At 50.0% G+C, this 115,343-nt stretch carries 111 protein-coding genes and 3 tRNA genes (2 of these 114 running past the window's edge); 92 read left to right on the plus strand and 22 right to left on the minus strand.

All coding sequences use genetic code 11. The features are described from left to right. Both H8S75_RS33245 and H8S75_RS01845 read left to right on the plus strand, forming a co-directional pair. Positions 1 to 455, plus strand: the 3' portion of a protein-coding gene (locus tag H8S75_RS33245) for a family 43 glycosylhydrolase (protein WP_187018907.1). 1,948 nt of this gene lie to the left of the window's left edge; the window shows 455 of its 2,403 coding nt (coding positions 1,949-2,403); its start codon lies beyond the left edge, outside the window; it ends in the stop codon at positions 453 to 455. 258 nt (positions 456 to 713) lie between these two features. Further along, positions 714 to 2,156 (plus strand): D-alanyl-D-alanine carboxypeptidase family protein, encoded by a 1,443-nt coding sequence (locus tag H8S75_RS01845; protein ID WP_187018909.1) that lies wholly within the window; start codon positions 714 to 716, stop codon positions 2,154 to 2,156. 92 nt (positions 2,157 to 2,248) lie between these two features. Here H8S75_RS01845 and H8S75_RS01850 read toward each other — a convergent pair whose 3' ends face one another. Continuing rightward, positions 2,249 to 2,668 carry a hypothetical protein gene (locus tag H8S75_RS01850; protein WP_187018911.1) on the minus strand — a complete coding sequence of 140 codons (420 nt, stop codon included), beginning with the start codon at positions 2,666 to 2,668 and terminating at the stop codon, positions 2,249 to 2,251. A 278-nt stretch (positions 2,669 to 2,946) separates the two neighbouring features. Here H8S75_RS01850 and H8S75_RS01855 point away from each other — a divergent pair, with 278 nt between their 5' ends. After that, positions 2,947 to 5,142 carry a penicillin-binding transpeptidase domain-containing protein gene (locus H8S75_RS01855; protein WP_187018913.1) on the plus strand — a complete coding sequence of 732 codons (2,196 nt, stop codon included), beginning with the start codon at positions 2,947 to 2,949 and terminating at the stop codon, positions 5,140 to 5,142. A gap of 154 nt (positions 5,143 to 5,296) precedes the next feature. Then, a complete protein-coding gene (locus tag H8S75_RS01860) occupies positions 5,297 to 5,653 on the plus strand; it encodes a hypothetical protein (RefSeq protein WP_187018914.1) in 357 nt (118 codons plus the stop codon). Positions 5,654 to 5,739: 86 nt separating this feature from the next. Here H8S75_RS01860 and H8S75_RS01865 read toward each other — a convergent pair whose 3' ends face one another. Both H8S75_RS01865 and H8S75_RS01870 read right to left on the minus strand, forming a co-directional pair. After that, positions 5,740 to 7,533, minus strand: coding sequence for a BlaR1 family beta-lactam sensor/signal transducer (locus tag H8S75_RS01865; protein WP_187018916.1), 1,794 nt, complete (start codon positions 7,531 to 7,533; stop codon positions 5,740 to 5,742). 3 nt (positions 7,534 to 7,536) lie between these two features. Then, positions 7,537 to 7,917, minus strand: a complete 381-nt coding sequence (locus H8S75_RS01870; RefSeq protein WP_055660737.1) for a BlaI/MecI/CopY family transcriptional regulator — start codon at positions 7,915 to 7,917, stop codon at positions 7,537 to 7,539. Between the two features lie 241 nt (positions 7,918 to 8,158). Here H8S75_RS01870 and H8S75_RS01875 point away from each other — a divergent pair, with 241 nt between their 5' ends. The 19 genes from H8S75_RS01875 (at position 8,159) to H8S75_RS01965 (ending at position 27,102) form a co-directional block, all read left to right on the plus strand. After that, on the plus strand, positions 8,159 to 9,397 hold the full coding sequence (locus H8S75_RS01875) for an ROK family protein (protein ID WP_187018918.1): 1,239 nt from the start codon (positions 8,159 to 8,161) through the stop codon (positions 9,395 to 9,397). Positions 9,398 to 9,467: 70 nt separating this feature from the next. Beyond that, the gene (locus H8S75_RS01880; RefSeq protein ID WP_187018920.1) at positions 9,468 to 9,812 is read left to right on the plus strand and encodes a GIY-YIG nuclease family protein; all 345 of its coding nucleotides are present in this window, start codon (positions 9,468 to 9,470) and stop codon (positions 9,810 to 9,812) included. A 245-nt stretch (positions 9,813 to 10,057) separates the two neighbouring features. After that, positions 10,058 to 10,819: a response regulator transcription factor gene (locus tag H8S75_RS01885; RefSeq protein ID WP_187018922.1), complete on the plus strand. Its 762-nt coding sequence runs from the start codon at positions 10,058 to 10,060 to the stop codon at positions 10,817 to 10,819. After that, positions 10,800 to 12,536: a sensor histidine kinase gene (locus tag H8S75_RS01890; RefSeq protein WP_187018924.1), complete on the plus strand. Its 1,737-nt coding sequence runs from the start codon at positions 10,800 to 10,802 to the stop codon at positions 12,534 to 12,536. The genes H8S75_RS01885 and H8S75_RS01890 overlap by 20 nt, the downstream gene beginning before the upstream one ends. 115 nt (positions 12,537 to 12,651) lie before the next feature. Continuing rightward, the gene (locus H8S75_RS01895; RefSeq protein ID WP_187018926.1) at positions 12,652 to 14,037 is read left to right on the plus strand and encodes an ABC transporter substrate-binding protein; all 1,386 of its coding nucleotides are present in this window, start codon (positions 12,652 to 12,654) and stop codon (positions 14,035 to 14,037) included. Between the two features lie 69 nt (positions 14,038 to 14,106). Further along, positions 14,107 to 15,006, plus strand: coding sequence for a carbohydrate ABC transporter permease (locus H8S75_RS01900; protein WP_187018928.1), 900 nt, complete (start codon positions 14,107 to 14,109; stop codon positions 15,004 to 15,006). Further along, positions 15,003 to 15,842 (plus strand): carbohydrate ABC transporter permease, encoded by an 840-nt coding sequence (locus H8S75_RS01905; RefSeq protein ID WP_187018930.1) that lies wholly within the window; start codon positions 15,003 to 15,005, stop codon positions 15,840 to 15,842. The genes H8S75_RS01900 and H8S75_RS01905 overlap by 4 nt, the downstream gene beginning before the upstream one ends. 28 nt (positions 15,843 to 15,870) lie before the next feature. Further along, positions 15,871 to 17,322: a Sapep family Mn(2+)-dependent dipeptidase gene (locus H8S75_RS01910; protein WP_187018931.1), complete on the plus strand. Its 1,452-nt coding sequence runs from the start codon at positions 15,871 to 15,873 to the stop codon at positions 17,320 to 17,322. Positions 17,323 to 17,370: 48 nt separating this feature from the next. Beyond that, the gene (locus tag H8S75_RS01915) at positions 17,371 to 18,342 is read left to right on the plus strand and encodes a uroporphyrinogen decarboxylase family protein (protein WP_187018933.1); all 972 of its coding nucleotides are present in this window, start codon (positions 17,371 to 17,373) and stop codon (positions 18,340 to 18,342) included. After that, positions 18,342 to 19,331 carry an L-glyceraldehyde 3-phosphate reductase gene (mgrA, locus tag H8S75_RS01920; protein ID WP_279288616.1) on the plus strand — a complete coding sequence of 330 codons (990 nt, stop codon included), beginning with the start codon at positions 18,342 to 18,344 and terminating at the stop codon, positions 19,329 to 19,331. The genes H8S75_RS01915 and mgrA overlap by 1 nt, the downstream gene beginning before the upstream one ends. Beyond that, positions 19,312 to 20,433, plus strand: coding sequence for a M24 family metallopeptidase (locus H8S75_RS01925; RefSeq protein WP_187018934.1), 1,122 nt, complete (start codon positions 19,312 to 19,314; stop codon positions 20,431 to 20,433). Before mgrA ends, H8S75_RS01925 begins: the two co-directional genes overlap by 20 nt. 73 nt (positions 20,434 to 20,506) lie before the next feature. Beyond that, complete coding sequence (locus tag H8S75_RS01930; protein WP_187018936.1) at positions 20,507 to 21,130, plus strand: helix-turn-helix domain-containing protein; 624 nt, start codon at positions 20,507 to 20,509, stop codon at positions 21,128 to 21,130. Between the two features lie 181 nt (positions 21,131 to 21,311). Beyond that, positions 21,312 to 21,965, plus strand: a complete 654-nt coding sequence (gene fsa / locus H8S75_RS01935; RefSeq protein WP_055660720.1) for a fructose-6-phosphate aldolase — start codon at positions 21,312 to 21,314, stop codon at positions 21,963 to 21,965. A 15-nt stretch (positions 21,966 to 21,980) separates the two neighbouring features. Next, entirely contained in the window at positions 21,981 to 22,820 is an 840-nt protein-coding gene (locus H8S75_RS01940; RefSeq protein ID WP_117623571.1) for a transketolase, read from the plus strand. After that, positions 22,808 to 23,764, plus strand: a complete 957-nt coding sequence (locus tag H8S75_RS01945) for a transketolase family protein (protein WP_187018938.1) — start codon at positions 22,808 to 22,810, stop codon at positions 23,762 to 23,764. Before H8S75_RS01940 ends, H8S75_RS01945 begins: the two co-directional genes overlap by 13 nt. 477 nt (positions 23,765 to 24,241) lie before the next feature. After that, positions 24,242 to 25,315 carry an RNA ligase RtcB family protein gene (locus H8S75_RS01950; RefSeq protein ID WP_187018940.1) on the plus strand — a complete coding sequence of 358 codons (1,074 nt, stop codon included), beginning with the start codon at positions 24,242 to 24,244 and terminating at the stop codon, positions 25,313 to 25,315. 10 nt (positions 25,316 to 25,325) lie between these two features. Beyond that, entirely contained in the window at positions 25,326 to 25,931 is a 606-nt protein-coding gene (gene prfH, locus H8S75_RS01955) for a peptide chain release factor H (protein ID WP_187018941.1), read from the plus strand. A 5-nt stretch (positions 25,932 to 25,936) separates the two neighbouring features. After that, positions 25,937 to 26,530, plus strand: coding sequence for a DNA-3-methyladenine glycosylase I (locus H8S75_RS01960; RefSeq protein ID WP_187018943.1), 594 nt, complete (start codon positions 25,937 to 25,939; stop codon positions 26,528 to 26,530). Between the two features lie 71 nt (positions 26,531 to 26,601). Continuing rightward, positions 26,602 to 27,102, plus strand: coding sequence for a nucleotidyltransferase domain-containing protein (locus tag H8S75_RS01965; RefSeq protein WP_187018945.1), 501 nt, complete (start codon positions 26,602 to 26,604; stop codon positions 27,100 to 27,102). Positions 27,103 to 27,273: 171 nt separating this feature from the next. Here H8S75_RS01965 and H8S75_RS33250 read toward each other — a convergent pair whose 3' ends face one another. Together H8S75_RS33250 and H8S75_RS01980 are read right to left on the minus strand one after the other, a co-directional pair. Next, a complete protein-coding gene (locus tag H8S75_RS33250) occupies positions 27,274 to 28,416 on the minus strand; it encodes a GNAT family N-acetyltransferase (protein WP_349768846.1) in 1,143 nt (380 codons plus the stop codon). Positions 28,417 to 28,494: 78 nt separating this feature from the next. Next, complete coding sequence (locus H8S75_RS01980) at positions 28,495 to 29,076, minus strand: TetR/AcrR family transcriptional regulator (protein WP_187018946.1); 582 nt, start codon at positions 29,074 to 29,076, stop codon at positions 28,495 to 28,497. Positions 29,077 to 29,268: 192 nt separating this feature from the next. Here H8S75_RS01980 and H8S75_RS01985 point away from each other — a divergent pair, with 192 nt between their 5' ends. From H8S75_RS01985 to H8S75_RS02005, 5 genes are all read left to right on the plus strand, one after another. Next, on the plus strand, positions 29,269 to 31,638 hold the full coding sequence (locus tag H8S75_RS01985; RefSeq protein WP_187018948.1) for an efflux RND transporter permease subunit: 2,370 nt from the start codon (positions 29,269 to 29,271) through the stop codon (positions 31,636 to 31,638). Continuing rightward, positions 31,625 to 33,868, plus strand: a complete 2,244-nt coding sequence (locus tag H8S75_RS01990) for a hypothetical protein (RefSeq protein WP_243270149.1) — start codon at positions 31,625 to 31,627, stop codon at positions 33,866 to 33,868. Before H8S75_RS01985 ends, H8S75_RS01990 begins: the two co-directional genes overlap by 14 nt. Positions 33,869 to 34,133: 265 nt before the next feature. Continuing rightward, positions 34,134 to 34,724 (plus strand): SOS response-associated peptidase, encoded by a 591-nt coding sequence (locus tag H8S75_RS01995; RefSeq protein WP_187018952.1) that lies wholly within the window; start codon positions 34,134 to 34,136, stop codon positions 34,722 to 34,724. 54 nt (positions 34,725 to 34,778) lie between these two features. Continuing rightward, positions 34,779 to 35,201, plus strand: a complete 423-nt coding sequence (locus H8S75_RS02000) for a putative ABC transporter permease (RefSeq protein WP_025529931.1) — start codon at positions 34,779 to 34,781, stop codon at positions 35,199 to 35,201. Between the two features lie 153 nt (positions 35,202 to 35,354). Next, positions 35,355 to 36,104: a M15 family metallopeptidase gene (locus H8S75_RS02005; RefSeq protein ID WP_187018954.1), complete on the plus strand. Its 750-nt coding sequence runs from the start codon at positions 35,355 to 35,357 to the stop codon at positions 36,102 to 36,104. 127 nt (positions 36,105 to 36,231) lie between these two features. Here H8S75_RS02005 and H8S75_RS02010 read toward each other — a convergent pair whose 3' ends face one another. From H8S75_RS02010 to H8S75_RS02020, 3 genes are all read right to left on the minus strand, one after another. Next, positions 36,232 to 36,501, minus strand: a complete 270-nt coding sequence (locus H8S75_RS02010) for a ParB N-terminal domain-containing protein (RefSeq protein ID WP_187018956.1) — start codon at positions 36,499 to 36,501, stop codon at positions 36,232 to 36,234. A gap of 26 nt (positions 36,502 to 36,527) precedes the next feature. Beyond that, entirely contained in the window at positions 36,528 to 36,767 is a 240-nt protein-coding gene (locus H8S75_RS02015; protein WP_187018958.1) for a CD3324 family protein, read from the minus strand. Between the two features lie 933 nt (positions 36,768 to 37,700). Beyond that, positions 37,701 to 38,669, minus strand: coding sequence for an alpha/beta fold hydrolase (locus H8S75_RS02020; RefSeq protein WP_187018960.1), 969 nt, complete (start codon positions 38,667 to 38,669; stop codon positions 37,701 to 37,703). A gap of 240 nt (positions 38,670 to 38,909) precedes the next feature. On the opposite strand from H8S75_RS02020, the gene H8S75_RS02025 reads away from it, so the two are divergent. Further along, positions 38,910 to 39,263, plus strand: coding sequence for a hypothetical protein (locus H8S75_RS02025; protein ID WP_187018962.1), 354 nt, complete (start codon positions 38,910 to 38,912; stop codon positions 39,261 to 39,263). Positions 39,264 to 39,363: 100 nt separating this feature from the next. Here the strand turns inward: H8S75_RS02025 and H8S75_RS02030 are convergent, their stop codons facing one another. Next, on the minus strand, positions 39,364 to 39,825 hold the full coding sequence (locus tag H8S75_RS02030; RefSeq protein ID WP_055661024.1) for a helix-turn-helix domain-containing protein: 462 nt from the start codon (positions 39,823 to 39,825) through the stop codon (positions 39,364 to 39,366). Between the two features lie 443 nt (positions 39,826 to 40,268). Here H8S75_RS02030 and H8S75_RS02035 point away from each other — a divergent pair, with 443 nt between their 5' ends. Both H8S75_RS02035 and H8S75_RS02040 read left to right on the plus strand, forming a co-directional pair. Further along, positions 40,269 to 40,445 carry a hypothetical protein gene (locus H8S75_RS02035; RefSeq protein WP_187018963.1) on the plus strand — a complete coding sequence of 59 codons (177 nt, stop codon included), beginning with the start codon at positions 40,269 to 40,271 and terminating at the stop codon, positions 40,443 to 40,445. Positions 40,446 to 40,661: 216 nt separating this feature from the next. Continuing rightward, positions 40,662 to 40,823: a hypothetical protein gene (locus H8S75_RS02040; protein WP_187018965.1), complete on the plus strand. Its 162-nt coding sequence runs from the start codon at positions 40,662 to 40,664 to the stop codon at positions 40,821 to 40,823. Positions 40,824 to 41,014: 191 nt separating this feature from the next. Here H8S75_RS02040 and H8S75_RS02045 read toward each other — a convergent pair whose 3' ends face one another. The 3 genes from H8S75_RS02045 to H8S75_RS02055 form a co-directional block, all read right to left on the minus strand. Beyond that, positions 41,015 to 41,398 carry an NUDIX hydrolase gene (locus H8S75_RS02045; RefSeq protein ID WP_187018967.1) on the minus strand — a complete coding sequence of 128 codons (384 nt, stop codon included), beginning with the start codon at positions 41,396 to 41,398 and terminating at the stop codon, positions 41,015 to 41,017. 347 nt (positions 41,399 to 41,745) lie between these two features. Continuing rightward, positions 41,746 to 41,819 (minus strand) — tRNA-Met (locus H8S75_RS02050). A 39-nt stretch (positions 41,820 to 41,858) separates the two neighbouring features. Continuing rightward, positions 41,859 to 41,931 (minus strand) — tRNA-Val (locus H8S75_RS02055). A 167-nt stretch (positions 41,932 to 42,098) separates the two neighbouring features. On the opposite strand from H8S75_RS02055, the gene H8S75_RS02060 reads away from it, so the two are divergent. The 13 genes from H8S75_RS02060 to H8S75_RS02120 all read left to right on the plus strand — a co-directional run bounded on the left by H8S75_RS02060 (position 42,099) and on the right by H8S75_RS02120 (position 52,440). Then, entirely contained in the window at positions 42,099 to 43,025 is a 927-nt protein-coding gene (locus tag H8S75_RS02060) for a diacylglycerol/lipid kinase family protein (protein WP_187018969.1), read from the plus strand. Between the two features lie 156 nt (positions 43,026 to 43,181). Next, positions 43,182 to 43,727: a 2-C-methyl-D-erythritol 2,4-cyclodiphosphate synthase gene (gene ispF / locus H8S75_RS02065; RefSeq protein WP_002603272.1), complete on the plus strand. Its 546-nt coding sequence runs from the start codon at positions 43,182 to 43,184 to the stop codon at positions 43,725 to 43,727. Between the two features lie 17 nt (positions 43,728 to 43,744). Next, on the plus strand, positions 43,745 to 45,148 hold the full coding sequence (gene cysS, locus H8S75_RS02070; protein ID WP_187018971.1) for a cysteine--tRNA ligase: 1,404 nt from the start codon (positions 43,745 to 43,747) through the stop codon (positions 45,146 to 45,148). Beyond that, positions 45,133 to 45,585 (plus strand): Mini-ribonuclease 3, encoded by a 453-nt coding sequence (locus tag H8S75_RS02075; protein WP_002603274.1) that lies wholly within the window; start codon positions 45,133 to 45,135, stop codon positions 45,583 to 45,585. The genes cysS and H8S75_RS02075 overlap by 16 nt, the downstream gene beginning before the upstream one ends. Further along, positions 45,582 to 46,319, plus strand: coding sequence for a 23S rRNA (guanosine(2251)-2'-O)-methyltransferase RlmB (gene rlmB, locus H8S75_RS02080; RefSeq protein ID WP_187018973.1), 738 nt, complete (start codon positions 45,582 to 45,584; stop codon positions 46,317 to 46,319). Before H8S75_RS02075 ends, rlmB begins: the two co-directional genes overlap by 4 nt. A gap of 50 nt (positions 46,320 to 46,369) precedes the next feature. Beyond that, positions 46,370 to 47,380 carry a transglutaminase-like domain-containing protein gene (locus tag H8S75_RS02085; RefSeq protein ID WP_243270150.1) on the plus strand — a complete coding sequence of 337 codons (1,011 nt, stop codon included), beginning with the start codon at positions 46,370 to 46,372 and terminating at the stop codon, positions 47,378 to 47,380. Positions 47,381 to 47,409: 29 nt separating this feature from the next. After that, a complete protein-coding gene (locus H8S75_RS02090) occupies positions 47,410 to 48,462 on the plus strand; it encodes a type II secretion system F family protein (protein WP_187018974.1) in 1,053 nt (350 codons plus the stop codon). 11 nt (positions 48,463 to 48,473) lie between these two features. After that, positions 48,474 to 48,794 carry a hypothetical protein gene (locus tag H8S75_RS02095; RefSeq protein WP_187018976.1) on the plus strand — a complete coding sequence of 107 codons (321 nt, stop codon included), beginning with the start codon at positions 48,474 to 48,476 and terminating at the stop codon, positions 48,792 to 48,794. 18 nt (positions 48,795 to 48,812) lie between these two features. Further along, complete coding sequence (locus H8S75_RS02100) at positions 48,813 to 49,292, plus strand: DUF4860 domain-containing protein (protein ID WP_187018978.1); 480 nt, start codon at positions 48,813 to 48,815, stop codon at positions 49,290 to 49,292. 4 nt (positions 49,293 to 49,296) lie between these two features. Next, positions 49,297 to 49,800 carry a hypothetical protein gene (locus H8S75_RS02105; protein ID WP_187018979.1) on the plus strand — a complete coding sequence of 168 codons (504 nt, stop codon included), beginning with the start codon at positions 49,297 to 49,299 and terminating at the stop codon, positions 49,798 to 49,800. Between the two features lie 13 nt (positions 49,801 to 49,813). Then, positions 49,814 to 50,293 (plus strand): short-chain dehydrogenase, encoded by a 480-nt coding sequence (locus H8S75_RS02110; RefSeq protein WP_187018981.1) that lies wholly within the window; start codon positions 49,814 to 49,816, stop codon positions 50,291 to 50,293. Between the two features lie 48 nt (positions 50,294 to 50,341). Beyond that, complete coding sequence (locus tag H8S75_RS02115) at positions 50,342 to 51,409, plus strand: type IV pilus twitching motility protein PilT (protein ID WP_002603282.1); 1,068 nt, start codon at positions 50,342 to 50,344, stop codon at positions 51,407 to 51,409. Positions 51,410 to 51,477: 68 nt separating this feature from the next. After that, positions 51,478 to 52,440, plus strand: a complete 963-nt coding sequence (locus tag H8S75_RS02120; protein ID WP_187018983.1) for an L-lactate dehydrogenase — start codon at positions 51,478 to 51,480, stop codon at positions 52,438 to 52,440. A gap of 55 nt (positions 52,441 to 52,495) precedes the next feature. On the opposite strand, the gene H8S75_RS02125 is transcribed toward H8S75_RS02120, so the two are convergent. Continuing rightward, complete coding sequence (locus H8S75_RS02125) at positions 52,496 to 52,768, minus strand: helix-turn-helix domain-containing protein (RefSeq protein ID WP_002603284.1); 273 nt, start codon at positions 52,766 to 52,768, stop codon at positions 52,496 to 52,498. Between the two features lie 148 nt (positions 52,769 to 52,916). Here H8S75_RS02125 and H8S75_RS02130 point away from each other — a divergent pair, with 148 nt between their 5' ends. Beyond that, positions 52,917 to 53,264, plus strand: a complete 348-nt coding sequence (locus H8S75_RS02130) for a hypothetical protein (RefSeq protein ID WP_187018985.1) — start codon at positions 52,917 to 52,919, stop codon at positions 53,262 to 53,264. A 69-nt stretch (positions 53,265 to 53,333) separates the two neighbouring features. Here the strand turns inward: H8S75_RS02130 and H8S75_RS02135 are convergent, their stop codons facing one another. The 4 genes from H8S75_RS02135 to H8S75_RS02150 all read right to left on the minus strand — a co-directional run bounded on the left by H8S75_RS02135 (position 53,334) and on the right by H8S75_RS02150 (position 56,072). After that, positions 53,334 to 54,209 carry an Rv1352/Rv1906c domain-containing protein gene (locus tag H8S75_RS02135; protein ID WP_187018986.1) on the minus strand — a complete coding sequence of 292 codons (876 nt, stop codon included), beginning with the start codon at positions 54,207 to 54,209 and terminating at the stop codon, positions 53,334 to 53,336. A 13-nt stretch (positions 54,210 to 54,222) separates the two neighbouring features. Further along, complete coding sequence (locus H8S75_RS02140; RefSeq protein WP_187018988.1) at positions 54,223 to 54,714, minus strand: zinc ribbon domain-containing protein; 492 nt, start codon at positions 54,712 to 54,714, stop codon at positions 54,223 to 54,225. 933 nt (positions 54,715 to 55,647) lie between these two features. After that, on the minus strand, positions 55,648 to 55,791 hold the full coding sequence (locus H8S75_RS02145) for a hypothetical protein (RefSeq protein ID WP_155521551.1): 144 nt from the start codon (positions 55,789 to 55,791) through the stop codon (positions 55,648 to 55,650). 208 nt (positions 55,792 to 55,999) lie between these two features. Then, positions 56,000 to 56,072 (minus strand) — tRNA-Thr (locus H8S75_RS02150). Positions 56,073 to 56,232: 160 nt separating this feature from the next. Between H8S75_RS02150 and H8S75_RS02155 the strand changes: the two genes are divergently transcribed. The 10 genes from H8S75_RS02155 (at position 56,233) to H8S75_RS02200 (ending at position 68,217) form a co-directional block, all read left to right on the plus strand. Then, positions 56,233 to 58,782 (plus strand): transglycosylase domain-containing protein, encoded by a 2,550-nt coding sequence (locus H8S75_RS02155; RefSeq protein ID WP_187018990.1) that lies wholly within the window; start codon positions 56,233 to 56,235, stop codon positions 58,780 to 58,782. An 896-nt stretch (positions 58,783 to 59,678) separates the two neighbouring features. Further along, on the plus strand, positions 59,679 to 61,028 hold the full coding sequence (gene mgtE, locus H8S75_RS02160; RefSeq protein WP_187018992.1) for a magnesium transporter: 1,350 nt from the start codon (positions 59,679 to 59,681) through the stop codon (positions 61,026 to 61,028). A 129-nt stretch (positions 61,029 to 61,157) separates the two neighbouring features. Further along, positions 61,158 to 61,637 (plus strand): GNAT family N-acetyltransferase, encoded by a 480-nt coding sequence (locus H8S75_RS02165; RefSeq protein WP_187018993.1) that lies wholly within the window; start codon positions 61,158 to 61,160, stop codon positions 61,635 to 61,637. A gap of 193 nt (positions 61,638 to 61,830) precedes the next feature. Next, positions 61,831 to 62,763: an NTP transferase domain-containing protein gene (locus H8S75_RS02170; protein ID WP_187018995.1), complete on the plus strand. Its 933-nt coding sequence runs from the start codon at positions 61,831 to 61,833 to the stop codon at positions 62,761 to 62,763. A 5-nt stretch (positions 62,764 to 62,768) separates the two neighbouring features. Further along, complete coding sequence (locus H8S75_RS02175; protein WP_187018997.1) at positions 62,769 to 63,794, plus strand: XdhC family protein; 1,026 nt, start codon at positions 62,769 to 62,771, stop codon at positions 63,792 to 63,794. Beyond that, positions 63,791 to 64,432: a nucleoside-triphosphatase gene (locus H8S75_RS02180; protein WP_187018999.1), complete on the plus strand. Its 642-nt coding sequence runs from the start codon at positions 63,791 to 63,793 to the stop codon at positions 64,430 to 64,432. Before H8S75_RS02175 ends, H8S75_RS02180 begins: the two co-directional genes overlap by 4 nt. Continuing rightward, a complete protein-coding gene (locus H8S75_RS02185; protein ID WP_187019000.1) occupies positions 64,432 to 65,445 on the plus strand; it encodes a FecCD family ABC transporter permease in 1,014 nt (337 codons plus the stop codon). The genes H8S75_RS02180 and H8S75_RS02185 overlap by 1 nt, the downstream gene beginning before the upstream one ends. A 13-nt stretch (positions 65,446 to 65,458) precedes the next feature. Further along, complete coding sequence (locus H8S75_RS02190; RefSeq protein WP_187019002.1) at positions 65,459 to 66,241, plus strand: ABC transporter ATP-binding protein; 783 nt, start codon at positions 65,459 to 65,461, stop codon at positions 66,239 to 66,241. 3 nt (positions 66,242 to 66,244) lie between these two features. Then, positions 66,245 to 67,003: a Rossmann-like domain-containing protein gene (locus H8S75_RS02195; protein WP_207729044.1), complete on the plus strand. Its 759-nt coding sequence runs from the start codon at positions 66,245 to 66,247 to the stop codon at positions 67,001 to 67,003. A 20-nt stretch (positions 67,004 to 67,023) separates the two neighbouring features. After that, a complete protein-coding gene (locus tag H8S75_RS02200; protein ID WP_187019004.1) occupies positions 67,024 to 68,217 on the plus strand; it encodes an ABC transporter substrate-binding protein in 1,194 nt (397 codons plus the stop codon). A gap of 484 nt (positions 68,218 to 68,701) precedes the next feature. Here the strand turns inward: H8S75_RS02200 and H8S75_RS33035 are convergent, their stop codons facing one another. Next, positions 68,702 to 68,824, minus strand: coding sequence for a hypothetical protein (locus H8S75_RS33035; protein WP_279288617.1), 123 nt, complete (start codon positions 68,822 to 68,824; stop codon positions 68,702 to 68,704). Positions 68,825 to 69,419: 595 nt separating this feature from the next. Continuing rightward, entirely contained in the window at positions 69,420 to 69,590 is a 171-nt protein-coding gene (locus H8S75_RS02205) for a DUF1540 domain-containing protein (protein ID WP_070102457.1), read from the minus strand. Between the two features lie 179 nt (positions 69,591 to 69,769). On the opposite strand from H8S75_RS02205, the gene H8S75_RS02210 reads away from it, so the two are divergent. From H8S75_RS02210 to H8S75_RS02290, 17 genes are all read left to right on the plus strand, one after another. Then, a complete protein-coding gene (locus H8S75_RS02210) occupies positions 69,770 to 71,122 on the plus strand; it encodes an MATE family efflux transporter (protein WP_349768847.1) in 1,353 nt (450 codons plus the stop codon). 5 nt (positions 71,123 to 71,127) lie between these two features. After that, on the plus strand, positions 71,128 to 73,041 hold the full coding sequence (locus tag H8S75_RS02215) for an NAD(+) synthase (protein WP_187019006.1): 1,914 nt from the start codon (positions 71,128 to 71,130) through the stop codon (positions 73,039 to 73,041). Beyond that, the gene (locus H8S75_RS02220; protein WP_187019007.1) at positions 73,038 to 73,817 is read left to right on the plus strand and encodes a TrmH family RNA methyltransferase; all 780 of its coding nucleotides are present in this window, start codon (positions 73,038 to 73,040) and stop codon (positions 73,815 to 73,817) included. Before H8S75_RS02215 ends, H8S75_RS02220 begins: the two co-directional genes overlap by 4 nt. 142 nt (positions 73,818 to 73,959) lie before the next feature. Beyond that, positions 73,960 to 74,400: an NfeD family protein gene (locus H8S75_RS02225; protein WP_187019618.1), complete on the plus strand. Its 441-nt coding sequence runs from the start codon at positions 73,960 to 73,962 to the stop codon at positions 74,398 to 74,400. Position 74,401: 1 nt separating this feature from the next. Beyond that, positions 74,402 to 75,340, plus strand: a complete 939-nt coding sequence (locus H8S75_RS02230; protein WP_002603372.1) for an SPFH domain-containing protein — start codon at positions 74,402 to 74,404, stop codon at positions 75,338 to 75,340. 133 nt (positions 75,341 to 75,473) lie between these two features. Continuing rightward, positions 75,474 to 76,628 (plus strand): patatin-like phospholipase family protein, encoded by a 1,155-nt coding sequence (locus tag H8S75_RS02235; RefSeq protein WP_187019009.1) that lies wholly within the window; start codon positions 75,474 to 75,476, stop codon positions 76,626 to 76,628. A gap of 163 nt (positions 76,629 to 76,791) precedes the next feature. Further along, entirely contained in the window at positions 76,792 to 77,727 is a 936-nt protein-coding gene (gene argF / locus H8S75_RS02240; protein ID WP_187019011.1) for an ornithine carbamoyltransferase, read from the plus strand. A gap of 3 nt (positions 77,728 to 77,730) precedes the next feature. Next, entirely contained in the window at positions 77,731 to 78,039 is a 309-nt protein-coding gene (locus H8S75_RS02245) for a DUF6637 family protein (RefSeq protein WP_002603375.1), read from the plus strand. 5 nt (positions 78,040 to 78,044) lie between these two features. Beyond that, positions 78,045 to 79,022, plus strand: a complete 978-nt coding sequence (locus tag H8S75_RS02250; protein WP_187019012.1) for a biotin--[acetyl-CoA-carboxylase] ligase — start codon at positions 78,045 to 78,047, stop codon at positions 79,020 to 79,022. Positions 79,023 to 79,024: 2 nt separating this feature from the next. Then, positions 79,025 to 80,122: an A/G-specific adenine glycosylase gene (gene mutY / locus H8S75_RS02255; RefSeq protein WP_187019015.1), complete on the plus strand. Its 1,098-nt coding sequence runs from the start codon at positions 79,025 to 79,027 to the stop codon at positions 80,120 to 80,122. Positions 80,123 to 80,127: 5 nt separating this feature from the next. After that, on the plus strand, positions 80,128 to 81,030 hold the full coding sequence (locus tag H8S75_RS02260; RefSeq protein WP_110324376.1) for a diacylglycerol/lipid kinase family protein: 903 nt from the start codon (positions 80,128 to 80,130) through the stop codon (positions 81,028 to 81,030). A gap of 106 nt (positions 81,031 to 81,136) precedes the next feature. Beyond that, positions 81,137 to 82,282: an RNA polymerase sigma factor RpoD gene (gene rpoD / locus H8S75_RS02265; protein ID WP_002603379.1), complete on the plus strand. Its 1,146-nt coding sequence runs from the start codon at positions 81,137 to 81,139 to the stop codon at positions 82,280 to 82,282. A 160-nt stretch (positions 82,283 to 82,442) separates the two neighbouring features. After that, positions 82,443 to 83,066, plus strand: coding sequence for an epoxyqueuosine reductase QueH (locus H8S75_RS02270; RefSeq protein ID WP_055656956.1), 624 nt, complete (start codon positions 82,443 to 82,445; stop codon positions 83,064 to 83,066). A gap of 100 nt (positions 83,067 to 83,166) precedes the next feature. Then, a complete protein-coding gene (locus H8S75_RS02275) occupies positions 83,167 to 83,433 on the plus strand; it encodes an HPr family phosphocarrier protein (protein ID WP_002603381.1) in 267 nt (88 codons plus the stop codon). A gap of 195 nt (positions 83,434 to 83,628) precedes the next feature. Further along, on the plus strand, positions 83,629 to 84,036 hold the full coding sequence (locus H8S75_RS02280) for a P-loop NTPase family protein (protein ID WP_243270151.1): 408 nt from the start codon (positions 83,629 to 83,631) through the stop codon (positions 84,034 to 84,036). A 446-nt stretch (positions 84,037 to 84,482) separates the two neighbouring features. Further along, positions 84,483 to 89,042 (plus strand): glutamate synthase large subunit, encoded by a 4,560-nt coding sequence (gene gltB, locus H8S75_RS02285; protein WP_187019016.1) that lies wholly within the window; start codon positions 84,483 to 84,485, stop codon positions 89,040 to 89,042. A gap of 18 nt (positions 89,043 to 89,060) precedes the next feature. Continuing rightward, entirely contained in the window at positions 89,061 to 90,548 is a 1,488-nt protein-coding gene (locus H8S75_RS02290) for a glutamate synthase subunit beta (protein ID WP_187019018.1), read from the plus strand. 120 nt (positions 90,549 to 90,668) lie between these two features. Here H8S75_RS02290 and H8S75_RS02295 read toward each other — a convergent pair whose 3' ends face one another. From H8S75_RS02295 to ychF, 3 genes are all read right to left on the minus strand, one after another. Beyond that, positions 90,669 to 91,508 (minus strand): nitroreductase family protein, encoded by an 840-nt coding sequence (locus tag H8S75_RS02295; RefSeq protein WP_187019020.1) that lies wholly within the window; start codon positions 91,506 to 91,508, stop codon positions 90,669 to 90,671. 66 nt (positions 91,509 to 91,574) lie between these two features. Then, a complete protein-coding gene (locus H8S75_RS02300; protein WP_187019021.1) occupies positions 91,575 to 92,228 on the minus strand; it encodes a CatB-related O-acetyltransferase in 654 nt (217 codons plus the stop codon). Between the two features lie 279 nt (positions 92,229 to 92,507). After that, the gene (gene ychF / locus H8S75_RS02305; protein WP_002603387.1) at positions 92,508 to 93,605 is read right to left on the minus strand and encodes a redox-regulated ATPase YchF; all 1,098 of its coding nucleotides are present in this window, start codon (positions 93,603 to 93,605) and stop codon (positions 92,508 to 92,510) included. Between the two features lie 210 nt (positions 93,606 to 93,815). Here ychF and lgt point away from each other — a divergent pair, with 210 nt between their 5' ends. The 20 genes from lgt to H8S75_RS02405 form a co-directional block, all read left to right on the plus strand. Then, a complete protein-coding gene (gene lgt, locus H8S75_RS02310) occupies positions 93,816 to 94,694 on the plus strand; it encodes a prolipoprotein diacylglyceryl transferase (RefSeq protein WP_002603388.1) in 879 nt (292 codons plus the stop codon). Position 94,695: 1 nt separating this feature from the next. Further along, a complete protein-coding gene (locus H8S75_RS02315) occupies positions 94,696 to 94,848 on the plus strand; it encodes an aspartyl-phosphate phosphatase Spo0E family protein (RefSeq protein ID WP_187019023.1) in 153 nt (50 codons plus the stop codon). Between the two features lie 199 nt (positions 94,849 to 95,047). Continuing rightward, the gene (gene mraZ, locus H8S75_RS02320) at positions 95,048 to 95,473 is read left to right on the plus strand and encodes a division/cell wall cluster transcriptional repressor MraZ (RefSeq protein ID WP_002603390.1); all 426 of its coding nucleotides are present in this window, start codon (positions 95,048 to 95,050) and stop codon (positions 95,471 to 95,473) included. Then, a complete protein-coding gene (rsmH, locus tag H8S75_RS02325; RefSeq protein WP_187019025.1) occupies positions 95,470 to 96,408 on the plus strand; it encodes a 16S rRNA (cytosine(1402)-N(4))-methyltransferase RsmH in 939 nt (312 codons plus the stop codon). The genes mraZ and rsmH overlap by 4 nt, the downstream gene beginning before the upstream one ends. Before the next feature lie 17 nt (positions 96,409 to 96,425). Further along, complete coding sequence (locus H8S75_RS02330; RefSeq protein WP_187019027.1) at positions 96,426 to 96,911, plus strand: FtsB/FtsL family cell division protein; 486 nt, start codon at positions 96,426 to 96,428, stop codon at positions 96,909 to 96,911. Next, entirely contained in the window at positions 96,889 to 99,147 is a 2,259-nt protein-coding gene (locus H8S75_RS02335; protein WP_187019028.1) for a peptidoglycan D,D-transpeptidase FtsI family protein, read from the plus strand. Before H8S75_RS02330 ends, H8S75_RS02335 begins: the two co-directional genes overlap by 23 nt. A 49-nt stretch (positions 99,148 to 99,196) precedes the next feature. Beyond that, the gene (locus H8S75_RS02340) at positions 99,197 to 100,954 is read left to right on the plus strand and encodes a peptidoglycan D,D-transpeptidase FtsI family protein (RefSeq protein WP_002603394.1); all 1,758 of its coding nucleotides are present in this window, start codon (positions 99,197 to 99,199) and stop codon (positions 100,952 to 100,954) included. Positions 100,955 to 101,064: 110 nt separating this feature from the next. Beyond that, positions 101,065 to 102,033 carry a phospho-N-acetylmuramoyl-pentapeptide-transferase gene (gene mraY / locus H8S75_RS02345; RefSeq protein ID WP_187019030.1) on the plus strand — a complete coding sequence of 323 codons (969 nt, stop codon included), beginning with the start codon at positions 101,065 to 101,067 and terminating at the stop codon, positions 102,031 to 102,033. A 16-nt stretch (positions 102,034 to 102,049) separates the two neighbouring features. Then, positions 102,050 to 103,396 carry a UDP-N-acetylmuramoyl-L-alanine--D-glutamate ligase gene (gene murD / locus H8S75_RS02350; RefSeq protein ID WP_025531125.1) on the plus strand — a complete coding sequence of 449 codons (1,347 nt, stop codon included), beginning with the start codon at positions 102,050 to 102,052 and terminating at the stop codon, positions 103,394 to 103,396. A gap of 46 nt (positions 103,397 to 103,442) precedes the next feature. Next, on the plus strand, positions 103,443 to 104,594 hold the full coding sequence (locus tag H8S75_RS02355) for an FtsW/RodA/SpoVE family cell cycle protein (RefSeq protein WP_002603397.1): 1,152 nt from the start codon (positions 103,443 to 103,445) through the stop codon (positions 104,592 to 104,594). A 59-nt stretch (positions 104,595 to 104,653) separates the two neighbouring features. Continuing rightward, on the plus strand, positions 104,654 to 105,904 hold the full coding sequence (murA, locus tag H8S75_RS02360) for a UDP-N-acetylglucosamine 1-carboxyvinyltransferase (protein ID WP_187019032.1): 1,251 nt from the start codon (positions 104,654 to 104,656) through the stop codon (positions 105,902 to 105,904). Next, positions 105,901 to 106,629, plus strand: a complete 729-nt coding sequence (locus H8S75_RS02365; RefSeq protein ID WP_187019034.1) for a cell division protein FtsQ/DivIB — start codon at positions 105,901 to 105,903, stop codon at positions 106,627 to 106,629. The genes murA and H8S75_RS02365 overlap by 4 nt, the downstream gene beginning before the upstream one ends. Before the next feature lie 119 nt (positions 106,630 to 106,748). Next, entirely contained in the window at positions 106,749 to 108,038 is a 1,290-nt protein-coding gene (ftsZ, locus tag H8S75_RS02370) for a cell division protein FtsZ (protein WP_187019035.1), read from the plus strand. A gap of 119 nt (positions 108,039 to 108,157) precedes the next feature. Beyond that, positions 108,158 to 108,496: a hypothetical protein gene (locus H8S75_RS02375; protein ID WP_055656973.1), complete on the plus strand. Its 339-nt coding sequence runs from the start codon at positions 108,158 to 108,160 to the stop codon at positions 108,494 to 108,496. A 52-nt stretch (positions 108,497 to 108,548) separates the two neighbouring features. Then, positions 108,549 to 109,811, plus strand: coding sequence for a hypothetical protein (locus H8S75_RS02380; protein WP_187019037.1), 1,263 nt, complete (start codon positions 108,549 to 108,551; stop codon positions 109,809 to 109,811). Positions 109,812 to 110,167: 356 nt separating this feature from the next. Further along, on the plus strand, positions 110,168 to 111,289 hold the full coding sequence (gene hflK, locus H8S75_RS02385; protein WP_187019039.1) for an FtsH protease activity modulator HflK: 1,122 nt from the start codon (positions 110,168 to 110,170) through the stop codon (positions 111,287 to 111,289). After that, a complete protein-coding gene (gene hflC / locus H8S75_RS02390; RefSeq protein WP_187019041.1) occupies positions 111,286 to 112,158 on the plus strand; it encodes a protease modulator HflC in 873 nt (290 codons plus the stop codon). The genes hflK and hflC overlap by 4 nt, the downstream gene beginning before the upstream one ends. 34 nt (positions 112,159 to 112,192) lie before the next feature. Then, positions 112,193 to 113,050 (plus strand): methylenetetrahydrofolate reductase [NAD(P)H], encoded by an 858-nt coding sequence (metF, locus tag H8S75_RS02395; protein ID WP_187019042.1) that lies wholly within the window; start codon positions 112,193 to 112,195, stop codon positions 113,048 to 113,050. Positions 113,051 to 113,090: 40 nt separating this feature from the next. After that, positions 113,091 to 113,735 (plus strand): vitamin B12 dependent-methionine synthase activation domain-containing protein, encoded by a 645-nt coding sequence (locus H8S75_RS02400; RefSeq protein ID WP_187019044.1) that lies wholly within the window; start codon positions 113,091 to 113,093, stop codon positions 113,733 to 113,735. A gap of 5 nt (positions 113,736 to 113,740) precedes the next feature. Continuing rightward, positions 113,741 to 115,343, plus strand: partial view of a homocysteine S-methyltransferase family protein gene (locus H8S75_RS02405; protein ID WP_187019046.1) — the 5' portion only. The gene runs 848 nt beyond the window's last position; the window shows 1,603 of its 2,451 coding nt (coding positions 1-1,603); its start codon is at positions 113,741 to 113,743; its stop codon lies off the right edge, out of view.

Below are 115,343 nucleotides of genomic sequence, written 5' to 3' on the forward strand. Positions count from 1 at the left end.
GCGGCCATTTTGACAAAGCCTTTTATTTGCCGGAGGAGGTGCTGCGGATTCCGCTTGCGATGGCCTGCCCCGGCGTGCTCCCAAAGAACCGGATCTGCAGGGAGCTGGTAACCAACTGTGATTTGGCTCCTACTATCGTGAGCGCTGCGGGAAGCGCCTTCCGCTCACCCGTGGATGGAGAGGATATATTACGGCTGTTCACGGAGCAGAGGCCGGGCTGGAGGACAGCGCTCCTGGCCGAGACCTACGGACACCTTGCGCCGTGGAGGGCGGAAGCAGTCGTATGGCAGCAGTATAAATATGTGGATAATCATGGGGATGCGGAGGAACTTTACGATCTGGAGGCCGACCCGTATGAGCTTCATAATCTGGCTAAGGAGAAAGAATATCAGGCCTTGCTTATGAAGATGCGCATGAAGCGGATGGAACTGAAGCCGCACATCTATAAGATATAGTCGCACTCTGTGAAATGATCAAGCGTTGATTGAAACAAAGTTGAAATGCCGGAAATGGCCGAGAGGCTGACTTTCCGGCATTTTTCTTTGCCGGGGGGAGAGAAGTGAGGGATCTTAAGGTACTGCGGCCCCGGATTTTCCGGTTCATTCTAAAATTTACGAAGTCTGTTTACACACCGGATAATCCAGTGTATAATTAAAAAATGCTCTTACGAATGTAATAACAGGGCGTGTATACATAATTGAGGGGAACAAAGCATGAAACGTTTTTTGAAGAAATTACTCTGCTGGACACTGATCAGCAACTGTTTTCTCATGACTGCCTACGCTGCTCCGGCATGGCCGGCCGGACCAGATATACAGGCGGAGGCAGGAGTCGTCATCGACATGGATTCCGGCGCCATTTTAGGTGGAAAAGCGTATGATACGCCATACCCGCCAGCCAGTATTACGAAGCTTCTTACGGCTCTTCTGGTGATGGAGCACAGCAAACTCGACGATGTGGTGACATTTTCAAGCAGCGCGATCAATAACGTGGAGTCCGACAGCGGTAATAAGCTGAATGTGGCAGAAGGAGACAAGCTGTCCGTGGAGGACTGCCTCTATTCCTTGCTGGTTCATTCCTGTAATCAGGCGGCTAACGCGCTGGCAGAGCATGTGGCCGGGTCTCAGGAAGCGTTCGTGAAGATGATGAACGACAAGGCCGCGGCGCTGGGATGCAAGGACAGCCATTTCGATAATCCCTCCGGCCTCAACGGAGACACACAGTACGTGACGGCCAGAGACATGGCGGCGATCTCCAGAGCGGCATTTGCAGAGCCGGATATTATCAGAATCAGCGCGGCGCTGACACATACGTTTCCGCCTACGATCAACAATCCGGATGGCCTGACGATTTATGCGGAGAATAAGCTGATCCTGAATACGAATGACTCTTCAAGCCAGTACTATTATCCGCCGGTGAAGGGCGGCAAGACGGGATACCTCTTAAAAGCCGGCAACACGCTGGTTACCTATGCGGAGAAGGACGGGAAGCGTATGATTTCCGTGATTCTGAAGGGGAGTCCCGGACAGTATTATCTGGACAGCAAGGCGCTTCTGGAATATGGATTTGCGCATTTTACCAATTTTAATGTAGCGGAAAACGAAACTGCCTATACCGAAGGCGAGACAGCCGTGGAGGTGGCCGGAAAAAGTTATCTGCCGGCGGATCTTAAGATCGATCCGTCCGGAGCGGTGACACTCCCGGAGGGCGCGGTATTTGCAGATACGGAGCACACGCTGACAACCGATTTTCCGGACGAGCATCCGGAGAGAAGCGTGGCGTTTATACAGTATACATACGACGGACGGAAGGTGGGCGGCGCCTATTTGACGCAGAAAGAAGTGCAGGAACCGGTCACGGAGCCGGCAACACAGGAAGAGTCAAAGCCGGAAGCGGATGACAAGAAAGAGGAGGTGAAGAAGAAGTTTTCCATCAATCCCTTTCTGATTATCGCACTGGTGGTGATTGCCGCCGCTGCCGGCGGTGGAGCGTATCTGTCATACTCCAGAAAGAAAGAGGAACAGCAGCGCGCTCTCCGCAGGGAGCAGAGGCGCAGGCGGCTTCGGGAAGAAGGCGTGACGGAAGAGGAATTCGACCGTTTGCTGAAAGAGCGTCTGGGAGACCGTAGTAAAGGGAATAATCGAAAGAAGAGATAGAAAAAAGGCTGTACCGCTCACCCGGGAACCGGGAGACGGTACAGCCTTTTTTTGCTTAATTCCAGCGACTGCCGCGGGAGTTTTTTCAGTGACTAACGATTCCTGGCCACCTGTGTGATATAGTTGCCGGTAAATGCGAGGCCCGCCAGAACCAGAGCGGTTCCCAGCCCTGAGTAAAAGACTGCGATAAAGATATCCGGGCAGAGGCCGGAGGTGCGCAGGCCGATCCCAAAGGTCATCATAAAAGCCATGATGCAGAAGGACTTGCGGTCAAAGAACTTCAGAATGAACTGCATCTCTTCCTCATAGCGTACAATCCGGTCGGTGTGCCTGCGTACCAGTTTGCCAAACACCATAAACCAGAAAAGGAAAAATACTGCTGCGGAAAGGGCCAGATTGATCAGTGTCACATAGCTTTTATAGGAAATGATCCCGATACGCAGAATATTAAAGCCGGCTGCGAGCCAGACAATGCCTGCAAGCAGCAGTAGATAATTTTTTTTGATTTTCATGTGAATACCTCCTTAAATGAACAATGTTCATTATATGCCGGTTTTGGAGATATGTCAAGTGATGGCGGCGCAGTTTTTGAAGGAAAATAAATGTTACATTTTTCTTAACAATAGAAATGATATATTGACTTTAAATCTTACATATGTAATAATTTATAAAAACTCGGTGCAGAATGCGAAGTCTGCGGGAGCAGGTGTGAGATTTGACGGAAATGTGCGTGAAATGTCATCATCAGGAAAAGGTATGAGATCGAAGCTGTAAAGAGAGGAACCATATTATGAGACGTAGAAAAAGTAATCGTGGACTGATGATCGGTGGTATAGCTGCAGGGATCCTGATAGCTGCGGTGATTGTGGCAGGGGGGTTCTGGTTTCGGAGAGGAGGGGAGACGGAGAAGGAGAAGACCCCGGAAGAGCTCCTGATGGAGTACACGGATTATATCAGGACCGGTAACTACGAGGCGATGTATGGAATGCTGAACGAACAGAGCCGGAAGAATATCGGTCTGGAGGACTTTACAGCGAGAAATAAAAACATCTATGAGGGAATCGGCGCCGCCGATATTCGCGTGGAGATCCAGAGTGTGGAGGAACGGACGGAAGGTTTGAAGACGGTCAGCTACCAGACTTCGCTCAACAGCTCCGCCGGCGAGATCAATTTCCTGAATCAGGTTGATTTTATCTGGGAGCAGGCGGCTGAGGACCAGGGAACGAAGAAGAAAAAGGCGGCGGGCGACTATCGGATGATCTGGAATGATCAGGTTATTTTCCCGAATCTGGGCCGCACCGATAAAGTGCGTGTCTCCACCGACCGGTCTGTGAGAGGGGAGGTTCTGGACCGGGACGGCGGTCTGCTTGCCGGAAAAGGGAACGCTTCTCTGGTGGGCCTTGTGCCCGGGAAAATGGCCGGTTATACCGCGGGAACGGAGGGAGAGACTTCCGGCACGAGCCCTGATCTGGAGCGGCTTTCTGAGCTTCTCGGTGTCTCCGTGGAGAGTATAGAGAAGAAGCTGGCGGCAAAATGGGTGAAGGAAGACTCCCTGGTTCCGGTCAAGACGCTGAAAAAGGTAGATGAGTTTGATCTCCAGTCAGCGAGTCCAAGAGAGGATAATGTGGAGAATAAGGCGCTCCAGGACGCGCTTCTGGCCATACCGGGCGTGATGATTACCGATACACCGGTGAGATCCTATCCGCTGGGAGAGGCGGCGGCCCATCTGGTGGGATATGTCCAGAATGTGACGGCTGAGGATTTGGAGAAGCATCCGGGCGAGGGATACTTATCGGACAGCGTCATAGGGAGAAGCGGAATCGAAACTTTGTATGAAAAAGAACTGAAGGGACAGAACGGAGAAAAGATTTCGATCGTCACCTCCGAGGGCGCGGAAAAGCTGGTTCTGGCCGCCATACCGCGGGTAGACGGCACCAATATCACGCTGACCATAGACAGCAGCCTTCAGAGGACCATCTACGAGAAGTTCAAAGACGTCAAGAGCTGCACGGTTGCCATGAATCCTTACACGGGGGAGGTCCTGGCACTGGTGAATACGCCGTCGTATGACGACAATGATTTCATACTCGGCATGTCAGAGGAGAAATGGGCCTCGTTAAATGAAGACGAGAGAAAGCCGATGTTTAACCGTTTCCGACAGCGCTTTGCGCCCGGCTCCTCATTTAAGCCGATAACGGGAGTCATCGGGCTTTCCACGGGAGCGCTGACTCCGGGCGAAAGCTTTGGCACGGACCGCGCGGGACTTAGCTGGCAGAAGGATGCCAGCTGGGGAAAGTATCAGGTGACGACGCTCCACGACTACAGCCCGGTCAATCTGGAAAATGCCTATATTTACTCCGACAACATTTACTTTGCGAAAGCCGCGCTGAAGATCGGGTATGACGACTTCATGGCCGGGCTCGACCGCCTGGGCTTCAATCAGGATCTGCCCTTCGAGATATCCGTTTCCCAGTCCCAGTATTCCAACACGGAACGGATCGAGACGGAAATCCAGCTGGCGGACAGCGGATACGGTCAGGGGCAGGTGCTGATGAATCCGATTCACCTGGCGGCCCTTTATACCATGTTCCCCAACCGGGGCGATGTCATAAAGCCATACATTACGTACAGGAAGGAGCCGGCATCGGAAGTATGGCTGAAGGGTGCCTGTACTCCTGAGATTGCGGAAACAATCGATACCGCGCTGAAAAAGGTAATCAGCTCGGAACACGGAACCGGCCACGCCGCGATGCGGGGGGATATTACGCTGGCAGGCAAGACGGGAACGGCCGAGATAAAAGCGTCGAAAGGAGATATCTCCGGAACGGAGCTGGGCTGGTTTGCAGTCTATACGGCCGACGGCCCGAACCGCACGCCGATACTCATGGTCAGTATGGTGGAGGATGTCAAGAATGCCGGAGGAAGCGGGCTGGTAGTGAGAAAGGCGAAGGCCGTGCTGGATTCTTATATTCCGCCGGTGCAGTAGTGAACTTACCGGATCCATGGTAGAAATTTCCTTGTAATGATGTACCACTGAATTTGACAGATACACACGGATATAGTAGAATTGTGAAGGCATAGCGCGTATTTATCTGTAGTGGATATATGCATTTTAACAAATTCGATTTGAGGAGAGAATCATGGATTACAGGACAAAAGCAATAAAATGTGTAAAGGATACCGTGTTACCTGTTCAGATGCAGTGGTTTCAGGACTGCGGCTTCAATATGGATACATATTGCCAGAAATATGGAGATACAGAGCATTCCTTTGCAAAAGAAATTGAAAAGGGCCATATTTATGAAATGGGTTATCCCAAATGCGTATGTGAGGAAGCACTGGCAGGAGAAAAAGACGCTTCCTTCTGCGAATGCTCCAGACAGAGTATGATATACGTTTTGGAAAATATGATGCCGGAAAAGCACATAGAGGTGGAGATAATCGAAACGGTTTTGAGCGGAGCTGAAAAGTGTCGGTTTAAGGTTACGATCGAATAAGCGGTTTTAAACCGTTTTTTCCAAATTTAAAGCAATGAAAATGTCATCTGACGGGAACGCAGTGGTTTCGTCTGATGACATTTTTATTACCCATAAAGCTGCTTCTCTTTCAGGATACGCAGTGCGATATTCCCTGCCTTTGCACCGGTTGCCCCGTCGTCTCCATTAATATGGACCGCAAAGGAAAAGGCGCCGTTTTTAGATTCTATGAAGCCGATAAACCAGCCGTTGGTGTTTTTTCCATCGACTGTGCCAGTGCCGGTTTTTCCGTACAGTGACGATGTGCCGTCGGAGGAGAGGAAAAGCGCGTCCTTAACGGTCTCCATGTCACGCTCCGAGTACGGAAGCGTGTGGCCGGATAATGCAGCCAGCAGCTTCACCTGTTCCAGAGGAGATATTTTCAAGGAGGATTCCAGCCAGAACCGGGAGAGGCCTCCTGAAAAGTCCAGATTTCCATAGGAGAGGGCGGTAAGCTCCCGTTTGATCGAGTCTTGGCCGCCCTGGCGGTCCAGATTCATAAAATACCAGTTGACGGAGTTCGTCATGGCGGTGTTTAAGTTCTGGTCCCTGTTCCAGGAATCGAAGGGACAAGTTTCTCCGTTCCAGGCCATGGCAGATTCCTCCGCAGTGATGATACCCGCGTCGAGGGCCATCAGGGCGCTGTAGATCTTGTAGGTGGAGTTTGGCGAAATCCTTGTGCGGGCGTCGTCCTCATTGGATATCAGATAACGGTTTTCGGAACTGTCATACAGGACGAAGCTGCCGTCAAAGTTTCCGAAATAGCTGCTCAAATCTTCTAAAGACGCCTGGGGCAGAGCCGCACGATAGCGGTCTGAGGAAAATGCGATAGCGGAGGCGGACGGCGTGGTACAGATCACCAGCGCTGCGGTCAAAAGATACAGCAGCCGGCTCTTTAACCGTCTGTTGCCGGTTTCCCGGCGGTAGGAGGCAATGTACAGAATCCGCTTCCGGATCTCTTTGCGGCTTCCGCCGATGCCGGCTGTCTGCCCAAAGGTCAGATGGGAGAGACTGGCTGCAAAATGAAGCAGGGCATTTCCATAATCACAGGACGCTTTTTCACCAAGAAGCGCCAATACCGCCGTATCGCAGGCAATTTCCCGGTCGCTGTCCATCTCCTTTAAGGCCAGCCAGACCAGAGGATGGAACCAGTAAAAAATCAGGAGGAGGCGGAAAAGAACGCCGCTCATGATATCCTTATGCTTGTAATGCAAAAGCTCATGCAGCAGAATGCAGCGGATCTCGTCTTCCGAGAGACCGGAGAGCCGGGATGCCGGAAGCAGCACACAAGGCGCGGCGATTCCCGCCGTAACCGGGGAGCGCAGCCGGGAGGAAGAACGAAGCGGAATGTCTCTCCGGATTCCAAGCTGCCTCTTACAGTCCTCAAATATGTCCCGCAGGATTGCATCCCGAACGGGAAGGGCAGTCTTCTTTAAAAAATTGACCCGGACCGCGGAAATAAGGGTGAGGACTGCAAGTAAGACCGCTCCTCCAATCCAGAGGGAGAGAAGGGCGAATGCCAGATAACCAGGCATTTCCCGGCTAACCGAAACGGAAAAATCATGGAGCAGTCCCGTGGCTGTAAAAATATTACCGGCAGCCTCCGGGCCCCCGCCCTGCCACGAATCCCCGGCCGGGGCCATCCACAGATCGGCAAGGCGGGAAGTCAGCCTGCCCAGCCATGGAAATGCTTCAGCCAGGAACGGCGCGGCCGCAAGGATCAGGAGAAGAAACCACAGGCGGTAACGGGTTTCCGCTGTCAAGTACCGGTCAAACGCTTTTCGTATGAACATTATGATGCCGCCGGAAACTGCAATGGCGGCACTGCTTTGCAGCAGATAAAGAAGCAGAGATTCTGCCATCTGCTATTCTCCTTCCCCGCTATGCGATAGGAGGCCGCGAAGCTCTTCCAGTTCTTCCTGGGAGATCCGTTCGTCCTTCATATAATTGGCTACCAGTGAGGTCAGATTTCCATTGTAGAACCGATTAAGAAAATGCTCGCTCTCCTGGCTTAAATAGTCTTCCTTTGCTACCAGCGGGGTATATACAAAGACCCTGCTTTTCTTTTCATATGTAATGGCCCCCTTCTGCACGAGGCGCTTAAGAAGCGTCTGGATCGTCTTGGGGCTCCACTCCGTAGCCTCTGAAAGGCAGTCCGTCACCTCGTTGGTGCTAATAGGGGCTTTGCTCCAAATGACTTTCATAACTTCATATTCGGCTTCTGATATCTGCGGCAGCCTGCTCATGATAACCTCCCTGTTCTTACAAATGTAATAGATATATTATACGCGAGCGGAACTCCGCTGTAAAGGGGGCGGGATCAAATATTTGAGCGGGTTTTCTTATGGTTTTCTCAAAGTTTTCTCATTTGACGGATCCGGCAGGACCATGATATACTAGTGCTGGTACTACGGACAGTTAGCAGAAAAACTGGCCCCGGCCGGAGACTGTCCGGCCAATCATACAAGAGGTGCGAGGTAAGACAACATGGTCCAAAACAGGGGAATTAACCAGGACGTGACACAGGAGATGAACCGTTCTCTCCTTTTAAAAAATTTAAGAAGAGAAGGCATGTGTTCCAGGGCATATCTGGCTTCCCTGACAGGGCTGAAACAGGCGACCGTGACCAATATTATGAAGGATTTTTTAAACTGGGGAATCGTCACGGAGGTGGGCTTCCTGAATGGAAGCAAGGGCCGCCGTTCCATCGGCGTATCTATTAATCCGGACCGTTACCGGGTCATCGGCGTGCGCCTTGCGAGAAAGCATTACAGCGTCGGCCTGTTTGATTTGACAGGGACGCAGATAACGAAGAAACGAGTGGATTTTAAACCGGAAGAGCAGCCGGATGCGGAAGATATATTGAACCAGATCGCAGCCGAGATGCGTATTCTGATGAAAAAATACGGAAAGGATACCATACTGGCGGCAGGCATGGCGGTGCCAGGGCCGTTTATAGCGAAGAAAAACCGAATTGCTCTGATCACGGGGGCCGATATCTGGAAGGATGTTGATTTAAAGAAATTCTTTGACAGAGAACTGGACATCCCCGTATTTTTAGAGCACAACGCCAACGCCGGCGCCTATGCCCATATGTGGGACTTAAAGGACGCCTACCGCGATGATATTCTGGTCTACATTGCGGCCGGTCAGGGAATCGGCGCGGGAATTGTGATGGACGGAAAGATTTATAAGGGTGCTCTGGGAACTTCGGGGGAGATTGGTCACATGACTATCGACCGGAACGGAAAGCCTTGCGCCTGCGGCAATAAGGGCTGTCTGGAGCGGTATGCCTCTTCCCTGGAATTAGTGAAGGCGGTATACGGTGACCAGGCGGGCCGGGCAGGATGCAATTTTGAAGATGTGGAACGGCGCATACGCGAAGGCGACCAGTTCTGTATGGACTGCTACCAGCGCGCCTGCGAGAGCCTTGGAATCGGAATTATTAATATTGTCAATGTCATCAATCCGGATATCATCATCATCGGGGATGATATGGCGAGACCGGATCCGGAGCGAATGGAAGCCGTGATCCGTGAAACCGTGCGGGAAGGCATTCTGGCCGACGTGTGGGAGGGACTGACACTGTCGATCAGCACCTATCAGGGCGACCCGATCCTGACGGGAGCGGCAATCGTCGCCATCGACCGGATTTTCGACAGTCCGGGCCAGTTTATCCCGACAACGAGTCAGGCGGGGGCGCCTGCGAGCCCGTCTGACGAATGACGCAAAGTCTACGGAGCGTAGATTGTACCCGCAGGCTTTATGGGGTACAATGGAATACGAGGTGATAGACATGAATACAGAACGCAAAAAGCAGCTTATTATGGAATACAAAAACCGCCATCCGGAGATGGGCGTGATTTCTCTGAAATGCAGGGCTACCGGCGAATCATTTCTGGGAATATCGGGAGATACGAGAACCGCTTTCAACAGCGTCTGCGCCAGATTATCGGGCTCTTCCCATCCGAACCGGCATCTGCAGGAGCTGTGGAATGAGTATGGGGAGGAAGGCTTTGAGCAGTCCGTGATTAAGGTGCTGAAGTATGAAGACCCATGCGAGGACCATACGGAGGAACTGGAGCTGCTCCGGGAGGAATGCTTGGAGGCGGATAAGAAGGCTGTCAAGATCTGGAAATAAAAGAACTGGTACAAGAGCCGGTTGTTGTTTAGAAGAGACCCTAAACTGCGGGGTCTCTTTTGTTTTGCCCGGAATCTGTTACAATGCACGGCCCGCAGTGGGGCCATGAATTGTAACCGGAATCTCCGGCCCGGGAGTTTGAGGTTGAGAATTTTCTGAGAAACGTTTATGATGGTGTAGCAGGGCGTGTTTGAAAAATCACTCCCTGGGGGAAAAAGAAAAAATTGGAGGAGGTATGATATCAAATGTATCGTTTATTAATCGTAGATGATGAACGGGCAACCCTGAATGGACTTTGCAATTATATTCCATGGGATCAAATGGGGTTCATCGTGGAGGGAAGCGCAGCCAATGGAAAGGCTGCTCTTGCATATCTGGAGAATCATACGGTGGATGTGCTTTTATCCGATATCCGTATGCCGGTGATGGATGGCATAGAGCTGGTCGCAAGGGTCCGGGAGCTGGGGTATGACATGGAATGCGTGTTTTTAAGCGCACACAGAGATTTTGAGTATGCAAAGAAGGGGCTGCAGTATGGGGTCCTGGATTATATTTTAAAACCAACCAAATTTGGTGATATCAGGGAAGTGTTCGGGCATGTCAGGGAAAAGCTGGATGAAAAGCGGAAGCGTGAAGAGTTCCGGGAAGAGAATATGGGAAAGGATGTGATCTCCCTGGTAAAGAAGTATGTAGAGACCCATGTCCGCACCGCCAGCTTAGAGGAGGCTGCGGATTACGTCAATATGAATGCCCAATATTTAAGCAGGCTGTATAAGAAAAAAAGCGGACAGAACTTCTCCGATTATGTCATGGAGGTGAAGATGAAGGAATCCCAGCGGCTTCTTGGGGACTCCCGTTATCGGATCAGGGAGGTCAGCGAGATGGTTGGATATACCAATGAAAAAAACTTTGCCCGCGCGTTCCATCTGTTCTGCCAAATGAGTCCCAGAGAGTACCGCGACAGTCAGGCGAATGGAGGAAAAAATCATGAGGCAGAGATTTTATAAGCATAAATACTTTTACAATATGCTGATCAAATTCCTTCTCCCGGTTCTCCTTTCCATCACGGTGGTGGGCGGAGTGGGAACGGCTGTGGGATACTCCTATTTAAAAACCGAGCTGGATCAGACGAACCAGAAGCTTCTGCAGTCTACCCTGTACAGTACGGAGCTGATGTTAAGCGAACTGGATTCCCTGATGCTGGCCTTTGATATTAACCCGGGGATTATCAATAAATGCTATCACGTATTGAATACAGAGTCCCTCGGCTACCAGGAGCATCAGGATTTAACTACCATAGAAACGTTTATCAATGCCCCGGTCAACGCCAGGCAGTACATAGACAGTATTTATATCTATTATCCCAACCCCTATAACCGGTTTATCCGGTCTAACAACAGAGGGGGAATGCTGGGAATCGGGATAGACGAGGGATGGCTTGAAAGCTATCAGGTGCATAAGGATAAAGATAAGACCTGGAGTGAACGCCGCAGGTTGGGAACCACAGGCCGGGATTTAATTACCGTATATCAGATGATGGACTACGATGGTGTGATCCTTCTCAATCTGGATGCACGGTATATGAAAGAACTGCTGGATTCCGCAAAGGTATTTTCCAACCAGTCTGTCTTTATCTGCAGCCAGAACGGAGATGTCCTCCTTCAGACAGGCCCTGTCAGTCTGGAGGAAGCACATGGAAAGGATTCTGTTGTCTATAGCATGGATTCAGAACGGTATCAGTGGTCTTACCAGTCGGCCATTCCCAAGATTGAATTTTACAGGCTTCCGCTTCTGATTGTCAGATACACCTTTGTATGTATTTTGCTGGTTACGTTTTTAGGCATTCTTCTGGCTTATGCGGCCACCCGTCTCAGCTATCGTAATTTTGAGACGCTTCAGGAACTGATGGAGGCGGCCAGAGAAGGCAAGGATATTCACGAATATGAAGTAAAAGAGTCCTCTGACTATTTCGCTTACATCACCAGACAGATGATACAGAATTTCATTGAGCAGGATTTCTTAAGGGTCCAGTTATCGGAGCGGAAATACAAACTCCGCGCTACGGAGCTGTTGGCGATGCAGTCACAGATGAATCCTCATTTTCTGTATAATACGCTGGAAACCGTCAACTGGAAGATCATGGAACAGACGGGGAAGCGCACGGCGGCCAATGATATGCTGGAAGATCTGTCCGAGATTCTGGTTTATTCGCTGGATGAAAGAGAGCAGGCCACCCTTGAGCAGGAGATTCACGTAACGGAATGCTATATCAAGATCTTAAAGGAGCGGTATGGCGAATTATTTCTGGTGGAATGGAGCTATGAAGAGGAGGTGCTTGCAATTCCCGTCGTAAAGTTTGTCCTTCAGCCGCTTTTAGAGAATGCGGTGAATCATGGGATCAGGGAAAAAGAAGGCGGAACAGGCAGAATACGGATAAAGATATTTGTGAAGGGGGAAAAACTGCATATTCATGTGGTGGACAATGGAGCCGGTATAGAGAAAGAAAAGCTTACCCGTCTGCGAAAAGGGCTGGAAGAAGGACGGCTGGGTGACAGCCATATCGGAATATTCAATACGAATAAAAGGCTGCAGCTTGCATATGGAGAAAGCTGCCAGATGAAGATTACCAGCAGAAAGGGCGAAGGAACTGTGGTTATGCTGGTGATACCAATGTCAAGAAATGAGGTAGAAACAGCAAAGAATGATACGTTCTCTTTAAATTAGTCAATCGATGATGTAGTTATCTCGACTTGGACAGGTTGTATAAAAAAAGAGATTTATTTATACTTTTCTTATGAACATTTCCAAGATGAAACGCTAATGAAAAGGAGGAAAAGGAATGAAACGATGGGGGAAACGGGTTACAGCGTTATGTCTGACAGCCGGAATGGTGATGCTTACCGGATGCAGCGCGGCACAGCCGGAAAAGGCCGCAGATACGACGACGGCGACAACGGGGGATACGGCAGCGCCAGCCACAGAGAAAGGGACGGCTGAAAACACGGACGCAGCAGGGCAGGAGGTGTCTTTCCGGTATGAATGGTGGGGAGGCAGCGCTACCCATGAGGCCTATACGAATCTTCAGGCAGCTTATAAGGAACTCCATCCGGAGGTCACGATCGAGCCGGAGTATTCCGCCTTTGACGGATACCAGGAGAAGGTAGTTACCCAGTTAGCCGGCGGCACGGTGGCGGATTTATTCCATATCGATGCGCCCTGGATGATGGAGTGGGTCGGCAGAGGAGATTACTTTACAGACCTTTACCAGCAGGATATTCTGGATTACAGCAGCATCGGAAAAGAACTTCTGGACCAGTACTGTGTTTTTGACGGGAAGCTGCTGGCTGTTCCCATGGGGGTTCAGTGTTCCGGTATGCTGCTGAATACGGTGGCTGCTGAAAAATACGGTTTAAAGATTGATCATCAGCTGACATGGGAAGAGATCATTGAACTGGGAAAAGAGCTTCATGAGAAGGATCCCGACGCCTACTTCTTTTCCGCAGATCATGGACATGTGCTGAATGCTTTGCTGGCGATGATAAAGCAGCGGACCGGCGGTCAGGTGATCAATGATGACTTTACGATTGCATTTACCAAAGAAGATTTACTGTATGTGTATAATCTTATCAAACAGGCCTATGAATCGGGTGTTTTCGAGCCTATGGGGGAGGCGGATCTCTATTACGGTTCTTCCACACCTAACCCCAAGTGGATCAATGGGGAGGAGATTGCCTGCCTGGTGTGGAACAGTGAGTTTACCAAGGTCGATGATTTGCTGGAGGGAAAGGATGAGGCGACTATGATTCTCTGGCCAACCATAGGCGAAGGGGCAAAGCAGGGGTCTTCCCAGATTCGTCCCACCTATCTGGTCGGATTGAGCAATTCTTCTAAGGTACCGGATACTGCGCTGACGTATTTAAACTGGCAGCTCAATGATCCGGAAGCGGCTAAGATTCTCGGGTCTGTCCGTGCAGTCCCGACCACGGAGGCCCAGCAAAAGGCAGCTGTGGAAAATGGAGTGCTGAGACAGCCGGTTATCGATGCTCTGGATGAAGCTTATGGCAATGTCCAGGCCAGGGACAACGGTCCGTCACAAAACAGTGAGTTAAGAGATACCCTTACCGACGAATTCTCCAAGGTTGCTTATGGGATGGCGACTCCGGAAGAAGCGGTAGAGTCGACTTTTACTGCTCTGGAAGAGGTTCTGCAGAGAATTAAAAAGTAAAGAAGAAGCTGCCGCACGGAAGAACGCAAACCGTGCGGCAGCGGCTTTACCGGCGAAAGGAGAATTGCAATGGGCAAAAAAATAAAAAGCTTAAGCCGTGTTGAGGGGCTTATTTACATATCGCCATGGCTCATAGGCTTTCTGGCGCTTCAGCTCTATCCGTTCCTGGCATCACTGTACTATTCCTTCACGGATTATGCCATGGTAGGGACCCCCAATTGGGTCGGATTGGAGAACTTTATAACTATTTTTAAGAAGGACAGAGAAATCTGGCATTCTCTAAAGATTACACTCATTTACGTTGCCATAGCAGTTCCGCTAAAGCTGGCGTTTGCGCTGTTTATCGCCATGCTGCTGAATTTGCGGGTAAAGGGAATCGGCATCTTACGTACGGTATATTATCTGCCGTCCATACTGGGAGGCAGTGTGGCAATCGCTGTACTGTGGCGCTTCCTGTTCTCGGGAAACGGTACCATCAATACCATGCTTTCCTGGTTCGGCATCAAACCGGTGGGCTGGCTCAGTAACCCCAGGATCGCCCTGTTTACGCTGAGCCTTCTGGCAGTCTGGCAGTTCGGGTCTTCTATGGTGGTATTCTTATCCGCCCTTAAAAATGTACCTGCCGAGCTTTATGAATCGGCCAGAGTGGACGGAGCAGGCAGTGTCAGGTGCTTCTGGTCTGTCACGATCCCCCTGATTACCCCTACGATCCTTTTTAATCTGGTTATGCAGCTGGTCTCCGCATTTCAGGAGTTTACGGGAGCGTTTGTCATCACTAACGGCGGCCCCATGAAGTCCACATATCTATATATTTTGAAGGTGTATGATGAAGCCTTTAAGTATTACAAAATGGGGTATGCCTGTGCCTTATCCTGGATTCTGTTTGTGATTATGATCACAGTTACCCTGGTGATTTTCAAATCATCCAACTTATGGGTATTTTACAACGATGGAGGTGGAGCCAGATGAAAAAGAAAATAAGGCGGGGCGTGATGTACGTGTTTCTTATAACCGTGGGAATCATCCTCATTTATCCGCTGGTATGGATGTTCTTTGCCACATTTAAAACGAACGCTGAAATCTTTGGCTCTTCCGCCCTTCTGCCTGCCCATATAAGTCTGAATGCCTATATCGAGGGCTGGAAGTCGGGCGGAGGCGTATACAGTATGGGACATTTTATGAAAAATACGTTCCTGCTGGTGGTACCCAGCGTGCTGCTGACCGTTATATCCAGCACTTTGGTAGGATATGGATTTGCCAGATTTGATTTCCCGTTCAAGGGATTTTTGTTCGCCATGATGCTGTCGACCCTGATGCTTCCAGGTACTGTGACCATGATTCCCAAATATCTTATTTTCAATAAGATGGGCTGGCTCAATACCTACCTGCCTTTTATCGTACCCGCTGCCCTGGGAAGCTCGGCATTTTTGATCTATATGGTACTGCAGTTTATACGGGGAATTCCAACGGAACTGGATGAGTCGGCAAAGCTGGATGGCTGCGGTTCTTTGCGAATCCTGATCTATTTAATCGTGCCGCTGGCAAAGCCGGCGCTGGTATCCTGCGTGATTTTCCAGTCACTATGGAGCTGGAACGATTATTTCAATCCCCTTATTTACATCAACAGTACGAAGAAATTTCCGATTTCCCTGGGACTGCGGCTGATGCTGGACAGTGCCGGAAAGAATGCCTGGGATCAGATCATGGCCATGTCGGTCGTGGCGATTCTTCCCTGTCTGATCCTGTTTGCCGTTGCGCAGAAGACATTTGTGGAAGGCGTGTCCACGGCTGGACTGAAGGGGTAGCGAAGAAGACATGTTAAGGAGCGGAGCGATGGAGTGTAAGTTCAATCAACAGGAATTAGAGAAGATCAGAGAATGGGTATACGGCCATAAAGAGGAATTAAAAGAAGATTTAAGACGGCTGGTGGCTGTCCCAAGCGTCTCCGAACCGGACAGCGGTGAGAATCCGTATGGGAAGGAATGCAAAAAGGTTTTGGAGGAAATGATGGCGATCGCTGTCTCATACGGCCTAACAGCGACCAACTATGAATATCACTTTGCCGGAATGGGACTGCGCCCTTACGTCTATGGGGAGAATGCGATCTCTGTATGGAACCATCTGGACGTAGTGGCGGCGGGAGACGGCTGGACCTTTCCGGCTTATGAGATGAGCGAGAAAGACGGTTTCCTGATCGGAAGAGGAATCCAGGACAATAAGGGACCGGCCGCGGGCGCACTGTACGCGCTGCGGTATCTGAAGGAAGAAGAGGAGCGCCTGGGACTCCGTCATAATTTTGTACTCTTTACAGGCTGCAGCGAAGAGCGGGGCATGGAGGATATGGAGTACTTTATGAGCCATTACAAAATGGATGGCTTTCAGCTGGTGGCAGACTGTGCCTTTCCGCTGGGACATGGGGAAAAGGGGATTTTAAATCTTACTTATGAAAAACAGCTGGAGCCGGACAGCCTGATTCTGGGGCTGTCCGCCGGGAGCAGTGTAAATTCTATTCCGGGTGAAGCGCACATCCGGCTCAAAAAGGTTGCCGGGCTTATGGAAGCTCTGCAGCATTTGGAAAAGAATAGGATTACCGTGGAGGAAGAACCGGAGAGTGTGAAGGTGAAGGCGCTTGGAATCGGGGGCCATGTCGGATTTCCGGAAGGAAGCGTCCATGCGCTGTATGTCCTGACGGAAGCGCTGCAGGATCTGGAATTCTTTCAGGAAGAAGACAGAAGGCTGTTTCAGTTCCTGTGCAGGATGAACGGTGATTTCTATGGAAACGGTGCTGGAATTGCGTGTGAGGATGAGCTTTCAGGAGCGCTTTGCGGAGCGCTGAACATAGCGCGGTATCAAGAGGACGGATCGAAAAAGTACGTATGGATGCAGTCGGATCACCGTTATCCGATTACCGGGGCTGCGGGGGCAGAGATTGGAGAGCGGCTGGTGCATCTGGCCGGACTTTACGGCTGTAAGGCTGTCATTAAAAAGGATGAGAAGCCTTATTATCTGGACCCGGAGAGCGATACGGTGAAAACGGTGATGAGCGCTTACCGCGCGGTAACTGGAAAGGACAGCAGGCCGTTTACCATGAGTGGGGGAACCTATGCCAGAAAACTGCCGAACGCCGTATCGTATGGCATGTCAATGGAAACGAAGAGAATCTATCAGGATCCGAAAAGACCGGGCGCTTCGGGCGACTGTCACCAGCCTGACGAGTCTCTGGACTTTTCCCAGCTTTTGGAGGCTGTTGTCATTTATATTGCCACCCTGCTTGCACTGGATTAAAGAAAACACACGCAAGCATTGGTTGGGGGATAATCAGGAGGAATTGTGATGAATAAGAGAGAACGTGTATTAGCGGTACTGAATAACGAGGAAGTGGACTATGTTCCGGGCTGTTTTTGGCGGCATTTCCCGCCGGAACAGAGCCATGGAGAGATTTTTATCAGAGAGCAGATCAAATTTTACAGGGATATGGATCTGGATTTCTTAAAAATATCCTGTGACGGATATTTTGGCTGGCCGGAAAAGACGCTTATAAACCTGGAGAGCGCCAGACAGCTTTACGGGATGAAGCCGATCGGAAAGGATCACCCCTTTATCCGGGAGCAGGTCGAGCGGGCGAAAGCCATTGTCAGGGAATTAAAGGGAGAATGCTGTGTTTTTTACACCATGTTCTGTCCTCTGTCTTATCTGCGGCTGGAAGTGGGCTGGGATAAAATGATGGAATGTATGAGGGAAGATCCGGACGCGGTCCGCTATGCCTGTGATGTCATAGCGGAGGATGTATGCAGCCTGGTGGAGGGGTTACTGGAGGAGGCCGGATGCGACGGAGTATTCTATAGTGTTCAGAACGCAGAGATCACCAGATTCACCTACGATGAGTACCGCAGCTGGGTAACGCCAAGCGACAAAAAAGTGCTGGCGCAGGCCAATACGCCCGGGCATTATACGATTCTCCACTGCTGTGGCTGGGACGCGGATGAGGCAGGAACCACCAACCGGATGGAGGTATGGAAGGATTATGAGTCGGCTTTAGTCAGCTGGGCCATGTATGTAGACCACCTGGATCCGGTACAGATCCGGGAATTCTTCGGAGGGAGAGCAGCGTGGGGCGGTTTTGACAACCGCAGATGCGGAGTGCTCTACAAGGGAGACAAAGAGGCGATAGAGGAAGAGACCAGGCGGATCATCGCGCTGGGCGGCAAAAAAGGGTTTATATTGGGGCCGGACTGCAGCCTGCCGGACGATATCGATCCGGAACATATCAAATGGGTGCTGGAAACAGCAAGGAGGTGCATCTGATGTATCAGGCAAACGAAAATCGTTACGGACAGATGAAGTATTTTCACTGCGGGAACAGTGGGCTTAAGCTTCCGGCCGTATCGCTGGGATTGTGGCATAATTTTGGAAGCAGGGATAATTTTGACAATATGAAGGCAATGTGTTACACTGCATTTGACCATGGAATCACCCATTTTGATCTGGCCAATAATTACGGTCCTGTGTATGGAAGCGCGGAAGAAAATTTCGGCAGAATCATGGAGCAGGAGCTGCATCCGTACCGGGATGAGCTGGTAATCAGTACAAAAGCAGGGTACGATATGTGGCCGGGGCCGTATGGGGATGGAGGAAGCAGAAAATACCTGATCTCCAGCCTGGATGCCAGCCTGAAACGGATGAAGCTGGACTATGTGGATATTTTCTACCATCACCGCATGGACCCGGATACGCCTCTCATGGAAACCATGATGGCGCTGGATCAGATCGTCAGGAGCGGAAAAGCTCTGTATGCGGGCATTTCCAATTACGATCAGGAGCATACGAAAGAGGCAATGGCGATACTGTCAGATTTAAAATGTCCATTTATCATCAATCAGAGCAGCTATAATATATTCGACCGCCATATAGAGACAGACGGATTAAAGACGTATGCAAAAACTCACGGCTGCGGCATTATCGCATTCAGCCCTCTGGCCCAGGGGATGCTGACTGAGAAGTATCTTCATGGAATCCCTGAGGACAGCCGGATCAGACGAGACGGACGTTTCTTAAAGGAGAGTGCGCTGACTGAAAAACGGTTGTCCCAGATCCGTGCTCTTCATGAAATAGCGGAAGGAAGAGGGCAAAAGCTTGCCCAGATGGCATTGTCCTGGGTATTAAGAGACGGTGACGTGACGAGCGTGTTAATCGGTGCTTCGAGGCCGGAGCAGATTGTGGAGAATATAAAAATAATCGACAGGACAGAATTTTCAAAAGAGGAGTTGGAGGCAATTGAAGAAATCTGTAAATGAGAGAGTAAAAGAGGCCATGAAGGAGCAGGGCGTTGACCTGCTCCTCATAACGCCATCCTCAGATATGGTTTATCTGCTGGGAAATTGTATGATGTCGGATGAGCGTCTGAATGTTTACGTGGTACCGGCGGAAGGGAGAGACTTCCTGTTTGTCAACGACGTATACGGACAGGAGGCGGCCGGATGGGGCATTCCGGAAACAGAAGTGGTTACGTGGAAGGACGGTGAAAATGCGGTCTCCTTACTTCTGGAGCAGCTAAAGAAAAAGAGACTTCCATGCGGAAAAATAGGTGTCGGCGCATCAATGCCGGCTGGATTTCTGGTTCCGCTTCAGGAAGCATTTTTTCAGACACGCTTTGTCCTCCATCGTGAGATCCTGGGCCGGATGAGACGATATAAAAATGAACAGGAACAGAGCCTCATGGAGGAAGCCTGCAGCAGATGCACGGAAGCGTTAAAGGCGGTTATGAAGGCCGGCAGCGGCTGGATTGGTAAAACGGAGGGAGCGTTTGCCGATGCCCTTTGCAGGGAGATGGAGCAGCGGGGGATATCAGAGGCAGGAGCCCTTGTCTGTGCGGGAACCCATGCGGCGGTGCCTCATTATACGGGAAAAGATGGCGTCATTTCAGCGGATGCGTGTCTCCTGGTGGATTTTGGAGGCAAATACATGGGATACTGCTCAGATATGTCGAGAACCTTTTATTTCTATGGCGGCAGCGGAGAGAACGATAAGAGACGGGAGTTCGAGGCCGTGTATGGAATCGTGCTGGCGGCGCTGGAGGCCGGGCAGGGGGCGGCAGTCCTGGGCGGACGGATGGAGGATGTTGACAACGCGGCGAGAAGTGTGATCGCTGGAGCCGGCTACGGGGAGTATTTCACCCACAGGACAGGGCACGGGATCGGAATCGATACCCACGAGGAACCGTGCGCTGCTTCCGGTGATAAAAGTGTAATTGTGCCCGGACTCGCGTTCTCCGTGGAACCGGGCATATACCTGCCCGGAAAATTCGGAATCCGAATTGAGGACCAGATATTTATGACGGCGGACGGCGCCAAAGTTCTCCATGACTATCCACGAAATGAGTGGCTGGTGTGCGGGTGACGGGCTGTGTTCTGCAATAAAATGCGATATGGGCAGTATTTATATGCAGTATTTATGGCATGGAGGAAATACAATGGATTGTGCAAAAGTGGGCCGCTTGATTATGCAGTTCCGAAAAGAAAAAGGAATGACGCAGCAGCAGGTCGCAGACCTTTTAGGAATCAGCAACAAGACTGTCTCCAAGTGGGAGCGTGGTCTGGGCTGTCCGGATGTATCGCTGTGGGATGATCTGTCCACGGTGCTGGGCGCCGACATATTAAAACTGCTTCAGGGAGAATTGAGTCCCAACCGTCCGGATGTGGGCAAGCTGGAAAAAACACTCTTCTATGTATGTCCCACCTGCGGCAATATTCTTGTAAGCACGGGAACCGCGTCGATTTCCTGCTGCGGGAGAAAGTTAAAACCGTTAATTCCGGTTACGTGCTCGGAGGAACATAAGGCTGTCCTGAGGGAAATTGACTTGGAGTATTATGTGACCGTGAATCATGATATGCGCAAGGATCATTATATTTCTTTTGCTGCCCTTGTCTACCATGACCGTATCTATTTAAACCGGCTGTATCCGGAGCAGAACCCGGAATTCCGACTGCCGATGGTAAGGAAGGGCGGGTATTTATATCTTTACTGTACACAGCATGGGCTGCAGAAGTGCCCGATCGCGCAGATCACCAGGGAACATGAAAGGATCACGGACTGAAAGAGCTGTTATCAGAGACGGCGGTTTTGAGTAAAATCAAAATCGCCGTTTTTTTTCTATTTTTCTGTTGACATTTTCCTAAAATGTGGTATTGTTTAACTAGAAATATTAATTAATTGAATTAATACATAAACCGAAGGAAGAAATTAATTCAAAAATAAAAAAGAAGAGGAGAACAGCGATGAAATTTTTTGTTGACACAGCGAAAGTGGAGGATATCAGAAAGGCAAATGATATGGGAGTTATCTGTGGAGTAACCACAAACCCATCTCTGATTGCAAAAGAAGGAAGAGACTTTAACGAGGTTATCAGAGAGATCGCTTCCATCGTAGACGGACCGATCAGCGGCGAAGTGAAGGCTACCACGACAGACGCAGAAGGCATGATTAAAGAGGGACGTGAGATTGCTGCGATCCATCCGAACATGGTAGTTAAAATCCCGATGACAGTAGAAGGCTTAAAGGCCGTTAAGGTGCTGACCGCGGAAGGCATTAAGACAAACGTAACGCTCGTATTCAGCGCGAACCAGGCACTGCTGGCAGCCAGAGCCGGTGCGACCTATGTATCTCCATTCTTAGGACGTCTCGATGATATTTCCATGCCAGGCATCGATTTAATCGAAACCATTGCAGAAATGTTCAATGTGGCGGGAATCACAACTGAGATCATCGCAGCAAGTGTCCGCAATCCGATCCATGTCATTGACTGTGCCCTTGCCGGAGCCGATATCGCCACCGTTCCTTACAGCGTAATTGAGCAGATGACAAAGCATCCGCTGACAGATCAGGGAATCGCAAAATTCCAGGCTGATTATAAGGCAGTATTCGGAGAGTAAGAGGAGGACACGGGATTGAGCGACTATCTGGAACTAGAAAAAACAGCCAATGAGATACGAAAAGGCATCGTGACGGCGGTTCACAGCGCAAAGTCCGGCCATCCGGGCGGATCACTGTCGGCAGCGGACTTATTTACCTGGCTCTATTATAAAGAAATGAACATCGATCCGGAACAGCCTTTAAAGGACGACCGTGACCGTTTTGTATTATCGAAGGGCCATGTGGCGCCCGGATACTACTCCACACTGGCACACCGTGGATTCTTTCCGGTAGAGGATTTGAAGACACTGCGTCATACCGGTTCCTATTTACAGGGACATCCGGACAGAAAGCATATTCCAGGCGTGGATATGTCCAGTGGTTCTCTGGGACAGGGAATCTCCGCCGCGGTCGGTATGGCACTCTCTGCGAAACTGCAGAAGAAAGATTACCGTGTTTATACACTTCTTGGCGACGGGGAGATCGAGGAAGGACAGGTTTGGGAAGCTGCTATGTTCGCAGGTCACAGAAAGCTGGATAATCTGGTTGTGATTGTGGATAACAACGGACTCCAGATCGACGGCCCGGTGGATGAGGTTTGCTCCCCCTATCCGATTGACAAGAAATTTGAGGCATTTAATTTCCACGTAATCTGCATTGACGGCCATGACTTTGCCCAGATCGAGCAGGCATTTGCAGAGGCAAGAAATACAAAGGGAATGCCGACCGCCATTATCGCAAAAACCTTAAAGGGCAAGGGAGTTTCCTTCATGGAAGGAGCTGTAGCCTGGCATGGTGCGGCTCCAAACGACGAGCAGTATCAGGTGGCAATGGCAGATTTGGAGAAAGCAGGTGAAGCGTTATGCCAGAGATGAAAGAACAATCTGTAAAGAAGATCGCTACGAGAGAAAGCTATGGCAGCGCTCTTGCGGAGCTGGGAAAGCTTAACGACAAAATCGTGGTCCTGGATGCCGATCTGGCAGCCGCGACAAAGACGGGAGTTTTCAAGAAGGTATTTCCGGAACGCCATATCGACTGTGGTATTGCAGAATGCAACATGATGGGCATTGCCGCCGGCCTTGCTGCAACAGGCATGGTTCCATTTGCAAGCACCTTCGCCATGTTCGCAGCCGGCAGAGCGTTCGAACAGGTTAGAAACTCCATCGGATACCCGCATTTAAATGTAAAGATTGGTGCGACTCATGCAGGAATCTCCGTCGGTGAGGACGGCGCGACACATCAGTGCAACGAGGACATCGCTCTGATGAGAACGATCCCCGGCATGGTAGTGATCTGCCCGGCCGATGACGTGGAAGCGAGAGCCGCCGTTAAGGCCGCGGCCGAGTATGAGGGCCCGGTTTATATGAGGTTCGGCCGTCTGGCTGTGCCGGTGATCAATGATAATCCGGAGTATGAATTTAAGATCGGAAAGGGCGTAGTCTTAAAAGAAGGCAGCGACTTGACCATCGTGGCTACCGGTCTGGAAGTTGGCCACGCACTGGAAGCTGCAAAGCTTCTGGCCGCAGACGGAATTGACGCCGAAGTGATCAACATTCATACCATTAAGCCTTTGGACGAAGAGCTTATCATTAAATCCGCGAAGAAAACTGGACGCGTGGTGACTGTGGAAGAGCATTCCGTCATAGGCGGACTTGGAAGCGCTGTTTGCGACGCCCTGTCGGAGAATGCTCCGGTACCGGTCTTTAAGATTGGCGTCCGTGACGTATTCGGTGAGTCTGGCCCGGCTGCGGAGCTGATTCATAAGTATGAATTGGATGCAGAGGGAATATATAAGCAGATTAAAAGTAAGTGGTATTAATAGAAACAGAAGCAGGAGCAGTAATAGGAAATGAGCAGCAGGCCGTGATATGGAAGAGTTGGTTCCCGTATCACGGCTTTTTTGCGTGAAAGGAGAGTGAAGATTTTACGCAAAAACGATTAAGCAAGACGGCTTTTTCTGTATCGTAGATCAAGTTCATAGATTTGTAAGAAATTATAAAACGGTATGCAAGTCAGAAAGTTAAGGAAATAGTCATTGACATTTTTAGAAATCCGTTTTATAGTATCCATAGAATAAAGAGGGCGTACAGTCCTTTATGAGCAAAGGAGTGGTTGTTATGTTGGCAAACGGAATGAAAAGGGTGAAAACAAGATAATGATAGAATAGACAGGGACTGGCGTATAATAGCTTTATTTTGCTGCGCACGGCTTGTTGTCGTGTTTTTTTTGTACCATTTTTCGGGATTCCGGGGAAATGGGACGTATGGCCCTGTCGGCTCATAAAGGAGATTATGATTTGGAAAGAGAAAATTGCATATTGATCAGCAACGGTAAAAACTGGATTGAACAGGCGGCGGTCGACCAGCTTCATGGAGTCGCGAATCTGCCGGGAGTGGTGAGGACGGTAGGGCTGCCGGATCTGCATCCGGGAAAGACTCCAGTAGGAATGGCGGTGTTAAGCAGGGAGCGGTTCTATCCCCATTTAATCGGCAACGATATCGGATGCGGGATGAGTCTGTTTTCCACAGGTGTGAAGCAGAAGAAATTCCGTATGGATAAATGGGAATCGAGGCTTAATCAGGTTCGGGAGCTGAGCGATATTCCGTGCGATAACCCTTATGAAGAAGTTTGCCCCATCAGGGATTTGGGAACCATCGGCACAGGAAACCATTTTGCAGAGTTTCAGTGTCTGGAACACGTTTACAGAGAAGAGGAGGCCAATCGCCTGGGACTGCTTCATGGGCGCCTTATGTTACTGATCCACAGCGGTTCCCGGGGATATGGGCAGGAGATTTTAAACCGGTATTATTCGCCGGAAGGACTGGCGGAAGGCTCGAAGGAGGCGGAGGACTATTTGAAGGAACACGACTCGGCGATTCTGTGGGCCGGAAGGAATCGCATAGTGACTGCGGAAAAGCTGCTGGCATGGCTGGGTGTGGAGAGGGAGGTAACTCCGCTTTTGGAGAGCTGTCATAACTATCTGGAACGGACGGAGGATGGCTGGCTTCACCGGAAGGGAAGTGTATCGACGAAGCAGGGAGCCGTGGTTATTCCGGGATCCAGGGGAAGTCTGACCTATGTATGTGTACCGGCGGCGGACACGTCCGTTTCCCTGGACTCTGTGTCCCATGGCGCGGGCAGAAAATGGGCCAGAAGTATCTGCAGGAGCAGAATTGACCAGAAATACGACAGGGATTCCATCAGGAGCACAAAGCTCAAGAGCCGCGTAGTCTGCCATGATACCAATTTACTGTTTGCCGAGGCGCCGGAGGCCTATAAAAATGTGGAGCAGGTGATTGCTTCCCTTGAGGATTACGGACTGATTACTGTTGTTGCGACGCTGCGGCCGCTTATTACATTTAAGGGTTAGGGGGCTGCGCATGAGAATACAGATAAGTTCCGGCCAGGGGCCGGCAGAATGTGAACTGGCGGCAGGCCTGCTCTATGAGGAATTAAAGAAGGAGGCTTCCGATATCCGGCTGATTTCCTTCACGCAGGGAAAGAAACGGGAGGGATTTTCCTCGATTGTGTTTGAGACAGAACACGATTTTACCGGCCTGGAGGGCAGTGTACTGTGGATTTGCAGGAGTCCGTACCGTCCGGAGCATAAACGGAAGAACTGGTATGTGGATGTGAGTATTTTAGAGGCGGTGCCGCGGGTGACAGAGGAGAAACTGGTCCGTTTTGAGACCTTTCGAAGCGGCGGAAAAGGCGGCCAGAATGTGAATAAGGTGGAGACTGGTGTCCGTGCCATCCACATTCCTACAGGAACCGCAGTGGTATCCACGGAGGCCCGGAGCCAGCATATGAATAAACAGATTTCATTGAACCGCCTGTGCGAAATTCTGGCGGAAATGAACATGGAGAGCGGACGAAGGGAAAGGAACCTGGCCTGGATGGAACATGCCAGACTGGAGCGTGGAAATCCGGTTCGGGTATATGAGGGAAGATCGTTCCGGCTTAAGACTGAGAAAAATGGGGGATAAGACAGATGGAACAGGAGACAAGATGCGGCTGGTGCCTGATTAATGAACCGATGATCCAGTATCATGACAGCGAATGGGGCGTACCGTCTCATGACGACGGAAAGCATTTTGAGTTTATGCTTATGGAGGTCATGCAGTGCGGGCTTAACTGGAACATGATGATACAGAAGAGGGAAATATTCAGGAAATGCTTCTATGGCTATGATTTTAAGCGGATTGCAGAGTTTGGCGAGGAGGAGATCGCTGAAATCCTTCTCGTCCCCGGCATGATCCGTTCCAGAAGAAAAATCATGGCAGTCATAGACAATGCCAGACAATTTATGAAGGTGGAGGAGGAGTTTGGCAGCTTCGACCGGTATCTTTGGGGCTTTACGGATTATAAGACGTACGTTTACCGCAGGCACCAGGAGGGCGAGGCGGAAGCGAGGAACGAATTATCGGATCAGGTGAGCGCGGATTTGAAAAAGCGGGGCTTTAAGTATATGGGATCCATCACGGTATTTTCTCATCTGCAGGCCTGCGGCATCATCAATGACCACCATCCGGATTGTTTTAGGTATGAAGCGCTTCTGAAAGAGACGGAATGGGAGTATCGGTAAGAGAGACGGCAGAAGGGCTTTTGAGATGCAGACCGATAGAAGGAATAAAAAATGAAAAGCGAGGTGCTGGAATGGCAAAAAAGGAAACTGTAACACAGGGAGACTTATTTGAAGTACTTGATATGATAGAACAGCTGGGAATCCGTTACTGGCTGGATGGCGGCTGGGGCGTGGACGCGCTTGTTGGCAGGCAGACGAGAGAACACAGGGATGTGGACATCGATTTCGATGCCGCATGCACCGAGAAATTACGGCAGAAGCTGGAAGAAAAAGGGTATAAAGTAGTAACAGACTGGACTCCTGTCCGTATAGAGCTGTACCATCCCCAATTGAGCTATATCGACATTCACCCATTCGTCGTAAATGAAGACGGAACAGCAAAACAGGCTGACTTAGAAGGAGGATGGTATGAATTTGAGGCCGATTATTTTGGCAGTGCCGTTTTGGACGGAAGAGAGATACCGTGCATCTCAGTGAAGGGGCAAAAGATTTTTCATACCGGCTATGAGCCGCGGGAAGTGGATAAACATGATATGAAAAACATTGAAGAACTGATGGGCGGCGTTTCGTAAAGCGGGCTTGATGCAGGAATTTAAAAGATAAAAAACAGCAGGGAGCGACAATATCGATCGTCGCTCGCCTGCTGCTTCGTTATGATGCAGATGTACGGCACAACGTACAAAATGCACTACACCTCAGGAAAACACCTGAAGATAATCAAATTACCGTCAGGATCCCGGTTTTTACCGGGAAACCAGTCCCCTCTCTTCGTTTTCCAGAAATTCCTTAGTCCGGCTCCAGTAACGGATGCCCCAGTTTTCAAAATTCCATTCTTCCATATAATCGTTGCACTCATAATCAATATAATACAGTGCGTCGTTCTGTACCACAAAATTGGCAGGAAAATAATCGATATTCGTGTTTGCCGGGTAGAGCCTGCCGCACATATCCTCGATCTGGCGGAAATAATCCGGCTTCACCTGATCGCAAAGAACCAGATCGTAGATGGTATTTCCTTCTATGTACTCCTTCAAAATCCGTTCATTTTCCCGATCGACATCGTACAGTTCCGGAATCAGGATTCCGATATCGAGAAGCCTTTTGCAATCTCGCAGCTCCGATTCCAGCTTGTCGCCGAACTGGTAATAGTCGCAGGGCTCGTGATGAATCTGCTTTAATACGAAGGAACGGGCGCCGTCTGTGACGAGATAGGAGTAGCCGCCTTTTCCCTTTCCAAGGAGGCGGATAACCCGGTATTCCTTCTGATTGACTGTCAATGTCTCAGGCATGCCACCGTCTTCCAGCTTCTCGATGAAGTGGACCGGATACTTGTTCCAGTATTTTTTGTAGACGCGGTTCTGGTCTCCGTCAAAATTAAGCTGGTACATCCGAAATATCACCAGAATATCTTTGGGCTGCCACTGTTCCTCATAAGAGTACTGATAGATCATGCCGATCTTCTCCATGACCCGGCCGCTTCCCGGATTCTCACGGTCATGAGTGGCGGTAATGTAGGGTAAATCTGTGGTTTTTAGTTTCCGGATCAGCGCCCGGCCGGCTTCGGTCATGATTCCCATCTTCCAGAACTCTTTTTTCAGACCGTATCCCAGGTCGTGGCTGTCGTCATCGCTGACGTTGATATATCCGATGGGGATATCATCTGTTTTGAGACAGACCGCGTAGTGGTAACCGCTGGGCTGCTCGTAAGTACTTAAATAGTGTTCTTTGAGATACTGCCCGGCCTCCTCCAGCGATGTCAGCGGGAACATGGGCAGAAAATGATTGACTTCGGGATCGCTGAGTATGGCGAACAGCGCATCGGCGTCACGATCTGTAAATCGGCGCAGCCGCAGGCGTTCGGTTTCAATGACAGGAGTATTATCCATGTGTGTCTCCTTTTTCTGTTGTTTTTTGTATTCGTGTAAGGGTCAATTTTTCTTTACCCCGTTTTAATGCCCTAATGCTTAATGCCCCCAGAGATTCTGCGCCACCTGCACGGCAGATTTATCTGCGATTTCCGCGATCTTTTCTTTTGACTCTTTCATGCCGTTGTTGATCCAGCAGCGCAGGACTCCGGTCAGGCCGAAGGTGATGAACTCGATGAAATAGGTGAGTGTCACATCGTCGATTTCGGGATACTGTTTCTTGAAAACGGCGGTTCCGTTGTCAGAAATGAGCTGGTGGAAGCGGTTGACGAAATCACTGGACGCACTGTTTTCAAACAGAATTCTGGCAATTTTTACGTTTTCTTCAATATATTGTATAACAGGCAGCAGGATGGGCATCAGCGATCCGTTCTTTGAACTGCACAGGAAATTATCTATCATATCCTGGAAATCAGCCAGTACGTCGGATTCCATCTTCTGCAGCAGATCGTAAGTATCGGTGTAATGATTGTAGAAGGTTCCCCTGTTTAGATCAGCCCGTTCCGTGATGTCCTTGACGGAAATATTTTTAAAATCTCTCTCGGTCATCAGCTCAATCAGGCTGTCTTTTAACATTTTCTGGGTCCTGCGGATTCTCCGGTCCTCTTTCTGTGATTCCATATTCTTCTCCTCACAATCCTGTTTAAAAACAAAATTTATCAGTTTCGATTGATATTAAACACAAATGCAAATAAGTGATGCTTAACGTACAAAGCAGCGAATCGTTGCTTATTGAAATATACCAACAAGTGAATTATAATACACATGTGTTCAAAAGTCAATGATTGTACAATAATCAAAAGGTGGGCAATAATGAAAAGAAACAGCGATATTTTCAATCAGGTGATTCGGTTTATTGTGTATCACGGGAAGATCATTGAGAAGGTTTTCCTGGTAACCACGATTCTCTGTGCCATTTGTTTTCCGTTTGTAGGGGTGAATTATGATCTGAGCAAATATCTGCCGGATTTTGCACCGACCAAACAGGCGCTGGATGTGATGGAAGCGGAGTTTGGTTATCCCGGTATGGCGCGGATCATGGTTAAGGACGTATCTTTACAGGAGGCGAAACGCATCCGGGAAGAGATATCCGCGGTCGATGGGGTGGATCTGGTACTGGGTTCCGACGTCTCGACCGACGTCTATATGGGAGCGCCGTTCCTTAATGAAAGCATGACGGAGTTCATCGGCGTCGATCTGCTGGCAATCGATGATTACTATAAAGATGGGAATGCCCTGATGGACATCGTCTTTGAAGATAAAGACGGAGAACCGCGCACCAATACGGCCATCGAGGAGATCTACCGGATCGTCGGAAAGGACCGGGGCTGTTTTGCAGGAAGCGCAGTGTCCAGCAAGGAGCGTGAGGCCTCGATTACCAGGGAGATCACCATGGCGATTGCCATGTCAATCGTTATCATATGGCTGATCCTGACACTGACGACCACGTCGTGGATGGAGCCGTTCCTCTTTATCTTCGTAATGATCGTGGCGATCGTTTTGAATATGGGATCGAACATCGTCTTCGGAACGATATCCTTCTTTACCTTCTCCACGGCGGCTATTCTGCAGCTGGCGGTGTCGATGGACTACTCCATTTTCCTGCTGCATACCTTTACGGCCCAGAAAAACAGGGGCATGGAGATCCATGAGGCCATGGTGGAGGCGATCAGGGAATCCTGCAGTTCCATTCTCGCCAGCGGAGCGACGACGATCGTGGGATTCATCGTCATTGCATTTATGCGTTTTACCATTGGTAAGGACGTCGGATTCGTCCTGGCAAAGGGTATCATATGCAGCCTTCTTACCGTACTTCTGCTGATGCCGACGCTTATTCTCCGGTTTGACGACAAGATCGTGAAGACGGCGCATAAGCCGCTTATTGCCTCATTTGATGGATTTGCACGGGCCATGTACAAGATCCGGGTTCCGGTGTTCCTGTTAGCGGCCCTGTTAGCGGTTCCCTGTTATTTCGGCCAGAGTATGAATAAGTTCCTGTACGGCGACGACGCCATCGGCGCGGGGCCGGGAACGCGGGTCTATGAGGACACGCAGGAGATTAACAGCCTGTTTAAAAAGTCCAATATGACAATCTGTATCGTGCCGAACGGTTCCAGTGTGACGGAAAAAGAACTGGCGGAGGAACTGGAGAATCTGGATTTCGTCAACTATGTGATTTCCATGTCGGGCACCATGCCGAACGGGATTCCGGAAAGCTTTCTTCCCGAGGATTTAACCAGCCAGCTTCGCAATGAGGATTACGCCAGAATGCTGATCTCCATGGATACGCTGCAGGAGAGTGACTATGCCTTCGAGTGCAGTGCCAGACTGGAGGAGGTCGTACATAAGCATTATCCCGAGCATTCCTACGTAATTGGAATGACGCCTACAACCATTGATATCAGGGATATTCTGACGGAAGATTATAATAATGTATCGCTGCTGTCTCTGGCCGGTGTGGCGCTGGTAGTATTCATTACCTTCCGGTCGATCCTGGTTCCGATCCTCGTGATCGTACCCATCGAAGTTGCCATCTATTTAAATATGACGCTGCCCTACGTGATGGGGGACAGCATGATCTATATCGGCTACATTATCGTCAGCTGCCTGCAGCTGGGGGCCACCATCGATTACTCGATTTTGATGACAAACAACTATCTGGCATTTCGTAAGGAAAAAGGCCGCCGGGAGGCTGCGGTCGCCGCTGTCAACAAGAGCACGCTGTCTATCATGACATCGGGCGGTATTTTGATGGTGGTTGGCTATCTTTTGTACTTTACTTCGTCCATACAGGCGATCTCCCAGGTAGGGCGTCTGGTAGGGCGCGGGGCATTTTTGAGCGTGACACTGGTTCTGTCCCTGCTTCCGGCCCTCCTGTCCGCATTTGATAAGCAGATTAAGCGGCAGCAGGAGAAAGCGGATGCGCGGAAAGAGAGAAGACGGAAACGTCTGGCGGCGGCTAAAAATCTGACGGGGGCGAGGAATGTGACGTCGAACAAGAGTGCGGTGTCGGAGAAGAACCTGGCGCTGGCGGAAGGTGTGACATCCGAGAATAGTCTGACACCAGCAGAGCGTCCGGCTCCCGCGGCAGGAAAAGGCAGTTCAGAGGAAAACATAACTCCAGCGCAGACCGGAGAGTCAGATCAGAAGGAAAAGGGAGATGACAGCCATGAGGAAGAGTAAACGGATTTCAGCGTTTGTTTTAGCAGCAGTGCTTGCATGCGGCCCGACCATGGAGGCGGGAGCGGCGGCAGACACCCCGGTCTGCGATGAGACGCTTTATATCACCATGGACCCCTATGGGGAGATAAAAGAGAGCAGTGTCGTAAAAAGCTACACCACGAATGGAAGCAGCCAGATTGTCGATTACGGCACGTACAACAGAATTACCAATATGACAGATCACGCCGAACCGGTGACGGACTCGGAGGGTAAGCTTACTTTCAACCTGGAAAATTCGGAGGATCGCTTCTATTTTGAAGGCGGCACGGATACCACCAGGGAAGAACTCCCCTGGAATATCCAGGTGAGCTACCGTTTAAACGGACTGGAGAAGAAGGCGGAAGAGCTTTACGGCGCGGCCGGTCTGGTGGAAGTGAATGTGGATCTGACACCGAATAAGCAGGTATCGGATTATTACCGCAATAACATGGTTCTCATGGCTGGAACCGTTGTGGATATGGATAAAAACCTGAGTCTGGAGGCAGAAGGCGCTCAGGTCCAATCGATGGGCAATTTAAACGCGGTTATATTTTTCGCGCTTCCGGGAGAAGAGCAGCACTACTCTATCCGAATCGGAACGAATGATTTCTCTTTCAGCGGTGTCGTGTTTACCATTGTTCCGCTGACCGCGGCCCAGCTCGATAAGGTGGGGGATTTGCGCGAGGCGAAGACGACCCTTGAGGACTCGGCGGATGCCATCAGCGGCAGCCTGGACACAGTGTTTGATGCGTTTAACAGTATGCAGAAGAGTGTGGAAGATACGGCCGACGGCCTGCGCGGACTCGATCACAGCCGCCAGCTTTTCGCAGACTCCAAAGGTAAGGTATACGCCGACGCTGACGAGGCTCTGGCTGGCCTAAATGAATTGTCCCAGCAGTTTGAACCATTTTCCGGGCATATGAAGGAGGCAGAAAAATTCCTCGATACCATGAATTCCCATGTAAATGAGCTGACCGGCCATCTCGACGACCTGTCGCCGGATCTGGAGGACATGAAGGCCACCATGCGGGATTTAAGAGATGATTTACGGGGAATCAGTTCCATGTTAAACAGTCCCCAGGTGGATCTGGGAGCACAGGCATTTCTGCAGCTGATGGAAAAGACAAAAGCAGATTTAGAGACCTTCAAACAGTCGCAGGCAAAGCTGGATGGCGGCGTGAGTGCGCTGGCGCCTGCACTTGCCGGACTGGTCGCATCGACCGGCGGGCTGAGCGGTAAAAAAGCGGAATATTTCAGTGAGGACAGCCTGGAAGATTTAATCGGCGAGATGGAGAGCGCAGGCGTGAATCTGGGAGATGAGGATGAGGTCGCTTCCTATTTAAGAAATGAGGTTGGCATGGCCACCGATGAGATCGATGCGCTCATGAGATATGCGTCTCAGGCACTATATGAGACCGCTACTGCATCCCAGCCAAACACGGGTAATATCGCCGCTGCGGTTCGCGCAATCGTCGAAGGCTTCCATGGCACTGCGGGAAACACCGGACTGATTACGGATATACAGACCATGATCGGACAGACAGAGGTCCTTTTGCAGGCAGCCGCTTCCCAGAAAGGAAATGCGGTGGGATTGCTGCAGAATACGGCGGATATGTCCCATCTGGCAGCCAGTATGTGCAACACGCTGGACGATATCATTTCCGATGCAGACAGCCTGACCAAGACGGTCAACTACTATCACGAGGATACGCTGGATACTCTGAGGGATCTGGGGAAAATGACAGACACCGCCGCCAGGAGTTTAAAATCCCTGACCGTGTTCTGCACCTCCTTTGAAAACCAGATGAAAACGGTGGGCGATTCCTTAAACGCCAGCACCCAAAAGACACTAAACGGTCTGGCAGGAACCCTGGATGGAATGGGAAACGGGCTGGATCAGACGGATGTGCTTAAAAATGCAAAGGATACAATCAAAACGCTGATCGACGATAAATGGGATGAGTATACGACAAAGGATACCACCATTTTGAATATCGATATGGACGCAAAGCCGGTATCCCTGACTTCGGAGAAGAACCCGTCCCCGCGCACCGTGCAGATCATTCTGCGCACCGGTGAAATCAAGGAAAAGGATAAGAGCACCGCTGCAGAGGTGGATGAGAGCTACCACCCGGAGGGAAATGTGTTCCACCGCATCGCCAGTATCTTTACGCGGATCTGGAATATGATTACGTCGCTGTTTCATAAATAAAGAATTGTGAGAAAAGGTTCCGGAGCTGTTAAAAGCGGCCGGGGCCTTTTCTTTATGGGATATCTAAACATCGGGCGCGATATGACATTGCATTTGACAGAGTAGTACGAAGGCATTAAAATTAATAGAATATAAAGCATATTCATATATTAACAGGAATCGCGGCAATCCTGTGTGGCTGCCCGATCGGCGGCCTCGAAGTGTATTTTTAAGGAAAACATGGAATACTACCAGTAAAAACAGGGCAAAAGGACGGGAGAATCATATGTGCGGACGATATTATGTGGATGACGAGACGGCGCGGGAGATTGAAAAATTAGTGGAAACAGTCAATGACAAGTTTCGTCTGGAGCGGCTGAGAAAGGATATTCATCCCACAGATGAGGCGCCGGTTCTGGTGGCGGGAGACCGGGAAATGAAGCTGGAATGGCAGCACTGGGGCTTTCCTAATTTTCAGGGGAAGGGCGTGATCTTTAACGCCAGGTCTGAAACGGTGCTGGAAAAGAATATGTTTCGCGAGAGCATTCTGCATCGGAGAATCATCATTCCCTGTACCTGGTTTTATGAGTGGAACCGGAAAAAAGAGAAAGTGACATTTTACCGGGAGGACGCTCCGGTGATCTTCCTGGCCGGTTTTTACAATGTGTTTGGAGACGAAAAGAGATTTACGGTTTTAACGACGGAAGCCAACCAGTCGATGGTCAGCACCCATGACCGGATGCCGCTTATCGTCGAGCCGGATCAGATGAAAGACTGGGTATTGGATGACACAAAGTTCAGCGGAATGCTGAAACAGACCCCGGTGCTGCTGGAAACGAAACAGGAATACGATCAGCAGGAACTGAAATTTCTATAGCAATTTACGGCAGAAAGAAGCATATCCTTTACAAAGAGTCTGAGGCGGAGGGGGATGCTGGTGAAACAGACGGGCAAATATCTGCTCCTGTTTGTAACAGGGGGCCTTCTATATAATATCATAGAGATTTTACTGCGTGGCTGGAGTCACTGGACCATGTTCATTCTGGGCGGCGTCTGTTTTATCTGCCTTGGTTTGATCAATGAACTGCTTCCGTGGACGCTGCCCCTGTGGAAGCAGATGCTTCTGGGGGCGGCGATCATTACATATTTTGAATTGATTACGGGGTGTATCGTCAACATCTGGCTGGGGTGGAATATCTGGGATTACAGCGGACTGCCCGGTAACATCCTTGGGCAGATCTGCCCGCAGTTTTCCTTCTTATGGCTCTGGATCAGCCTTGCCGGGATTGTTCTGGATGACTGGCTGAGATACTGGCTTTTCGGAGAGGAGCGGCCCCGTTACAGACTTGTATGAGACGACCGCTAACGTGAGCCGGGACACGACTGTCCACGAACTGTCATATGATATCTTAGAGACGCTTATGTTTGCGCATGAAAGGAGCGGCTTTCAACAGTGGAAGACGTCAGCCTCCCTTCGGCCGGAAACATGAGGAAAGGAGATAATCAGATGAAAGATATCACATTGTGCCATCCCCGTCTGCAGGTATTGGCCGCCAATATGGTGGAAGAGTGCAGAAAACAGGGACTGGCAGTTAAAATAGGCGAGACGCTGCGCACCAGAGCGGAGCAGGATGCGCTTTACGCACAGGGCCGTACAAAACCAGGCAGTATCGTGACCAATGCGCCGGGAAGCTCTTACAGTTCGTTTCATCAGTGGGGAACCGCCTTTGACATCTATCGAAATGACGGGCAGGGAGCCTATAACGAGTCCGGCGGCTTTTTCGAAAAAGCCGGCGCGGTAGGTGTGTCGTTGGGCCTCATATGGGGCGGAAACTGGAAATCGATCGTGGACAAGCCGCATTTTCAGCTGGCCGATTGGGGCAGCTCCACGGAGGGGATCAAACGGCTGTACAAAGACCCTGCTGAATTTATGAAAACCTGGGTTACGGGAAAGGCAAAGACAGGCTGGATTGAAGATGTGTACGGCCGCTGGTACCGCCATGACGACGGAAGCTATACGAAAAATGACTGGGAAAAGATCGACGGTAAATGGTACTGGTTCAATGAATCGGGATACGCCTACCGCAGCCAGTGGGTGCTGAGTAAAGAGAAATGGTATTATTTAGGCGAGGACAATGCCATGGTTACAGGCCTTCAGGTGGTCGATAACAGCGCATACTTTTTTGATGAAACCGGGGCAATGGCTACCGGGAAGATTACGCTGGAGACAGACGAAAAGGGAGCACTGCGCGGCTGAGAAGCCGGCGGAAAGGCGGCAGGAGTTTTTGAAACTGCCGCCTTAAAATGGTAAAAGATCAGGGGACCGGAGAGGGATTGCACTCAGCTGTTCCCTGGCTTTTCCGTTTATGAAGTGTCTCCCGGTGTCATTTAAAATACTGGGAGTATGCAGACAGAAATAAATCATACTCATTTTTCTCTGTAATCCAGATAATTACGTAGTATTCTTCGATTCCAAGGCGGGAATAGGCTTCCAGTCGATGATTGCCGTCATTTAACTCGAATTCCCCCTCGGTTTTGCCGTCCTCGATCAGGTAGTGGACGATTAATGGGGGCATATCCGTTTCTTTCTTAAGAACCTCCGATAGCTCGTTTACATGCTTCTCAAACCATTCCTCATTAATCCGCCATTTCATGTTTTCTTCAGGGCCGCAGCAGCGGGTCAAGAGCGATAAGGGCATTTATAGTATTCATCAGCTAACTGTTCAACGCTGGCGCCCGCATTAAATTTTGACTTGATGTCACGATTGCGTTCTATGAGATACTGTTTATATCCCGACGTCTCGCCCCATGCACGTTTTTTGTCACTCGATGGGATATAGACCAGCTTGCCGGATACGTACTTCTGTATTTGCTTTAATAGCCGTTCGGGAAAGATATCTCTGCCGTTTTCGTATTTCAATTCTATCATCTCCTTTCAAGAGTATTCTATCGGAGTATTGCTGTATTTGATATAGAACGAATTTGTATAGTTGTTTTTTACCTATGATTTTGCAGGGGAGGCAGCACGCAGCCGACAAAAAGAACCGGTGTGTCAACACGGTAGCGGTGGGGAATACAGGTACATTAGAGCATCAGCAGCATGCATAAAGGGCAGGATAAGCCACTGGAAGGTAAGTCAGGATTTCTCAGATAAAATAAACGTCTGTATATATTTATCCATATTAGAGAAAGCCTGCTTTTTCAACTGCTTCTGAAGAAAAATCAGCAGGACACAAACCGCTAGACCGCATAGCCCGCCAAAAAAGCCGGGAAGCGTAAAACTGAAGATGCCAATACATGAAATACCGGCCAGGATTATAAGGATAAGCGCGTGAATGAACGTTAAAAACCTGTCCCTTATATAGGTTAATTCAAGCAGAGAGTCGGAACAGTCTACGCGAAATGTGCAGTGAAACCGATAGATTCCGTTTTCTATAGTTTTTATCGTTCTGATTCCGGGAATTGCATTTTTATTGTGGTAACGGCTGATTATGTACCAGGAGTCCATACGTGCTGTCTGCGAAGATGAGAAGCGTTTCAATAATTCCCATTCTTTCATGTGACAATGGTAGGTAAGTTGTGATTTCATAAGATCTCCTTATTGGAAATTACATGCCTTCGCAGAACATAGGCAACACTATCTTTTCCATTCCATCGGCGTAAACCTAAGGCTATTAACCGTCTGCTCCACATCTATATCATGGAGACCTAACTTGTGATATACGGGACGGAATGGGGGTGATAAGACAGGTATCGAACTGATTAAAATGATTTTAACATACAATGAACGAAATGGATACAAAAAGTGAGGGCGGTGAGTAGAGAAGCCTGTCATATTGAAGGTGTGTTCCCCTTATTTTGTAAGAGATTTCATAAAATTTATACTTTCTCCTGCGATCACATCCGGCATTTCGTCGTGAACGTAGTGGCCGCAGTCTAAAAACATATAGTGGGCATTCTCAAAGGATGAAAGATAATCTGTTACAGTATCCCACCAGCCGGGAGTTACCTGGGAACCATCGGAAATGAAATAGTAAACAGGGATTTTTACGGGTTTACCCAGACTGTCAACGTTTACGGCATTATCATAACAGGATCTGGCCTCGTCAGCCATGCTGCCGGTCATAAAGCTGCGCATAACAACCGCTCTGTACATTCCCTTTTCTTCATCAGATAAGACATCCATAGTCATGGCCGGGTCCGTATTGTAGATTTCAGGCTGAAGCCGCACCAGACCGGACCGGTAAAAGAACGAAAGCAGTTTCATATGATCGGCGGTGTCCTCCAGCAATTGCTTTCCCCAGGAAAGATAAAGGGTGGGCACTGCGGCATCAAGGCCGATGATGGCTTTTACCTCATCGGGATATTTCTGTCCCCAATAGAGCGCTTCGATGCCGGACAAAGAGTGAGGAAACAGAATATAGGGACCATTTTCCCCGGACAGCGTCAGGGCCGAGCGTGTCTCCTCCAGCACGGTATCGATATCCCTGGGAACGTCAGCGGTCTCGCTGAACCCATAACCGGCTCTTTCCACGACTACGATGTGGTACTGATCGCTTAATCTGCTGTAGAGCGCCTTAAAATCCAGAGCAGGGGCAGCAGTTCCCGAGCCGGACAGAAATACAAGTGTTTCATTGCCATTGCCTTCGCCATACACATGCATCTGGTGGCCATTTACTTCCACCATTTTTCCGACAGGCGGATAGTTTCTGCTTTCGTCCCATAGACTGATTTTATGAAAGCCATATAAGGCCCCGCAGAGGATTACAGGTACTGCCAGCAGAAATAGTATAATTCTTAGGATTCGTCGTCTTAAACGCATTTGTTATTACCTCCTCAACCATTTTAGTCTATCACATAAGGCCCAGTTGCTGTAACTGCCTGACGGGCAACTTTCGGTTGCATTGACTAATATATTTCCATTGCAGCGTGACATTGGGGCAATCTTCATGGTTTGCGGACTCTGGAAGCAGAGACGGCAATTTGTGATTGGCTGATTCTCATGTATAGGCTATAATAGAATCCAGAAGAGTTCAATCAATCACAGAATAAGGAGGCTCAAATGAAAAAGACGTTTGAGAGCTGCGGACATTCTTTTGACGCAGAATTTTTTCCGGCCGAAAGCTCTTGTATGATCCGTTTCTATGACAGCAAAAATGAAGACTTTGGCGGTTCTCTCCATGATTTGGTGATTGCAGAACCGAGTTACGGTTTTTTGCTTGTACAGTATATCGGCGATGATGCTGTTATGAGCGGAGTGTTAAATGAAAAGTATTTTTCGAAAAATATGACGGAGGATATCCTCTGTTTTCTGGAGGACAGTCTGCCGCAATGCAGAAATGTCTACTTCCCGTATCATATCGATTTTGCTGCGGTTACCGGATGTGATGAGTACAATGGGGAGTATTCTGCCTGAGCGATCGGGCGCGATTTGCAGTTTCCAGCATATGGTTCCCCATGTGCCGGAAGAAGTCCGTTCAGAGAATCGTAAAGAATCAGAAATAAAAAGCACCCGGCTAATTCGGATGCTTAAAATTGAATTCAATTTGATTGTAATCCTCAGTATCAGCCACAAAAGGTTTACCGACCGACAGCTTTTCGTTGATTTCCCTCTGTGTTACGTAATATTCATTTCTAGCCTTCATTAAGATCGAGGCGCGGGAATCCTGAGATGAGTTTTGGAACCAGTAGAGCAGCAGCGACTCTTCTTCAGATAACAGCTTTTCGACTACGGTTCCTGCTTCTTCGGGTCTCAATGCAGTAATGAGAGGTTGGTTCAGTTCTGGTAAATCAAATAGATTGTAGATCGTCGTTCCCAGTGCCTTCGCGATGGTCTCCATGTAAGCGGTTTTTACATTGATGACAGTTCCGTTGATAATTCGATTAAGAGTGGTAGCTGGGATACCTGTTAAAGCAGATAGCTGTGTTTTATTAATATCCTTTAGCTTCATATACATTAAGATTTTATTGTTTACCATTTGTGCAACCCTCCATAATGAATTATAGCAGAAATGGAAAAAAATGTAAATAAATGTCGAATGGATGGAGGGGGAGAATTTATTTTCGTATATAATAGAGCAGAGCACAATTCAAGTGTAAACAGTCAGATTATCCGTAAGCTGAAGCAAAAAGGTTGGGTGAAGCAGGTTTGCAATGAGCATAACAACAGGAAATATAATCTGTTTTTTACCGAGGCAGGCTGGCAGGTATTTCGCGATCATGATAATTTTAGGAAGTCCTGTTATAAACGCACCTTTCAGGGATTGGCGGCTGGTTTGGCAGCACCGATAGTAATACTTTCGCACGAAAGAACTCGGGCGTCTAACCGAATATTCATATCTGTATCTGTAACAGTTTTTGAATAAAAGAACTATTTCTGTGAATACTTTTCGTATATTATGGATATACGAGGTATTTTGCTATGAATAATAATAGAGACAGAGTTTTGTTATTTACAGAGGAGTTTACGAAAAAACACGGGTATACGCCAACAACATATCAAATTTCAAATGAACTGTATATACCGCATGATAAGGTATTCTCTATAATGGAAGCTTTAAGGGCCGATGGGAAAATCCAGATCAACAGGCCGTTATAAGCATCTTGAATCAGTTTCTCTCGCAGTATACAAATATATAGGGTTAAAATGATCGAAAATAAGAGAGTAGCCTATGGTATTCGCTTTTCTTTCAATAGTTCTGCAGAGTTGTATCTTTTTGCGGTCCGTCCAAATATCGTGATAGCTAGCGTAAAAAACACCAGTTTTGTGTTATTATATTGGCGACGAAACCAAACGACACAAATCGAAGGCTTTATGAAGAATCCAAAGGATATGGCAGCATTTATCTATGGAATCCGTGACGAGGTGATTTTGCTTGGGCTGGATATCATCCGAGAGACCCTGGAAGACTGTGAGATTGTAAAAACAGGCCAAAAGAAACTAGTTACATCACTGGGTAAAGTCTCGTTCCGATAACACTGTTTAAACGCAAGGAGACCGGAGAGAGATGCTATCTGCTGGAAAGGATTATGGGAATAGACAGCCATGAGCGTCTGACCGAAGATTCACAGCCTGAAGTTTCCGGAAGAGTCAAAACCGGTATAAAAGAAGGCTGTGAACTATCTGTAGCTTATCTTTATTTTTGATAATCGTAAGTAGCATTTTATTTAAAGTCCCAGGAACGGGCATAGAAAAACCACCCTTTCAACATAGCCTATATCCTCCAGCCCGTCCCATAACATTATCTCTGCCATTTCGTCATTTGCTCCGCTTACGAACGGCCTGAGAGCATCTAATTTTCCATAATACGCAGCTTGGTATATTATATCCTTTTTTGCTGTTTTTACTTTAAACAGCCCTTTAAATACTAATTTATCCACTGTTTGATGTGTTTCTTCAAATAGCTCTCTAACTGCAGCTTGCCTTGCTGTTTCTTTTTCTTCAATTCCTCCGGCTGGAAACTCCCATTGACCTCTCCATGAATTATATCCTATTAAGAACATACCATTTACAGTGATTATTGCAAATGCACCTGTTACATTAGGATACATCCTTTAACCTCGTTACATAATATTTTATCTGACTCCCAAAATGCTATTTTGTCATATGATATATCACATTCTTTAAGTGAATCTTCAAAGTTAAAGCAGTCTGATATTGAAAAGAAGTTATGCATTGATATATTATGTTCTTCCGAATCGATATATAAATAATTCTCAAGAAACCGTATCCAATCAGAATAGCTTAAATTATAATGTACATCATCAGCATATTCAAAGTTAACACTTACTCCGATAGGGGCCTTTGAGTTGTTAGTCCAAATCAAAAGTTATCAAAACATTTTAAAACAAAAGCCCTAAAAACCTAATAAAATCAAGGCTTTCAGGGCTCGAAAGAGTAGCGGAAGGGAGATTTGAACTCTCGACACCACGGGTATGAACCGTGTGCTCTAGCCAACTGAGCTATTCCGCCATATGAAATTGTTTGATAAATAAGTAGTTTATTTATCAGTGGGACCTACAGGGCTCGAACCTGTGACCCTCTGCTTGTAAGGCAGATGCTCTCCCAGCTGAGCTAAGATCCCATGCTTGTCTCAGAACTTTTTGTTTCTGTGTTCCCGACTGCTTTGCTAGTATAATATGAATTGTGTAAATTGTCAACACTTTTTTGGAAATATTTTTAAGAAAATTTTATTATTCATTTTATATGATTTATGATATACTTAAGATTAGCAAATGGTGGAGGGATTCCATGTACTATTTTATCATAAACCCAAACGCGCGATGCGGGCGGGGGAAGAACGTATGGAAAAAACTGGAAAGGATTCTGGAGCGTGAGAACGCCCAGTATCAGGCGTATATAACTGAGAAGCCGGGAGATGCGAAGGTTTTTGCCAGAAAGCTGACAGAAGGGTGCAGGGAACCGCACGTAATCGTTGCAGTCGGCGGGGATGGCACTGTCAACGAGATTCTGGATGGTCTTTCTTTCTGCAGCCCCGTTACCTTAGGTTATATTCCTGCCGGTTCAGGCAATGATTTAGCTAGAAGCTTGAAATTGCCGAGAAAACCGGGACGCTGTCTAAAGAAGATTCTGTCTCCAAAGTACCATAAGCAGTTGGATTACGGAGTGCTTACATATGGAGGAGATGAGATTTCCTGCAGAAGATTTATGGTCAGCGCAGGTATTGGCATGGATGCGGCGGTTTGTCATAACATTCTTTATTCCAGGACAAAGGGAATTTTAAATAAGCTTCATATAGGAAAGCTGACCTATCTTTTGATCGGTGTCAAACAGCTCTTGCTTGCAAAGCCTGCTAAGGGCTATTTGCTGTTGGATGGAGTTCAGAAGGTGGAGTTTAATCATGCCTATTTTATTTCCGCACATATTCATCCGTATGAAGGCGGCGGTTTTAAATTTGCGCCGGATGCCAGCTATGACGATGGAAAACTTTCCATTTGTGTAATGAATAACAGAAAAAAGAGAAAACTAATACCGGTGCTTTTAAACTCCATGTTTGGAAGGCAGTCCCATAATAAGGGAACCCGGTTTTATACATGCGGGGAGGCCATGGTTCATGTGGATAAGCCGATGGCGGTTCATGTGGATGGAGAGAGCTGTTTCTGTCAGAACGACATACAGCTGCGCTGTATCAAAAAGGCGGTCCGCATGATTGTTTAATATTTTATTTAGAAATACAGTCAGAATTTAATTTTAATCCTGGCAACCGGATAAAATGGCAGCACAGCTGCTATGTTATTCTGTTTTTTGTATTCTGGACTTAGAATGTAAATTAAAATAAATATACAGATTTCAGAAAGGATATTAAGATATCATATGAGAATCGGACAGGGATACGATGTACACAAATTGACGGACGGAAGAGATTTGATTCTCGGAGGAGTAAAGGTCCCCTATGAAAAAGGACTTTTAGGCCATTCTGACGCGGACGTGTTAGTTCACGCGGTGATGGACGCCCTGCTCGGCGCGGCGGCGCTGGGGGATATCGGGGAACATTTTCCGGATACGGATCCGGCTTATAAGGGAATATCCAGCGTGGAACTCTTAAAGCGCGTCGGAACGCTTCTTGAAGAGAAGGGGTACGTGATCGAGAACATCGATGCGACAATCATTGCTCAGAGGCCCAAACTTAAGGATTACAGACCGCAGATGGCGGAGAATATCGCTGCCGCCCTTGGAATACCGGCAGACCGCGTCAGCGTAAAGGCAACGACCGAGGAAGGTCTGGGCTTTACGGGCAGCGGGGAAGGAATTTCAGCACAGGCAATTACCTTATTGACGACAGTGGGGGATTACTGTTATGATGATAAAATCATGGACAGCGGCTGTCAGGGCTGTAGTGGTGGCTGCTGCGGGAAATAATCAAACAGGAGGGAACTATGAAAATTTTTAATACATTGACGAGGCAGAAGGAAGAATTTGTGCCGCTGGAACCGGGAAAGGTCAAGATGTATGTCTGCGGACCGACGGTATACAACTTCATTCATATAGGAAATGCGAGGCCGATGATCGTGTTTGATACGGTCAGACGGTATTTTGAATACAAGGGCTACGAGGTGAATTTTGTTTCCAACTTTACCGATGTGGACGATAAGATCATAAAGAAGGCCATTGAAGAGGGCGTGGATGCTGATACCATTTCCAAGCGTTATATCGAAGAATGCAAGAAGGACATGGAAGGACTGAATGTGAAGCCGGCCACGAAGAATCCGCTCGCTACAGAGGAAATCTGCGGGATGCTGGATATGATCGGCAGTCTGATCGAGAGCGGCCATGCTTACGTGGCAGCCGACGGAACCGTTTATTTCCGTACAAAATCATTTGACGGCTATGGAAAGCTGTCCCATAAGAATATCGAGGATCTGCAGTCCGGCTTCCGTGAGATCAAGGTGACGGGAGAGGAAGGCAAAGAGGATCCGACGGATTTTGTTCTCTGGAAGCCCAAAAAAGAAGGGGAACCTTACTGGGAGTCCCCATGGTGCGAGGGACGTCCTGGCTGGCATATCGAGTGTTCTGTCATGTCCAAGAAGTATTTGGGCGACCAGATCGATATCCATGCGGGCGGAGAGGACCTTGTCTTTCCGCATCATGAGAATGAGATTGCTCAGAGTGAGTCGGCTAACGGCAAAGAGTTTGCAAAATACTGGATGCACAATGCATTTTTAAATATTGATAACAGGAAGATGTCGAAATCCCTGGGCAATTTCTTTACTGTCAGGGAGATCAGCGAGAAGTATGATTTATCGGTGCTTCGTTTCTTTATGCTGAGCGCTCACTACAGAAGCCCGCTGAATTTCAGTGCGGAGCTGATGGAATCTTCCAAGAATGGATTAGAGCGAATTCTGACTGCGGTTCAAAAGCTTAAGGATCTGGAGAGCAGCGCGGCAGGCGATTCGTTTAAAGAAGGCGAGAGCAGGGAAGCTGTTGACGAGCTGGTTGCAAAGTATGAGGCAGCCATGGATGACGATTTTAACACCGCAGATGGTATTTCTGCTGTCTTTGAACTCGTCAAGCTGAGCAATTCCACAGCAGGGCCAGACAGTTCCAGGGCTTATGTAGTATATTTGAAAGAGACCATCGAAAAGCTGTGCGACGTGCTGGGCATCGTCACCGAGAAAAAGGAAGAGATACTGGATTCTGAGATCGAAGAGATGATTGCGGCGAGACAGCAGGCGAGAAAGGATAAGAATTTCGCGCTGGCCGATGAGATTCGCGGACAGCTTCTTTTAAGGGGAATCGTTCTGGAAGACACCAGAGAAGGTGTAAAATGGAAGAGGGCGTAAGAGAAGAGGTCGGTTTCCAGACCTTTTGCAATGAGGCGCTGAGGCTGAAGGAGATGGATCCGAGGACGTATTCTCCGCTGGCGCTGGCCTATATCGGAGATGCCGTTTATGAACTGATTGTCCGCACCATGGTGATCAATCATGGAAGCATTCAGGTGAACAAGATGCATAAGAAGAGTGCGTCGCTGGTCAATGCAGGTACTCAGGCAGAGATGATACGGCTCATTTTGGAAGAGCTTACCGAAGAAGAGACGGCGGTCTACAAACGTGGACGCAATGCTAAGTCGGTGACGACGGCGAAGCATGCGACCGTGGTGGACTACAGAACGGCTACGGGCTTTGAGGCGCTTTGCGGTTACCTCTACCTGACGGGCCGTCTGGAGCGGCTGGTCACACTGATCAGCCACGGATTTGAGAAAATAGGAGAACTGGAATGACGGAAGAATTTATAATAGAAGGAAGAAACGCCGTGCTGGAGGCATTCCGTGCGGGAAAGACCATTGATAAGCTTTATGTGCAGGATGGTGTAAAGGACGGTCCTATCCAGTCCATTATCAGAGAGGCGAAAAAACAGGATACGATCGTGAATTTCGTTTCCAGGGAACGTTTGAATCAGATGTCGGAGGAAGGCCATCACCAGGGAGTGATCGCACATGCTGCGGCTTATGAATATGCTGAAGTAGAAGACATTTTGAAGGCGGCTGAGGAAAAAGGGGAACCACCGTTTATTTTCCTGCTGGATGGGATTGAGGATCCCCATAATCTGGGCGCGATCATCCGTACGGCTAACTTAGCGGGGGCCCATGGAGTGATTATTCCAAAACGCCGCGCTTCCGGCCTTACTGCGGTAGTGGCAAAGACCTCAGCGGGAGCCCTCAACTATACACCGGTGGCGAAGGTGACAAACCTGGCGGCCACGATTGAAGAGTTGAAGGAAAAGGGACTTTGGTTCGTCTGTGCGGATATGAACGGCGAACTGATGTACCGGCTGAATTTAAAAGGGCCTGTCGGTCTGGTGATCGGCGGCGAAGGAGACGGTGTGGGAAGACTCGTCAGGGAAAAATGCGACATGGTTGCATCGATCCCCATGAAGGGCGATATCGACTCGCTGAATGCTTCCGTGGCCGCGGGTGTGCTCGCTTACGAGATCGTCAGACAGCGTCTGGGCTAGTGCCGCCCGGCACCAGGGCCTGTTTCTATGTGAGATGGAGATGAAGAAAGATGAAGAAGAATAGAATTGTGGTTCTGACCGCCTGCACCGCGCTTATGGTGTCGGTGAGCGGCTGCCAGAGCCAGAAGGCATCTGTGGCTGAATCGCAGACGATTGCCGCAGAGAGTACGGCTGCGCTGGCTGAAGAACCGGAGAGCCTGGCTGTCGTGACTGTCGAAGAGGAAGCGGTTCCGCTGTATTCAAAGCCGGCAGGGAGCAACGTGAGAACGCCGCAGGCTTCCGGTACGACGACTTACAGCAATAACTCTGTGACACTGGATGCGTCCAATCTGTCCCAGGGCTATGTGATGGTGCAGTATACGGGAGGCTCTTCCAAGATCAAGGTTCAGGTGATCAAAAGCGGCGGAGAGACGTATACGTATGATTTAAATGCCAGATCTGCCTATGAGGTGTTCCCGATGTCGGAAGGCAACGGCAGCTATACGGTGAGAGTGTTGGAACAGGTACAGGGCAACCAGTATGCGGTGAAGTTCAGCCAGGATCTGTCCGTATCTCTTGCAGACCAGTTTGCACCGTTCTTATATCCAAATCAGTATGTGAATTTCACTGCGGACAGCAGCGTAGTAAAGAAGGGCGCAGAGGTGGCCGCGTCTTCTGCGGATGCGCTGGAGGTTGTCTCGTCCGTTTACAATTATGTGGTCACCAACATTACATATGATACGGCAAAAGCCAACTCCGTTCAGTCCGGATATCTTCCGAACTGCGATTCTATCCTGTCTCAGAAAAAGGGAATCTGTTTTGATTACGCTGCGGTTATGACGGCGATGCTGCGTTCCCAGAATATTCCGACCAAGCTGGTGGTGGGATATACGGGCAGTCTGTATCACGCATGGATTAATGTTTATATCGAGGGCCAGGGCTGGGTGGACAATATCATCTACTTTGACGGCCATGACTGGAAACTGATGGATCCGACATTCGCCTCCTCCGGCAAGGGAGATCCGGCGATTGAAGAGTATATCAAGAACAGCTCGAATTATAAAGCAAAATACTCTTATTAAAATTTCATATCATAAAGGAGAAGCGATACATGGCGAAGGAATTGAAAAAACATTATTCCGCCCGGGAGCTTTCGGCTTTCTGTCTTCAGATATCTCTTCTGCTTCGCGCGGCAATCCCTCTTGACGAGGGATTGCCTGTTATGGCGGAGGATGCGGCAGATGAAGAGGAGAAAAAGATTCTGTTACATATGTCTGAGGAAGTGGAGCTGGGAAGCCCGTTTTCTGTCGTTCTGGAGCAGGTAGGAAGTTATCCGTCTTATGTGATCCGGATGGCGAAGCTGGGCGAGGAAACAGGAACCCTGGATCAGATGATGGCGTCTCTTTCAGAGTACTATGAAAAAGAATACACTCTGATGAAAAGTATCAAAAACGCGGTGACGTATCCGGTCATCATGATTTTTATGCTTTTGGTTGTCCTGTTCGTCTTGTTTACGAAGGTAATGCCTATTTTTGAAAGTGTTTATGAGCAGCTGGGAGCGCGTCTCAGCCCTGTATCTATGGCGGCGACGAGACTGGGCGGCATATTCAGCGGAGTGGCTCTTATTGCGGGGATTCTTCTGGCCGCGGCGGCTTTCGTTATCTGGCTCATGGGAAGAGGCGGCAAAAAGATACAGGCGGCTCAGCACATGATGGACCGTTTTAAGAGAAAGAGCCGGATCGCGCTGGCGGTGGCGAACCGCAGATTTACTTCTGTGCTGGCTCTGACGCTACACAGCGGTCTGGAGCTGGAAAAGGGCATGGAGCTGGCGGCTGAGCTGGTGGAAAATCCTGCGGTAGAGGAAAAGATCAAGGCCTGCGGAGAGGAACTGGAGACAGGAACCGATTATTACAGCGCTATGAAGAACACCGGTCTGTTTGGCGGATTCCATGTTCAGATGATCAAGGTGGGCGTCAGAAGCGGCCGCCTGGATGAGGTGATGGAGGAGATATCCAGAAGCTGCGAAGAGGAAGCAGATACGGCGCTGGACAACATGGTGAACCGGCTTGAACCGACGATGGTAGCCGTTCTCGCTGTGGCTGTCGGTCTGATTCTTCTCTCTGTCATGCTGCCGTTAGTCGGTGTGCTTTCAGCCATTGGATAAGAGGTGAGCCGATGAAAAGATGGAAACAGACAGGGAAGGAAATTTATGGCTACGTCCTGTCCGTACTGGTATTTCTGTGCGTGCTGGCGCTTTTTGTAACGGGAATCATGTCCTTTTCAAAGAAGGCCGATGCGAGAGGTGCGGATACGCTGCGGGATGCCATACGGAGAGCTTCCGTGCAGTGCTACGCCATTGAAGGCAGATATCCGCCCAGTGTGGATTATCTGGAGGAAAATTACGGGATTTTGATTGACCGGAATAAGTATGATGTGTTTTACAGCGGATTCGCGTCCAACTTCATGCCGGATATTACGGTCAATCTTCATGAATAATAGCTGGGAGGTGCGCGGATGGGCCGCAGAAATGATCATAAGGGACAGCTGGTGAATACATTGTTTACCATGCTTCTGTTCCTCGTATTTGTGCTCTGTGCGCTGTTTGCGGTTTTGATCGGAGGGAAGGTCTACGAGAATATCAATGCCAGGACGGAGTCGACCTACCGCGGCGATGTGGCTCTGAGCTATATTGCCAACAAGGTAAGGCAGGGCGACGAGGACGGAATGGTGGGACTGACCGAGATGGAGGGTATCACAGTCCTACAGTTGAAGCAGGAGATAAACGGTTCTGAATACGTGACTTATATATACTATAGAGATGGAAAGCTTTGGGAGCTGTTCACCGATACGGAGAGCGGTCTGGGCGTAAATGACGGCTATGAGATTCTGGAGTGCGACGAAGTGGCCATGTCCATGGAGGGGGAATTGCTTTCCGTCTCAACCAGTGGCGATGGAGGCGGCCGGATCTGGCTGTCTTTAAGAAGCGGAGGATGAAAGGATGAGCAGGAAACAGCATTCGGGTATATTTATGATGGAGATGATCATGGTGGTCTTCTTCTTCATTCTCTGCTCCAGCGTCTGCATCATGGTCTTCGTGAAAGGGGACCGGATGAGCCGGGACGCCGCAGATTTGAACCAGTCGGTACTGATTGCCCAGAGCGTGGCCGAGGTATGGAAGCTGGAGGGACCGGAGGGACTGAAACAGCGTTTTGGCGCCAGTGTCTCTTCACAGGACGACGCCTCTGGAGCAGACGGCGATGACGCATTCAAAACAGATGATGATGAAGCCTCCGGGAACCGGTATGTGATGGAATTTGATAAAAATGGAAACCTTGCGGAAAACATTCCGGAGGGCGGCGGAGACGGAAGTGCGAGTGGAAAGATTTACACAGCAGTGCTTTCGGCGGACGAAGCGGAGAGTTCGGCGGAGATAACCGTCAGCCGTGAGAAAAACAGCGTCTACACGCTCTCTGTAAGCCGCCACGAGAGAGAGCAGGGGTGACAGGAGGAAACAGATGGCTAAACAGGAGAGCGGATTTAAGGCGAATATTGGAAGTTCTTCTCTGATACTGATTTTTATCGTCATGTGTCTCGTCACGTTCGGTATGCTGTCCCTGACCTCCGCAAAGAGTGATTTAAGCCTTGCAAACAGAAACGCGGACGCAGTTACGGAGTATTACAGGGCCGATACGGAAGGCGAGGCATTCTACCGCATGGTGGCAGGGGAAGTGAAGGCGGCCTGTACCAATGCCTCAGGGCATGAGGAGCGCCTTGCGCTGCTTGAGAAGGCACTGGGAGAATACTACAGAGGCGGCGCGGCGGTGACGGAAGTGGCCATGGAGCGTGCGCAGGCACTTCATATTGAGCTGGAACCGGATTTGGACGGGGAAGGCTCGGTGCGTGTGGCGAAATGGAACGTGATACAGACGGAAGATTACGAAATAGATGACTCCATGCCGGTATGGGGCGGAACGGCTGATACAGAACAGAAATAGTCCGTTTGCGGATTCCGGCGGGAAAGAAAGACAGGGAGATTTGCAGGTATGAAGGTAATTGATTTGTTGAGTTCGGCTGTGGAACAGAATGCGTCGGATATCTTTTTGGTACCCGGCATGCCGTTCTCTTATAAGCTGGGCAGCAGAATTGTCTGCCAGAATGAGGAGAAGCTGTTTCCGGCTCAGATGGAGACGCTGATCACAGAACTTTATGAACTGGCGGGGAACCGCAGTATGGAGAAGGTGAGAGAGCATGGAGACGACGATTTCTCCTTCGCCCTTCCCGGTGTGTCGAGATTCCGCTCCAGTGTGTTCCGGCAGAGGGGATCGTTAGCCGCAGTTATCCGGGTGGTTACGTTTGATCTGCCCGATTATGAGACGCTTCACATACCACAGAATATCATCGATATCGCCCAGCTGACCAAGGGCTTCGTCCTGGTCACGGGACCGGCCGGCAGCGGTAAGAGCACGACGCTGGCGTGTATCATTGACAAGATCAATCATACGAGAAACGCCCACGTCATTACGCTGGAGGACCCGATCGAGTATCTGCACCGTCATAAGAAGAGCGTGGTAACCCAGAGAGAGATCGTGACGGACACGGACAGTTATGTCTCCGGACTCCGGGCAGCCCTTCGTCAGGCGCCGGATGTCATTCTGGTAGGTGAGATGCGTGATTATGAGACGATCCAGATTGCCATGACGGCGGCGGAGACGGGCCATCTCGTCATTTCTACGCTTCATACGGTCGGGGCGGCCAATACCATAGACCGTATCATCGATAATTTTCCGCCGAATCAGCAGCAGCAGATCCGGATGCAGATATCCATGGTCATGCAGGCGGTTGTGTCCCAGCAGCTGATTCCCACGGTGGATGGCGGCGTTTATCCGGCCTTTGAGATTATGTTTTTCAACAATGCAATCCGGAACATGATCCGCGAGTCCAAGACGCACCAGATCGACAGCGTGATTGCCACAGGACAGTCGGAAGGAATGGTATCCATGGACACCAGCCTTTTAAACCTCTATAAGAAGGGGATGATTACAAAAGAAAGCGCCGTGATCTACAGCAGCAATGGTGAGCTGATGGCGAAAAAAATCGAACGTCAGGGTTAAGGATAAAGCATATTTTTCCCATAACCAGTTATACTATCCGTAAGACAAGACAGGAGAGTGAACTGATTATGAGAACGGATAAGAGAAAAGTGGCGCTCATCGGCACCGGTATGGTGGGTATGAGCTATGCATATTCCATGCTGAATCAGAATATCTGTAATGAACTGGTTCTGATTGACATCAACAGAAAAAGGGCAGAAGGCGAGGCGATGGATTTAAACCATGGACTTGCCTTTTCTGCGTCCAACATGAAGATTTACGCTGGGGAATATAAGGATACGTCAGACGCGGATATCGCCGTCATCTGCGCCGGTGTGGCACAGAAGCCGGGGGAGAGCAGGCTAAACCTGTTAAAACGGAATGCAGCGGTATTTAAATCGATTGTAGACCCGATTACGGAGTCGGGATTCAACGGAATATTCTTAGTGGCGACAAATCCGGTGGATATCATGACCCGGATCACGTATTCGCTTTCCGGCTTCAATCCGCGGAGAGTGCTGGGCAGCGGAACTGCCCTGGATACCGCCAGGCTGCGTTACCTTTTGGGAGAATCCCTTTCCGTGGATCCGCGTAATGTCCACGCCTACGTGATGGGAGAGCACGGAGACAGCGAATTTGTTCCGTGGAGTCAGGCGATGATCGCCACGAAGCCCATCCTTTCCCTTTGTGATGAACAGGGAGAAGGCGGGATGGAGGTCATCTGCGGGGAAGAATTAAAACGGATCGAGGAGGAGGTGCGCGGGGCTGCATACCAGATTATTGAGGCGAAGAGCGCCACATACTATGGAATCGGTATGGCGCTGTCCAGGATCACGAGAGCGATTCTGGGAGATGAAAACAGTGTGCTGACCGTATCCGCCATGCTGCGTGGAGAGTATGGGCAGAACGACGTATATGCCGGCGTTCCCTGTATTATCAACAAGAACGGCATTTTCCGCGTGCTTCCGCTGGATTTGAATGAAGAGGAAAAAAAGCGTTTGGGCGAGTCCTGTGACACGCTCCGGGCCAGCTTCGATGAACTGGAAAAATAATAGACAAAGGTAAAACGGAAAAAGAAATAGAAGGACCAGCCGTCCGTTTGAGCGGCTAGTCCTTTTTCTTTTCTTCCGCGGCCTCGGATGCTTTGGTCTCTTCGGCGTTTAAATCTTCCTCATCGCTCACATACTCCAGAATTGCACTGATATCACAGTCCAGATACTCGCAGACTCTTGCCATCAGGGCCAGGTCGACGCGGGAGACCTTGTTGTTGCAGTAATTGTTCAGCTGAGTCCGCTGGACTTCACAGTGATAACAGACTTTGTTTTTGCTTTTGCCTTTTTCGAAGATTAAATCAGCCAGCTTGATATTAATATGCCCCATAAAATGCCTCCTTCCGTATAGTGATATTATATGTAAATAAATCTAAGAAAATAAGATGTATTTAAATAGATATATTATAGTAGATATATTTACGTAGATGTATTAAAATACAGGTATAAGAAAATGCATAGAAGAAAGGAAGAACCGAATGAAGAGATGTTCCTGTTTTGCAGTCGCGGTTATTCTGATGGTGACACTATACAGAATGATACCACATTATGAGATATTAGCCCAGTACAGTTACAGCTCTCCCGGCAGCAGGGAGACGACGATTCTGGCAGTCAGCCACACTGTCGGGCCAGCGCTTTACATATCAGGAGAAAATATCTTAAGACTGCACAGGAAACTGAATTACGATGTTCCTTCCAACCGGGTGATTCTAATGCTTTACGGAAAGAAAAGCGATGTGGAGAAGGGGAAATGCAGCGTAATCATGATTTATGAGGGTGAGGATGGCAGCAGGGAAGAAAATGCCGGTATTGTGTTGATAAAATGATCGCAGATGAAGAAAGGAAGAGTGCCGGAAATGGTCTGTTTCCGGCACTCTGCATTTGAAATGGAGAAGTTATGGAACAATTCTGCATCCGGTGAGCTTTAAGTACTGCCCGTCGCTCACGGTGATATATTTCGAACCTTCAAAATTATCATTTGAGATAATCGAGTCGAGTACGTGGTAACTGTCCTTGGATATCTCGACATAGCCAAAACCGATAACGGAATCCTCATCTACCTCAATTTTATACTCTCCTGCCGGAATGTGTACGCCGACCTTAAACATACCGTCGCTGCTGGTATCCGGACTGCCTGCCTCTTCAATCGGAACGGCATAGCACCCGGTCATCTTAAAATACTGTCCATCGGAGATGGTGACGATGGAATTGGTGGAAATATTATCGTTGGCAATGATGGAGTCAAGGGTTCCGCTGCTGTCCTTTGCGGTCTCTATGTATCCCATGAAGGAGTCGCAGTACACGACGTATTCCCCTGCAGGAATGTCGCTTCCTACTTTGTAGGTGCTGGCTTTATACCTGGTTTTCGCCTGTTCGGAGGTTTCTCCGTTCTCTGCAGGGTCTGTGTTCTTTTCTTCTGTACCGGCTGGTTCACTCATGGATATTTCCGCGGCCGGCAGTACGGGGGGTGAAGTTTGCGAGCCGGCATTGGAGAGTCCGAAAATAAAAACGATTACATAGAAAAGAGTAATAATGACTCTGGCCGGTTTATTGAATTTTTTGTATTTCCACATCAGAAAGAGACCGATTGGGAAACAGCAGAACAGCAGCATCAGCATAATAAACCAAATTTTGGAATAGAATGGTTCCTTTACCGGTACTCCGTTAATACTTGTCTGGTGAGCCGGCGTTTCCGGTATTGTTTCCGTCGGTTCCCCACAGTTTGGACAGAATTTTCCATCAAATTCTGTCCCGCATTTTCGGCAAAACATTTTCATTAACTCCCTACATTTTAAATTTTTTGCCGCAGTTTAAACAGGTGACCTGAACTTTTTTGGCGCCCAGATTACCGGCTACCAAACCCAGCGGACCTACAAGCGCAGCGCCCATAACCGCTTTCCCGATGCCGAAGCCCTTCTTATTGCCTGACAGCGAAGTGGAGCCGCATCTGGGGCATTTCGCCATGGAATCGTATTGCTGCTGCTGTATTTTTAACTGTTCCTGCTGAACCTGCAGGGCCATAGCCTGTATCTTTACCTGAGCCTGCTGCAGCTGCAAGTCATTCTTGGCCTTTACCTGTTCCAGCGCGGTTTCGGACAGCGGTGCGCGGCAGTTGGTACAGAAGTTGGCGCCGCTGGAATTGACGGAGCCGCAGCCCGGACAAACAGTGGAATCCGCAGGCAGCACCTGCTCCTCCGCTGGTTCGAGACGTTTTCCACAGGCAGAACAGAAGACGCTGCCGTCGGAGATGGCGGTATTACAATGTGGACAAGTCATAAAAAATCCCCCCTTTTGTTTTTTTTATTAAAACGCCAGTGGCTGTTTTAATTCTTGTGTACGGAATGTACAGAATATTTATTTATAATAACTATACAACGTTTTTGGGGTGATACGGCTGGAATATACTGGGAAAAGGGGGAGGCGGTGATGTAGTTACATGATGGCGCATGATCAGCTGCGGTGGCTGCGCTGTGCATAAATCCATCGATTCACACTATTCTTACTTGTCCCATATAATATTGTGTAGTGCAATATTAAAGGAGATAAATAATTATGAGTTGTGAAAATTATAAATGCAGATGTAGATGCAAATGTTATGAAAAATGTGAGCCTAAGCGTGAATGCGAATGCAGACATGAATGTGAATGCAGACGGGAATGCGAACCAAAACGCGAGTGCGAGTACAAGCCCAGACATGAGTGCAAACCGGAGTGTGAATATGAGCCCAGGCGCGAATATGAATGTGAATGCGAGCATGAACACGAGCAGGATCAGGGCAAAAACTGTGAATGGTTCGAAAAAGTATTAAGAGAATTTTACTGGAGCGGCTTCCATGATGGCTGTAAAAAATGTGGACGTAAAGAAAATGAATGTGGCTATGAAGGGTACGAAGAGTATAAAAAATAGTAAGAGAATAATAGAAGCATATGGATAAAAATGATAGAGGCGGTCTGCACAGGCCGCCTTATAATTTTGAGTGCGTATGCAAGAACCGGTATGCATTTATTGAATGGTATGCTGCAATGCAGAATCAATCTCTCGGAAATTATAGTGAGTAATGGGGAGAGCGATAAATGGCGAGAGAGATGGAGCGCATGATATTGTATCGGGTTACTGTGGTATTGCAGGTGATGGTCTTTACGGATTGTCCTGCTTTTATTATACCTTATTTTTTATTATATTATTATATCCATCATATCTTAGCTTGTTTTATTTTATTGTGCTGCCGGTTACATTCTCTTTAAGTGAAAGCTTCGTAATAGTATATCCCTCAAGGCTGGCCAGGCGGCACAGCATTTCTATAAGGTTTAATACCTTCTGATCTCTTTTCACATCATTGTTAATCTTATGCATATAAAATCCTCCTTAAAGTACGCCCCACCCTAAGTTAAATATATAATAGGGTGGAGCTGTTGGAGAAAAAAGGCAGTCTTAATTTACTGACTGCCAAAAGAAACGCTTATTAACTTTACCTTTCAATAGGGGAGTGCAGTGCCATTTCCGGCAGATGGGAAGTAAAGATAAATAGAAAAAAACCCTTGAATAATCAAGGGTTTTAACCAGCTGATGACGGGACTCGGACCCGTGACCTCCTCACTACCAATGAGGTGCGCTACCACCTGTGCCACATCAGCATTTTGTGTTTTAGCTCGTCAAGCGAACCTCATATATAGTAGCATGAGAAATTATATTTGTCAACAGAAAAATTATAAAATTTTTTATCCAAATCGAGAATCTTTGACGGAAGCTTTTTTCCGTGGTATACTGTTTCCACGTGGCGACAGGAGGTATTTCATGAAGAAGAAACGCAGAAAAAGAAAAAGTGCATGGGCCATATTTTTTAAGCCCATTAAAGTGATATTCTCAATTTTTTTAATTCTGATGATTCTGGGGCTGGGAGCCGGCGGCATCGTATATCTGAAGTTCGGGGATGAGATTTCGGCCTGTAAAGAACGGGCGGATCAGATTGTGGCACAATCAAAGAGAGAAGATTTTTCGCAGCCATCGGATACAAGGATCTACGATTCAGCGGGACAGGTGATCGGAATTATCAACACAGGACATTATGAGTATGTACCGATTACAGAAATCAGCGAGAATCTGCAGAATGCGTATATTGCCCAGGAGGACAAGCGTTTTTATAAGCATCACGGTGTGGATTTTATCGGCCTTGCGAGAGCGGGTGTGGCATTGGTTAAGAATAAGGGAGAGATTACCCAGGGCGGCAGCACTATCACACAGCAGGTCATTAAGAATACGTATTTAACGCAGGAAAAATCATTTATCAGAAAGATTACGGAGATATTTGCGGCGCCTCAGATGGAGGAAAAGTATTCCAAAGCCGATATCCTGGAATTTTACTGCAATACTAATTTCTATGCAAACCGCTGTTACGGAGTGGCCAAGGCCAGCCTCTATTATTTTAACAAAGAGGCAAAGGATTTAACCGTCTGGGAAGCGGCCACCCTTGCAGGAATCAGCAACAATCCGTCACGCTATAATCCAGTGGCCCACCCGGAGGCAGCCCTGGAAAAGAGAAATAAAATTATTGACAACATGCAGAAAAACGGCATGCTCACGGAGGCAGAGTGCGAGGAAGCGAAGGCACAGCCGCTTACAGTAGCCAAGGTAACCGAGGAAGGGACGAAGGAGACTTACCAGTCCAGCTATGCGGTCCACTGTGCGGCCCAGGAACTGATGAAGAACGACGGCTTCGAGTTCGAATACACCTTTGCCGATGAGACCGCTTACAACGATTATAAGGAGCGCTATCAGGAAGCATACCAGGAGAAGAGCGATTTGATCCGCAACGGCGGGTTTGAGATTCATACAAGCCTGGACAGTACGCTTCAGACGCAGCTTCAGGCAGGTATCGATGAGACGCTGGCGAAGTTCACCGACGTCTCGGACAATGGGAAATACGCGCTTCAGGGAGCTGCTGTCTGCATCGATAACCGGACCGGCTACGTGGTGGCGATTTCCGGCGGACGAGGAACCGATGATGAGTATAACAGAGGATTTTTAAGCAGACGTCAGCCCGGATCGACGATCAAGCCGCTGATTGACTACGCGCCTGCTTTTGAAACCGGGTATTACTACCCGTCGAGAATCGTAAACGACCATTTATTTGACAAGGGGCCGAAGAACAGCGGTAATAAATATTACGGTGAAGTCTCCGTAAGGGAGGCTCTTAACCGGAGCTTAAACACGGTCGCCTGGCAGGTGCTGGCGGATATCGGTGTGGATTACGGAACGAGCTATCTCGATAAGATGCATTTTGTGGGACTCAGCTATCTGGATAACTGGAATACCAGCATGAGTATCGGCGGATTTACCGAAGGCGCCCGTGTCGTGGACATGGCAAGGGGGTATTCCGTTCTGGCTAATGGCGGCATGTACAGCAACAATACGTGTATCACCGGCATTGACAGTCAGTACGAGGGCGACCTCTATCAGGAAAACCAGCCGGAGGAACGTATTTTCACTGAGGACACGGCATATATGGTCACTGATGTCTTAAAAGGTACTTTAAACCAGCCATACGGTACCGGATACGGTTTGGGACTCTCAATACCGGCAGCGGGGAAGACGGGAACGACCAACAGCAGTAAGGACACCTGGTTCTGTGGCTATACCAGGTACTATACCACCGCTGTCTGGGTCGGTTACGATACACCGAAAGCCATGCCGGGAGTCTACGGCAAGACGTATGCCGGTAAGATCTGGTATGATTTTATGAAGCAGTGCAATGAGGGCCTTCCGGCTGAGGACTGGGTTATGCCGTCAACGGTGGCCTACTATAATGTGGACTCCAGAGGCGAGAAAACCAGCCAGGAGACCGGGAAACAGGATCTGTTTTCTTCTGTAGCAGAGCAGAATGCGAGGTCCAACTCCAAGAAGTGGGATGAGGAACAGAAGATGAAGGAAGAAAACTCCAGGGCTGCCGCCGAGCAGGCATCCAGAGACGCCGCGGCACAGGGCCAGGAACAGGCGGCCGCAGGGCTTACGGCGCTGATTGGTGAATTAAATGGCCTGACTTACCGGGATGAGGCGATACAGGAGATGATCAGCCAGGGACAGTCGATGCTGGACCTGCTGGCCGGAACGGAGCAGTATGATGCTTTGAAGCAGCAGTTCGATGAGGCGGCAGGCAGGGCGGAAGCACTTCCGTATGAGGAACAGAGCATACCGCCGTCCCAGGAGATTGGGCCGGGATTCACCCATGAGGCGAGACCTGGCGAGGCGCCCTCCAGCACGGAGGAGGTCACCTCCGGCCAGGCCCCTGGAGTACAGCCGGGTGCGGCGCCAGGCGGATTCGAAGCAGTCGGACCAGGCGGTCAGTAAGGAAGGAAAACAATCGCTACGTTAAAAAGGAATTGTGAATAACTTTTCTTTTTAACGTAGTTTTTTAATTTTCTTCACTTACAAACCGGTTTCCTCTGTAAACAGATTGAACAGCCGAAGCGCAGAGCGCTGCGGGCAGATTGCCATCGTGACAGCGCACGGGACAGGACAGGGGAATAGTACTAGTCTCTCCGCCACAGGAAAAAAAGCGCTTGCCCGGATAAATAATCCTGTGTTATACTGCTGTCAAAAACGGATGACAGCCTTTATAAGAAGCTATCGCCACCGGTATCCGGTTTCTTCCCGTATTCCTTTCTGCCAATTTCATCAGGCGTTCTCTGTCCGCTCGGACTTAAGAATTAAGAAACTGATCGAGAAGCTGGAATTGGATTCTTCAACTGCATCCAGATATATGGAAGAATTCTGGTCTGCGTTCTCCAAACAGTAGGTTGTATTTTAGGGTTGCTTTTTATTCGGATAGCTGTTATGCTAGATGAGGATTTTATAAAACAAGCGAGAATTCCCCCGCCTCTATAGGTGAAAGGATGAAACGCCAAAAACAAGCTGCGCATCTATAAGATGTAGTCGCACTCTGTGAAATTATCGAGAGTGGATTGAAACAAGAAATGAGTTAAAATAAATGATGAAGGGAAGTGAACCAGAGTGGAAGGTCGAAGTCAGAAGATGGAAGCAGACAATTATCATAAGCGAGTGGTAGTGTGGGCAGAGTCGATGACTTCGGAACTGCTCTGTCTTCACTGCCGTTAAAGAATAGTCTTTTGCGCTTATGATAGCCATTTCCTGGGGGTATGTCCCTCAGGGATGGCTATTTTTGCGTGCTGCTTCCACGGTAAACCACACTTGAAAAATAAGGTTCGTATGGAAGGAGAAGAAAAATGCAGGAGAATTTTAACATGGAAGAACTGATGGACCTGCTGTTTACCCGTCAGTTTCGTAAATTAAAAGACGTATTGACAGAGATGAACGAGGTGGATATCGCCACCTTTATCGAAGAACTGGATTCAGAGAAGACGGTGGTAGTCTTCCGGATGCTGCCCAAGGAGCTGGCCTCGGACGTATTTGCATGCCTGGAGGTGGATAAGCAGGAGCATATTATTAACAGCATCACGGACTATGAACTGGGGACCATTGTGGATGATCTGTTCGTGGACGATGCGGTTGATATGCTGGAGGAGCTTCCGGCCAATGTGGTAAAACGTGTGCTTAAAAATGCCAGGCCCGACACGAGAAAACTGATCAACCAGTTTTTAAACTATCCGGAAAACAGCGCCGGCAGCATCATGACGGCAGAGTATGTAGGGCTTAAGCAGTCCATGACCGTGGAGCAGGCGTTTGCCTATATCCGGAAAAACGGGGTGGATAAAGAGACTATTTACACCTGCTATGTCATGGATGCGAAACGGAGGCTGGAAGGTGTTGTCACGGTAAAGGACTTACTGATGAATCCCTACGAGGAAATAATCGGAAATATCATGGATACCCGTGTTATTAAGGCTTTTACCACCGAAGATCAGGAAGAAGTGGCGGACAGCTTTCAAAAATACGACCTTTTGAGTCTTCCGGTGGTAGATCATGAAGAACGCCTCGTCGGTATTGTGACGGTGGATGACGTGGTCGATGTCATGGAACAGGAGGCAACCGAGGACTTCGAAAAGATGGCGGCCATGCTTCCCAGTGAAAAGCCGTATTTAAAGACAGGTGTCTTCCAGCTGGCCAAAAACAGGATTGCCTGGCTGTTGATTCTGATGATCAGCAGTATGATAACCGGCGGAATCCTGGCAAAGTACGAGGCCGCTTTCGCGGTGATCCCGCTTCTGGTAACCTTTATTCCCATGCTGACCGACACCGGCGGTAACGCAGGAAGCCAGAGCAGCACCATGATTATCCGTGGTATGGCAGTAGGTGAGATTGAGCCGGGCGACTTATTTAAAGTGCTCTGGAAAGAGCTGCGTGTGGGAATTATCGTCGGAGCCATTCTGGGTTTCGTCAATTACGTCCGCCTCGTAATTCTTTATCCGGGCAAAGAAATGCTGTGCCTGACCGTAGTTCTGAGCCTGATGGTAACCGTTGTTATTGCCAAAACCATCGGATGCGTGCTCCCGATTGCGGCAAAAGTGTTCCATATGGATCCGGCCATCATGGCGGCTCCGCTGATAACGACGATTGTGGATGCGGTGAGTTTGATTATTTATTTCCAGCTGGCGTGTTCGCTGCTGGGCTTATAGAATAGGAGGTACGCCCCATGTCTTCCGGGTGTTTTGGGGAGAGGTGGGGCGGGGGAACCAAACCACCCGGAAGATATGGGGCTGGGTACTGGCCGCCGCTAGAGGTTTGTGTGAAAGGGAGTATTATTTATGATAGAGTATAAGAAAATCAGTGATTTTCCAAAAGGAACATTATACAGCCAACTAAGCAGTGCATATTCTTTCCATGATAGTTTTAAAAAATATTGGGAAGAAATGTGGAAAGAGTATGACTGCTTTTTTTATTCTAATTTAAATATTGCAGACAAATGCGGGTTCATAACTGTCTTGAATGGGAAAGCAATCGGTCACATTTCATGGGATCCGAGGAATAATCCGGACTATGTGATCATAGGTCATAACTGCATTTTAAGTGAATATAAAGGCTGCGGTTATGGGAAAGAGCAATTGCGGGAAGCAATTGCAAGAATTAAAAAGAGCGGGACCCAAAAAGCTGTTGTAACAACGAATGGTATACTAATACCCGCTCAAAAAAATTATGAAAGTGTAGGATTTAAGAAAACATCAGTAAGAGAAAATAAAGATACGCCATTTGCAGGTGACTATATAGATTATGAACTGATATTTTAATCAGAATCCCGCTTCTAGTTCGAATCCCGTTCTATTTATCTCTTGCTTTTTACTTATGGAGCCTCTCCTCCATCACTGGGGCGTACTCATCTCCCCTTATTTCCATGTATTCCCTTTACATTCCCCGTATAATATGCTACACTTTACCTATCGTAATGTTTTTGTAAAAATAACGCTAGAGAGGAGGAAATCAATGACCACAGGAGCAGTTATACTTGCTGCGGGCCATAAAAGCTCGACTACCAGCTTCCAGCCCATGCTTCCGGTCGGGGACACGACTGCGGTGAAGCGGATTATCATAACGCTTCAGAGAGCCGGCGTGGAGCCGGTGGTGGTGATTACGGGAGACAGGGGAGAGGAACTGGAGAAGCATATTTCCAAGATGCGCGTGGTATGCTTAAGGAATGGAGAGTATGCGACGACTCAGCTGTTCGACAGTATCTGCATGGGATTAAACTACATCGAGGACCTGTGTGACCGGGTGCTGGTCATGCCGACAAAGGTTCCGCTGCTGCTGTCGGAGACCATCGAAAAGATTATGGAAAGTGAAGCGACACTGTGCTGTCCCGTATATGAGGGCAGAAGAGGCCATCCGGTGATGATAGCAGCGGACTGGATCCCGAAGATCCTGAACTACCAGGGAGAGTACGGGCTGCGCAGTTTTTTGCGGGAGCCGGAAGCGGATGCGGTGCTGGAGGAGATTCCGGTGGATGACAGAGGGATCATTCAGGCCGTGGAGACGGATGAAGACTGTGCCATGGCCATGAGCGGAAATCATGGCAAGCTGCCGCTTCACAGCCGTATGTCACTCTATCTGGAATGCGACGAAGTCTTTTTTGGACCGGGAATCGCCCAGTTTCTGTCGCTGATCGATCATACCGGGTCCATGCAGACGGCGTGCAAACAGATGCACATGTCCTACAGTAAGGGCTGGAAAATCATGAAGACCGCGGAGCGGGAGCTTGGCTATCCGCTATTAATCACCCAGTCGGGCGGAGCGGAGGGCGGCTTTTCACAGCTGACTCCGAAGACGAAGGACTTTTTAAACCGTTTTTTGCAGATGGAGCAGGAGATGAACAGCCATGCTTCACGATTGTTTGAAAAATATTTTGGAGATGAGAGGTAATGGGGATGAAACAGTTATTCGAAGAGATGAAGCAGATTCTGGAGCAGGGAGACGACCTGGTACTGGTGACGGTGATCGCCGGTTCTGGTTCCACGCCGAGGGGCGCGGGAGCCAGGATGATCGTCAGAAAAGACGGGACAACCATGGGAACCATTGGCGGCGGCGCGGTAGAATATCAGGCGGGACGCATGGCTCTCGATGTGCTGGAGAGTAAAAGCTCCTTCAGCAAGGGCTTTAAACTGGTAAAAGGCCAGGTGGCGGATTTAGGAATGATCTGCGGCGGAGACGTAGTGGTCTATTTCCAGTATGTAAGCCCGGACAACCAGGATTTTCTTGCCATCTGTGAGGAAGGCATCCAGGCGTGTGAGCGGGATGAGGACAGCTGGATTATTACTGATATTACGGACGAGACGGCCTGGGCCGTGGGGCTCTATTCGGAAAGCCGCGGATTTGCCGGAATCACCGTGGAGGGCGATATAGAACCGCTGACACAGGCAAAGGCGGTGCAGACCTCCGTAAGCGGCAGAAAGTATTACAGCGAGCCGCTTCAGAGAGCTGGTACGGTATACGTGTTCGGCGGCGGCCATGTGGCGCAGGAACTGGTTCCGGTGATTGCCCATGTGGGATTCAAATGCGTGGTTTATGATGACCGCCCTGAATTTGCCAACAGCAGACTGTTTCCGGATGCGGTGAATACCATAGTCGGTGATTTTACAAGTGTCTTTGATAAGGTGACAATCCGCGAGCAGGATTACGTTGTGATCATGACGAGAGGCCATCAGTGTGACTACGACGTTCAGAAACAGGTTCTTAAGACGCCGGCCCACTATATCGGAGTGATGGGAAGCCGCCAGAAGCTGATGACGCTTGCCGGAAAACTGAAGGCAGAGGGCTTCACCGACCAGGATATCGAGCGGTTCTACAGCCCGATCGGACTGGCGATTCTGGCGGAGACTCCCGCGGAAATCGCCATCAGCGTGGCGGGCGAACTGATTATGGTAAGAGCCAGGAGAGAGGGCCGGACGAAATGACAGAGCGCCATCTCTTTTTAAAGGGACGGTCCGGGGCCGGGAAGACGACGTGTCTCCTGTCCTGCCTGGAGCCTTACTGGAAGGGCGCGGGGGGATTTTTGACCCAGCGCCTGACAGACGGAGACGGTGAGACTGCGGGATTTCGCTTCCTGCCGGTGGAGAACATGGAAGTAATACCTTCTGTGACGAGGACCTATGAGCCTGGCATAAAGGGCATTTTCATTGAGCGGACACCGGAGGGATGGAGAAAATATCCGGAAGTGTTTGAGACGCTGGGAGCGGAGATACTGAACCGCCTGCTGGAATATCCGGAACAGTACCGTTTCTGCTATATCGATGAGATCGGCGGCGTGGAACTGAAGGTAAAGCCGTTCATGGAGCGGCTGGAACGGCTGCTCGGGAGTCCGGCCTTCTGTGTCGGAGTTCTGAAGCATTCGGGAAATCTGGCCTCTTTGGGTACGAGAATTCCGCTTCCAGCCAATGCAGCTCCCGACAGGGAGTGGCTGGAAGCACAGATGGAGCAGCGCTTCGGCTGCCGGATTCTGGCCTTTGACGGAGGCGAAGCGGAGAAAATGGAAATCAGGCGGATCATAGACCTGCGGCTTTCCGGAACAACAGAGAAAGGGAGTGAAAAGTGATGGCAGATAAACATCGGGTGCGAGTGCGGCTCACCGCAATGGTGGTTCTGTTTGCAGTCTGCTTTTTCGGTTCCTTCATGCTGGGAAGATATCCGATTGAACCATGGACGCTGATTCGGGTGCTGGCATCGAGAGTCATTCCAGTTACACCGGACTGGCCTTCGCAGGTAGAGACGGTTCTTTTCAACGTCCGCCTTCCCCGGGTGTTAATGGCGGCGCTGATCGGTGCAGGACTGGCGGCGGCGGGAGCAGCCTATCAGGGAATATTTAAGAATCCCATGGTCTCGCCGGATGTGCTGGGAGCGTCGTCAGGCGCCGGATTTGGAGCCGCCCTGGGGCTGTTCCTCTCATTCTCCTACCAGGGAGTATCGTTTCTGGCGTTTGTTCTGGGACTGTCGGCTGTTGGGGCGGTCTGTCTGATCAGCAGCCGCGTGAAATACAACCAGACGCTGGGCCTGGTGCTGGCCGGAATGATGATCAGCTCCCTGTTTACGGCGGCTGTGTCATTTTTAAAGCTCGTTGCGGACCCCAATAATACGCTGCCGGTGATCACATACTGGCTCATGGGAAGCCTGGCCTCGATCCGGCCTAAGGATTTAGCCTTTGCGGCGCCGTGGATCATCGGCGGGATCATCCCCATTTACCTGCTGCGCTGGAAGATCAATGTGCTGACACTGGGTGAGGAAGAAGCGCGCTGTATCGGTGTCGATACCAGTGCGGTCCGGCTTGCCGTGGTGCTCTGTGCGACGCTTATTACATCGGCGGCCGTGTCGGTCAGCGGTCTGATCGGCTGGGTGGGGCTGGTAATACCTCACTTTGCCCGGTTGCTGGTGGGAAGCGACTACCGGAAGATGCTTCCAGCCTCTCTGCTTTTGGGCGCAAGCTTTTTACTGGTGGTCGATAACTTCGCCAGGCTTCTGGCGACCAGCGAGATACCCATCGGAATTCTCACCGCATTTGTGGGAGCGCCGTTTTTCCTCTGGCTGATCCTGAGGGAAGGAAATAAACTTTGAGAGGTGGTAGAATATGGGGCTGATCGTAGAAAATCTGACCTTCGGCTACCGGTGCTTTCCCGTCCTGAAGGGCGTGGATTTTTCCGTGGAAACGGGAAATCTCGTCTGTATGCTGGGGAAAAACGGTGCCGGTAAGAGCACGCTGTTCCGGTGTATTCTGGGCCTCTTAAAGGGGTACCACGGGAAAATCATGGCCGATGGGGTGAACCTCCGAACGCTTAAAGAGAAAGAACTGGCCAGAAAGATTGCCTATATCCCCCAGAATCACGATCAGGCGTTTGCCTTTTCGGTTTTGGACATGGTGATGATGGGAACCACATCGTCGCTTCAGGGATTAAAGAGCCCTGGCAGGGAACAGCGGGAGGCGGCATTTGATGCGCTTAAGACCATGAGGATCGACGCGATGGCGGAGCGCTCTTATGCGCATTTAAGCGGAGGGGAACAGCAGTTGGTGCTGATAGCCAGGGCGATCGCACAGCAGGCTGGAATTCTCATTATGGATGAGCCGTGTGCAAACCTGGACTACGGCAATCAGGCCAGAGTCATGGAGGAGTTAAAGCGGCTTGCCGGCGAGGGATATTTAATCGTACAGTCTACCCACAGCCCGGATCAGGCGTTTCTCTATGCCGATCAGGCTGCGGTGCTTTCAGACGGGATGATAAAGGCATTTGGAAAGCCGGAGGAGGTGCTGACAGAATCGCTTCTGGAGACCATGTACGGCATACCGGTTCGTTTGTTTGATGCGGGAGACACGGGGAGAAAGCTGTGTATGCCCGATCGGGTGAAGGGGGAATAAATTATGTGGGAACTGTATGAACGGCTGATAGAGCCGATACCGGACGATGTTCCGGTGGATGAAATAATCGTGGGAACAAGCTGTACCATGGTGAGAGCCGGAGGAGCGGCGGGGGCGGCCGCCAACCAGAGGCTGGAGAGCCGGCCGCGCATCCTGGAGGAAGAGGAATGGGAACGGGGCATGACCTGGAGACAGGCGGCGTCCCTGATTTCCTCCTGGAACTTTCTGGAGGCCGGAATCGGAGCGGCGGCCATCAACGCCTATTATAACCGGGAGTCTGTGCTGATGGATGGAATCGCCGCGTATGAGGGCGTAAAAATCCTGGAAAGCTGCGATACGTTTGCGGCGCCGGGAGACGCGTTTGCGGGAAAAAAAGTGGCGACTATCGGCCATTTCCATTATGCGGAGCGCTATCTGGAAAAGGCAGGAGGACTCTTTGTTCTGGAGAGGGAACCGCGGGAGGGAGACTATCCGGATACGGCCTGCGAATACATTTTGCCGGACATGGATTACATCTACATAACAGGGTTCACTCTGGTGAATAAGACGCTTCCAAGACTTTTGGAACTGTCCGGCAATGCCAGGGTGATTCTGGTGGGACCCAGCGTCCCGATGGCGCCGGCGCTGTTTGAATTTGGCGTGAAGGAGCTGGCCGGAACGCTGATTACGGATATGGCAAAGACAGAACGCTACATCCGCCACGGCAGCCACCGGGCGGTAGTGCGCTCCGGTATACCCGTGAGAGCAGGATATCAGAATTAACAAATAAGGGAGGCAATATCATGAAGAAAAGAAAAAACATATGGCTGGGCCTGTCGCTCGCTGCAGTCATGATGATGGGACTTGGCGGCTGTGCCAAAGGATCCGGAAATGCCGGAGAGACACAGCAGACTGCGGTGGAGACCACTGCCGCGGCGACAGCGGACACGACAGCGGCGGCTTCACGGGAGACGGATAAGGCAGATTCTGCGGCCGGAGTCAAGGTTGCGCAGGCGGAAGGAACGAGAATTATCACGGACTCAGCCGGGAGAGAGGTGGAGATCCCTTCGGAAATCACGAAGATCGCGCCCTCCGGTCCCCTGGCCCAGATCGTACTCTACACGGTGAGCCCGGATAAGCTGGCAGGTCTGGCGGCTGATTTCTCCAATGAGGCGAAACAGTATATCGATGAAAAGTACTGGGGACTGCCAAAATTCGGACAGTTCTACGGAAAGAACGCAAGTCTTAACATGGAAGCTCTGATTGCAGAAGCGCCGGAAGTCATCATTGACATAGGAGAGGCGAAGAAGACGGTGAAAGAGGACATGGATGCTCTTCAGGAGCAGTTGAATATTCCGGTTATCTTTGTAGAAGCGACGCTTCCCACTATGGCAGACGCCTACGAGATGCTGGGAGATATCACCGGCGAGAAGGAGCAGGCCGGGAAACTGGCGAATTACTGCCGGGCAGAGATCGGAAAGGCAGATCAGAATGCGGCGGCCATTGCTGACGCAGACAGAAAGAGCGTATATTTTGGACTTGGTGAAGACGGCCTTCATACCAATGCCAAAGGCTCCATCCACGCCGACGTGATCGATCGGATCGGAGCGGTCAATGCGGCCGATGTGGAAGCGGTATCCAGTGGAGGCGGAAGCGAAGTCTCCTTCGAACAGGTACTGCTCTGGAACCCGGATTTGATCATCGTGGATTCCCAGAAGCTCTATGATACGCTTACCGCGGATCCCATGTGGCAGGAGCTGGATGCTGTGAAAAACGGGAAAATCTTTAAAATACCGACTGCTCCATACAGCTTTATGAGCAGCCCGCCCTCTGTAAACCGTATGATCGGCATCGAGTGGCTTGGCAGTCTCGTATATCCGGAGATCTATATGTCGGATATTCGGGAAGAAGTGAAGAGTTTCTACCAGCTTTTCTATCATATCGATGTGACGGACGAAAAATTGGAGGCAATACTGAAGAATGCGGTTAGGGGATGAGGGTGCGCGGGTACGCGGACTTTTGCATAGGGATTGAGGAAAAGGGAGAGCAGGCGGCAGGGAGGGAAAGGTTCAGGGATTCCGAGGGGGTGGGACTAAGGGCGAACAGCCCCCTCCGCAGGGGTCCCGGGCAATTCGACCGAACGCCTGATGCGTTCGCTCTCAGTGCCCGCAAAATCGCGTCCTGAAAACGCGATTTTGCCCCTGCTCCGGCGGCTGTTCACCCTAAGTCCCACCGACCTCTGCATCATTCACCTTTCCCTCCCTGCCGCCCGCTCTCCCTTTTCCGGCCAGGCTGTGAAAAAGTCCGCTGTGTCCTGGCTCCATAAGGGGTGGAAAGACATCATTGAACCGGCCATAAAAACAGGTGGAAAGTATCTGGGATTATATCTTAGTCAATAAACAACGGTTTTATCTTAAGGCGGCGTTTCGTAATATTTTTTGCAGGTTTTGTCGGCCGCCTGTTTAAATTTTTCTTTTATCGTTATACATTATCCTCATCTTTTGCGAGAAACCACAGGTTCTTACTGATGGACAGGAGTGTCATTGTAAACAGGATTGATTCCCCAGTCCCTGCCAGAGCCAAGACATATACATGATCTCGCATATCATAATGTTTCCTTCTGTATGTATAAACTGTGTTGGCCTCTGATGTTTTGTGAAATTTCAGGGATCAAACGAATTGCAGTCAGTGTTTAATTCGGTCTGTTGCCAGACAGAACCGGGGGCGCTGACGGCCTCTTACCGCCTGCTTTTACAGCCAGTTCCATAGAGCAGAGCCAGCTATATCTTTCTTCCCTTGTGTAGCCAGTACCCAGCGGACTTTTTCGCAGCCTAGCCGGAAACGGAAGCGGGGGTGACAGGGAGGGAATAGCGAATGATGCAGAGGTCGGTGGGACTTAGGGAAAACAGTCCCTGGAGCAGGGGCGAAATCGCGTTTTCAGGACGCGAGTTCGCGGGCACTGAGAGCGAACGCATCAGGCGTTCGGTCGAATTGCCCGGGACCCCTGCGGAGGGGGCTGTTTTCCCTTAGTCCCACCCCCTCGGAATCCCTGAGCGGTTCCCTCCCTGTCACCCCCGCTTCCGTTTCCTTGATACCTCACGCAAAAGTCCGCGTACCTCCCACACAAAACCCCAATTCTAAAAAAATACGCGAAGCCGGGAAATGGCTTCGCGTATTTTCTTCATATATGCGCAGATATTTAAGCCTTGTTTACAAAAGACTCGCAGTCTGTGCATTCCTTCATGGTCGGATTGGACTCGTGAGTACCTACCTTGATCGCTTCAAGAGTACAGTAATCCTCGTTCTTGGCATGGTAAGTGCAGTTATTGATTGTACAATGGATACATTCGTTCTTTCCGTTTACTAACATAATTCAATACCTCCTTCATCATTTTATCGGTAATATTATCTGCAGAAATGAAGAAAATATACGGATGAATGTCAGCGCAGTTTTCAAACACGCTCTGGGACTTGTTAGATTGTATGTTTGGGTGTATACTATTTTCATTGAAAAAAATTTGACAGAAAGGCTTTAGGGAGGTCGTAGGGGTGGGACAGAAACAGAAGACAAAACAGGTGATCATGACGGAAGGCGTAATCTGGAAGCAGCTTTTGGCGTTTTCCATGCCGCTTCTGGTAGGCAATCTTTTTCAGCAGCTGTATAATACTGTGGATTCCATCGTGGTTGGAAACTTCATCGGCAGCGAGGCACTGGCTGCGGTTGGTTCCAGCAACTCCCTGATCAATCTGATCATCGGCATGTTTATGGGAATCGCCACCGGCGCGGGAGTGATTATCTCCCAGTATTACGGGGCGAAGGACGATCAGAAGCTTCACTGGGCGGTGCATACATGCATGGCGCTGAGTCTGATCGGAGGCACGCTGCTGATCGTGCTGGGCGTGCTTCTGTCCCCTCTGATCCTGAAATGGATGGGCACGCCCGAAGAGGTTATGCCTAATTCTGTCGCCTACCTGCGCATCTTCTTCTGCGGTTCCCTGTTCAATCTGGTATACAACATGGGCGCTGGAGTGCTGAGGGCGGTGGGAGACTCCAGGCGGCCTCTCTATTATCTGTGTGTGTCTTCTGTGGTAAACATTATTCTGGACATGGTTTTTGTGGTGGTATTCCATATGGGGACGGCCGGTGTCGGTTATGCCACCGTGATAGCGCAGGCAGTTTCTTCCGTGCTTACGGTGCGGACGCTGATGAAAACGGAGGACAGCTACCGTCTGGTCCCTACCCAGATCAGGATCGACCGGCGCATGATGAAGCGGATCTTAAAGCTGGGCATACCGAGCGGAATTCAGCAGAGCATCATATCCCTGTCCAATGTTATCGTCCAGGCGAACATCAATGGCTTCGGAGCGGCCGCCATGGCGGGCTACGGCGCCTACAGCAAGGTGGATGGCTTCGCCATGCTGCCGCTTCAGAGCTTCTGTATGGCTTCGACCACCTTCACAGGCCAGAATATAGGCGCTAAAAAGGCAAAACGTGTCAAGGATGGGATGTTTCAGGGAATTGCCATCAGCCTGATTTATACGGCCTTTATCTCGGTCCTCCTTTATTTAAATGCGGACAAGATTCTCCGCATCTTCTCGCCGGATGAGGCGGTTATCGCCTTCGGGCATACTACCATGGCCATCCTGCTTCCGTTTTACTGGTCCATTGCGATTCACCAGATCCTGATGGGAAGTATCCGGGGAAGCGGAAGAACCATGGTTTCCATGTTGATCGGCGTTGGAAACATGTGTATCCTGCGCATGATATATATTAATTTACTGGTTCCATTTTTTCCGAGTTTTGAGGCTGTCATGTGGTGCTATCCAATCACCTGGATGACGACGATGCTGATGGACTGCGTCTACAGCGCAAAGGCTAAATGGATTCCGAAAGGAGAATAGACGATATGAAACACGGATTTATCCGGGTGGCAGCTGCGACTCCGGATGTAAAAGTGGCTGATCCTCAGTTTAACAGGACAGAAATCTGCGCTCTTATCAGGGCGGGGATAGAGAGAAGGGCGAAGCTCATGGTATTTCCGGAGCTGTCGCTTACCGCATATACATGCGGGGATTTATTCGGCCAGGACGCGTTGCTGTCCGGAGCGAGAAGAGAGCTGAGAGAGATTTTAAAGGAGACGGAAGGCTCCGACTTACTGGCGTTTATCGGAATGCCGTGGGAGAGGGGCGGGAAGCTCTATAATGCAGCCGTGGCGGTTCAGAACGGCAGAATCCTGGGCGTGGTGCCGAAGACGAATCTTCCTAATTATGCAGAATTCTACGAGCGCCGTTATTTCGAGCCGGGCAATGAGATTCCGGTGATGGTAAGCTGGGAGGGACAGCGTTTCCCCATGGGGACGAATATACTGTTTGCCTGTGAGGAGATGCCGGGATTGATCGTAGCCGCGGAAATCTGCGAGGACGCCTGGGTTCCGTGTCCGCCTTCGATTCGCCATACGGCGGCCGGAGCGACCGTGATCGTCAACTGTTCAGCCAGCGACGAGACCACAGGAAAGGATATCTACCGCAGAAGCCTGATCACCGGCCATTCCGCCAGCCTCGTCTGCGGCTATGTCTATGCCAATGCGGGAGACGGCGAGTCCACCCAGGACCTGGTGTTCGGAGGACAGAATTTAATTACTGAAAACGGAACATGCCTGGCGGAGTCGAAACGGTTTGCAAACGATACGATTTTTGCGGATCTGGATCTGGAACGTCTGAACAATGAGAGAAGACGCCTTTCCACGTATCCGGTTCGCGACGACAGCGCATATTTTACCGTTGGATTTCATATAACGGAAGAGGAGTATGACCTGGAACGCCCCATCGATCCGATGCCGTTTGTTCCGACGGATGAAGGGCAGAGAAACAGACGCTGCGAGGAGATTTTGTCCATTCAGGCCATGGGCTTAAAGAAGCGCCTCTCCCATACCGGATGCAGCCATGCGGTTCTCGGCATTTCCGGCGGCCTCGATTCCACGCTGGCTCTGCTGGTGACGGTGCACGCCTTTGACATGCTGAAGATTCCGAGAAATCAGATTCATGCCGTGACCATGCCGTGCTTCGGAACCACAGACAGAACGTATCAGAACGCCTGCCTGATGACGAAGAAGCTGGGAGCCGAGCTGACTGAGATCGACATAAAGGAAGCGGTTACAATTCATTTTCGTGACATCGGTCATGACATCGACAACCATAATGTAACCTATGAAAATGCTCAGGCCCGGGAGCGGACCCAGATTCTCATGGATCTGGCGAACCGGTTAAACGGCATGGTGGTCGGCACCGGCGATATGTCGGAGCTGGCGCTCGGATGGGCCACCTACAACGGCGACCACATGTCCATGTACGGGGTCAACGCGTCGGTTCCGAAGACGCTGGTGCGCCATCTGGTGCGCTATTATGCCGATACGTGTGGGGAAGAAGAATTAAAAACGGTCCTTTTAGACGTGCTGGATACACCGGTTAGCCCGGAGCTTCTGCCGCCGAGGGAGGGCGAGATCGCCCAGAAGACGGAAGATCTGGTGGGACCCTATGAGCTTCACGATTTCTTCCTGTATCAGATTCTGCGGTACGGTTACCGTCCGGCCAAGGTGTACCGTCTGGCGAAGGCGGCCTTTGGCGGAGAGTATGGCGGCGAAACGATCTTAAAGTGGCTGAAAGTATTTTACCGGAGATTCTTCAGCCAGCAGTTTAAACGTTCCTGCCTGCCGGATGGCCCGAAGGTGGGCTCCGTCGCGGTTTCGCCGCGGGGAGACTTACGTATGCCCAGCGATGCCAGCAGCCGACTGTGGCTGGAAGAACTGGAGGGACTGTCATGATTACCAGCAGCGCCAACGGAAAAGTAAAACAGGTCATGAATCTGACGAAGAAGGCGAAGGCGAGGAAAGAGTCCAGACTGTTTGTGGCGGAAGGCCTCCGTATGTTCAAAGAGATTCCCAGGGATCGGATCGAAAACCTGTTCGTGTCGGAAAGCTTCTTAAAGAATCCAGAAGGCCGGAAGGTGATTGGTTCTATGAATTATGAGGAGGTGGCGGACGATGTGTTTAAGACCATGTCTGATACGGCCACGCCTCAGGGTGTCCTGGCCCTGGTAAAACAGTATGCATACACGATTGATGATATTTTAGACCGGCCGGGTCCGGCGCTCCTCATGATTCTCGACACCATTCAGGATCCGGGGAATTTAGGGACCATCCTGCGCGCTGGAGAGGGAGCGGGCATTACCGGAGTGGTCATGAACGACACCACAGCCGACATCTATAATCCCAAAGTGATCCGTTCCACCATGGGGTCCGTGTGCCGTGTGCCCTTTGTCTATACCGCCGGTTTACCGGAGACGCTGGCCAAAATAAAAAAACGCGGTGTCCGCCTTTACGCGGCCCATTTATCAGGCAGGAATAATTATGAGAAAGAAGATTATACTGTTGATACAGGGTTTTTAATTGGCAATGAAGCGGGCGGTTTAAGCGACGAGACAGCGGCTATGGCAGACACGTATGTTAAGATTCCCATGATGGGAAAAGTGGAATCCCTAAACGCGGCAGTAGCGGCCTCCGTGCTCATGTTTGAGGCGGCAAGGCAGCGAAGAAATTAGAAAATGCGGCCCGTCAGAAAATTGTAAGGCATTTTTAGACGGTAAATGTTGAGAAATGTCTGAAAATATAGTATGATTAGTGCAAATGAAAGATATGCCTGGCAGCTTTGCCTATTACTGGCTCAGGAAGGGGATTGATAAGATGGCAGCTATCTACTGGCTCATAGCCTTTGTAGTATTACTTGGGATTGAAGCCGCAACCATGGCTCTGACGACCATTTGGTTCGCAGGGGGCGCACTCGTTGCATTTGTACTGGCACTTTTGGGTGTCAGCGTACAGGTTCAGCTTGCTGCATTTGTAATCGTATCATTTATACTGTTGTTCTTTACGAGGCCGTTTGCCTTGAAGTACGTGAATCATAACACCGTGAAAACCAACTCGGAAAGTCTGATTGGTAAGCACGCGAAGGTTACCACCGAGGTGAATAACACCGAAGGAACCGGTGCGGCGGTATTGAACGGACAGGAATGGACGGCGAGAGCCGAGGACGACGGAAAGATTTATCCGGCCGGCACACTCGTGGAAGTAAAAGACATCAGAGGCGTAAAACTAATTGTAAACGAGACTCAGGAGGAAGCGTAGTATGAATGGAGCAATAGGTTTTTTTGCAGTCATTATAGTATTAATAATCATTCTGGCAATACTGGCATCATGTATTAAGATTGTACCGCAGGCGCAGGCGCTGGTTGTAGAACGTCTGGGAGCCTATCTGGGAACCTGGTCAGTCGGTGTTCATATCAAGATGCCGATTCTCGACCGCGTGGCCAAACGCGTGAACTTAAAAGAGCAGGTGGCGGATTTCCCGCCGCAGCCGGTTATCACAAAGGATAACGTTACCATGAGAATCGATACGGTTGTCTTCTTCCAGATTACAGACCCGAAGCTTTATGCATACGGGGTTGAGAATCCGCTGATGGCGATCGAGAATTTAACGGCAACCACTCTCCGTAACATCATCGGTGATCTGGAACTCGACCAGACACTGACCTCCAGAGAGACGATCAACGCGAAGATGAGAGAATCCCTCGACATTGCCACCGACCCATGGGGCATCAAGGTCAACCGTGTAGAGCTTAAGAATATTATGCCTCCGGCAGCGATTCAGGATGCCATGGAGAAGCAGATGAAGGCAGAGCGTGAGCGCCGTGAGTCCATCCTTCGTGCGGAAGGTGAGAAGAAATCCACCATTCTGGTTGCAGAAGGTAAGAAGGAATCCGCGATTCTCGATGCGGAGGCTGAGAAGCAGGCGGCGATCCTTCATGCAGAGGCTGAGAAGGAAAAGAGAATCCGCGAGGCAGAAGGCCAGGCTGAGGCTATCTTAAAGGTTCAGCAGGCGAATGCAGACGGTATCCGCATGATCAGGGAAGCGGGAGCCGATCAGGCGGTTCTGACGATCAAGAGCTTAGAGGCTCTTAAGGCAGTAGCCGACGGCAAAGCAACAAAGATTATTATTCCATCCGAGATTCAGGGACTGGCGGGTCTTGTATCCTCCATCACTGAGATCCCAAAGGATCCTAAATAGGAATGTGAAAGGTAATTAGAGAATTCGCAGCAGGGGGCATAAGCTCTCGTGCTGCGTTTTTCTCATTCAAATAAGTGAAGCAGCCGCGCTCCGGCGCGGCATTTGATCTGGCGATTGCAGGCAGGAGGCGTGTATGGTACTCAAACTGGATTTGACAAAGGAATACGGTATCGTTTTAGAGGGCGGGGGCGCCAAGGGAGCCTACCAGATTGGGGCGTGGAAGGCGCTTCGGGAGGCGGGCGTCCGAATTAAGGGCATCGCAGGAGCCTCGGTCGGTTCACTGAACGGTGCGCTGATCTGCATGGACGATTTGGAGAAAGCGGAAGATATCTGGAAGAACATCGAATATTCCCGGGTGATGGATGTCAGTGACGAGACCATAAAGGCCCTGAAAAAGAAGGATTTCAAGGCGCTTAACATGCAGGAGATTCTAAACAGCGGGTTCCAGTTCATCAAGGATGGCGGCTTCGATGTGACGCCCTTAAAGAATCTGATTGCCGAGGTGGTGGGAGATGAATCACGCATCAGGGAGTCGGATCGGGAACTCTTCGCCGTGACGTATTCCGTGTCGGAGCACAAGGAGCTGGCAGTGGATGTCAAGAGCGGTGAAGAGGGATCGGTGAAGGATATGCTGCTGGCCAGCGCCTATTTTCTGGCGTTTAAGAACGAAAAGCTGGGCGGTAAGCGGTACCGGGACGGCGGCGGCTTCAACAACGTTCCCCTGGGCGTTCTGCTGGATAAGGGCTACGAGGATATCATTGTGATCCGTATCTACGGCTGGGGCTTTGACAGCGAAAAGGTGACAAAGATTCCGGATGGAGCCAACGTGTATCACATCGCTCCCCGCCAGGATTTGGGCGGAATTCTGGAATTCGACAAGAAACAGAGCAGAAAAAACATGACTTTGGGGTATTATGACGCGAAAAGGTTCTTATATGGACTTGCCGGGCGTATATATTATATTGATGCACCAGGTTCCGAGCCGTACTACTTTGATAAGATGATGTCGGAACTGGAACTTTTAAAGATTTATGTCGAAGAAGATCTGGATCAGGAGACACGGGAGAGCCTGAATGGTTACCGGAGGTTTACGGAGACCCTGTTTCCAAGGATGGCTGTGGAGTTTAAACTGAAAGACGACTGGAACTACAGGGATTTATATATCGCGATTCTGGAGGATTTGGCAAAGCGGCTGAAGATCAACCGTTTTCAGATTTATACGGTGGACCGCCTGATCGGAAAAATAATGATGAAGCTGCACTCTCTTGACAGCCGGATTCCATTATAGTAATGTAATAGGAAGAAAAGGCGCGCCAAATGTCGAATGGCTGCAGGATAAACTTATAAAATTACAAGTTTATTCTGGAATGACAGAAAAAAAGATTGCATGTTTATGCATAATATACTATAATAGCGTATAAAAATACAAAAAGAGAAGTGGAGGAAGCATTATGAATTTAAAAGGTAGAAGTTTTATTACATTAAAGGACTATACACCGGAGGAAATCGGATATCTGCTGGATCTTGCCGCGGATTTAAAGGCTAAGAAGAAAAAAGGCGAGACCGGAAGTTCTCTGAAAGGGAAGAATATCGCCCTTATATTTGAAAAACCATCCACGCGTACCAGGTGTTCTTTCGTCGTGGCCGCGGTGGATGAAGGGGCTCATCCCGAATATTTAGGCAAGGATGACATTCAGCTGGGACACAAGGAGAGTGTCGAGGACACGGCCCGCGTGCTGGGCAGAATCTTTGATGGAATCGAATTCCGTGGATTTAAACATAAAACAGTGGAAGATCTGGCAAAATACGCCGGTGTGCCGGTGTGGAACGGTCTGACGGACGATTACCACCCGACCCAGATTCTGGCGGACTTACTTACCATGAAGGAACATTTTGGTTACTTAAAAGGGCTGAGCTTTGTCTATGCAGGCGATGGACGCAATAATATGGCCAACAGTCTGATGATCGGTATGAGCAAGATGGGCGTCAACTTCACGATTCTGGCTCCGAAGTGTTTATGGCCGAAGGACGAGCTGGTCACGCTGTGTCAGGGCTATGCGAAGGAAAGCGGAAGCACCGTCACTCTGACCGAGAACGTGGAGGACGTAAAGGGCGCGGATACGATCTATACCGACGTATGGTGTTCCATGGGCGAGGAGGATAAGGCGGCCGAGCGTGTGGCGCTTCTAAAGCCTTACCAGGTGAATGCTGCGCTGATGGAGAAGACGGAAAAGGATACTACCATCTTCATGCACTGTCTTCCGGCCGTAAAGGGCAACGAGGTGACGGAAGATGTGTTTGAATCAGAGGCCTCCGTGGTCTTTGACGAAGCAGAGAACAGAATGCACACCATCAAGGCTGTGATGGTGGCGACGTTAGGAGAATAGAACATGTATATACAGGAACGAAGCAGAAACCCGAGAAACTTGTCCATGATGCTGGATGCGGCCCATATTATCATAGGAATCCTGATCGTCGCGCTGGCGGTCATCTCATTTTTGAACCCGGAGGACCATATGCTGCTGTTTCCGGTCATTTTCCTCCTGGCGGCATCGCTCAATATCATGAATGCGGTCTTTAAGATCCGTATGAGCGGCCGCGAAAAGAAGAAAAAGGCCTCGGGGATTCTGGTTCTCCTGTTTGGAATTGTGCTGCTTGCCCTCGCTGTCATCAGTGCGGTCAGCATCTGGTGGGGGTGAGAGCGGTGAAGACAGAGATTTTGAAAGCTATAAAAGAAGAGGCCGGATTCGTATCCGGACAGGAGCTGTGCGACCGGTTCGGCGTGTCACGGACGGCCGTGTGGAAGGCCATCGGCCAGCTGAAGGAAGAAGGATTTCAGATCGAGGCGGTACGCAATAAGGGGTACCGTCTCTTAAGCAGCGATGATGTGATCACGGAAGCCGAGCTTATGAGCAGCATGGAAGGCGGTTTTATCAAGAAGATCGTATACTATGAGGAGACTGATTCCACCAATATTCGCGCCAGAAAGCTGGCGGAGGAAGGCGCTCCGGACGGGACCCTGGTGGTCACGGACTTTCAGAACGCAGGGCGGGGCCGGCGGGGCCGGATGTGGGTATCTCCTTCCGGGACGGGCATTTTCATGAGCCTGATCTTAAGGCCGGACATCCTTCCGTCATCTGCCTCCATGCTGACGCTGGTGGCGGCTCTCGCAGTCTATGACGGCATTAAGGAGACGACTGGGCTTGAAACGGTCATCAAATGGCCCAATGATATCGTGGCGGAAGGAAAGAAGCTCTGCGGTATTTTGACAGAGATGAGCGCCGAGCTGGAAGGAATCCACTACGTGGTCACCGGAATCGGCATCAATGCCAATATGACCGAGTTCCCGGAGGAAGTGGGGGAGTCAGCCACCTCCTTAAGTATCATGACCGGAGGCCCAGTGCGGCGCAGCAGGCTGATTGCCGCTGTGATGAAGGCATACGAGGGATACTATGAAAAGTTTAAGTCATGCGGCAGTTTAGCCGGCCTCATGGATGTATATAATGAACATATGGCAAATCTCGGCAGGGAAGTGAAGGTCCTGGATCCCGCGGGCGCCTATACGGGCAAAGCGTTGGGCATTGATGAGAAAGGCGAGCTGATCGTTGAGAAGGCCGATGGAAAGGTGGTCCGTGTGGTCTCCGGAGAGGTATCTGTCCGGGGAATTTATGGATATGTATAAGTATGAATAATTATTCTTTTTACGATCAACTGCAGACGCTGGAGCCGAAGAAGGACGAGTTTTCGAAGGAAGAGCGGTTGAAGGCCATGGAGAAGCCGCTGCTTTCCTGGTACAAGAACCATGCGAGAGTTCTTCCGTGGCGGGAAAATCCTGAGCCATACCGCGTATGGATTTCTGAGATTATGCTGCAGCAGACGAGAGTAGAGGCTGTGAAGCCGTATTTTGAGCGGTTTATGGCGGCGCTTCCCGATACGGCGGCGCTGGCGGCAGTGCCAGAGGACAGGCTCTTTAAGCTGTGGGAAGGGCTCGGCTATTACAACCGGGCCAGAAATTTAAAAAAAGCGGCGGGTGTCGTTATGGAGCAGTACGGAGGAGTTATTCCGGCTTCCTGGGAAGATCTTAAGACACTTCCGGGGATTGGATCCTATACGGCAGGTGCTATCGCCTCCATTGCTTATGGAATTCCCGTTCCCGCCGTGGATGGCAACGTTTTACGGGTGATATCCCGTGTGACGGGGAGCAGGGAAGACATTTTGAAGCAGTCGGTCAAAAAACAGATGGAGGAGCTGCTTCTCGGCGTCATGCCCAAGGAGGGGGCCGGAAGCTATAATCAGGCGCTCATTGAGATTGGGGCCATCGTCTGTGTTCCCAACGGGGAGCCGCTTTGCGGAGAATGTCCCATGGCCTCTGTGTGCGTGGCGAGGCGTGACGGTCTCACAAAGGAGATTCCTGTAAAAACACCGAAAAAGTCCAGAAAGATCGAGGAGAAGACCATCCTTATTCTGGAGTGGGAGGGGCGCACGGCGATCCGCAAACGGGATAGCAGCGGCCTTCTGGCCTCCCTCTATGAGCTTCCGGGCGTGGAAGGATGGCTGGAAGATGAGACACTTGCGCAGATGTACCGTGTCCCGCTGGCAGCGGTCCGCCGGCTTCCGGAGGCGAAGCATATCTTCAGCCATGTGGAGTGGCGTATGAGGGGATTTGCCGTGGAACTGCAGGAAAAACCGGCCGGAGACTACCTCTGGGTGACGCCGGAAGAGATCAGGGAGACATATTCACTGCCAAGTGCATTTAAGGCGTATACTATGATGATAAGGTGAGAATAATGAGAAAAATGCTGTTTATCTTTAATCCACGTTCCGGGAAGGCTCAGATAAGAAACCGGTTGATGGATATTCTGGATATCTTCACAAAAGCCGGGTATGAAGTTTCTGTTCATGTGACCCAGCGGCCTAAGGATGCCATGGAGGTTGCCGCGGCAAGAGGCAATGACGCTGACTTAATCGTCTGCAGCGGCGGCGACGGGACCTTGAACGAGACCATAAGCGGTATGATGCTGCTGGACCGGATTCCGGATCTTGGATATATTCCCGCCGGTTCCACCAACGATTTTGCCTCCAGCTTAAAAATCCCGAAGAACATGATTGCCGCGGCGCATTTGGCGGTGGAGGGGGAAGCGTATCCTGTCGATATCGGAAGCTTCTGCGGGGACAGGAATTTCGTTTATATCGCGGCCTTTGGTGCATTTACGGAAGTGTCCTACTTAACGCCCCAGGATAAGAAGAATATGCTGGGCCATCAGGCTTATATGCTGGAGAGTGTAAAGAGCCTGACTTCCATCAAGTCCTACCGCCTGCGTGTGGAGAGCGAGGAGATTACGCTGGAAGGGGAATTTATCTTTGGAATGGTGACGAATACCATCAGCGTGGGAGGCTTCAAGGGCCTGGTCACGCAGAATGTGGCTTTAAATGACGGAGAATTCGAGGTGCTCTTAATCAGGACGCCGAGAACACCTCTGGATCTAAGCAACATTGTCAACTATATGTTCTTGAAGGAAGAGCCTAACGAGTACGTTCATAAGTTCAGAACGAAGGCACTCACGGTGATTCCGGAAGAACCGGTGGACTGGGTTCTGGATGGGGAATTCGGAGGTACACGCATGGAGACTCAGATCATAAATCTGCAAAAACAGATCCGGATTATGAGAAATCCTTCCAAAAAACAATAAATCTGCAATTTAGCGCAGAAAAATGTTGAAATATGTAATCCGGTAGTATATAATGAAAAGTTGTGTGGACTTTTATGTATACTTCTTAGCGAAAGGACGTTATTAAGTGGAAAAAGATAATTTTTTAGAGAAGCTGGGGAAGCTCGTGGAACTGGGAAAATCAAAGCATAATGCTTTGGACGTAACGGAGATTAACAACTTCTTTATGGGGGAATCACTGACCCCGGAGCAGATGGATCAGATCTATTCGTACCTGGAGAATCGCGGCGTTGACGTGATCCCGGTAATTGACGACTCGATACTGGCTGATGATGTGCTCCTGTCAGATGATGCTCTGCTGCTCGACGATGATCTGGATGACAGCTTTATTAAAGGGGCGGACGAGGAGGATATCGACCTCGATGCCATTGACTTGCTGGAGGGAATAGGTACAGAGGATCCTGTCCGCATGTATTTAAAAGAGATCGGTACCGTTCCGCTTTTAAGCGCGGACGAGGAACTGCGTCTTGCAAAGAGAAAAGCCGATGGCGATGAAGATGCGAAGGAGCGCTTGATTGAAGCGAATTTAAGACTGGTTGTCAGCATCGCAAAACGGTATACCGGCCGCGGTATGAGCTTTTTAGACCTTGTTCAGGAAGGGAATTTAGGTCTTATTAAGGGCGTTGAGAAGTTCGATTATACAAAAGGTTATAAGTTAAGTACATATGCTACGTGGTGGATTCGCCAGTCCGTAACAAGGGCGCTTGCCGATCAGGCAAGGACAATCCGTGTTCCGGTGCATATGGTCGAAACCATCAATAAAATGTCAAAAATGCAGAGAAAGCTGACGCTGGAACTGGGCTATGAGCCCTCCGTCACTGAGCTCGCAGACGCGCTCGACATGTCTGAGGACAAGGTAATGGAGATCATGCAGATTGCCAGGGAACCAGCTTCTTTGGAGACCCCGATCGGTGAAGAGGATGACTCTAACTTAGGCGATTTTGTCGCCGACAACAATGTGGTGACTCCGGAAGGAAACGTGGAGTCCGTAATGCTCCGTGAGCATATCGACGCATTGCTCGGTGATTTAAAGGAGAGGGAGCGTCAGGTTATTGTACTGCGCTTCGGCCTTGAGGATGGACATCCGCGCACACTGGAAGAAGTGGGCAAAGAATTTAATGTAACACGTGAACGCATACGGCAGATCGAGGCGAAAGCACTCAGAAAGCTCAGAAACCCGGTGCGGAGCAAACGAATCAGAGACTTCTTGTAAGAAGCAGAAAGGAGGCGTGGCATGAGAGTGCTCACGCCTTTTTGTGCTTTGCAAATGTAGATGCAGGACGGCAATACATACGGAGATTTTAGACGGCGGCGGGTTCCGCTTCAGCGGAGCATCGGTCTTTGCCTGTGAATCAGAGAAGGAGAATAAAAGGATGAACCACAGAAATTATCAGAAAGAGCTGGACACCATACTGGAAGACTTTGAGAAACAGGGGAAGGTGCCGAGACTGCTGCTTCACAGCTGCTGTGCTCCCTGCAGCAGCTACGTTCTGGAATACTTATCAAAATACTTTGAGATTACGCTGTACTATTATAACCCGAATATCTATCCGCTACAGGAGTATATGAAGCGGGTGAAGGAACAGGAGAAGCTGATCTCTGAGATGAAGCTTGCGCATCCCGTGCTCTTTCGTACCGGCCCCTACGAACCGGACGAATTCTTCCGCATTGCCAAAGGACTCGAGAAGGTTCCCGAGGGCGGAGAACGCTGCTTTAAATGTTTCGATTTACGGCTCCGGGAAGCCGCCAAGGTCGCATCTGCCGGCCGTTATGATTATTTCACGACGACGCTTACCATCAGCCCCTTAAAAAATGCAGAGAAACTGAATGAGATCGGAGAGAAGCTGGCGAAGGAGTACCGCGTGGCGTATCTTCCATCCGATTTTAAGAAAAAAGACGGCTATAAGCGGTCTGTGCAGCTGTCGGAGGAGTACGGTCTATACCGGCAGGATTACTGCGGATGCGTCTATTCTAAGGAGGCAGGCCAGGCTCAGTAAAGATGGCAAACGTGGACTGAAACAACTTGACACCCAATGGGAATTGTAATAAAATTAACGATAAGGAGTATATAGATTAGAGGATAAAGGAGAAAATATTATGTTAACAAAAACACTTACTGTTGTAAACCCATCCGGACTTCATTTAAGACCAGCGGGAGTTCTTTCCCAGACAGCCATGAAGTTTAAATGCGACATCATCATCGAGTGCGGTGAGAAGAGAATTGTTGCAAAGAGCGTATTAAATGTTATGGCAGCAGGCATCAAGTGCGGTACAGAGATCAACTTAATCTGTGACGGTGAAGATGAAGAAGAGGCTATGAAGAGCATGAGCGAGGCGATCGAAAGCGGACTCGGCGAGATGTAATGGACAAGTTTCGATAAGTGAATGATATGCAGAAACTGGCGGAAAGGAAGCGATTCTTTTCCGCCAATTTATGTTATAGTTCTGACGAGGGATAGGGGAAGATACATGGCAAAATTAATCATAATCAGAGGCAATTCGGGAAGCGGAAAAACGACTGTGGCCAGAGCGCTGTAGCGCAGATTTGGAGATCACAGCATGCTTATTTCCCAGGATATGGTCCGCCGGGAAATTCTTCATGTAAAGGGCGAAAAGAATACGCTGGCTTTGCCGCTTATGCAGGAGCTCCTGGCATATGGCCGGGACCACTGTGAGATGACGATTCTGGAGGGAATCTTAAATTCCCAGCGGTATGAGCCGTTGTTCGATTCTGCAAAGACGCTGTTTGGAGACGCGGTTTTTGCCTACTACTATGACCTGCCTTTTGAGGTTACTCTGTTACGCCATCAGACGAAGAGTAACAGGGAAGAATTTGGGGAAAGCGACATGCGTGACTGGTGGAGAGAGAAAGATTACCTGAAAAATATTTCTGAAAACGCATTGACGGCGGAAATGAGCATGGAGGAAACGATCGAGCGGATTTATCGCGATGTGACGCTGGCTTGAGGCGACGTAATTTCAGAAAATTGAGAAATACTGGATGAAGATCATTTTTATGCAAAAATACCGCTGAATTGTTAGGTGAATACAAGATTAAGAACAAAAATTAGAAAAATAAAAGGCTCATACACATAAATTGTCAAATAAACTGACAACTGCTGTGAAAAAAGGGGTTTACAAATGGAAACAGATGTAGTATTATCTAAAAAAAGTTGAAGCACAGGCAGAGGCTGGCAGAAGCCGGAGATGCCATGGTAATAAAACAGTATCGTAAAATATGGAACACAGGCCCGACGACGAGCATAGAAAGCCGCGGGTCTGTGTTTTTTTATTTTATAGGAAAAGGAAGGAGTCCTGGTCTTTTACCGCTTCCGCTGCTCTGTGCTTCGACGAAAAACCTGCTGTCGCTTTGCACCCCTGATAAAAGAGTACAGCCAGAAAGGAATGAAATTATGGTTAAAAATTCAAAATCCCCCACACCAGGAAAAACGCCGGAATTATATGATTCCAGGTTTGAGCATGACAACTGCGGAATCGGAGCAGTTGCCAACATGAAAGGCGTAAAGAGCCATAAGACGGTGGAGCAGGCCCTTCATATCGTCGAGAATCTGGAGCACCGCGCCGGTAAGGACGCGGAGGGAAAGACGGGCGACGGAGTCGGCATCATGCTCCAGATATCACATAAATTCTTTAAGAAGGTGACAAAATCTCTCGGTATCGAGATTGGAGGCGAGAGAGAATATGGAGTCGGCATGTTCTTCTTTCCCCAGGATGAGCTTGCCAGAAACCAGGCAAAGAAGATGTTTGAAATCATCGTAAAGAAGGAGGGCCTGGAATTTTTAGGCTGGAGAGATGTGGAGACGCACCCGGAGCTGATCGGCGAGAGGGCGGTGGACTGTATGCCCTGTATCGCCCAGGGCTTTGTGAAGAAGCCGGCCGACACGGAAAAGGGACTGGATTTTGACCGGAAGCTTTACGTGTCACGCCGCGTATTTGAGCAGAGCAACGACAATACATACGTGGTATCGCTGAGCAGCCGTACGATTGTATACAAGGGAATGTTCCTGGTGAAGGAGCTGCGCAGATTTTTCCCTGACTTACAGGATAAGGACTACGAGTCGGCCATCGCCGTGGTACACTCCCGGTTCAGCACCAACACGAATCCAAGCTGGATGAGGGCGCATCCCAACCGTCTCATCGTCCACAACGGAGAGATCAACACCATCCGCGGTAATGTGGATAAGATGATGGCACGGGAAGAAACCATGGAATCGAAGTATTTTAAGTACGATATGCACAAGGTGCTCCCGATCATCAATCAGGAAGGCTCCGATTCGGCCATGCTGGACAATGCCCTGGAATTTATGGTGATGAGCGGTATGGAACTCCCTCTGGCCGTCATGGTGACGATCCCGGCTCCATGGGCCCATGATAAATCCATGCCTCAGGAGATCAAGGATTTTTACAGCTACTACGCGACTATGATGGAACCGTGGGACGGTCCGGCCTCCATCGTATTTTCCGACGGTGATCTCGTCGGCGCGGTTTTAGACAGAAATGGGCTGCGGCCTTCCAGATACTACATCACGGATGACGATCAGATGATCCTTGCTTCCGAGGTGGGAGCCATCGACACAGAGCAGGATCACGTGGTGAGAAAGGACCGCCTCCGTCCCGGGAAAATGCTCCTGATCGACACGGTAAAGGGCTGCCTTGTGTCAGACAGCGAGCTAAAGGAAATGTATGCGTCGAGACAGCCCTACGGCGAGTGGCTGGATTCCAACTTAATCGAGCTGAAAGATTTACCGATTCCCAACAAGGGAGTCGCGGACATGAGCGCAGAGCAGCGTTCCAGACTCCAGAAAGCCTACGGCTACACCTACGAGGAATACAAGACGATGATTCTTCCCATGGCCTTAAACGGGGCTGAGGCGGTATCCGCTATGGGAGCCGACAGTCCGCTGGCGGTCTTAAGCAGAAAGCATCAGCCATTGTTTAATTACTTTAAGCAGATGTTTGCACAGGTGACAAACCCGCCGATCGACGCCATTAGAGAGGAGATTGTGACTTCCACTGCCGTGTATGTCGGTGAAGAGGGAAATATTCTGGAGGAAACAGCGGAGAACTGCAAGATTTTAAAGGTCAACAATCCGATTTTAACGTGTACGGACTTGATGAAGATCAAATACATGAAGAGGCCCGGGTTCCAGGTGGAGGTCATTCCGATCACATATTATAAGAATACTTCTCTGGAAAAGGCAATCGACAGGCTGTTTCTGGAGGTGGACCGGGCGCACCGGGACGGGGCGAATATCATCATCCTTTCCGACCGTGACATCGACGAGAACCATGTGCCGATTCCTTCGCTTCTGGCGGTATCCGCCCTGCAGCAGCATCTGGTGAAGACGAAGAAGCGCACCTCAGTGGCTCTGATCCTGGAGAGCGGAGAACCCAGAGAGGTACACCATTTCGCTGCGCTGCTGGGATATGGAGCCTGCGCGGTCAATCCATATCTGGCGCAGGAATCCATTCGGGCGCTGATCGAAAGCGGGATGCTTTATAAGGACTATTACGCAGCGGTGGAAGACTATAACAGCGCGGTGCTCCATGGAATCGTTAAGATTGCCTCCAAGATGGGCATTTCCACGATCCAGTCGTACCAGGGAGCACAGATCTTCGAGGCCATCGGCATTTCAAAGAGCGTGGTGGAAAAGTATTTTACCGATACGGTGAGCCGGATCGGAGGCATTACGCTGGACGATATCGCAAATGATGTGGATACGCTTCACTCCATGGCCTTCGATCCCCTCGGTCTCGATGTGGATTTAACTCTGGAGAGCGTCGGAAGCCACAAGGCCAGGGCTGGACAGGAAGAACATCTCTATAATCCGCTGACCATCCACCTGCTCCAGGAGGCGGCCAGAACGGGAAGCTATGAGACGTTTAAACAGTATACACATGCGCTGAATGAAGAAGGCCAGATGGTGAATTTAAGGAGCTTGATTGACTTCGATTATACGAAGCAGAAAGCGGTTTCCATCGACGAGGTGGAAAGCGTGGAATCTATTGTGAAACGGTTTAAGACCGGGGCCATGTCCTACGGCTCCATCTCCGGGGAAGCTCATGAGACGCTGGCTGTCGCCATGAACCGGATCCACGGCAAATCCAACAGCGGTGAGGGCGGAGAGAGTCTGGAGCGTCTGACTCCCGGAGCCGACGGGGTGAACCGGTGCTCCGCAATCAAGCAGGTGGCCTCCGGGCGGTTCGGCGTTACCTCGCGCTATCTGGTGAGCGCCAAAGAGATACAGATCAAGATGGCCCAGGGAGCGAAGCCCGGAGAGGGCGGCCAGCTTCCCGGAGGCAAGGTATATCCGTGGGTGGCAAAGACTCGGCATTCCACAACGGGTGTTGGCCTTATATCACCGCCGCCTCACCACGATATCTACTCCATTGAGGACCTGGCGCAGCTGATCTACGACTTGAAAAATTCCAACACGGAGGCCAGAATCTCGGTGAAGCTGGTATCTGAGGCTGGAGTCGGCACCGTCGCGGCAGGCGTCGCCAAGGCGGGAGCACAGGTGATCCTGATCTCCTCCTTTGACGGCGGAACGGGGGCGGCGCCGAGAAATTCCATTTACAATGCAGGGCTTCCATGGGAGCTGGGAGTGGCGGAAGCACACCAGACCCTGATTATGAACGGCCTCCGCGACAAGGTGATCCTGGAGACTGACGGCAAGCTGATGACAGGCCGTGATGTGGCGATTGCCTGTATGCTGGGGGCGGAGGAGTTCGGATTTGCGACGGCTCCCCTTGTAACCATGGGATGCGTGATGATGCGGGTCTGCAATCTGGATACGTGCCCGGTGGGGATTGCGACGCAGAATCCGGAGCTTCGGAAGCGTTTTAAGGGGAAACCGGAATACGTGGTCAATTTCATGTATTTCATTGCGCAGGAGCTGCGGGAGTATATGGCGAAGCTTGGAGTCCGCACGGTGGATGAACTGGTGGGACGTACCGATCTGCTGAAAAAGAAGGAGCATATTTCTTCGAAAAGGGCGGATAAGGTGGATCTCTCGGCCATTCTTGGCAATCCATATACCGATAAAAAGCTGGCCGGCTATAACCACAAATCGGTCTACGACTTCGAACTGGGAAAGACCATCGATGAAAAGATCCTGCTGAAGAAATTGAAACCGGCACTGGTGAATGGGCAGAAAAAGAGCATTCAGATCGATGTTTCCAACACGGACCGTGCGCTGGGAACCATATTCGGATCCGAGATCACCAGGCTGTACCCGGAGGGACTTCCGGAGGATACGTATACCGTAAACTGTACGGGAAGCGGCGGCCAGAGCTTTGGCGCATTTATCCCGAAAGGGCTTACGCTGGAGCTGGTTGGAGACAGCAACGATTACTTCGGCAAGGGCTTGTCCGGAGGAAAGCTGGTGGTCTATCCGCCGAAGGGCGTGACCTTTAAAGCCGAAGAAAACATCATTATCGGCAATGTGGCCCTTTATGGGGCGACCGGTGGGAAGGCGTTTATCTGCGGCGTGGCCGGTGAACGGTTCTGTGTGAGAAATTCCGGCGCTACCGCAGTGGTGGAAGGCGTGGGAGACCACGGATGCGAGTATATGACCGGAGGCCGTGTCGTCCTGCTGGGACCGACTGGAAAGAATTTTGCGGCGGGCATGAGCGGCGGAATCGCCTATGTTCTGGATGAGAAACGGGATTTGTATAAGAGACTGAATAAAGAAATGGTTTCTTTTGAGGAAGTGACGAATAAATACGATGTTCTGGAGCTGAAGGAAATGATAAAGGAACATGTGGCTTACACCAATTCGGAAAGAGGAAAAGAGATTCTCGACAACTTTGGTGAGTATCTGCCGAAATTCAAGAAGATCATGCCTCACGATTACCGCCGTATGATGAATACCATTGTCCAGATGGAGGAGAAAGGCTTAAGCAGCGAACAGGCACAGATTGAAGCATTTTATGCGAATACGAAGAAGTGAGCCGAAAGGAGGAAAAGCATGGGAAAGCCAACAGGATTTTTAGAATATGACAGAGAGACAGGAAGGGCGGCAGATCCCAAGAGCCGGATTAAGCATTATGACGAATTCCACTTTCCGCTCTCGGAAAAGGAACAGAAATGCCAGGGGGCCCGCTGTATGGACTGCGGCGTGCCGTTCTGCCAGTCGGGAATGATGATGGGGGGAATGGTTTCTGGCTGCCCCTTAAACAATCTGATTCCGGAGTGGAACGATCTGGTCTATACGGGAACATGGGATCAGGCCTATAACCGCTTAAAAAAGACCAACAGTTTTCCGGAGTTCACCTCCCGGGTATGCCCCGCGCCATGTGAGGCGGCCTGTACCTGCGGATTCAACGGAACTCCGGTCGCTATCAAGGAAAATGAGGGAGCCATAATACGGCGGGCGTATGAAACGGGGATTGCCGGCCCTAACCCGCCGAAGATCAGAACCGGGAAACGGGTGGCAGTCATCGGCTCCGGCCCGGCCGGTTTAGCGGCCGCGGACCAGTTAAATAAGCGGGGCCACAGCGTAACGGTATTCGAGCGGGAAGACCGCGTCGGGGGCCTGCTGATGTACGGTATCCCCAATATGAAGCTGGAAAAATGGGTGATCGACCGCAAGGTGGATGTGATGAAAGAGGAAGGAATCTCTTTTGTCACGGGAGCCGATGTGGGGAGGAACCACAAGGCAAAGGATATCTTAAAGGATTTTGACCGCGTGATACTGGCCTGCGGCGCGTCCAATCCCCGCGACATTAAAGTGCCGGGAAGAGATTCGGAGGGAATTTATTTTGCAGTGGATTTCCTTAAATCCACCACGAAGAGCCTGCTGAATTCCAACTTAAAGGATCAGTCGTACCTGTCGGCCAAAGGAAAGCACGTGCTTGTCATCGGAGGCGGCGATACGGGAAATGACTGTGTGGGAACCGCCATCCGCCATGGCTGCGCATCGGTTCTTCAGCTGGAAATGATGCCGAAGCTTCCGGAAAAGAGGACGCCCGACAACAGCTGGCCGGAATGGCCCCGTGTTGCGAAGACGGATTACGGCCAGGAGGAGGCCATCGCCGTGTTTGGCACCGATCCGAGAATGTACCAGGCGACAGTGAAGGAGTTTGTTAAGGATAAGAATGGCAGAGTGGCGAAAGCCGTGCTCCTGTCACTGGAGCCGAAAAGGGATGAAAAGTCGGGCCGGATCATAATGGAACCGGTAGCCGGAAGCGAGAAGGAGGTAGCTGCCGATCTGGTACTGATTGCCGCCGGATTTTTAGGGAGTCAGAGCTATGTGGCGGATGCCTTCGGCGTGAAGCTGAACGCAAGGACCAATGTGGAGACTGAGGCCGGAAAGTATAAGACGAACGCCCGGCACGTGTTTACCGCGGGAGATATGCGGAGAGGCCAGTCGCTGGTGGTCTGGGCCATCCGGGAAGGGAGAGAAGCGGCGAAGGAGGTTGATGAGAGCTTGATGGGGTATACGCTGCTGGAGTAAATGGCGAGGGGGTACGCCACCTTCCCCTTCCCACCCACAGCTTCCCGGCGGGGCGGCGGCTGTGTACTGGTGGCCTGGAGGGAGAGAGTACCGAAATAGGGGCGGTGGGGGAAGGTGGGATTACCAGGTGGCGCGGTGGAGTTTGGCGGGATCCCAGGGGGCGGCTTTTTCGGGTGAGGTGGTTGAGGGCGCAGGGTGACCAAGGGCTATGACGGTGATGGGGGATACCTTGGGTGGGAGGTTTAGGGCCTGTGTCAGCAGCTTTTGCCATGGGGAGTGGGGGAGAACTCCGCACCAGACTGCGCCAAGGGCCAGGCTGTGGGCGCAGAGAAGAATGTTCTGGGTGGCGGCGGCACAGGCTTCGCAGAGGAAATCGTTAGTTCCTTCTATATTATGGTCGCCGCAGACGACGATTCCACAGGCGGCTCCGGCCAGCATACGGGCGTGTGGATTGGCGTCGGAGAGTTCGGCGAGGAGGTTCCGGTCTTCCAGGAGAAGGAAGTGCCAGGGCCTTTTGTTTTTTGCACTGGGCGCGCACATTCCGGCGTACAGGAGTGTGTTTAGAGCATCAGGGGTTATGGGAGCATCCGTGTAATGGCGTACGCTTGTACGGGTTTTAACTGCGGTGATGGTGTCCATGGCGCATGAGGAAAGGGAAGGGCTGGGAGCGGCCGGGCTGCCTGATGGCTGGTCCGGGGCGTCGAGGGACATTGTGACAGAGACGGGCAGGGGAAGGCCGCAAAAACCGAGGGATTTTTGCAGAGCTTTGTCGATAAGCATAATGTAACAGCCGCTGCCGCGGGAGAGGAGCCTGCTCCGGTAAGGGATTCCGTTTATGGTTCCCTGGACGTAAATGGTGCCTTTGGGCTGCTGGAAAATCTCTCTGGCAGAGAACGGCAGGGGCAGATAAGTGAGTCTGCCGGCGGTGTTTTTGAGGATTTCTGCATGGAAGGTTTGCATAATGTTCTCCTTATTAAAAGTATCCGGCTTTTGCCTGGCAAAAACCGGATAGGTGAAATGGTTATTTTATTGGTTCAGGGCATGGCAGGCGCGGAGCAGGGCTTCAGGACTGCCGCCGCGGATAGCCGGGATGATCTGCTTAAGCTGGTCGTGAGGTAAATCCCACCAGCGGACAGCCTCCAGCTGGGTGATGATGTCCTGGCTGTAACGCTTCCTGATTGGCTTTGCCGGGATCCCGCCTGCGATGGTATAGGGTTCCACGTCTTTGGTTACGACAGCTCTCGCTCCGATGATTGCTCCGTCGCCGATTTTGACGCCGGACATAATGACAGCCTCGTAACCGATCCAGACATCATTTCCAATGATGATATCGCCCTTGTTGTCCCATGATTCTGTGACTTCCGAGAGGGGAGTGCCCCATTCTTCAAAGAATAAGGGGAACGGATACGTGGACAGGGACGTCATCGTGTGATTTGCACTTGTAAATATAAATCTGGCTCCACAGGCAATGGAACAGAAGCTTCCGATGACCAGGCGGTCTCTGTTGATCGGGTAGTGGTAGAGTACGTTGTTCTTTTCGAAATCGACCGGATCGTTTACGAAATCGTTGTACATCGTATAGGCACCGACGGAAATATTGGGATCTTTGATGACCGCGTTTAAATAAACGGTCTGCCGGTCTCCTGTTCTTGGATATATGGTTTGTGCCGGAATAGACATTGTGATTCCTCCTTTATGGATCTGGCGTTTTGGTGTCCCTCTGCTATTCCGGCCGCTGCAATGCATCGTTTCATCTGTGTGGACAGCCTCCTTTTCTTTTAGAGCCTGCTCTGGTGTCAGGCAATGCTTTCCTTTATTTTAAGCGATGAGGGGGGAACTGTCAAATCCATGTTGGGGGAAAATAATAGCGGGAAATCTTTATTTTTCTAAAGATTTCCCGCTATTATTTTCCGGCCTTTATGCCGGGAACCGCGGTCTGTGGTATGAAACGAGTGGAGCTTATACGTTGAAACGGAATAGGACAACGTCCCCGTCTTTTACGACGTATTCTTTTCCTTCCATTCTGACAAGGCCTTTTTCTTTGGCGGCCGTATAGGTGCCGCAGTCGAGAAGATCCTGGTAGTTTACAACCTCGGCCTTGATGAAGCCGCGCTCGAAGTCGGAGTGGATCTTGCCGGCAGCCTGAGGCGCCTTGGTTCCTACTTTAATGGTCCAGGCTCTCGTCTCTGTGGGGCCTGCTGTTAAATAGCTGATGAGGCCCAGGAGGTGGTAACTGGCGGCGATCAGTTTTTCGAGACCGGACTCTGTGAGGCCTAAGTCCTCTAAGAACATCTTGCGCTCGTCTTCCTCCAGTTCGGCGATCTCCTGCTCGATCTGGGCACAGATGACGAAGACTTCGCTGCCGTTTTCTGCGGCGAAGCTGCGGACTTCTTTTACATATTCATTGGAGGCGCCGTCGTCGGCCAGGTCGTCTTCGCTTACGTTGGCGGCGAAGATAACCGGCTTGTAGGTGAGAAGATTTAAGGAGGAAACGAATTCCTGAGCATCGTCATCTTCAAACTCCATGCTGCGGGCCAGCTTGCCATCCTCTAAGTGAGCCTTCACTGCCTTTAAGATCTCCAGCTCTTTTGCGAGAGATTTGTCGTTAAAGGCACTCTTTGCCGTCTTGGAGATTCGTCTCTCCAGAATCTCTAAATCGGAGAAGATAAGCTCTAAATCGATGGTTTCAATATCTCTTAAAGGATTCACGCTGCCATCCACATGGATGACATTGCCGTCCTCGAAGCAGCGGACAACGTGAACGATGGCGTCCACTTCTCTGATGTTGGAAAGGAACTGGTTACCAAGGCCTTCACCCTTGGAAGCGCCTTTCACGAGCCCTGCGATGTCCACGAATTCGATGACTGCGGGCGTGATCTTTGCTGAGTCATAGAGCGCAGCCAGCTTTCCGAGACGTACATCCGGCACGGGAACCACGCCTACGTTTGGATCAATCGTACAGAACGGATAGTTGGCCGATTCTGCGCCGGCCTTTGTAAGAGAGTTGAATAATGTGCTTTTACCCACATTCGGCAGTCCGACAATACCTAATTTCATAATTCATTACCTTCCTCTATTTTATTAAACATTTTTAAGGTTGATTTTTTCCTGCAACTAATATAGAATAGCATATTATCCATAAAAATAAAAGAGTCAAACTGAACTCACGCCAGTTTTTGTCGAATTATGGTCGAATATGTCGGGCGAATATGTTTGATTTTTGGCATATCACGGGGTAAAATAAAGAAAACATGAAAGGAGAAAACAATGGCAAATACGGCAGATATTAGTTTTGTGCATTTGGGTATTACGATTGACCATTTGCAGAACAGTATCTCGATATTTGGATTCCGCATAGCGTTTTACGGGATTATCATAGGAATTGGAATACTGGCTGGTCTCTGGGTTGCGACGAGCGACGCGAAAAGGAGGGGACAGGACCCGGATATTTATCTGGATTTTGCTCTGTATGGAATTATCTTTTCTATTATAGGAGCTCGTATCTATTATGTCATTTTTGACTGGGAGAATTACAGGGACAACCTGATTTCAATTTTAAACTTAAGGGCAGGCGGACTGGCCATATACGGCGGCGTGATTGCCGCGGTCATAACGCTGACTGTTTATACAAGGAAGAAAAAGCTTTCTTTCTTTTCAATGGCTGACAGCGGCTGCCTTGGACTGATAACCGGACAGATTATAGGAAGATGGGGAAACTTCTTTAACTGTGAGGCGTTTGGCGGATACACGGACAGCCTTTTTGCCATGAGAATCAGAAGAGCGCTGGTCAACGAGAGCATGATATCTCAGGACCTATTAAACCACCTGATTGTGAAGGACGGTGTCGAGTATATACAGGTGCATCCGACCTTCCTCTATGAATCAGTCTGGAATTTAGGCGTGTTAGTATTCATGCTATGGTATCGCAAACGTAAGAAGTTTAATGGGGAAATGCTTCTTATTTACCTGCTGGGATATGGTCTGGGGAGAGTCTGGATCGAAGGGCTCAGGACGGACCAGCTTATATTCTTTAACACAGGAATTGCAGTATCTCAGGCATTGTCATTGGTATTAGTAGTGATATCAGCTCTGGTGCTCATCTGGAAACACAGACAGATACGATTAAAGAGCAAAGGAGAAGACTGATATGATTTCAAAAGAAGAGTTGATCTGTAAGATTGAAGAGGCAAGAGATAAATTAAACAGAAGTATAGACACCGAGCAGGACAGCAGCACTGTTTATAAGAGAAGTGTAGAGCTGGATCAACTGATAGAACAATATATAGTAGCCGGGTATTAGAGACACGGCATATTTAGAGGCGGTAACGAAACCATTCGTTGCCGCCTTATTTTTTTATTCTTTTTTAGAAAATATCCTTGCTATTTCCTTACAAATGTACTAAAATTAATCTACAAGTGGTGGAAAGTGGTACAAAGTGGTAGAGAATGGAGGAAGAGTGGTGTAAACTCTCTCTCTGACGTACAAGCAGGTGATTAGTATGTTCATGGGCGAATACAATCATACAGTCGATGCAAAAGGGCGTTTGATCGTCCCATCGAAGTTCAGAGAACAGCTTGGTGAAGAGTTCGTCGTGACGAAGGGCTTGGATGGCTGTTTATTTGTGTATGATAACGAAGAATGGAAAGCCCTCGAAGAAAAATTGAAAAGCCTGCCGCTGACCAACACAAACGCCAGAAAGTTTAACAGATTCTTTCTGGCAGGTGCATCTTCCTGTGAAGTGGACAAACAGGGAAGAATTCTTCTTCCGGCTGTGCTCCGTGAATTCGCAGGCATCGAAAAAGATGCAGTGCTTGTGGGTGTAGGAAGCCGCATTGAAATCTGGAGCAAGGATGCGTGGACAGCAGCCAATACATACGATGATATGGAAGAAATCGCTGAGAATATGGAAGGACTTGGAATATGATGTTTGAACACAAGTCAGTGCTGCTTTACGAAACCATTGACAGCCTGAATGTAAAACCAGATGGAATTTATGTGGATGGAACGCTTGGGGGCGGCGGACATGCTTTGGAAGTATGCAGACGCCTCGGGGAATACGGAAGATTAATCGGAATTGACCAGGATGCAGACGCCATCGCGGCGGCATCGGAACGGCTTCGTGACTATGAAGACAGAGTTACGATCGTGAGAAGCAATTACGAAGAGATACAATCGGTACTAAAGGATTTAGGAATCGAAAAGGCAGACGGCATTTATCTGGACCTTGGAGTATCCTCTTATCAGCTGGACACACCGGAACGGGGATTCACCTACCGGGAGGACGACGCTCCGCTGGATATGAGGATGGATCAGAGAAACACACAGACGGCCGCCGATATTGTGAATACGTACAGCGAGTTTGATTTATACAGAATTATCCGTGATTACGGAGAGGACAAGTTCGCAAAGAATATCGCAAAGCATATCGTGAGGGCCAGAGAGACAAAACGGATTGAGACAACAGGAGAATTGACAGAGATTATTAAGGAAGCGGTTCCTGCGAAAGTTCGCGCAGTGGGCGGCCATCCTTCGAAGAAGACATTCCAGGCAATTCGGATTGAACTGAATCAGGAGCTGGAGGTCTTAAATAATTCTATTGATACGATGATCGACTTATTGAAACCGGGTGGAAGGCTGGCTGTTATCACCTTTCATTCGCTGGAAGACCGGATCGTAAAGATTCGCTTCCGCAATAATGAGAATCCCTGTACGTGTCCGCCGGATTTTCCAGTCTGTGTCTGCGGCAAAGTCAGCAAAGGCCGGGTAATCACCAGAAAACCGGTTGTACCGTCAGAAGAAGAGACCTGCGGGAACAAGAGATCGAAGAGTTCGAAACTTCGAGTATTTGAGCGGAATTAAAAAGGGAGGAAAAGAGCATGGCTGCTAGAAAGAATGTGCATTCTTACCGTAGTGCTGCCTACGTACAGGGGAATACTGTCCGTAAGCTGGAACCTGCACGCGTACCGGTAAGACGTTCACCAGATGAAGTACGCCGTCCGGCAGTGAACCACAGAGTCAGACGGAATCGTGAAAAAGCCTTACAGATGGATTTGCCTTATGTTATTATGCTGACCATCGCAGCAGTCTGTACGCTCTGTTTATGTGTAAATTATCTCCATCTTCAGTCTTCCATCACGACGAGAATTCATACGATCGAGAGCCTGGAGTCGGAGCTGGAGATGTTAAAGACTGAAAACGATGCCCTGCAGACGAATATTAATACTTCCGTTGATTTGGATCATGTGTACAAGGTTGCTACAGAGGAACTTGGCATGGTCTACGCTAATAAGAATCAGATTCTTCAGTATGATAAGACGGAAAGTGAGTATGTAAGGCAGAATGAAGACATCCCGAAACACTAACAGGCAGAAAAATAGAAAAACCAAGATATTTCCAAGATATATGCAGGAAAAGCTGGCGATTACCGTCCTGGTAGTTACGCTGGCTTTGTTTGCATTGGTTATGGTCCTGTACGATTTAATGACCAATAAAAAGGACGATTTTAATCAGATTGTGCTGTCGCAGCAGGAGTACGACAGCCGTACCATACCATTCCGGCGGGGCGATATTCTGGACCGCAACGGAACGTATCTGGCGACGAGTGAAAAAGTGTATAATCTGATCCTGGATCCCAAGCAGATTATGTCGGATTCCAACGCCTACTTAGAGGCATCAGTGAACGCTCTGGTAGACTGCTTCGGTTATGACCGGACGGAGATGATGAATCTGATCAACGAGAAAAAGGACAAGTACTATATCCGCTACGCCAAGCAGCTGACTTACGACCAGAAAGAAAACTTCGAGAAATATAAGGAAGAAAAACGGGAAGAGTTTAAGAAGGCTGGAGAGGGAAAGGGCATCCGCGGCATCTGGTTTGAGGATGAGTATAAGAGAATTTACCCGTATAACTCCGTGGGCTGCAATGTGATCGGCTTTGCCAGAGACGACGGCATGGATGGAAGCGGCGGCATTGAGCAGTACTATAATTCCACGCTGATGGGAACCAACGGCAGGGAGTACGGCTATTTAAATGACGACTCCAACCTGGAGCGTGTGATCAAGCCGGCATCCAACGGCAATACGGTCGTATCCACCATCGATACAAACGTTCAGAAGATCGTTGAGAAATATATCACGGAGTGGGAGCAGGAGGTCGGAAGCAAGCGGGTGGGCGTCATCGTCATGGATCCCAATAATGGCGAGGTCCTGGCCATGGCCAATGATAAGACCTTTGATTTAAACAATCCGAGGCAGCTCCGCCCGGAGTACACCGATGATGTGGTGAAGCAGCTTGGCATTCAGGAAGCCATAGACGATTACCACAGAAAGAATAAGGACGCGGAGCCTCTGACGGAGGCCAACGTTTATGCCCACTATTCCAATGATGAGATCATGTCCTTCGGAAAACAGGTGGCGTGGAATCAGACATGGCGTAATTTCTGCATCAGCGACGGCTTCGAACCTGGTTCTACCGCCAAGATATTCACCGTGGCGGCGGGCCTGGAGGAAGGCTCCATCACAGGTAATGAGACGTATACGTGTAACGGAAAGCTGGAGATCGGCGGATGGCCGATCAGTTGTGTAAACCGGTACGGTCACGGCGATCTGACGGTGGAGCAGGGCCTTATGAAATCGTGTAACGTCGTTATGATGCACATTGCCCAGAAAGTAGGAAAACAGAAATTCTATAAATACCAGCAGCAGTTTGGCTTCGGTTCCAAAACCGGAATCGATCTTCCTGGCGAGGCGGACAACAAGACGCTTATGTACAACGCGGAGACAGCCGATCCGGCTTCCCTCGCAACCAATGCCTTCGGCCAGAACTTTAACTGTTCCATGATCCAGATGGCGGCGGCGTACTGTTCCGTCATAAACGGCGGCTCCTACTACGAGCCCCATGTGGTGAAACAGATATTAAACGAGCAGGGATCTATTGTGAAGAAGATGGATCCGGTTCTGGTCCGCGAGACTGTTTCGGAATCTACCACGAAGTTTATCAACGAAGCGCTCTATAAGACGGTAAACGCCCAGGGCGGTACCGGATCTGCCGCTAAGGTAGAGGGTTATAAAATCGCGGGTAAAACAGGAACGGCCGAGAAGGTCGGACGTGACAAGAAAAACTACGTCGTATCCTTCTGTGGCTATGCGCCCGCCGATAATCCACAGGTTCTCGTATATGTGGTAGTGGACGAGCCGCACGTAGAGGAACAGGCTCACAGCACGTATGCCAGCGGAATCTTTCAGAAAATTATGACTGAGATTCTTCCTTATTTAAATATATTCCCGGATACAGATATCACGCCGTCACTTCCGGAAGGCGGACAGGCAGAACTGCCTTCAGAGGAGGGGATCAGCAGTTCCACAGAGGGTTCCACGGAAGAAGGAACAGAAGAAAGCACGGCAGTGGGGACACTGGAAAATGGAGAGACAATTCCGCCGGAGGCTCTCGATCCTTCGGAAGAAGCGGTAATCGGTCCGAGCGAGGAGGAAGGCTACGGTCTGCCGGGCGCGCTGCCTGGACAGACGAATCCGGCACGGATCCCGACGACCGCCTCCTCGTCCACAGAAGCTTCCGAAACGGAGACAAAGGAAGAATAAAAGCGCAGGAATTTCATATACTGTAACAATGATGACGGTGGAGCAGCGTATGAATTCTAATAAAACACATCACAGAGAGAAGATAGCCATCCTGTTTTTCCTGTTATTTCTTGCCATGACAGGACTAATGGGGCGGCTGTTTTTTCTTATGATTTTCAGATCCGCCCATTACAGTGCCATGGCGGAGGACTTGCATGAAAGAGAGAGAACGATCAAAGCGGCCAGAGGCAATATCGTTGATGCTAATGGAACCGTCATCGCCACCAACAGGACCGTCTGTACCATTTCGGTCATCCACAATCAGATAGAGGAACCGGATCAGGTGGTGGCAGTTTTAAGCAAAGAATTGGGAATCGAGGAAGATTCTGTCAGAAAAAAGGTAGAAAAATACAGTTCCAGGGAGATTATTAAGACCAATGTGGACAAAGCCCTGGGGGACCAGATCAGGACGTACCATCTGGCCGGGGTGAAGGTGGATGAGGACTACAAACGGTATTATCCCTACGACAGCCTGGCATCCAAGGTGCTGGGATTTACAGGAGGGGATAACCAGGGAATCATAGGTCTGGAGGTCAAGTACGAGGATTACTTAAAGGGGATGAACGGGAAGATTCTGACCATGTCTGACGCGGCGGGTATTGAGATTGAAAATGCGGCTGAGGACCGGATCGAGCCCATCGCCGGGCAGGATCTGCATGTGAGTCTGGACGTAAATATCCAGAAGTACTGCGAGCAGGCGGCGTACCAGGTGATGGAGAAGAAAGGCGCGAAGCGGGTCTCCATCATTGTCATGAACCCGCAGAACGGAGAGATCATGGCTATGGTAAGCGCTCCGGAATTCAACCTAAACGACCCGTTCACGCTTCCGGAGGACCCGGGAGATGTGAGTGCCAAGGAGAAGCAGGAGCTGTTGAACCAGATGTGGCGTAATCCCTGCATCAACGATACTTACGAGCCTGGCTCCACGTTTAAGATCGTGACGGCCGCCGCGGGGCTGGAAGCGGGAGTGGTGAATCTGGAAGACCATTTCTCCTGTCCCGGATTCCGGATCGTGGAGGACAGGAAGATCCGGTGTCACAAGGTGGGGGGGCATGGTTCCGAGACATTTCTGCAGGGAATGATGAACTCCTGCAACCCGGTTCTGATTGATGTAGGCCAGCGCCTGGGAGTGGATAATTACTACAAGTATTTTGAACAGTTTGGACTGAAGGGAAAGACGGGGATCGATCTGCCCGGCGAGGCCGCCACCATTATGCATAAGAAAGAGAATATGGGGCTGGTGGAGCTGGCCACAGTCTCCTTCGGCCAGTCCTTCCAGATTACTCCCATGCAGCTGATTACCACGGCTTCAGCCATTGTAAACGGCGGCAATCGGGTGACGCCCCACTTTGGTGTGGGTGCCGTCAGCGCCGACGGCGAGGTGATTCACAACTTTACCTATCCGGTGAAGGAAGGGATCGTCTCTGCGGAAACGAGCGAAACCATGCGCTATATTCTGGAAAAGGTCGTCTCCGAGGGCAGCGGAAAAAAGGCGTATCTGGAGGGATACCGCATCGGCGGAAAAACGGCCACTTCGGAAAAACTTCCGAGGAGCTTAAAGAAGTACATTTCGTCTTTTATCGGCTTTGCACCGGCGGATAATCCATCCGTAATTGCCCTGATTACCATCGATGAACCGCAGGGAATCTACTACGGCGGAACCATCGCGGCGCCTGTCATTGCTGATATTTTTAAGAATATTCTGCCTTATCTGGGAATTGAAGCAACAGAGGAAAAAACTGTTTCCTCGTTTCGATTCTATAGTTGATTATTCAGGAAAAAAGACGTATACTACTAACTGTGCTACATTCCGCCGAGCAAAGCGAGGGGGATTAACCGCTGTCGAAAGTACGAATACATAAAATATTGAGGTGTGACATGATTAACGAGACGATACTGGCGATTATCATAGCGTTTGCCATAAGCGCGATACTGTGCCCTATAGTAATACCATTTCTCCACAGATTAAAATTTGGTCAGCAGGTCCGGGAAGAGGGACCGGAAAGCCATTTGAAAAAGCAGGGCACTCCCACTATGGGCGGTCTGATCATATTGACCAGCATTATCATTACTTCTCTGTTCTACGTGAAGGATTATCCGAAGATCATACCGATTCTGTTCATGACCGTTGGTTTTGGTATCGTAGGTTTTCTGGATGATTATATTAAGATCGTCATGAAACGCTCCGAAGGGCTTAAGCCTTTACAGAAGATAATCGGACAGTTTATCATTACGGGCGTCTTTGCATACTACCTTCTCAATTCCAGGGCAGTGGGAACGAGCATGCTGATTCCATTTACCGGAGGCTTCGAAAATGGCCTCTATATCGATCTTGGTATATTCTTCGTGCCGTTTCTGTTCTTTGTTGTGCTGGGAACCGACAACGGTGTGAACTTCACCGATGGACTCGATGGACTCTGCACCAGCGTGACTATCCTGGTGGCCACCTTCTTAACCGTGGTGGCCCTGGGAGAGAAGATGGGGATCAGCCCGATCACAGGCGCGGTCGTAGGCAGCCTGCTGGGCTTCCTGCTGTTTAACGTCTACCCGGCCAGAGTGTTTATGGGAGACACCGGTTCCCTGGCGCTTGGCGGTTTCGTGGCGTCCAGCGCCTATATGATGCAGATGCCGATCTTTATCGCGATCATTGGATTTATTTATCTGGTGGAAGTTCTGTCAGATATTATACAAATTACGTATTTTAGAAAAACAGGCGGAAAGAGATTCTTTAAGATGGCGCCGATCCATCACCATTTTGAGATGTGCGGCTGGTCCGAGACCAGGGTTGTTGCCGTTTTCTCTATTGTGACGGCGATTCTCTGCCTGCTGGCATACCTTGGACTGTAAAGAAGGAGAGTAACCTATGAGTCAGAAAATATTAGTTGCAGGGAGCGGAAAGAGTGGAATTGCCGCTTCCAGAATGGCACTCGATACAGAACACGAAGTGATTCTCTACGACAGCAATGAGGCGCTTGACGCGGAGGCGGTCCGGGGACAGTTTAAAGAGGACGAGACAATTGAAGTGCTCCTTGGAGAGCTGACGAAGGAGGCGTTAAAGGACGTGGAGCTCTGCGTTATCAGTCCCGGTATCCCGCTTGATGCCCCGTTTGTCGAGGTGCTGAAGGCCTGCGAGGTCCCGATCTGGAGTGAGATCCAGCTTGCGTACCATTATGCCAGGGGAAAGCTGGCAGCCATAACGGGGACAAACGGAAAGACGACGACGACCTCTCTGGTCGGGGAGATCATGAGCGCGTACTATAAAGAGGTGTTTGTAGTAGGAAATATCGGAACACCGTATACGTCCACCGCGCTCCGCACGACAGACCAGTCTTATACGGTCGCGGAGATCAGCAGCTTTCAGCTGGAGACCATCACAGATTTTAAACCCGACGTGAGCGCGATCCTGAATATTACGCCGGACCATTTAAATCGCCATAAGACGATGGACTGCTACATAGATGTAAAGAAAGGGATTGCAAAGAATCAGACGAAGGAGGATGCCTGCATCCTCAATTACGACGATCCGGTTCTGCGGCGATTCGGAGAGACTGTGACCCCGCGCGTCATCTATTTCAGCAGCAGGGAGCTTCTCTCTGAGGGCATCTGCCTGGATGGCGATATGATTGTAAGGAACCACGACGGCGTGCGCATGGAGATCATAAATATCCATGACATGAATCTGCTGGGCCGCCACAACCACGAAAACGTCATGGCGGCAGCTGCCATAACCATGGAACTGGGAGTGCCGCTTGAGACGATACAGAGCGTGATCAGGGACTTTAAGGCGGTGGAACACCGGATCGAGTTCGTGGCAGAGAAGGCGGGGGTGAAGTACTATAACGATTCCAAGGGAACGAATCCCGACGCGGCGATCCAGGCGGTTAATGCCATGCCTGGCCCCACAATCTTAATCGCGGGAGGGTACGATAAGAATTCCGAGTATGACGAATGGATCAGATCCTTCGGCAAAAAGGTGAGATACATGGTCCTTTTAGGCCAGACGAGAGAAAAAATCGCCGAATGTGCCGCAAGACACGGCTTCACCAATGTCATGTATGCGGAAGACATGCAGGAGGCGGTCAGAGTTTGCGCATCCTATGCGAATGCCGGAGAATACGTGTTGTTGTCACCCGCCTGCGCCAGCTGGGGGATGTTTAACAATTACGAGGAACGGGGTGATGTTTTCAAGGAGTGCGTGCGCAGTCTGTAACAGGATGCGGCTATCGCTCACTAAAGTTTTGGCGAGGAGGAATGAGATGGCGGAAAACAGGCCTAACAAAAAGAAAAACAAACCGCGCCGTTTTTATGATTACAGCCTGCTGTTTACGGTGATATTTTTGACCGTGTTCGGTCTGGTTATGATATACAGTTCCAGCTCCTACGCTGCCCAGATAAAGTATGATGATGCGGCCTATTTTATGATGAGACAGGCGAAGATTGCACTGGCCGGCTTTGTCATTATGCTGATTATCTCTAAGATGGATTACCACTGGTACGCAAGATTTGCCGTTCTGGCCTACGTCCTTTCCTATGTGCTGATGATTGCCACTGCACTGTTCGGTATCGAGAGAAACGGTAAGAAGCGCTGGCTCGGAGTGGGCGGTGCCTCCATTCAGCCAACAGAGTTTGTAAAGATCGCCCTGATCGTCATGCTGGCATCCATGATCGTACAGATGGGCAAAAATATCAACGAAAAGAGAGGCGTGCTGCTGGTGATTGTCACCACGCTGCCTATCGCCGGAATTGTAGCAGCCAACAACTTAAGTTCCGGTATTATCATTGCAGGAATCGCGTTTGTCATGCTGTTTGTGGCATGTAAGAAAAAATGGCCGTTTTTTGCCTGCGGATTCGCGGGCGTGGGGGTGCTGGCGTTTGCCGGTCCCATTGCAACCGCCCTGGAGAAGATCGGTCTTTTAAAGGAGTATCAGTTAAGCCGTATCTTCGTCTGGCTGGAGCCGGAGAAATACCCGTCCACCGGCGGCTATCAGGTGCTTCAGGGGTTATACGCCATCGGTTCCGGCGGACTGGTGGGAAGAGGCTTAGGGGAGAGTATCCAGAAGATGGGATTCGTACCCGAGGCGCAGAATGATATGATTTTCTCCATCATCTGTGAGGAATTGGGGCTCTTCGGAGCCGTGTCGGTGATCCTGATTTTTTTGTTCATGATCTACCGTTTTATGCTGATTGCAGACAACGCGCCGGATTTATTCGGTGCCCTGCTGGTCGTAGGTGTCATGGGGCACATTGCGATCCAGGTTATCTTAAATATCGCCGTAGTTACCAACACCATTCCCAACACCGGAATCACGCTTCCCTTTATCAGCTATGGAGGTACGTCGGTTTTGTTCCTGATGATGGAAATGGGCATGGTTTTGAGCGTTTCCAATCAGATACGTCTGGAAAAATGATAACCTTTTTCCCGCTTTTTACATAGGATAGTATATAAGAAGCCACGGGAGGTATCGGATTGTCGGTCATAGAAGTCCAGGGGCTTACGCCCTTAGAAGGTGAGATAAAGATCCAGGGTTCCAAGAATGCCGTTCTGCCTATGATGGCGGCGGCAATTCTTCATAAAGGCACGACAGTGATAGAAAATGTCCCCAGGATACAGGATGTGTTCTGTATGCTGGGGATACTTGACAGTATCGGCTGTAAATGCCGTTTGGAAGGAAACCGGCTGAAGATTGATGCATCCGTAGTTACAGAGACGGAAATACCGAAAGAGTTTGTGAAGAGTATGCGCTCCTCGATCATTGTTTCAGGGCCGCTGTTAGGACGGATGAAGAGAGCCGTTACCAGTTTTCCCGGCGGCTGCTCTATCGGGGAAAGACCCATTGACCTGCATTTGACGGCGCTTGACGCGCTGGGGGCCCGGGTAGAAGAGGATGGAGAGGAGCTTTTAGTCACTGCCAATGAACTGACGGGAGCCGATATCTACTTCCCGTTTCCCAGCGTGGGAGCGACCGAGAATGCCCTCATGGCCGCCGTTCTGGCGGATGGCGTGACAGTGATTCACGGCGCTGCCAGGGAGCCCGAGATCGAAGAACTGTGCCTGTTTTTAATCGGCATGGGAGCCAGGATCCACGGGGTGGGAAGTTCAACACTGGTTATTGAAGGGGTACTTAGCCTGCATGATTCCATATTTACCGTAACCGGCGACAGGATTGTGGCCGGCACTTATCTTTGTGCGGCCATGGCCGCGGAGGGCTGTGTGACCCTGACGGGAATCCGGCCATCCCATATGGAGGCGGTGCTGCGCTGTGCGGAGGAGATGGGAGCCGCCATACAGAGGTATGACGACCGAATTTCCGTGACCATGACAGGGCGCCCGGCAGAGTATTCGGTTGTGACGGGTCCTTATCCGCAGTTTCCGACGGATTTACAGTCGCCAATGATGGCGGTGATGGCCGCCGCTGAGGGAACCGGCCGTATGGAAGAAACTGTATTTGAGGGAAGATTTGGCACTGTAAAAGAATTGCAGAAACTTGGCGCAGATATTATAATAGAGGATAACAGGGCAGAGATCCGCGGGCTGTACCCTTTAACGGGCGCAGTCGTGAGGGCCAGGGATTTACGCGGCGGCGCCGCACTGGTGGTCGCGGGTCTGGCCTCCCGTGGTGTGACACAGATTACAGACTGCAGCCACATCGAGCGGGGGTATGAAGATATCTGCCGGGACTTAAAGAGCCTTGGCGCTGTGATTAGAGGAATGGAATGATAAGACCAGAAAAAAGCAAACGAAGAATCGTAATCGGAATTGTGGCGGCGGTTATCGTCTTACTGGCGGTAATCTTAATGTCCATCCGGATTACAGAGATTACAGTAACGGGGAATAAACAGTATACCGCCGATGAACTGCGCGGTCTGCTGTTTCAGGATAAGTGGGACCGGAATACGATTTACTGCTTTTACAAAGATCATTTTAAGGAACATGAACAGATTCCGTTTGTAGAAGACTATAAAATCGTATTCCAGAGTCCGACGAGGGTGGAAATCATCGTTTACGAGAAAAGCGTGGTCGGATACGTCTCCTATATGGGAAGTTATATGTATTTCGACAAGGATGGTATCATCGTGGAGAGCTCCAGCAATAAGCTCCCGGGAATTCCATGGGTAACAGGACTGAAGTTCGGGCATATCGCCCTGCATCAGCCCCTTCCCGTGGAAAACACCAGGATCTTCGATGAGATCCTGAATCTGACGCAGCTATTGTCGACGCATGAGATTACGGTGGACAGGATCCAGTACGATACTCACGGCAACGCCAGTTTAATCCTGGGGGACATCACCGTTTATCTCGGAAGCAACGACCAGATGAACGGCAAGATTTCCGAGCTGAAAGATCAGCTTCCCGTGCTGACCGGCCTTGCTGGGACTCTGTATCTCGATACATATGACGAGGCTGAGACGGCCACATCGTACCGGTTTGTAAAAAATAAATAAAATTTCCATTCAGAACTTATAATTTTGTTGAAAAAGTGGTTGATATTTTCGGTAAAATCAAATATTATATTAGATAGGTCTATAGAGTAAGCTGTTTATGGTTAAAGGAGGATATAATCTTGTTAGAGATTAAGATAAATGAGGCGGATAATGCTGCAAGAATTCTGGTAATCGGTGTGGGCGGTGCCGGAAACAACGCAGTAAACCGTATGATTGATGAGAGTATCGCCGGTGTAGAATTCATCGGAATTAATACAGACAAGCAGGCACTTCAGTTTTGCAAGGCCCCTACGGCTATGCAGATCGGAGAGAAACTGACAAAGGGACTCGGAGCAGGCGCTAAGCCTGAGATCGGAGAGAAGGCTGCCGAGGAGAGTTCTGAGGAACTGGCTCAGGCCATGAAGGGCGCGGACATGGTGTTCGTTACCTGTGGTATGGGCGGCGGAACAGGAACCGGTGCGGCTCCCGTTGTTGCCAAGATTGCAAAAGATATGGGGATTCTGACAGTCGGTGTTGTCACAAAGCCGTTCCGCTTTGAGGCAAAGACACGTATGTCGAATGCGATCGCAGGTATCGAGCGCTTAAAAGAGAGCGTTGATACCTTAATTGTGATTCCCAACGACCGTCTGCTTGAGATTGTGGACAGGCGTACCACCATGCCGGATGCGTTAAAGAAGGCGGATGAAGTCCTTCAGCAGGCAGTACAGGGCATTACAGACTTAATCAACGTTCCAGGTCTGATTAACCTGGATTTCGCCGATGTTCAGACCGTCATGACGGACAAGGGCATCGCACATATCGGTATAGGCAAGGCAAAGGGCGACGAGAAGGCTCTCGATGCTGTGAAGCAGGCCGTATCCAGTCCGCTGCTGGAAACCACTATCGAGGGTGCCTCCCACGTTATCATCAATATTTCCGGCGATATCAGCCTGATCGAGGCCAACGAAGCGGCCAGCTACGTTCAGGAGATGGCAGGAGACGAAGCCAACATCATCTTCGGCGCCATGTATGACGAGACTGCTCAGGATGAAGCCAGCATTACTGTTATTGCCACCGGCCTCGATATGGGGAATGAGACTCCTGTCGGCAAGGTCATGACAAGCTTCGGCGGCAGTGCAACCGGCTATACGAGACCGCAGAAACCGACAGCACAGCCGGCGCAGAACCAGAATCCTAACCCGAATCAGGAAGCTGCGGCAACCGCGCCTGCTTACAATCCGAATTATAACCCGAACTACGGCAATCCAAACTATGGAAACCAGGGATACAATCCAAACTACAACAAGCCAAATTATGGCGGACAGGCCGGTGCACCAGGTGCTTCCCAGGGTGCCGGACAGCCTTACAGACCAACCGTAAACAGAGAAGTTCAGATCAATATTCCGGATTTCTTAAAGAACAAGAGATAAGATGCTGTGCTGCGCCGCGTCGTAACACAGGATTAAAAAATGGGGGGTGCTGCAGATGGCCTTAGCAAAGCGCTAGGACTACCTGCAGCACCCCTTGTTTTAAACGGAGGAGATACTTTATGTCGGAAGAAAAGAAAAACCAGGGTGAAGACTGGGAGATGTCGGAAGAGTATTATAAGAGCGGGGAAGGGGAGAAAGAGCTGTCCCTGGAAGATTTTATTACCGAAGAGGATTTGCAGACGGATGGGATGAAGCTTCAGTCCAATCACGACGAGCTCTTAAAGAAGACGGCGGAGGATGTGCACCGTGTGATGGAGCTGACTTTGCAGGGAAACAACATCGAGAAGATTTCGGAAATGACAGGGCTGGATAGTCAGTATGTATACAATATCCTGGTCTGCGCGCAGGGCTTCCGCGAGGACGATGAGATCGCGGTGGCTCATCTCGTGCTTGGATAGTATCGCTTTGTGTGAGTTTTATAATACGACGGAGAAAGAGGGGGAAAGTGCGATGATGAAGAAGATGTGCCCGGTCTGTGACCTTCCTGTAAACGCGGGGAATTACTGTCCGCGCTGCAGAAGGGTGATCAGGAATCCCTATACGCAGAACGTGGATTACTATCTCAATGAGAGACATCCGGAGTATGAGACGGAGTGCGGCTTCCATAATCCATATCTGGAGGCGGATCACCACGAGGAAAGTGGTAATCCTGCCAGAACGGCTTATGGCAGTTCGGCTGGCCGTCCGGTTCAAGGCCGTCCGGCCCAGGGGCGCCCGGTTCAAGGTGGTCCGGTTCAAGGCGGTACAGCTCCCAATAAGCCTGTTCAGAGGCCTTTTTCGGGCGCAGCAGCTTCCGGTGGAGGACGGACGCCAGGAACGGCGTCGAAGCAGGGACAGACAAGAACATCAGAGCAGGCAGGAACGGGCAGTATAAGCGGATCATACGGGAAACCGGCAGAAGGTTCCGGGGCGTACCGTACAGCCACAGGCGGTTATGGAGCGGGAAGCCGCCCGACAGGAACCGGAAGTATGAAGCCGGAGGGGAAGAAAAGCAACGCAGGAAAAACTGTGCTGATTATGGCTGCAGTCGGTCTTGTCACCATTGCCATGGTTGCCTTTACAAACTTGGAAGGCTACTTAAGTGATTATCTCAAAGGAGCTGCGGAGACGACGGAGGCATATAACTATGATTATGAATCTGATTTTACGGAGCTGGATGATGAGGACGTGATAGAAGCGGGCGAACCGTGTATGGCTTACTACCATTTTCCGGCGGATGGCGTTTATGTGAGTGAGCAGCTGCTGGCTGCTGTCGAGAGTTCTGACTTTGGCTATAAACTTGATTCCGACGAACTCTATACGGATAATTACTTATATTACGATACGTCTTATTTTGAAAGCATTAGAAGCCTCTATCTGGAGGATAACCTGAGTGAAACGCGGGACGACGAATACACAGACCAGTATATCGATGTGAACTATGACACTGCGACCAATGAACTTCATGAATATATATCCAGACTTTACAGCAACGAAGCCTCACTGGCCTTTCTGGAGCGTTTTCTGACTGCGACAGAGGAGAGCAGCGGAATTGCGGCGGAAGACCGGAAGTCCGATGAGATTATGGAGGAAGCCAGAGATATTGTAAAGCAGGAGCAGAGCAGCTATATCTATGAAGGGCTGTTTGTCATCGAAATTTACAGATATGAGGGGGATGAAGCCCTTTATGTCTATGCATCGTATAACGATCCTGAGTTGGGTTCAGAGTTGTAGGTAAGGGGGATCGGAGCTGTAACTTGGGAAGATATGGTGTCAGGAATGATATGATATTTTCTTGACAATGTAACCGGATTGTGATATAGTATCATCAATCGTAAGAGGGAGTAGCTTCCAGCCCCGGGGCTGGATAAGATTGCGTCAGAACGATAAAGGAACCTTTATCCGCATACTTATGAAATGTGCAAGACTTTTATTGATAACCAGATGGCTGTCAGTAAAGGTCTTTTTTTATTACATAGGAAAGCTTGCTTTATGGGACTTCATAGTCTGCATAAAGGAAACGCGGCCGCGTTTTCCGTGCCCTTTACGAGAGAAACCAGAAAAACGACAGAAAGAAAGGCGGAGAAAATATGGAAACATTTGATCCCAGCAAGAAACCAAAGTTGAATAAGATTACAGGTCTGCTCAAGAAATCAGGAGTGATAGCGGTCTTGGTGATAGCGATTCCTGTCATAGGGATTGGCTCTGTTTATAACATTCAGGAACAGGAGCAGGCGGTGCTTACAACCCTCGGATCGGCGAAGACGGTCGCGGAGCCCGGGCTGCATTTTAAGATTCCGTTTATTCAGCGGGTACAGAAGGTGAATACCACCATACAGGGCGTGGCTATCGGTTACGATCCATCGGATAACCAGTCGGAGGAAGCGGACTCTCTGATGATTACCAGTGATTACAATTTTGTAAATGTGGACTTCTTCGTGGAATATAAGGTAGTGGATCCGGTGAAGGCCGTGTATGCGTCTCAGGACCCATTCACCATTTTGCAGAATATCAGCAGAAGCTGTATCCGTACCGTTATCGGAAGCTACGATGTGGATTCGGTGCTGACGACCGGAAAAAATGAGATACAGTCCAGGGTGAAAGAGATGATTATGAATAAGCTGGAACAGCATGATGTGGGACTTTCCGTGGTGAACGTCACAATCCAGGATTCCGAACCGCCGACAGCGGAGGTGATGGAGGCGTTTAAAGCCGTGGAGACCGCCAAACAGGGCAAGGAAACAGCGATTAATAATGCAAACAAGTACCGCAATGAAAAGCTTCCGGAGGCTACGGCGCAGACGGATAAGATTTTGCAGGAGGCAGAGTCCTCAAAGGTGCAGCGAGTCAACGAGGCTAACGCGGAGGTGGCGAAGTTCAACGCCATGTACGAGGAATACAGCAAAAATCCGGAAGTGACAAGAAAGCGCATGTTCTATGAGGCTATGGAGGATGTGCTGCCGGGAATGAAGGTGATCATCGACGGTACCGGCAAGACGGATACGATCCTGCCTTTAGACAGCTTTACGGGCACAGCAGGAGCTGCAGCGTCCCAGAGTGCGGGAAATAACGCGACGGGACAGAATTCACTGGGAAACAGTGCAGGAGAACGTACAGGAAATGATGGAAAAAGCGGCATGAAGCAGGGCGGTTCGGGAACTCAGAGCACGGGAAGCCAGACAGATCATGGGGCAGAGGAGGCAGCAGAATGAAAAAAACATTGAAAAAAGTGACAGTAACTATTGCAGGACTGGCCGTCATTATAGTATTATTAGGTTCAGTTGTAGTAACGAATGAAAATGAGTATAAGCTGATCCGGCAGTTCGGCCGGGTGGAGCGGATCATTGATACCGCGGGAGTTACACTGAAGCTTCCATTTATTCAGACAGCGGACACGCTGCCGAAGCAGATCCTCTTGTACGATCTGGCGGCGTCTGACGTGATTACCATGGATAAGAAGACCATGTTAAGCGACAGTTATGTGCTGTGGCGCATTACGGATCCGCTCAAATTTGCGCAGACGCTGAATTCTTCCGTAGCGAACGCGGAGGGGAGAATCGATACAGTGGTTTATAACTCCGTTAAAAATGTGATCAGCAGCATGAGCCAGAATGAGGTAATCAGCGGCCGGGATGGAGAACTGTCCCAGGCCATTATGACAAACGTCGGCGACAGCATGGCTGAATACGGAATCCAGCTTCTGGCCGTAGAGACAAAGCGGCTGGACCTGCCTGCCGATAATAAGGCGGCGGTTTATGAGCGTATGATTTCAGAGCGCGACAAGATCGCAGCGACCTATACCGCAGAAGGCCAGGCCGAGGCTCAGAAGATCAGAAATACAACAGACCGCGAAATCGCCATCAGCATTTCCGATGCGAAAGCACAGGCGGCGGCCATTACGGCGGATGGTGAGGCCGAGTACATGAGAATTATGGCGGAGGCGTACCGCGATCCGCAGAAGGCTGATTTTTATTCCTACACCAGGTCGCTGGAAGCGGCGCGGGCTTCTCTAAAGGGAGACAGCAATACGCTGATTCTGCCCGCAGATTCGCCGATCGCCCGGATTTTTATGGGGCAGTAAGGGCGGATATTACGAAAGACAGGAGATTTACGATATGAAGATCAAAGACATACTGGGGCAGGGAAAGCCCACGTTATCCTTCGAGGTGTTTCCTCCGAAGACGGAAGATAAGTACGAGTCCGTAGAAAAGGCAGCGGCTGAGATTGCAAAGCTGAATCCGGCCTTTATGAGTGTGACGTACGGAGCAGGAGGCGGTACGAGCCAGTATACGGTGGACATCGCCTCCACCCTGCATCATGAGTACCAGGTGACGGCGCTGGCCCACCTTACGTGTGTCTCCTCCACAAGAGAAAAGGTGCACGAGGTGCTGGAAGAGTTAAAGGCCGCGGGAATTGAGAATGTCCTTGCTCTGCGCGGTGATATCCCGAAGGAAGGGCCTGTGGCATCGGATTACCGTTTTGCCTCGGAGCTGATCCGGGAGATCAAGGCCTGCGGCGATTTCTGCATCGGAGCGGCCTGTTATCCGGAGGGCCATGTGGAATCGGTCAGCAAAACCATCGATATGGACTATCTGAAGCAGAAGGTGGAAGCCGGATGTGACTTTGTGACTACCCAGATGTTCTTTGACAATAATATCTTATATAATTATCTGTACCGGATCCGGGAGAAAGGGATTACGGTGCCTGTCGTGGCGGGAATTATGCCGGTGACGAATGTAAAGCAGATCATCCGCAGCTGCCAGCTCTCAGGAACGTATTTGCCGTCACGGTTTAAATCGATTGTGGACCGGTTCGGAGATAATCCTGCGGCCATGAAACAGGCGGGGATCGCCTATGCTACGGAGCAGATTATCGATCTCATTGCCAATGGAGTGGACGCGATTCACGTGTATTCCATGAATAAACCGGATGTGGCGGCAAAAATAAAGGAGAACCTGTCGGAAATTCTGTAATGGATTGGTGCAGGTCCCGGTGAGAAGTGGAGTGATATGCATGGAAATTAACCGGAGAGAGATTCGAAGGTATCTGGGATATGGCAGACAGGAAGCGGATGAGAAGGTTTCGAAGCTGATTGAAGAATGTGTGGAGGAGCTGGAGGCGGCAGCGTCGCCGAAAAGTATATACAGAGTATACCCTTTCGTGCCTTTGCCGGAGGAAGAACTGGATTTTACGGTGTTTCGGACGAAGAGCCGGAGCCTCAGCCGTAATTTGAAGGACTGCGAACAGGTCATTTTATTTGCCGCTACCCTTGGGACGGAGGTGGATTCCCTGATTCGTAAGTACACGAAGCTTCAGATGAGCAAGGCAGTGACAATGCAGGCTGCGGCCACCGCCATGATTGAATCGTACTGTGACGAGGTGAATACGGCACTGAAAGAGTCCTTTGAGAAAAAAGGGCTCTATCTGCGGCCCAGGTTCAGCCCCGGATACGGAGATTTTCCCCTGGAATGCCAGAGGGATATCACTTCCGTTTTAGAGACGGCCAAGAGGATTGGAATTATGCTTACAGACAGCCTTTTGATGACTCCTTCCAAATCCGTGACCGCGGTGATGGGAGTGAGCCCGAAGCCTCATCGCTGTGAGGTGAGGGGCTGTGAATTATGTTCGAAAACAGACTGCGCGTACAGGAGAGGATAAGGGATATGACAGAGTTAATGGAAGAAATCAGGAAGAGAATCGTATTTTTCGACGGCGGCACGGGAAGCCTTCTGCAGGCTAATGGACTGAAGCCGGGAGAACTGCCGGAGACGTGGAATATCCTTCAACCGGAGATTGTGACAAAGCTGCATTACGATTATCTGGAGGCGGGAGCCGACATCATCAAGACGAATACCTTTGGTGCCAACGGGCTGAAATTTAACAATTCCAGTGAATATGGGCTGGACGGGATTGTGACAGCGGCCATGGAAAATGCGAAGAATGCTGTCGGGAAAGCCGGAAAAAAAGGCTTTATCGCTCTTGATATCGGACCTACGGGAAAGCTTTTGAAGCCGCTTGGTGACTTGGGATTCGAGGAGGCGTACGGGCTGTTCTCTGACGTCGTTAAAATCGGTGCGCGCGAGGGTGCTGATCTTGTTTTGATAGAAACTATGAGCGACAGCTATGAGGTAAAGGCGGCCGTTCTGGCTGCTAAGGAAAACTGTGATCTTCCTGTCTTCGCTACGATGATTTTTGACAGCAAGGGCAAGCTTCTAACGGGAGGAACCGTGGAATCCACAGTGGCTCTGCTGGAGGGCCTGGGCGTGGACGCTCTGGGAATCAACTGTGGTCTGGGTCCGATTCAGATGAAGGGGATCCTGGCGGATATCATGAAGGCAGCATCCGTCCCGGTGATTGTTAATCCAAACGCCGGACTTCCGAGGAGTGAAGGCGGTAAGACCGTCTATGATATTGATGCGGATGAGTTTGCAGAGACCATGAGAGAGATCGTGGAGATGGGAGCTTGTGTCGTGGGCGGCTGCTGCGGGACGACGCCGGAGCATATCAGGAAGACGGTTGCGCTCTGTAAGGATTTTCCGGCACGTATGCCGGAGAAAAAGGACCGGACGGTCATTTCTTCTTATGCGCAGGCGGTTGTGATTGACAAAAATCCTGTGATTATTGGCGAGCGCATCAACCCGACGGGAAAGTCAAAGTTTAAACAGGCGCTGCGGGATCACAATCTGGAGTATATTCTGCGCGAAGGCGTGACGCAGCAGGACAACGGCGCCCACGTGCTTGACGTAAACGTGGGCCTGCCGGAGATCGACGAGGCTGCCGTGATGGAGGAAGTGGTGCAGGAGCTGCAGAGTATCATCGATCTTCCGCTTCAGATTGATACTTCCAATATTCAGGCCATGGAGCGGGCTATGCGCGTCTATAACGGCAAGCCGCTGATTAACTCTGTCAATGGGAAGAGGGAAGTGATGGAGGCGGTCTTTCCGTTGGTGAAGCGGTACGGCGGCGTAGTGGTCGCTCTGGCGCTGGACGAGGACGGGATTCCTGAGACTGCCGACGGACGGTTGAAGGTGGCGGAAAAGATCTATGCGAAGGCGGCGGAGTATGGGATAGAGAAAAAAGATATCATCATCGATGCGCTCTGCATGACGGTCAGTTCCGACAGCAAAGGCGCGATTACCACGCTGGAGACGGTGCGGCGGGTGCGGGATGAGCTGGGAGGAAAGACGATTCTCGGTGTCTCCAACATTTCCTTTGGGCTTCCGCAGCGGGAGATCGTCAATGCGGCATTTTTCACCATGGCGCTTC

Origin of the sequence: Hungatella hominis, assembly GCF_014288005.1 — a bacterium.
Taxonomy (GTDB): domain Bacteria; phylum Bacillota; class Clostridia; order Lachnospirales; family Lachnospiraceae; genus Hungatella; species Hungatella effluvii.

What these genes read in the sequence shown, in the direction of transcription:
- H8S75_RS01845 (WP_187018909.1), top strand. Translation starts at nt 714, where the DNA reads ATGAAACGTTTTTTGAAGAAATTACTCTGCTGGACACTGATCAGCAAC.
- H8S75_RS01850 (WP_187018911.1), bottom strand. Translation starts at nt 2,668, where the DNA reads ATGAAAATCAAAAAAAATTATCTACTGCTGCTTGCAGGCATTGTCTGG.
- H8S75_RS01855 (WP_187018913.1), top strand. Translation starts at nt 2,947, where the DNA reads ATGAGACGTAGAAAAAGTAATCGTGGACTGATGATCGGTGGTATAGCT.
- H8S75_RS01860 (WP_187018914.1), top strand. Translation starts at nt 5,297, where the DNA reads ATGGATTACAGGACAAAAGCAATAAAATGTGTAAAGGATACCGTGTTA.
- H8S75_RS01865 (WP_187018916.1), bottom strand. Translation starts at nt 7,533, where the DNA reads ATGGCAGAATCTCTGCTTCTTTATCTGCTGCAAAGCAGTGCCGCCATT.
- H8S75_RS01870 (WP_055660737.1), bottom strand. Translation starts at nt 7,917, where the DNA reads ATGAGCAGGCTGCCGCAGATATCAGAAGCCGAATATGAAGTTATGAAA.
- H8S75_RS01875 (WP_187018918.1), top strand. Translation starts at nt 8,159, where the DNA reads ATGGTCCAAAACAGGGGAATTAACCAGGACGTGACACAGGAGATGAAC.
- H8S75_RS01880 (WP_187018920.1), top strand. Translation starts at nt 9,468, where the DNA reads ATGAATACAGAACGCAAAAAGCAGCTTATTATGGAATACAAAAACCGC.
- H8S75_RS01885 (WP_187018922.1), top strand. Translation starts at nt 10,058, where the DNA reads ATGTATCGTTTATTAATCGTAGATGATGAACGGGCAACCCTGAATGGA.
- H8S75_RS01890 (WP_187018924.1), top strand. Translation starts at nt 10,800, where the DNA reads ATGAGGCAGAGATTTTATAAGCATAAATACTTTTACAATATGCTGATC.
- H8S75_RS01895 (WP_187018926.1), top strand. Translation starts at nt 12,652, where the DNA reads ATGAAACGATGGGGGAAACGGGTTACAGCGTTATGTCTGACAGCCGGA.
- H8S75_RS01900 (WP_187018928.1), top strand. Translation starts at nt 14,107, where the DNA reads ATGGGCAAAAAAATAAAAAGCTTAAGCCGTGTTGAGGGGCTTATTTAC.
- H8S75_RS01905 (WP_187018930.1), top strand. Translation starts at nt 15,003, where the DNA reads ATGAAAAAGAAAATAAGGCGGGGCGTGATGTACGTGTTTCTTATAACC.
- H8S75_RS01910 (WP_187018931.1), top strand. Translation starts at nt 15,871, where the DNA reads ATGGAGTGTAAGTTCAATCAACAGGAATTAGAGAAGATCAGAGAATGG.
- H8S75_RS01915 (WP_187018933.1), top strand. Translation starts at nt 17,371, where the DNA reads ATGAATAAGAGAGAACGTGTATTAGCGGTACTGAATAACGAGGAAGTG.
- mgrA (WP_279288616.1), top strand. Translation starts at nt 18,342, where the DNA reads ATGTATCAGGCAAACGAAAATCGTTACGGACAGATGAAGTATTTTCAC.
- H8S75_RS01930 (WP_187018936.1), top strand. Translation starts at nt 20,507, where the DNA reads ATGGATTGTGCAAAAGTGGGCCGCTTGATTATGCAGTTCCGAAAAGAA.
- fsa (WP_055660720.1), top strand. Translation starts at nt 21,312, where the DNA reads ATGAAATTTTTTGTTGACACAGCGAAAGTGGAGGATATCAGAAAGGCA.
- H8S75_RS01945 (WP_187018938.1), top strand. Translation starts at nt 22,808, where the DNA reads ATGCCAGAGATGAAAGAACAATCTGTAAAGAAGATCGCTACGAGAGAA.
- prfH (WP_187018941.1), top strand. Translation starts at nt 25,326, where the DNA reads ATGAGAATACAGATAAGTTCCGGCCAGGGGCCGGCAGAATGTGAACTG.
- H8S75_RS01960 (WP_187018943.1), top strand. Translation starts at nt 25,937, where the DNA reads ATGGAACAGGAGACAAGATGCGGCTGGTGCCTGATTAATGAACCGATG.
- H8S75_RS01965 (WP_187018945.1), top strand. Translation starts at nt 26,602, where the DNA reads ATGGCAAAAAAGGAAACTGTAACACAGGGAGACTTATTTGAAGTACTT.
- H8S75_RS33250 (WP_349768846.1), bottom strand. Translation starts at nt 28,416, where the DNA reads ATGGATAATACTCCTGTCATTGAAACCGAACGCCTGCGGCTGCGCCGA.
- H8S75_RS01980 (WP_187018946.1), bottom strand. Translation starts at nt 29,076, where the DNA reads ATGGAATCACAGAAAGAGGACCGGAGAATCCGCAGGACCCAGAAAATG.
- H8S75_RS01985 (WP_187018948.1), top strand. Translation starts at nt 29,269, where the DNA reads ATGAAAAGAAACAGCGATATTTTCAATCAGGTGATTCGGTTTATTGTG.
- H8S75_RS01990 (WP_243270149.1), top strand. Translation starts at nt 31,625, where the DNA reads ATGAGGAAGAGTAAACGGATTTCAGCGTTTGTTTTAGCAGCAGTGCTT.
- H8S75_RS01995 (WP_187018952.1), top strand. Translation starts at nt 34,134, where the DNA reads ATGTGCGGACGATATTATGTGGATGACGAGACGGCGCGGGAGATTGAA.
- H8S75_RS02000 (WP_025529931.1), top strand. Translation starts at nt 34,779, where the DNA reads ATGCTGGTGAAACAGACGGGCAAATATCTGCTCCTGTTTGTAACAGGG.
- H8S75_RS02005 (WP_187018954.1), top strand. Translation starts at nt 35,355, where the DNA reads ATGAAAGATATCACATTGTGCCATCCCCGTCTGCAGGTATTGGCCGCC.
- H8S75_RS02010 (WP_187018956.1), bottom strand. Translation starts at nt 36,501, where the DNA reads ATGAAATGGCGGATTAATGAGGAATGGTTTGAGAAGCATGTAAACGAG.
- H8S75_RS02020 (WP_187018960.1), bottom strand. Translation starts at nt 38,669, where the DNA reads ATGCGTTTAAGACGACGAATCCTAAGAATTATACTATTTCTGCTGGCA.
- H8S75_RS02025 (WP_187018962.1), top strand. Translation starts at nt 38,910, where the DNA reads ATGAAAAAGACGTTTGAGAGCTGCGGACATTCTTTTGACGCAGAATTT.
- H8S75_RS02030 (WP_055661024.1), bottom strand. Translation starts at nt 39,825, where the DNA reads ATGGTAAACAATAAAATCTTAATGTATATGAAGCTAAAGGATATTAAT.
- H8S75_RS02035 (WP_187018963.1), top strand. Translation starts at nt 40,269, where the DNA reads ATGAATAATAATAGAGACAGAGTTTTGTTATTTACAGAGGAGTTTACG.
- H8S75_RS02040 (WP_187018965.1), top strand. Translation starts at nt 40,662, where the DNA reads ATGAAGAATCCAAAGGATATGGCAGCATTTATCTATGGAATCCGTGAC.
- H8S75_RS02045 (WP_187018967.1), bottom strand. Translation starts at nt 41,398, where the DNA reads ATGTATCCTAATGTAACAGGTGCATTTGCAATAATCACTGTAAATGGT.
- H8S75_RS02060 (WP_187018969.1), top strand. Translation starts at nt 42,099, where the DNA reads ATGTACTATTTTATCATAAACCCAAACGCGCGATGCGGGCGGGGGAAG.
- ispF (WP_002603272.1), top strand. Translation starts at nt 43,182, where the DNA reads ATGAGAATCGGACAGGGATACGATGTACACAAATTGACGGACGGAAGA.
- cysS (WP_187018971.1), top strand. Translation starts at nt 43,745, where the DNA reads ATGAAAATTTTTAATACATTGACGAGGCAGAAGGAAGAATTTGTGCCG.
- H8S75_RS02075 (WP_002603274.1), top strand. Translation starts at nt 45,133, where the DNA reads ATGGAAGAGGGCGTAAGAGAAGAGGTCGGTTTCCAGACCTTTTGCAAT.
- rlmB (WP_187018973.1), top strand. Translation starts at nt 45,582, where the DNA reads ATGACGGAAGAATTTATAATAGAAGGAAGAAACGCCGTGCTGGAGGCA.
- H8S75_RS02085 (WP_243270150.1), top strand. Translation starts at nt 46,370, where the DNA reads ATGAAGAAGAATAGAATTGTGGTTCTGACCGCCTGCACCGCGCTTATG.
- H8S75_RS02090 (WP_187018974.1), top strand. Translation starts at nt 47,410, where the DNA reads ATGGCGAAGGAATTGAAAAAACATTATTCCGCCCGGGAGCTTTCGGCT.
- H8S75_RS02095 (WP_187018976.1), top strand. Translation starts at nt 48,474, where the DNA reads ATGAAAAGATGGAAACAGACAGGGAAGGAAATTTATGGCTACGTCCTG.
- H8S75_RS02100 (WP_187018978.1), top strand. Translation starts at nt 48,813, where the DNA reads ATGGGCCGCAGAAATGATCATAAGGGACAGCTGGTGAATACATTGTTT.
- H8S75_RS02105 (WP_187018979.1), top strand. Translation starts at nt 49,297, where the DNA reads ATGAGCAGGAAACAGCATTCGGGTATATTTATGATGGAGATGATCATG.
- H8S75_RS02110 (WP_187018981.1), top strand. Translation starts at nt 49,814, where the DNA reads ATGGCTAAACAGGAGAGCGGATTTAAGGCGAATATTGGAAGTTCTTCT.
- H8S75_RS02115 (WP_002603282.1), top strand. Translation starts at nt 50,342, where the DNA reads ATGAAGGTAATTGATTTGTTGAGTTCGGCTGTGGAACAGAATGCGTCG.
- H8S75_RS02120 (WP_187018983.1), top strand. Translation starts at nt 51,478, where the DNA reads ATGAGAACGGATAAGAGAAAAGTGGCGCTCATCGGCACCGGTATGGTG.
- H8S75_RS02125 (WP_002603284.1), bottom strand. Translation starts at nt 52,768, where the DNA reads ATGGGGCATATTAATATCAAGCTGGCTGATTTAATCTTCGAAAAAGGC.
- H8S75_RS02130 (WP_187018985.1), top strand. Translation starts at nt 52,917, where the DNA reads ATGAAGAGATGTTCCTGTTTTGCAGTCGCGGTTATTCTGATGGTGACA.
- H8S75_RS02135 (WP_187018986.1), bottom strand. Translation starts at nt 54,209, where the DNA reads ATGTTTTGCCGAAAATGCGGGACAGAATTTGATGGAAAATTCTGTCCA.
- H8S75_RS02140 (WP_187018988.1), bottom strand. Translation starts at nt 54,714, where the DNA reads ATGACTTGTCCACATTGTAATACCGCCATCTCCGACGGCAGCGTCTTC.
- H8S75_RS02145 (WP_155521551.1), bottom strand. Translation starts at nt 55,791, where the DNA reads ATGCATAAGATTAACAATGATGTGAAAAGAGATCAGAAGGTATTAAAC.
- H8S75_RS02155 (WP_187018990.1), top strand. Translation starts at nt 56,233, where the DNA reads ATGAAGAAGAAACGCAGAAAAAGAAAAAGTGCATGGGCCATATTTTTT.
- mgtE (WP_187018992.1), top strand. Translation starts at nt 59,679, where the DNA reads ATGCAGGAGAATTTTAACATGGAAGAACTGATGGACCTGCTGTTTACC.
- H8S75_RS02165 (WP_187018993.1), top strand. Translation starts at nt 61,158, where the DNA reads ATGATAGAGTATAAGAAAATCAGTGATTTTCCAAAAGGAACATTATAC.
- H8S75_RS02170 (WP_187018995.1), top strand. Translation starts at nt 61,831, where the DNA reads ATGACCACAGGAGCAGTTATACTTGCTGCGGGCCATAAAAGCTCGACT.
- H8S75_RS02175 (WP_187018997.1), top strand. Translation starts at nt 62,769, where the DNA reads ATGAAACAGTTATTCGAAGAGATGAAGCAGATTCTGGAGCAGGGAGAC.
- H8S75_RS02180 (WP_187018999.1), top strand. Translation starts at nt 63,791, where the DNA reads ATGACAGAGCGCCATCTCTTTTTAAAGGGACGGTCCGGGGCCGGGAAG.
- H8S75_RS02185 (WP_187019000.1), top strand. Translation starts at nt 64,432, where the DNA reads ATGGCAGATAAACATCGGGTGCGAGTGCGGCTCACCGCAATGGTGGTT.
- H8S75_RS02190 (WP_187019002.1), top strand. Translation starts at nt 65,459, where the DNA reads ATGGGGCTGATCGTAGAAAATCTGACCTTCGGCTACCGGTGCTTTCCC.
- H8S75_RS02195 (WP_207729044.1), top strand. Translation starts at nt 66,245, where the DNA reads ATGTGGGAACTGTATGAACGGCTGATAGAGCCGATACCGGACGATGTT.
- H8S75_RS02200 (WP_187019004.1), top strand. Translation starts at nt 67,024, where the DNA reads ATGAAGAAAAGAAAAAACATATGGCTGGGCCTGTCGCTCGCTGCAGTC.
- H8S75_RS33035 (WP_279288617.1), bottom strand. Translation starts at nt 68,824, where the DNA reads ATGCGAGATCATGTATATGTCTTGGCTCTGGCAGGGACTGGGGAATCA.
- H8S75_RS02205 (WP_070102457.1), bottom strand. Translation starts at nt 69,590, where the DNA reads ATGTTAGTAAACGGAAAGAACGAATGTATCCATTGTACAATCAATAAC.
- H8S75_RS02215 (WP_187019006.1), top strand. Translation starts at nt 71,128, where the DNA reads ATGAAACACGGATTTATCCGGGTGGCAGCTGCGACTCCGGATGTAAAA.
- H8S75_RS02220 (WP_187019007.1), top strand. Translation starts at nt 73,038, where the DNA reads ATGATTACCAGCAGCGCCAACGGAAAAGTAAAACAGGTCATGAATCTG.
- H8S75_RS02225 (WP_187019618.1), top strand. Translation starts at nt 73,960, where the DNA reads ATGGCAGCTATCTACTGGCTCATAGCCTTTGTAGTATTACTTGGGATT.
- H8S75_RS02230 (WP_002603372.1), top strand. Translation starts at nt 74,402, where the DNA reads ATGAATGGAGCAATAGGTTTTTTTGCAGTCATTATAGTATTAATAATC.
- H8S75_RS02235 (WP_187019009.1), top strand. Translation starts at nt 75,474, where the DNA reads ATGGTACTCAAACTGGATTTGACAAAGGAATACGGTATCGTTTTAGAG.
- argF (WP_187019011.1), top strand. Translation starts at nt 76,792, where the DNA reads ATGAATTTAAAAGGTAGAAGTTTTATTACATTAAAGGACTATACACCG.
- H8S75_RS02245 (WP_002603375.1), top strand. Translation starts at nt 77,731, where the DNA reads ATGTATATACAGGAACGAAGCAGAAACCCGAGAAACTTGTCCATGATG.
- mutY (WP_187019015.1), top strand. Translation starts at nt 79,025, where the DNA reads ATGAATAATTATTCTTTTTACGATCAACTGCAGACGCTGGAGCCGAAG.
- H8S75_RS02260 (WP_110324376.1), top strand. Translation starts at nt 80,128, where the DNA reads ATGAGAAAAATGCTGTTTATCTTTAATCCACGTTCCGGGAAGGCTCAG.
- H8S75_RS02270 (WP_055656956.1), top strand. Translation starts at nt 82,443, where the DNA reads ATGAACCACAGAAATTATCAGAAAGAGCTGGACACCATACTGGAAGAC.
- H8S75_RS02275 (WP_002603381.1), top strand. Translation starts at nt 83,167, where the DNA reads ATGTTAACAAAAACACTTACTGTTGTAAACCCATCCGGACTTCATTTA.
- H8S75_RS02280 (WP_243270151.1), top strand. Translation starts at nt 83,629, where the DNA reads ATGCTTATTTCCCAGGATATGGTCCGCCGGGAAATTCTTCATGTAAAG.
- gltB (WP_187019016.1), top strand. Translation starts at nt 84,483, where the DNA reads ATGGTTAAAAATTCAAAATCCCCCACACCAGGAAAAACGCCGGAATTA.
- H8S75_RS02290 (WP_187019018.1), top strand. Translation starts at nt 89,061, where the DNA reads ATGGGAAAGCCAACAGGATTTTTAGAATATGACAGAGAGACAGGAAGG.
- H8S75_RS02295 (WP_187019020.1), bottom strand. Translation starts at nt 91,508, where the DNA reads ATGCAAACCTTCCATGCAGAAATCCTCAAAAACACCGCCGGCAGACTC.
- H8S75_RS02300 (WP_187019021.1), bottom strand. Translation starts at nt 92,228, where the DNA reads ATGTCTATTCCGGCACAAACCATATATCCAAGAACAGGAGACCGGCAG.
- ychF (WP_002603387.1), bottom strand. Translation starts at nt 93,605, where the DNA reads ATGAAATTAGGTATTGTCGGACTGCCGAATGTGGGTAAAAGCACATTA.
- lgt (WP_002603388.1), top strand. Translation starts at nt 93,816, where the DNA reads ATGGCAAATACGGCAGATATTAGTTTTGTGCATTTGGGTATTACGATT.
- H8S75_RS02315 (WP_187019023.1), top strand. Translation starts at nt 94,696, where the DNA reads ATGATTTCAAAAGAAGAGTTGATCTGTAAGATTGAAGAGGCAAGAGAT.
- mraZ (WP_002603390.1), top strand. Translation starts at nt 95,048, where the DNA reads ATGTTCATGGGCGAATACAATCATACAGTCGATGCAAAAGGGCGTTTG.
- rsmH (WP_187019025.1), top strand. Translation starts at nt 95,470, where the DNA reads ATGATGTTTGAACACAAGTCAGTGCTGCTTTACGAAACCATTGACAGC.
- H8S75_RS02330 (WP_187019027.1), top strand. Translation starts at nt 96,426, where the DNA reads ATGGCTGCTAGAAAGAATGTGCATTCTTACCGTAGTGCTGCCTACGTA.
- H8S75_RS02335 (WP_187019028.1), top strand. Translation starts at nt 96,889, where the DNA reads ATGAAGACATCCCGAAACACTAACAGGCAGAAAAATAGAAAAACCAAG.
- H8S75_RS02340 (WP_002603394.1), top strand. Translation starts at nt 99,197, where the DNA reads ATGAATTCTAATAAAACACATCACAGAGAGAAGATAGCCATCCTGTTT.
- mraY (WP_187019030.1), top strand. Translation starts at nt 101,065, where the DNA reads ATGATTAACGAGACGATACTGGCGATTATCATAGCGTTTGCCATAAGC.
- murD (WP_025531125.1), top strand. Translation starts at nt 102,050, where the DNA reads ATGAGTCAGAAAATATTAGTTGCAGGGAGCGGAAAGAGTGGAATTGCC.
- H8S75_RS02355 (WP_002603397.1), top strand. Translation starts at nt 103,443, where the DNA reads ATGGCGGAAAACAGGCCTAACAAAAAGAAAAACAAACCGCGCCGTTTT.
- H8S75_RS02365 (WP_187019034.1), top strand. Translation starts at nt 105,901, where the DNA reads ATGATAAGACCAGAAAAAAGCAAACGAAGAATCGTAATCGGAATTGTG.
- H8S75_RS02375 (WP_055656973.1), top strand. Translation starts at nt 108,158, where the DNA reads ATGTCGGAAGAAAAGAAAAACCAGGGTGAAGACTGGGAGATGTCGGAA.
- H8S75_RS02380 (WP_187019037.1), top strand. Translation starts at nt 108,549, where the DNA reads ATGATGAAGAAGATGTGCCCGGTCTGTGACCTTCCTGTAAACGCGGGG.
- hflK (WP_187019039.1), top strand. Translation starts at nt 110,168, where the DNA reads ATGGAAACATTTGATCCCAGCAAGAAACCAAAGTTGAATAAGATTACA.
- hflC (WP_187019041.1), top strand. Translation starts at nt 111,286, where the DNA reads ATGAAAAAAACATTGAAAAAAGTGACAGTAACTATTGCAGGACTGGCC.
- metF (WP_187019042.1), top strand. Translation starts at nt 112,193, where the DNA reads ATGAAGATCAAAGACATACTGGGGCAGGGAAAGCCCACGTTATCCTTC.
- H8S75_RS02400 (WP_187019044.1), top strand. Translation starts at nt 113,091, where the DNA reads ATGGAAATTAACCGGAGAGAGATTCGAAGGTATCTGGGATATGGCAGA.